Genomic DNA, 112,259 nt, shown 5'->3' on the forward strand with positions numbered 1-112,259 from the left:
AACGCTCGGCTGGGAGACCCCAGCCGAGCGCCTGCATAAACTCATCGCGGCCTGAGCAAACCGACCACGTGTTGCAACGACCCCTAGAAACCGCCGCCGACGCCGGGGCACGCACCTCGCCGCGTTGTCGTCGGTCGCCGATGCTCCGCATGGACTCCCTCCTCCGCCTTGCGATGCACGCACCCCAACGCCGCCCCGCCCGCCCTTCGGGCGGACGACGGGGGTTTGAAGACGGGTCCTGGGCCCGCGTCGACGGAGCCGCGCAGGCACCCCCGTTCTGATTCCTCCTCGGCGGCGGACCCCGGCGGAGCGTGTCGACCGGCCGGGGCGCCAGGGAGCAACGGCGGAACGTGGGAGCGGAGTTGCGGCGGGAGGCGGCAGAATGGCGCCATGCGGATTCTGATCGTCACGGCCGGTTCACGAGGAGACGTCGCCCCCTACACCGGGCTGGGGCGGCGGCTGTCGGACGCGGGCCACCAGGTCGCCGTGGCCGCCCACGCGTCCTTCGCCGGGCTGCTCGCCGACTGCGGTCTCGAACACCGGCCGGTGCCGGGAGACCCGCAGGGGTTGGTCCGGGAGGTCTCCCGGGCGACGTCGCGCGCGGAGACCCAGGCGGCGCTGCGGGCCTACACGGACGGGCTGGCCGACGGGGTGGCGGAGGCGGCGGCGGGCGGGGCCGACGTGGTGCTCACCGCCTTCGGCCCGGCACCGCTGAGCCGGGTGGCCGGCCAGGCGCTCGGCGTCCCCGTGGTCGGCACTTACCTCGCCCCGTCGTTCGCCACCCGGGAGTTCGCGCTGCCCAACGCCCGGAACGCGGACGACCCGGGGCCGGAGGGCAGGCTCGCGGCGGGCCGGGACGTGCTGAGGCGCGCGGAAGGGATCTTCGCGGACGCCGTGACCAGGCTGCGCGCCCGGCTCGGGCTGCCCGCCGACCCGCCCACGGCAGCGGCCGGCATCCGGCCGGCCTTCCACGGCTACAGCCCGCTGGTCCTGCCGCGCCCCGCCGACTGGCCGTCCTGGGCCCGGGTGGCGGGCTACTGGTGGCCCGCGCGGCCGGACGGCTGGCAGCCCCCGGCCGACCTGGTCGACTTCCTCCGGGCCGGCCCGCCCCCGGTGTTCATCGGGTTCGGCAGCATGGCGGTCGGGGAGGGGGAGCGGCTCAGCGGGCTGGTCGCCTCGGCGGTCGAGCGGGCGGGCGTACGGGCGGTGGTGCAGGCGGGCTGGGCCGAGCTGGATGCCCGCAGCGGCGATGTCCTGACCATCGGCGACGTCCCGCACGACTGGCTGTTCCCCCGCACCGCCGCCGTCGTCCACCACGCCGGAGCCGGCACCACGGCGGCCGGCCTACGGGCCGGGGTGCCCGCCGTCGCCGTTCCCGTGATGGCCGACCAGCCGTTCTGGGCGGCCCGACTGCACGACCTGGGGGTCGCCCCCCGGCCCGTACCGTTCCAGTCGCTCACCGCCGAAGCCCTCGGCGACGCCATCACCGCCTGCCTGACCGACCCGACCCACCAGCACCGCGCCACCACCCTCGCCCGCGGACTCGCCACGGAGGACGGCACCGCCCCCCTGCTCGCCCACCTCGGCTCCCTGCTCGGCGACCCGAGCGCGAAGCCCCGGTAGCGGCGCCCGTCCGACAAAGGCGCACCGAACGGGAAGCACGGCGTCCGGTTCAATTGCCTTGCCGTCCCGACCCCGACCGGCGATTCTGGGCCGGTGCCAGGACAGGCGAAGCGGAAGCGGCGGAAAGAGGCCGAGAGGCAGCGGCTTGCCGCTCGCACCGCGCCGGACGCCGGGCGGTGGGAAGTGATCTTCGAAACGCAGGACGAGGCGGAGCTGCGCGCCCAGCTGCGCCCGCTCCGGGAGGCGGGAATCGACCCCTCGACGATCCGGATCGACATGCTGTGCGGCCGTCTGGTGCAGCCGACCACCTACCGGCTGAGCCGGTTCGTGACCGACCCCGGGTGCGAGGCCGGCCACGACAGCACCGGTGCGAGTGGTTCGTGGGTGGTGTCACAACGGGGCGGCACGGCCGCGCGGGCGTGACATGCTCGTGGAATGAAGACCTACGACGAAGGGACAGCACGGGTATCGCGTGGCGGCCCCTCATCAGAAGGCGGCCCGGCGGTGGCCGTGGTCCGGGAGGTGCTGGCCGGCCTGCCCGGTTCGGTGGTCTTCCTTCAGCCGGAGTTCGGCCCCGGGGGAGAGGTGGTGGACTTCTGGTTCACGGCTGCCTCGCCCGAGGCGGTCGACATCGGCGGGCGCCGGGGAGCGGAGCTGACGGGGAGGAGCGTGCTGCGGACCTACCCGGGCGTGGCCGGTACCGACCTGTGGCAGGGCTACCTGCGGGTGCTGACGTCCGGGCTCCCCTACGAGGGGGAGCTGAGGTACGAGGAGGGCGCTCCCGGCATCCCGCGCCTGTCGCGGTACCGCGTGCGGGCGGCCCCCTGCCAGGGAGGTCTGATCGTCACCTGGAACCGCCTGGACACGACCGAGCGCGAGCAGCGCCGGCTGGCGCTCATGCAACGCCTGGGCCGGATGGGCTGGGTGGACCGGGACCTGGTCCGCGGCGAGATCAACTGGTCCGACGAGGTGTACTCGATCTTCGGCCGGGACCGGTCGCTGGGGCCGGTGACGCTGGAGGAGCTGTCCGCCCGGGCCGACAGCGAGGACCGTCCGGCCCTGGAGGACGCGGTCCGGCGCCTGCTGAGAGCCGGCGAGCCCCTCGACCGGACGTTCCGCATCCACCTCCCCCAGGGTGAGGTCCGTCATGTGCGGGTCGTCTCGGAGGCGGAGACGGACGCGCTGGGTCAGACCGTCCAGGTCCACGGCTTCTTCCAGGACCTCACCGCCACCAAGCACGCCGAACAGCAGTTGCTGGAGCACCAGCAGAACGCGATCGCCCAACAGAGCCTGCTGGCCGCGGAACGCGACCTGGCCGCCCGCCTCCAGGAGACCCTGCTGCCGGTGCCCGAGAAGGTGCTCCAGCTGGCCGGTCTGACCGTCGATGTCGCCTATCGGCCGCTGCAGGAAGGTCTCAACCTCGGCGGCGACTGGTACAGCGCCATCGAACTGCCGGACGGCAACGCGCTGCTCGTCGTCGGCGACGTCGCCGGCCACGGACTGGACGCGGTCGCCACCATGGCGCTGCTGCGCTTCACCGCCAAGGGCATGGCCATCACCGACACACCCCTGCCCGGCATCCTCTCCCGCCTGAACACCCTGCTCCTGCACGCCGCGGACCCCAGCGACCGCACGGCCACCATGATCATGGCCGTCTACCAGCCCGCCCTCTCCCGACTGACCTGGGTCCGGGCCGGACACCCGCCGCCCCTGCTGCTGCGCCGGGGCGAGGCCCATTTCCTGCCGACGCCCCGGGGCATCCTGCTGGGCGCGACCACCGATCCCCACTACGAATCGGCCTCGCTCCAGCTACTGCCCGGCGACCACCTCCTGCTGTACACCGACGGCCTGATCGAGAAGCCCGGCGAGCCCCTGGACGAAGGCATGGCCCGACTGGCCCGCACCGCGGCCGCCACCGCCCAGGCCGACGGCCGCCGCTTCCTCGACGACCTCGTGCGAACGCTCGTCACCCCCGAGAGCCGCCGCGACGACATCTGCGTTCTTCACGTCAGTTGCTGACTCACCCATCGGACGTCCGGCCCTGGGCGGCGTCGGTAGACGCGCCGTGAGAGGCTCCTGGCATGGAACAGCGCGTACTCGGCCGGACCGGCCGTCCCGTTTCGGTGGTCGGACTCGGCACCTGGCAGCTCGGTGCGGACTGGGGTGACGTCCGGGAGGAGGACGCCCTGGCCGTGCTGGAGGCGTCCGTGGAGTCGGGGGTCACGCTCTTCGACACCGCCGACGTCTACGGCGACGGTCGCAGCGAGCGGCTGATCGGCCGGTTCCGGAAGGAGCGTCCGGACGCGGAGGTGTTCGTCGCCACCAAGTTCGGCCGCCGGGTCGAGCAGCGGCCCGAGCACTACCACCTCGCCAACTTCCGTGCCTGGGCCGACCGTTCGCGGGAGAACCTGGGCGTGGAGCGGCTGGACCTGGTGCAGCTGCACTGCCCGCCGACGCCGGTCTACTCCTCGGACGAGGTCTTCGACGCCCTGGACACCCTGGTGGCGGAGGAGCGGATCGCCGCCTACGGGGTGAGCGTGGAGACCTGCGCGGAGGCGCTGACCGCGATCGCGCGCCCGGGCGTCGCCAGCGTGCAGATCATCCTGAACGCCTTCCGGCTCAAGCCGCTGGAGCGGGTGCTGCCCGCCGCCGAGGCGGCCGGGGTGGGGATCCTGGCGCGGGTGCCGCTCGCCTCGGGGCTGCTCTCGGGCCGCTACAGCGAGCGGACCGTCTTCGGCCCGGACGACCACCGCACCTACAACCGCCACGGCGAGGCCTTCGACCAGGGCGAGACCTTCTCCGGCGTGGACTTCGCCACGGGCGTCGAGGCGGCCCGGGAGTTCGCCGCGCTCGCCCCCGAGGGCGCCACGGCGGCGCAGACGGCGCTGCGGTGGATCATCCAGCAGCCCGGGGTCACGACGGTGATCCCCGGGGCCCGCAATGTGGCCCAGGCCCGCGCCAACGCCGCGGCCGCCGCCTTGGCCCCGCTGCCCGAGGCCACCCTCGACGCCGTCCGGGAGCTGTACGACCGCCGCATCCGGCCGCAGGTGCACGACCGCTGGTAGGCGCCTCCCGGCGGTCGGCGCCCGACCCGCGTCAGGGCGTCCCGGCCGGGAATTGTCACCGGTCTGCTACGCGCGTCGCAGCGCGGAACCCCGGTGGGGTGGTTGACGTCCTCGACCTCGGAGAACACGCAGGTGGAGCCAGGGGAGGGGACGTCGATGGATTTCAAGGCGCGGATGGGGAACGTGGGCAGCCGGTCGCGGGCGGCCGTCGCGGTGGCGGTCGTCGTCGCGGCGGCGACGGCGTGGGCGGTTCCGACGGTCACCGCGACGGTCCCCGGCCATGACCGGAACGTCGCCCAGGGCCAGGACGGGTCCGGCGAGGGGCAGGGCGGACGGGGAGGGCAGGGCGGCCAGGACGGCGCCCAGGGCAGCGGCGGCGGTGCGCAGCAGGGGCGGATACCCGAGGGCATAGCCCACGCCTCGGAGGCCGGGGGCAACGCCGTCAACATCACCATCGACGACGGCCCCGACCCGGTCTGGACCCCGAAGGTCCTCGACGTGCTCAAGCGGTACGGGGTGAAGGCGACCTTCTGCATGATCGGACCGCAGGCCAAGGCCCACCCGGACCTGGTCAAGCAGGTGGTGGCGGCCGGCCACCGGCTCTGCGACCACACCGTGGACCACGACACCTCGATGGACAAGAAGCCCGTCGCGTACCAGGAGCGGGAGATCCTGGACGCGAAGAAGATGATCGAGCAGGCCGCGGGCGGCGCCGAGGTCATGTACTACCGGGCTCCCGGTGGCTCGTTCACCCCCGACAGCCGGCGGATCGCCGCCGCGAACGGCATGCGCCCGCTCGGCTGGAACGTCGACTCGAAGGACTTCGAGAAGCCCGGGACGGCGGCCATCGTCGAGACGGTCAAGAAGGAGCTCGGCAACGGCCCGACCGTCCTGTTCCACGACGGCGGCGGCGACCGGCAGCAGACCGTCGAGGCCCTCGGCCAGGTGCTCACCTGGTTGAAGAGCCAGGGCCGCGCCACCGGCTTCCCGGTCCGGACCGCGCCGTGACCGTCGCCGTCCGGACCGGCCGCGCTAGCTGATCCCGGAGGCCCGGGCCCGGAGTTCGCGCTTGAGGAGCTTGCCGCTCTGGTTGCGGGGCAGTTCGGTGACGAAGCGGACCTGCTTCGGCACCTTGAACGGGGCGAGCCGGCTCCTGACGTGGGCGACCAGCTCGGCCTCGGTGGGGGCGGCCGTGCCGGGCCGGAGCACGACGAAGGCGGTCACCGCCTCGATCCACTTCTCGTCCGGGACGCCGATCACCGCGACCTCCGCCACGGCGGGGTGGCTGTAGACGGCCTCCTCGACCTCCCGGGAGGCGACCAGCACCCCGCCGGTGTTGATGACGTCCTTGATCCGGTCGACCACGGTCAGGTAACCGGCCTCGTCGGCGACCGCCAGGTCCCCGGAGTGGAACCAGCCGTCCTTGAAGGCCTCGGCGGTCTGCTCGGGCGAGTCCCAGTAGCCGAGGCACAACTGCGGTGAGCGGTAGACGACTTCGCCGGGCGTGCCGGGCGGCACGTCGGTGCCGTTCCGGTCCACCACACGGGTCTCCACGAACAGCACCGGGCGGCCGCAGGAGGCCGGGCGGTCCAGGTGCTCCTCGGGCCGCAGCACCGTGGACAGCGGGCCGATCTCGGACTGGCCGAAGCAGTTGTAGAAGCCCACCTGCGGGTAGCGGGCGCGCAGCCGGTCGAGCACCGCCACCGGCATGATCGAGGCGCCGTACTGGGCCTTGCGCAGGGAGGACAGGTCGTGCCGGTCGAGGTCCGGGTGGTTGGCCAGCGGGACCCACACGGTCGGCGCCAGGAACAGCGAGCCGATCCGGTCGCCCTCGATCCGCCGGAGCAGCTCGGGGATGTCGGGCGACTCCAGCAGCAGGACGGAGGCGCCGACGGCGAGGTACGGGAGCAGGAAGACGTGCAGGGCGGCCGAGTGGTAGAGCGGCATGCAGATCAGCGGCCGGTCGTCCGCGCGCAGGTCCAGGGCGTGGATGGCGGACAGGTAGGCGTGCACCAGGGCGCGGTGGGGCATCATCGCGCCCTTGGGGCGGGAGGTGGTGCCGGAGGTGTAGAGCAGCTGGGCGAGCTCGGTGTCGGCGGGGCCGGTGCCGAGCTCGGGCACGGGGCCGGCCGACGCGGCCTCCAGCAGGCCGGTTCCGGTGGATCCGGTTCCCGCGGGTCCGGTTCCCGTAGGTTCGGTTCCCGGTGTCGCGGCCTTCGGCGGCCCGGCTGGGTCCTCCCGCAGCGGCAGCACGTGCTCGACGGCCAGGCCGTCCCGGACCCGCTCGACCTCCGGCGCGAGCGCCGGGTCACTGAGCACCGCGCGGGTGCCGGACTGGCCGAGCAGATAGCGCAGTTCCTCGCCGGTGAGGGCGTGGTTGACCGGGACGTGCACCAACCCGGCCCGGACGCAGGCGAGGAAGGCGATCGCGTAGGCGTCGGAGTTGCGCCCGTACGCGGCGACCCGGTCGCCGGGCCGCAGCCCCAGCCCGAGCAGGTGCCCGGCGGCGCGGCTGACGGCCTCGTCGAGCTGCCGGTAGGTCCAGCTGCGGTCGGCGAAGGTGAGCGCGACGCGGTCGGGGGCCCGGCGGGCGCTCCGGCGCAGCAGCCCGTCGACGGTGCCGGCTCGGGGGTCGTCGCTCATGGTCACGGTCTCGCTTTCGTACGGCCGGCGGGCGGGCGGGCGGCGGGGCGGTTGGGCGGCTGGGCCCGGTCCCGGACGGTCCGGAGCGGGCAGCAGCAGCCTGCCCGCTCCGGACCGTCCGCACCAGGGTCCGCGTCCCTGCTGGTGCGCCCGACCGTGGCGGGGCGGACGTGTGCATCGGCCCCGGCCGGGTAGGCGCCCGGGCGACCACCGATTCCGGGGCCCGGCACCCTGCCGGGCCGAAGGGTGCTGCGAAGACGGTCACCGTTCGTGTACGACGGCCCGACCTCGGAGGAGAATCGACGCCACCGGGCGGGGAGTCCGACGAGGAGGCCGGCCATGAAGAGCCTTGAACGCCGCTACGCGGTGGCCCTGCCCGGGTCGATCGGCGGGCACGCCCCGCGATCCGTCGTCGTGGTCCACCTGACGGAGGAGATCGGCCCCGGCGGCGGACCGGTCTGGACGAACCGCGACGGCGACCTCCGGGTGGAGATCACCGGCGAGGTCGCCACCGTCCTGTCCGCCCCGGAGGGGACGGTGCGACACCCCTGCCTGCACGCGGTGGCGCTGCCCGACCGCTCGTAGCGCCCCCGGCCGCCGGTCCGCCGCCGGTCAGCTGTTGGCACCCCGAGCGGCCACCGTCCAGCGGTCGACGACCTCGCCGGCCCGGACCACCTCCAGGGTGTCGGCCAGGTTCACCGGCGTGCAGACGTGGACCGGGACGACGGCGACCCGGGAGCCCAGGCGGGGAGTGGGCCCGCCCTCGGGCAGCACGACGGTGGCGTGGTGCTCGGACAGGGAGGCCACCACCGCGTCCGGGTGGTCCGGGAGGTAGCCGTGACCGCGGACCCAGGGCGATGCGTCGGAGCCCAGCACCTTGCTGCCCGCGTCGAGCACGAAACGGCCGGGGCCCGGGGTGCTCACCACGGTCGCGAGCGCGTAGAGCCCGAGGTCGTCCGCGGTGCAGCTGCCGATGGCCAGCTGGGTCGCGTCGTTGAAGACGTACACCCCCGGACGCAGTTCGTTCACCGCACCCGACCGCCACTGCCCGGCCGTCGGCGTCGACCCGCCGCTCACCACCGGCACCGTGAGCCCCACGGCCCGCAGGGCCTCCGCGGCCTCGCCGAGCGCCCGCTCCTCGTCGCGGGCCGCGTGCTCGCGGGCGCGGGGGTCGTGGCCGTAGCCGTGGCCGGGGAAGGTGAAGACGCCCGCCACCTCCAGCCCGGCGTCGACGGCGGCGAGGCCGATCTCGGTCGCGGCGGCCGGAACGACCCCGGTCCGGTGGTGACCGGAGTCGATCTCGATCATCACCTGGGCCGGGGCCGCCGCGCCCCGCAGCGCCCGCCCCAGCCGCCGGACCCCCTCCACGGAGTCCGCCCCCACCCGCAGGGCGACCGCGTCGGCGAGGGCGCGCAGCCGACGGGCCTTGGCGTCGTCGACCCACAGGGGGTAGGCGATGAAGAGGTCGGTCACACCGTTCCGGGCGAAGACCTCCGCCTCGCCGACGGTGGCCACGCTCAGGCCCACCGCACCGGCGTCGAGCTGGCGCCGCGCGATCTCCGGGCACTTGTGGGTCTTGGCGTGGGGGCGCACCGCGAAGCCGCCGTCCAGGGCCGCCGCGCTCATCCGGGCGATGTTGCGCTCCATGACATCGGCGTCGACGACCAGCGCGGGGGTCGCCGGCTCCTCGGGGAGATGTGTGCTCATGCCTCATGATCACGCCTCCGGGCGGGCTCCGGTTCCCCCCGGGCCCCCGGTTCCCGCCGGGCCCCCGGTGCCTTGCCGCACCGGGGGCCGTGCGGACGGTCAGGACGCCGTCGTACCCGGCCCGCCCGCCTCGGCGGCGCGAGGGGCGGCCGGCGGGATCGGCCCCAGGTAGGTGCCGCCGGAGGCGTCGACGGTCTGGCCGGTCACCCAGCGGCCGCGCGGGCCCGCGAGGAAGCCGACCACGTCCGCGACGTCCTCGGGCGTGCCGATCCGGCCCAGCGCGGTGATCGACGCCAGCCCGGCCATCGCCTCGGGGGCGCTGGTCCACGCCGAGGTCATGTCGGTGAGGATCACGCCCGGGCTGACGGTGTTGACGGTGATCCCGCGCCGGCCGAGGTCGTTGGCGAGCGGTGCGGCGAGCGCCTCCAGGGCCGTCTTGCTGACGGTGTAGCCGATCTGGAGGGGCGAGGCGATCCGGGCGGCCGCCGAGGACACGTTGACGATCCGGCCGCCGTCCCGCAGCAGCGGCAGGGTCCGCTGGATCACGAAGAGCGGCGCGCGGACGTTGACCGCCATCACCCGGTCGAACTCCTCCTCGGTGATCTCGCCGATCGAACCGGCCAGGTGCACGCCCGCGTTGTTGACCAGGATGTCCAGGCCGTCCTCGCCGTGCTCCGCCAACCCGGCGGTGAGGCCCTGGAACAGCCGCTCCGGCCCGTCGCTGCGGTCGAACCGGGCCGGCACCGCGAACGCCCGGCCGCCCGCCCCCTCGATCAGCTTGACCGTCTCCGCGGCGGCCTCCTCGTTGCCGCCGTAGTGGACCGCGACCAGCGCCCCGTCGTCGGCGAGCCGCCGGGCGACCGCCCGCCCGATCCCCCGGGACCCGCCCGTCACCAGCGCCGTCCTGCCGTCCAGCTCGCCCATGCCCGCTGTCCCTCCCACGTCCTCCCGGCCGCATCCGGGGCCGGCCCGGTCGCCCCACCCCGGTGCCGGACGACCCCTCATACCTGCCCGTCACCGCGGGCCTGATGCACGGACTCGGTCACCGGCCCGGGTGCTCTGCCGCCGCCCGGCGCGGGCGGCGGCGACCGGGACTCGACGCCCGCTCACACCTGCCTTCGGCTGCTCGCGTCAGTACGCGGCGGTACCGATGTGCAGCGATCCGTCCGCCAGGCCCACGCTGTAGACGGCGAAGTCGCGATCGGTGCGGTCCTCGTCGCGCAGGGTGCTGTCGTTGATCCGTGTCGAGCTTCCGGCCCATGACGTCGCACCAGGGGCGAGCGTCCGGTCCCAGATGCCGTTGCCGGCGACGACCGCCTCCAGGTGCGTGGTGCCGTCCGACAGGGTGCTCGCAGCGATGCGCGTGATGAACGGGTTCCTGTCGACAACCGTGGGCACCGTCGACCAGTTTCCCGCAGCCCACGTCAGGTCGGACACCCCGGAACCCGGCGTCAGGAGCTGCACATGCAGACTGCCGTCCTGCCGGGCCACCCCACTCACGTCGGTGATGCACGGGCTGCTGGTGTCACTCGGGGTGCAGCCCGCCGCGATCAGCGTCGAGTTCGACCAGCTACCCGACGAGGTGCGGGTGCGGTCCGCCACCCCGGTGCCGGGGACGACGGTCTGGACGTGCATCGTGCCGTCGGGCAACGCGGCGGCGCTGATCCGCGAGATCTGGCCGTCGGGGTCGATCCGGGTGGACGCCGACCACGTGCCGTCGGTGTTACGGGTGCGGTCCCAGACTCCGTACCCGGGGACCAGCGTCTGCACGTGCACCGTCCCGTTGGGCAGCGCCGCCGAGCTGATCGCGGTGATCGACTGGTTGGCGTCGATCCTTGTCGAGTCCGACCACGTGCCGTCGGTGTTACGGGTGCGGTCCCAGACTCCGTACCCGGGGACCAGCGTCTGCACGTGCACCGTCCCGTTGGGCAGCGCGGCGGCGCTGATCTGCGAGATCTGGCTGTTCGTGTCGATCATCGCCGGTGTCCGCAAGGCGCCGGACACGGCACCGTCGGACACCGTGCCCTGCGTCGCGTCGCCGATGGCGTTGTAGGTCGGGTGCCACACGCGCGCACGGTAGAACTGGGCGCCGGTCACCTTGTGCGAGGTGTGGTCGTAGGAGCCGTCCGTTTTCCGGGTGTAGAAGTCGATGGTGTCGGTGCACCACGTGTTGGTGCGGCAGCCGCCCACCGGCGTCTTGGACTCGTCCGGCTGAGTCATCACGAGCTGACCTGACGGCTGCGCGCTGATGGCCTTGACCGAGGGAGTCGCGACGAGCGGGGTGAAGCTGCTGTTCCGCTTGTCGTATGACCAGGTGTTGTTGCCCGTGCTCAGCAGAAGCACGTTCGGGTCGGTGGGATCCGCGCTCAGGTCGTGGGGAGCGCCTTCCTTCAGGGCGATCTCCTTGCCCAGGGTCAGGTGCGGCTGTGCGGCGCTCCCGGTGATGGCGAAGGAGTCCAGAACAGCCTTGCCGGCGGGGCTGTAACCGATTGCCCAGAGCCGGTCGAAGGTCGGATCCCAGAGCACGCCGTGCGCCTCGTTCAGCGGGTATTCCGCGTAGGTGGCGTTGCTCGGCCCCTGCGAGGACGCGTAGACCCTGAGGAACCCGCCGCTCTCCGGCGCCGTACCGATCACGTTGGTGGACGCCACCGCTATGTTGCCGTTCGGCAGCAGCTCGGCACTGTGCAGGTTGTCCTTGGTCCCGCTCAGGTCGGCCGACCACACCTTCTTCCCCTCGGGGTAGGTGACGATCGCCGCCAACCCATTGCTGGCTGTGACGACCATCCGCTGGCCGGCCGAGGTGTTCCGCAGCTTGAAGTCGGTCACGTGTCCGAACGCCGATATCTCGGGCGGGTTGAAGCCCTCGTCCTTCGTCGGCTGCCACTTCCACCTGACCGTCCAGGCCGAATCGTAGGCGATCAGCGAGTTGCTGCCCTGATCACCCGCGACTATCCAGTAGTCGCTGCTCGCCGCTTGCGCCGGCTCGGCGGTCCGGCCCGCCAGGATCAGCGTCGACGCCGTGAGCGCTGCCACGACCAAGATCGGCCGGATAAATCGGGCTTTTCTCATCAAACCCCCCAAGTATCTTCATGTGAACGCCACTTGAACATGCGGGCCGTGATCATAGCGTCGGCGATCTTCCGTACCCGCCCTGTGATGCCGGGGGCGTTGCGACCAGGTGCGAGAGGGCGTTGAGGCCGTTTCTGGTAGCTGCCTCGTCAGTGGGCAGGCCGTGGCCCTGCTGCCGGGTGGGTGGAGCCGGTCCGGTCGGACCGGGGAGTGCCCGCCCGTTCCACGAGGTGATCCAGGACCGCGAGGGTGAGGTCCGCGAGGTCGTCTCGCGTGATCGTGGTGACGTCGAGTTGGAACTGGGTCGCCAGGCGCCGCTGCCTGTCGTGGAAGAAGACCGGATGCCGCCGGGGTGCGCTCGCGCCGCTGACCAGCCCGGCGCGCCAGTCGGCCAGGAGCTCGGGATCGGCCGGGCCGCGCAGTCCGTCGTGCTTGGCGGCCCGGAGTACTGCGGCCAGCTCGTGGCGGCCCCGTCGGCGAAGGCCCTCCTGGACGGCGGACAGCGACATCGCCGGTTGCAGCTCCACGGCCAGGTCGTGTGCTTCGAGCACGGCCTCCACCTCCGTCCGGTCACCCATGAGGACGTCGATGCTCGGCCGGAACAGCCAGGGCTGCGCCGGTGCGCCACGGCCGGGGCAGCGGAGGTCCACGGCGATCCAGGCGTGGTCGGAGCCGGAGGGGTGGTGTCGCCAGGCCATCAGCATCGGGTTTCCGGCACTGGTGTTCATGGCGCTCGCCTCGGCTGCGCCCGGATGCGCGCGGCGCAGCGCGTCGTCGAGGTCGCGGGCCGTGCGACGGCTCACCAGGTCCGGCACGTACCAGCCGGAGGAGCTCCCGAGCGCACCGTCGGCCTCGGTGTCCCAGCGGCGCAGCACGTCGGTGATCCCGCGCGCGAGCCACGCGGCGTGCGGATCGGCGGCCGAGTGCCAGGCCTGGAAGACCGTGACGAGGCGCAGCGATCGCCACGGCGCGGTGGGCCGGGTGTCGTCGAAGGTGCAGTAGAACAACGCCGGTACGGGATCGAGGGTTTCGGCCCAGGCCCGGTAGCGGTTCAACTGGTCGCCGTGCTCGTCGGAGGCCCCCTTCATCTCCAGTACGGCCACGGGACGGTCGTCCGACCGCCGGTGGACCACGAGATCCAGGCGGCCGGCGGCCTGCTTGACCTCGCGTCGACACCGGTACGCGCCGGGGGCGAGGCCGAGCAGGTCGATCAGTGGCTGGGGATCGCGCTCGAACAGGAAGGACAGCAGGTCGCTCAGGCTGTTCTCGTTGGCGACGAGTCGTCCGAGGGCAGGGCTGGGTTCCGACATCCGAGGATCATCCTCCACCGGCGGTCGCTACGGCACCCGAACCGGCGAAGTCGGCCGCCGCCGCCGAGGACCGGACCGGCGGCCGGAGCGTTGCGGGGCTGTTGCCGGGGGAGTGACGGCGGTCATGGTGGGGTGGGGTGGTTCGTGATCGGATGGTCGGATGGGTGAGTTCCGGATGGGCGGGGTGGTGCCGGTGAGGCGTGGGGTCGGTGCGGTGGCGGCGGTGGTGCTGCTCGCGGGGTGCGGGAGCCAGGTGGCCGGGGCGGGCGGGGGGCGTTCTGCCGCCGGCTCCGGCAGTGCGGGGCCGTGCGGGGTGGCGTCGGCTTCGCCGGGCCCGGTGGCGAAGGACGGGGTGCGGATCACGGCGGCGAGTGCGGTGTGCGCGGAGTACGAGGTGACCAACCCGGGCGGCGAAGCGGCCGATGTGACGGTGGTGTTCGGCCGCTCGGGGGCGACCGGGGGTGTGCTGGGCAACGAGACGAGGACGGTCAGGGATCTCGCACCGGGGGCGACCGAGAAGGGGCGGGTGGAACTGGACGGGAAGACCTCGGGGGTGACGGTCGTCAAGGTGCGGAGCGTGCCGAGCGCCGAGGCCTCGCGCCCGGACGGGCCGTGCCCGGCGTCCGGGGTGCGGGTGAGTGCGGACGACGGCGATGCGGCGATGGGGCTGCGGGTGGTGGGGCTGCACCTGCGCAACTGCGGGACGGCCACGGTGAACGTCGACGGGTACCCGGAGCTCCAGCTCCTCGACGTGGAGCACAGGCCGGTCGACGGGGTGCAACTCCTGCACGGGGGCGCGCAGATCGCGAGCGTCACCGGGGCGGACGACCCGCCGCGGCCCCTCGCGTTGCAGCCGGGCGAGGGGGCGCGGTCCACGCTGGCCTGGCGCAACACCACCGAGGCGGGCGCGGGTGACCCGGTGAACGCCCCGTACCTGCGGGTCCGGGTGCTGCCGGGCTCCGCGCCCGTGATGGTGGTGCCGGAGCTGGACCTGGGCACCACGGGGAGGTTGGGCGTCGGCGCCTGGGTGCGGGAGGACGGGCAGCCGCCGGCGACCAGGTCGCCGGTGCGCTGATCAGGCCCGCGCGCTGATCAGGCCAGGTCGATGATCACCTTGCCGGGGTGGTCCTCCCGTTCGGCGGCGATGTCGGTCATCCGGTGCGGGAAGTCGTCCAGGCCGATCCGCAGCGAGGTCAGCTTCTCCAGCGGGAAGGCGAGCGGGTGTTCGGCGCGCAGCCGGAAGCCCTCCTCGTAGTCCTCGCGGTGGCAGCCGTAGGCGCCGGCCAGGTGCAGCCGCTTGCCGTGGTGCTCGACCGGCTCGATGAGTTCCGCGCGGCGGATGGTGTCGATGTCGGCCCGGCCCGGCGGGTAGCTGTCGCCCCGGCGGGTGCCGCCGTAGACGAACAGGACGGCGCCGTCGGCGGCCAAGTCGCTCGCGGTGTCGAGGAGTTCGGTGGTCACGACGGTGGTGGCCACGATCACCACCTGGTACCGGTCCTGGTGCTGGGGCGCCTTCGCGTCGGTCAGCGGGTGGAGCTCCTCGGCGGCGAGCAGGCCCTGCTGCCGGGCGAAGGCGCGCCGGGCCTCGCCGCGGTTGAAGACGGCGGGCGCGGCGCCCAGGTGGCGGGCGTACAGGGCGAAGGTGACCCCGGCGCAGCCGGCGCCGAGGACGGCGACCCGGATGCCCCGGAGGTCGGTGCGGGCGGTGAGTTCGAGCAGTTTGCGGAGCGCGTGCACGATGCAGGCGAAGGGCTCGGGCATCCACACGGCGTCCCGGATGCCGGTCTCGGGGACGCGCACCACGGCCTGGTCCAGCTGTGCCTCGGTGCCGTGGACGAAGACGTACTCGGCGAAGCCGGTGGTGCGGGTGGGGGTGATGTTGGGGTTGAGGGTGACGAGTTCGCCCTCCCGGAAGCCGGTCCGGGCGCCGGCGAAGGCGACGGTGCCGACGAGTTCGTGGCCGAAGAGCGGGCCGCGGTCCTCGGGGACGTCGCGCGAGCCGACCACCTCCTTGGCGTCGGCGCGGCAGATGCCCAGGTGGTCGGGCTTGATGAGGACGGTGTCGGCGCGGAGCGCGTCGTGCGGGAAGGGGCGGGTGCCGAGGCTCACCACGCCGTCCCGCAGGGTGGTGGTGGCGTACTCGGCCGGGAGGTTGGGCACGGGGGCTCCTCAGGGGCGGGGGGCGGACGGCTGGAGGGTGCGGGCGAGGTCGCGGGCGCGTTCGAGGTCGAGGGCGAGACGGACGGGGTCGCCGTCGCGGTGGTCGTTCTCCAGGACCAGCGCCCCGGGCCGGAGTCCGTGCGCGGCGAGGGCGGCGAGGGTTTCCCGGACGGGGCCGTCCCCGTCGCCGAGGAGGTCCCGTGCCACCACGCCGCCGGTGCCGTCCTTGAGGTGGACCTGGGGCGCGAGCCAGGGGTGGACGGCTTCGATCAGGGCCACCGCGTCGACCCCGGCGACCCGCGGGTTGTAGGTGTCCAGCAGCAGCCGGAAGCCGTCCGCCGCGACCTGGTCGACCAGGCGGCGGGCGCGCTCCGGGTCGAGGTCGTTCTCGTTGGCGAGCAGCAGTCCGCGGGCCCGGGCCTCCGCCGCCGCCCAGGCCAGGACGGTGGCCGTCCGGTCCAGCTCCGCGCGGTCGGTGACGGCGCTGCGGCGGAAGCTGGGCACGAAGGCCAGCGGGGCGCCGAGCGCGTGGGCGGCGTCCAGCACCCGGATCAGGACGCGCCGGGCGCGCAGCGCGTCCCGACCGCCCGGCGGGGCGTGCAGGCCGATGTCGTTGAGGGTGTTGCCCGCGACGGCGAGCGGCCGGATCCGGAGCCGGGCGCAGTGCTCCAGGATCCGGTCGACGGTGCCCGGCGCGTCGAGCCACGGGCCGCGGCCGGGGCCGCCGAGGTCGAGCTGGAGGCCGTCGGCGCCGGCCCGGTGGGTGAGCCGGACCGCGTCGAGGTGGTCCCCGGGCAGCCGCCAAGCGGCCAGCCCGAGGAGCGGGGCGGCGGTCACGAGCCGGCCCCGGGCGCAGCTCCGGCTCCGGCCCTGGTTCCTGCCCCGGCTCCGGCTCCGGCCCTGGCTGTGACCGCGGCCGGGACGGGCTGGCTCTGCGAGACCGGCAGCCCCGCGCCGACCGGGCGCCAGCCGCCCTCGGGGTCCACCACCAGGTGGGCGCCGTGCAGCCCGGCGCCGGCCGTCGCCGCGAGTTCGCGGGCCAGCGGGGCGAAGCTCGCCGGGCGCATGTAGGCGGTGTAGTCGAAGCCGTCGGGGCGTCGGCGCCGGATCCCGGGGGTGTCGACCATGCCGGCGGGCAGCGCCTGGACGATCCGCAGCGCCTCGGTGCCCGGCAGTTCGGTGGTCTCCTCCTGGGCGACGGAGTCGAGCAGGGCAGCGGCGGCCGCCTTGGTGGCGGCGTAGCCGGAGCGGCCCGGTCCGGCGTTGTAGACGACCTCGGAGGAGATGCCGAGGAACACTCCGGGGCGGTCGGGTCGGCGCAGCACCGGGACGGCCCAGGACAGGGTCAGCCAGAGGCCGTGCAGGTTGACGTCGAGCTGGCGGCGCCACTCGGCCTCGGTGCACTCGCGGAAGAGGGCCCGCCGGTCGCCGTAGTGGACGGCCGAGTAGCAGACGGCGTGCAGCGGTTCGGTGGTGGCGAGGGACAGGTTCTCGGCGACCCGGTCGGCGTCGGTCAGGTCGGTGGCCGCCCAGCGCAGCCGCTCGGCCCCGGGGCCGGTCGGACGGGAGCGGCTGAGCACGGTGACGTCCAGCCCGGCCTCGGCCCAGGCGTCCGCGACGCCGCGGCCGATGCCGGTGGACCCGCCGACCACCAGGGCTCGGCGGCGGGGGCGGTCGGGTGCGGTCACTGGGCCTCCAAGGGTGTGGGCGGCGCCGGGGCGAAGCGCACCGCGAGTTTGACGAGCCGGCTCCCGGCGACGCTGCGCCCGCCGCCGACCGAGAGCCCGGTCATGATCCGGGCGGCTTCCGGCGGCCCGACGACGTGCGTCACCAGGTCGCGGTAGGCCTCGGGGTGGTGGCACAGCTCGGCGGCGGCCTCGGCGAGGTGGTCGTTGCCCACGCCGCGGTGGCCGGTCAGTCGGACGGGCCGGCCGTCGGCGGTGCGGGCGGTGGTGAAGGCGTACGGGACGGGGTGCCCGGCGCAGTTGGCGGCCCGGACGGCGGCGAGGTCGACGCCGGGCAGCTCGGCGGCGGTGGCGCCGGGCGGGAGGCCGCCGAAGAGGTCGACGGTCAGGTCGCCGGTCGGATCACCGGTCGAGTCGCCGGTCAGCTCACCGGTCGAGTCGCCGGTCGGGCGGTCGGGGCGCCCGGGGGTGCCGAGCCGCAGGGCGCCGGCGAGCGCGGCCAGGGTTCCGTCGCGCGGGGTCGCGAGCAGGGCCGCGACCGGCCCGGGGCCCACCGGGGGCGTCGCGTCGAGCGTCAACTCCACTCCGGGTACGGCCAGTTGGGCGCTCCACGCCAGTCCGTCCCGGGTGTGGTGGACGAGCAGGACGCGGACGTCGGTGCCGAGCCGGCGGCGGGCGGCCCGGACGGCGAGCTGCCCGATCGTTCCGTCGCCGTACACCACCAGCGTCCGGGGGCGGCCGGTGGCCAGCACGGCGAGGGCGTACCGGACGGCGGCCAAGGGCTCGATCAGGGCGCCGAGCACCGGGTCGGGCTCCAGCGCCAGCGGTACTACCAGGCCGTCCCGGACGGCCGTCGCGGGTATCAGGGTGCGTTCCTGGAGCAGACCGTCGACGTTGTGCCCGAGCAGGAAGGACGGGTCCGTCCGATGGGTCGGGTTGACCACCACCGGGGTGCCCGGGCGGCGCAGGGCGGCGGGGACGCCCCGCCCGGCGGCGACCACCCGGGCGATGCCCTCGTGGCCGATCACCGGCGCCGGGTCGTCGCGCAGCCCGCGCAGCATCTGGATGTCCGTCCCGCACAGCCCGGCGACCTGGGTGGCGACCAGGAGTTCGCCCGGGGCGGGTGCCTGGGTGGGGCGCAGCCGCAGCCGTACGCCGCCGGGCTCGCGGACCAGCGCCCGGTGGCTGGGGAGGCGCTCGGCCGGCGTCATGTCGACGCTCCGGCGGCGGCCGCGATCCCGGCTCCGGCCGCGATCCCGGCTCCGGCGAGGCTGTCGGCCTCGCCGGGAGCGGTGACGGTGATCCGCCGGTGCAGCCAGTCGGGGGTGCGGTCGCTGGTCAGGTAGAGGCCCTCGCGGGTGAGGTGGCCCAGCAGGGCGCGCCGGTAGTGGTGGCCCAGGCCGTGGACGACGCCGCCGGTCAGCACCACCTCGTCCAGCTCGGGGTCGAGGCAGAGCGCGGTGCGCAGGACGGCGGCGACGGGTGCGGTCGCGGCGTCGAGCAGGTCGGCGGCGAGCGTGTCCTGCCCGCCCTGCCCGCCCTGCCCGCCCTGCCCCTCCTCCTCCCGTACGTCCTGCGGGTCCTGCTCGTCCAGGGCCTGGCGCAGCGCCGCCTCGAAGGCGGTGCCGTCGGCGGTGAGCCGGCCGAGCCGGGAGGCCGCCCAGCGGGCGGGCTCCCGGCGGGCGAGGGTGCCGGCCAGCCGTGCGATGCCGGGGCCGGAGGCGTAGGCGGCGAGATGGCCGGGGCGGCCGCAGTCGCAGGTCAACTCGACGGTGCGGCCGAGGAGTTCGGTGTGGACCGGCAGGTGGCCGATCTCGCCCTGCAGTCCGCTGTCGTCGACCGGGATTCGGCGCTGCCGTTGGTCGAGCACCCGGCAGGCGATGCCCGAACTGATGGTGGCCAGCAGGACCTTGCGGTGGTTGCTGCGCCCGGCGGCCGCGGCGGCGTGCAGCAGAGCGGCGGTGACGTCGTTGACGATGTGCCACCGGACGTCCGGGCGCCGGGCGGTCAGCGCGGCCCGCAGGTCGTACGGCTCGCTGTGCGCGCCCCACAGCGGGGCGGAGGCGTAGACGAGGCCGGAGCGGTGGTCGAGTGCCGCGCCGAAGGAGATGCCGACGACGGGGGCCGGGGTGTGCGGCACGCCCGCGCACAGCTGGCGGACCATCATGTCCTGGAGCTCGGCGACGGTGGCCGAGGGGAAGCGCTTGAAGCTGGGGGAGGGGTGGGTGGTGCGGGCCCCCAGCCCGCCGCGGCGCTGCCAGACGGCCCGGCGGATGTGGGTGCCGCCGACGTCGAAGACGGTGATGTCCGCGGCCGGGAGGCCGTCCGGCGGAGCGCCCCGGCCGCTGACCGGCGAGGCGTCCCGGCCGCTGCCCGGTAAGGAGTCCGGCAAGGCGTCCGGCGCGGCGTCCGGCGCGGCGTCCGGCACGGTGTCCGCGCTCATACCGGCGCGCCGACGAGCTCGGCCCGCGCACCCGTCGTCCAGGCGCCGATGAACTCCAGGGCCCGGCCGAGCTCCGCCGGGGTGAGGTCGTTGGCGAAGACGACGGAACCGATGCCCCGGGTGAGCGGGACGCGCTGGAGGCCGTCCCGGTGCTTGACCGCGTCGGCGAGCGCCTCCTCCAGCAGCTCCTGGGTGAAGATCGGGTGGGCGACGGGGAGCCGGAAGCCCTGGAGGAGTCTCAGTGCCCGGTCGGTGTCGCGCTCGGAGAGGTGGCCGCGGAGGTGGGCGAGGGCGAGGCAGATCGCCATGTCGACGGCGACGGCCTCGCCGTGCAGCAGCGGCGGGTCGGCGCGCAGCTCCAGGGAGGGGCTGAAGGTGTGGCCGTAGTCGACGGAACGTTCCAAAACCTGTTCCCAGAGGTTGGGTTCCAGTTCGTCGAGCATGCCGGAGATGGCGCGGGACAGCACCTCGCTGACCGCCGAGCCGCAGCCGCCCAGGGTCTCCGGGGTGATGTCGCCGACGGTCGCCTCCAGCAGGTCGAACAGGACGGCGTCCTTGACCAGCGCCATCTTGATCACCTCGGCGATGCCGTTGGCGACGTGCCGGGGGTCGATGGTGCGCAGGAAGTGCGGGTCGATCAGGGCGAGTTCGGGAGCGAAGTAGGCGCCCAGGCGGTTCTTGTGGTGGCCGTGGTTGATTCCGGTCTTCACGCCGATGCCGGCGTCGATCTGGCCGACCAGCGTGGTGGGGACGCGGATGTAGGGCACGCCGCGGCGGTACATGCTCGCCGCGAAGCCGACGATGTCGAGGACGACGCCGCCGCCGACGGCGACGACCTTCTCGGCGCGGCGCAGGATGCCCATCCGCGACATGGCCTCGGTGACGAGGACGGCCTGCTCCAGGGACTTGGCGTCCTCGTCGCCCTGGACGACCTGCCAGGTCGCGTCGATCCGCCAGCGGTCGAAGTACGCGGCGAAGCGCTCGTGGTAGAGCGCGTCGACGGCGGAGTCGATCGCGAGCAGGCAGCGGAAGGGGCGGCCGTGGCCGCCGCCGACGGCGCGGGCGAGGGTGGGGTCGTCGAGGTCCAGCAGTCCGCGCACCATGCTGACGCTGTAGTCGACGGGTTGTTCGGCCCGGACGTTCCAGTGCAGGCCGGGCGGCTTGGGGAGATCGGCGACCGGGTTCAGGCCGGTCGGACGGGGGTGCGCGGTCGGACGGGGGTGTGCGGTCGGGCCGGGGAGTGCGGTACCAGACATGACGAAACCTCCGTGAGCGTCCTCGAGCGGGGGAGTGGGCGGTGGGAACGAGTCGACCGTCCGCCGGTTGTCGGCCTCGAACGCTAGTGCTCGATCCGTATACACGGCAACGTGATAGCGGTCACATTAGATGCATCCGAATGCATATATTTCTGGGCCGTTACTTCGCATGGAGTCCTGTTGCCGGGATGTGAACCGGCGCGAAGCGGCCCCGGTCGCGGGCGGGGCCTGCGACCGGGGCCGGTACGGGGAGGGCGGGTGCTCAGTCGATCGGCACCGCGGGCGCGTACCGCAGCCGGGCGACGAGCGAGGCGGTGGAGTCGCTCAGGGCGGCCGAGTCGAGCGCCTCGGCGAGGGCCTTGCGCAGGGTCTGCTCGGCCTCCCCGGCCAGCCGCCGGCCGGCCTCGGTGATCCGTACGTCCACCCCGCGCTTGTCGTCCAGGGCGCTGCGCCGCACCACCCACTCGGCGTCCTCCAGGCGGGCGGCCATCCGGCTGACCGAGGGCTGGTTGGCGCCGAGGGTCTTGACCAGGTCCGACATCCGCAGGGTGCCGTCACGCTGCTCGGCGAGCGAGAGCAGGAGCAGCAACTCGTTCATGGAGACCCCGTGGCTGCGGGTCAGCCGCCTGCCCGCGGTCGCGTTGACCTGCTCCATCAGGCGGGTGAGCTGTCGCCAGATGGCGATCTCGTCCCGCCCGCTCCCCGGTCCCCATGTCTCCATCGACGCGGCCCCTCACTGAGTCCTTCGGAACGTTCTGCTTGTCCGTCCGCCACTGTTTTCCAGCGTAACTCTTTGCGGCAGTTGACCACCCAGGCACGTTCGTCCATTATCTATATGCAATCGCATACATCATCCTTGAACCTGGCTCCCTACGAAAGGCTTGGGTCGCCATGCCACTGCCCCTCCTGGCCCTGATGCTCGGAGTGTTCTGCGTCGGCACCGCCGAGGTCGTCATCGCGGGGATCCTGCCCGAGATGTCCGCCGACCTGGACGTGACCATCCCGACCGCCGGCCTGCTGGTCACCGGCTACGCGCTGGGGGTGACGATCGGGGGGCCGATCATCACCCTGCTGACCACCAAGTGGTCCCGCAAGGGGCTGCTGCTCAGCCTGATGGGCGTCTTCATCGTCGGCAACGTCATCGCCGTGCTCGCCCCCAACTACCCCACGCTGATGGGCGCGCGCATCTTCACCTCGCTCAGCCACGGCACCTTCGCCGCCGTCGCCTGGCACGTCGCCGCCCTGATGTCCCCGCCGGACAAGCAGGCCACCGCGATGGCCAAGATCGCGCTCGGCTTCAACTTCGCCAACGTGCTCGGCTCCCCGATCGGCACCTTCATCGGACAGCACTTCGGCTGGCGCGCCACCTTCGGCTACGTCACCGGCTTCGCCGTGCTGTGCCTGCTGCTGATCGTCAGGTTCGTGCCCGGCGCGCTGTCCACCGAGAGCGAGGAGGGCGCGGAGGGGAGCCTGTCGCTGCGCGAACAGATGAAGGTGTTCCGCAAGGGCAGCCTGCAACTGTCCATGCTGATCACCGTGTTGGCCCAGGGAGCGGTCTTCACCACCTCCACCTACCTGGCCCCGCTGCTGCGCGACATCGGCCACTTCGCGCCCGCCATGGTCGGCATCCTGCTGATCGTCTTCGGCATCGGCTCCGTCCTCGGCAACATCCTGGGCGGCAAGGCCGCCGACGCCAACGTGATGCGCGGCGTGCTGCGCGCCCAGAGCGCCCTGCTGGTCGCCCTGCTGCTGTTCTGGCTCGCCGCGCCCCACCAGGTCCCGGCCGCGATCGCGCTGTTCCTGTTCGGCGCCGCGGGCTTCTCCATCATCCCGGCGCTCCAGGCGCGGATCCTCGCGGTGGCTGCCGCCGCACCCGCCCTCGCCCTCTCGGCCAACGTCTCCGCGTTCAACCTGGGCAACGGGCTCGGCGCCTGGCTCGGCGGCGCGACCATCGACCTCGGCTACGACGCCCGGGCCGTCACCCTGACCGCCGCCCTCGCCACCGCGATCGCCCTGACGCTCTCGGTGCTGATGTGGGCCCGCGGCCGCCGCGAGGCGCCGGAGCCCACCGCGGCCGGCGACGCTTCGGCCGCCGGGTCCGCCGCCGGTTCCGTCACCCACGTGGACGGCGTGGACGGCGAACTGGCCCGGAAGGCCTGACTCCCGGACGCCGCGCTCCCTGCCACGCGCCGCCCGCCGTCCCATCGGTGGGCGGCGCGGCGACGGTTTTCGGCCACCCCGGGGGAAGTGGAAATAGGCTTGCCGACATGACCGTTCGCGCTGGTGTGGACACGATCTTCACTCGCCCCGCGGAGCCCGACACCCGGCGCCGGACCGCCCGCCGCAGCCCGTCCGGCCGCACCCCGTCCGCCCTCCCCCCGGGTACCGTGAGCCCACCGGGTACCGCGAGCCACCCGGGCAGCGCGAGCCCGGGCCCGACCGCCGGCGGCGTTCTGGACGAGCTGTCCGAGGTGCTCTTCGCCCCGCTGCCGCGCAGCGACCAGCGCGCCAAGGGCGCCCTCTACCTGCGCGGGCTGATCGCGGCGGAGGGCCGCAAGTCGATCCGGAACATCGCCGCCCAGGTCGGCGGGCCCGAACTCGCCCAGAGCCTGCACCACTTCATCGCCGCGTCCACCTGGGACTGGGAGCCGGTCAGCCGGGCGCTGCAGCGCCACGCCGACAACGAACTGCGCTTCACCGCCTGGGTGGTGCAGGCGCTGCCGGTCCCCCGGAAGGGCCGGCAGGCGATCGGGATGTGGGGCGTGGCCAGCGACGTCACGGTGCCGGTCAGATGGCACCTGGTGCCACTCGGCGAGCGGGCGGCCGGGTGCGTCGCGGCGGCCGCCCGGGTGTGCGACCCGAGCACGATCGGGCCCCGCCCGGTCGTCCTGGACCTCCCGGGGGCCGAGCTGGGGCCGGTCTTCGACCGTTACGCCCGGGCGGGCGCGCCGCTGCTGTCCGCCGTCCCCGCCGACCTGCCGGTGTTGGACCGGGGGACGGGCCGGGGCGGCCGCTCGCTGCCCGCCGCCCGGGTGCTGCAACTGCACCGGATGCTCCGGCGGCCGGTGGAGTGGACGGACCCGGCGACGGGCGCCGTGCGCCGGAGCCTGGTCGGCGGCGTGCCGGTGGAGTGGGCCGGGCTGCCGCTGCTGCTGCTGGGCCAGTGGGACGCCGGGCAGGAGCAGCCGGTCGGCTGCTGGCTGACGAACCTGACGGCGACGCCGCTCGGGGTGCTGCTGCGGCTGGCGAAGCTCCCGCAGCGGGTCGAGCAGGACTTCGCCGGTTCCGCCTCGCACGTCGGGGCCCTGGACGACTACGAGGGGCGCGGTGCCGACGGCTGGCACCGCCACATGACCCTGGCGGCGGCCGCGCACGTGGCGCAGGTGGTGGCGGCCGCGCGGGCCCGGGTCCGTCCGTGGACCCACTGCATGGTGTCGATGGAGCGGATGGGCCGCTCGCTCTGAGCGTCCGGTGGGGAGGCGCTATGCGGCGCGGCCAACCACACAAATCAGACGTCGCGCGTTTCAAACCTCGGAGTTCGCGATGTGTCACCTCGGCGGGAGGTTCTGACACAGGCAACGTGACCGCATCGCCCGGTACGTCCCCCCGGAGCCATCATCGGAAGCATGCGAATTCTGGTTGCCGGCGGTGGTGTCAGCGGTCTGGCCACGGCGGTTGCGCTGGGCGCGCGCGGCCATCACGTCCTCGTCCTGGAGCAACGGCCGGTGCTCACCGAGGGCGGGGCGGGCGTCCGGCTGGCGCCGCACGCGTTCCGGCTGCTGGACCTGCTCGGCGTCGGCGACGCCGTCCGCGAACGGTCCCTGGTGATCGACGAGTTCCGCGTGATGGACGGCGCGACCGGGGAGCCGGTCAGCACGATCGCCCTGCCCGCCCGGCACGGCGACGGCCGCCCGACGCACGCGACGGCCCACCGGCTGGACGTCCACGAGCCGCTGCTGGAGGCCTGCTGGGAGCTGGACGCCGTCCGACTGCTCGCGGACAGCCGGGTGGTCGGCTACACCGAGCACGGCGAGTCGGTGGTCGCGGCGCTCGCCGACGGACGCAGCGTCACCGGCGACGCCCTGGTCCTTTCCGGTACGGCCCGCTCGGTCGTGCGCCGGGACCCTCAGTGGGCCGACCGCACCCCTCGGTCGCGGCTCGCGGTCTACCACGCCGTGATCCCGATGGAGCTGGTGGCGGACCGCTGGCAGGACGGCGCCGCCACCTGCTGGGTCGGCGCGCAGTGGCAGGTGGCGCACTTCCCGCTGCCCGACTCCCGCTACCTCAGCCTCTCCGCGACCCGCCACCAGCACACCGGGGCGGACCTGGACGGCACCCGGGTCGACCTGGAGCAGGTGCTCGCGGCCTTTCCGGAGATCGGCTACGCCGCCCGCAACGTGCTGACCATGGGCTGGGACTGGCACGCCTGGACCGTCCCCGACCAGGCCGCCGGGGCGGGCCGGGTCCGCGGCCGGGTCGCCCTGGTCGGCGGGCGCGCCGAGGCGCCCGGCCCGCTGGAGGACCTGGGCCTGCGGCACGCGCTGGAGGACGCCGTCGACCTGGGCACGGGCTGGGACGCCTCGGCGGGCGACGCGCTCCGCTGGCTCGCCGACTTCGAGGCCCGCCGCGGCGAGCCGGCCCCGGAGGTGGCGAGCGGCTGCGGCGGCGGGGTCCGCTGACCGCGCGGCCCCCGGAACGGCGCCCCGGCCCTGGGTGAGCGGCAACTCGCCGCCGTCAACTCACCGTCGTCAACTCACTGTCGTCAACTCACCGTGCCGGAACGCCCGTTCGCCCGCTCAGCGACGCCAGACCGGGTCGGTCACGAGCGCCTTCAACCGGTCGGTGTCGAGCGCCGGATCGCCCGGGCGGTAGGTGTAGGCGTTCTCGCCGTTGCCCTCCGAGATCTGCACCTGGCTGCCGTCCGGGTAGTGGACGGCGGCCACCCAGTGCAGCACCGGGTCGGTCGCGGTCTTCCCGTTGCCGAAGCGGTTGGTGACGACGACCGTCCCGTCCGGCCGCTTCTCCCGTACCTCCAGCGGGGTCGGCGGGTTGCCGTCCATTCCGGCGAGCTCGTCGCGGCCGCGTTGGGACGGCGGCTCCGCGCTGACCATCAGCAGGCTGGTGCGGCCCTGGAAGCTGACGGTGAGCGCGGCGTGCGCGGGGTCCTGGCCCTTCACCTCGGCCCCGGCGGGCAGCAGCGGGACGAGCTTCGCGAGCAGGTCCGGGCCGGTGGGGACGGTGGCGGACGGTGTGGCGGCGGACGCTGCGGGGGTCGGGACGGCGGCCGGCCTCGGGGCGCCGTCGGCCGGTCGGAGGGTGGCGAAGACCCGGTCCCAGGCCGGATCGGTCACCAGGGCCGTCAGCTGGGCGTCGTCGAGCGGCGGGTTCGGCCGGTTCGCCCTGGCGGGCTGCCCGTTGTACTCGGTGAACTTGACCCGTCGGCCGTCCGGGGCGGCCCAGGTGACCCGCCATTCGCGGCCGTTCTCGGTGTGCTCGCTGCGCAGCTTGTCGATCACCAGCACCGAGCCGTCCGGCCGGACCTTCCGGTCGCAGGAGTCCTGCGGCGTCTGGAACGGGTCCATGCAGACCGCGCCCGCCTCGGGCGCGAGGTTCGTCCGTTCCACGGTGAACATCACGATGCTCGCCCCCGCGCCGTCGTCGAACATCAGGGTGGAGCCGGTCTGGTGCGGGTCGATCTTCCCCATCGAGCTGGCGGTGAAGTCGGTCACCGTGCCCTTCGGCAGCAGCCCGGTGTACAGCGCGGTCAGCTCCTGGGCGGACATCCTCGGCAGGGCGGGGCCCGGCGGGCCGGCCGGGCCGACCGCCGCGAAGGAGCCGCCGCGGACGGCCGCGAAGCCGCCGGCCCCGGCCAGCACCAGCACCGCGAGGCCGCTCGCGAGGGCGGCCCGGCGGTTGCGCCGTCGGCGGCGGCCGCGCTGCTCGGCCTGCGCGGCCAGCGTGTGGTGCACCGGCTCGGGGGCCAGCTCGGCGGCGCCGCGCAGGGCACGGGCGAAGCCGTCGGTCAACGCGTCCGCGAATGCGTCGTCGTCACTGGGCATGGCGCAGCACCGCCTTCCGGGAGGGGCCGTCGGGGCCGGTCTTCGGGCTGGATCCGTCCGTCGCGGTCGCGGGTATTCCTGCCGTCGCGGTTCCGCTCGCCGTCGCGGTTCCTTCCGCCGTCGATCCGTTCAGGACGGCGTCGATGTCCTCGCCCAGGACGGCGCGCAGCCGCGCGAGGGCCCGTCGGGAGCGGGTGCGGACGGCGGGGCCGCTCAGCCGCAGTGCGGCGGCGGTCTCCTCGACGCTGCGGTCCTCCCAGAAGCGCAGCACCAGCACCGCGCGGTCCGGGGCGGGGAGTTCGCTGAGGGCGCGCAGCAGGGTCAGCCGCAGGGCCGGGTCCGGGTCGTCGACGCCGACCTCGGGGAACTCGTCGGTGACGCGCTCGGAGGCGCTGCGCTTGCGCCGGTAGGAGAGGAAGGTGTTGACCAGGACGGTCTGGGCGTAGCCGCTGGGGTTGTCCAGCCGGGATATCCGCCGCCACTTGACGTAGATCCGGCCGAGGGCCTCCTGCACCAGGTCCTCGGCGAGGTGGGCGTCACCGCCGGTGAGCAGGAAGGCGGTGCGCAGCAGGTGCCGGGCGCGGGCGGCGACGAAGTCCGGGAACTCCGGCCAGGGTGGTTCGGGCGACGCGTCCGCACGCGATTCTTGATCCATACCTTGGTAACGCGGTGGGCCCGGCATCGTGTGACAGTCCGTCCGCCGGGGGTTCGTCAGGGCCCCGTCAGGGATTCCGCCGGGTATCCGTCGGGGCGCCCGGGCTCGGCTGCCGAGCCCGGCGGGAGCCTACCCGGGGCGGTGCGGGAGGGTGCGCGGGGCCCGGGGGCGGTCGGCCCGGGGCAGGGCGGCCGTGCCGAGGGCGAGCCAGCCGGCGGCGAGCAGCCAGCCGCCGAGGACGTCCAGGGGCCAGTGCACGCCGAGGTAGATCCGGCTGAGGCCGACGGCCGCCGCGAACAGCAGGGCGCCCGCGACGGCAGCCCGGGCGGCGGCCGGGCGGGCGCGGGTCACGGCGAGGGCGAGCAGGCCGGCGCAGAGCACGGAGCTGAAGGAGTGACCGGAGGGGAAGGAGAAGCCGGACGCGGCGGTGGCCCAGTCGGCGTGCGGCGGGCGGGGGCGGGCACAGGCCTCCATCAGGCCGTAGCGCACCAGTTGCCCGGCGATCAGCCAGAGCGCCGGGGCGAGGAGCAGCAGGGCGGCCCGGCGGGTGGGGCGCGGGGCGGGCAGGGCCCGGACGGCGACGGCGCCGGCGGCCAGGGCGAGGAGGTAGGGCACCGCGCCGGTGCCGAGCGAGGTGACCACCTCGGCGGCCGTCCGGGCGGCGGCCGGCCGGTGGGCGGCGCTCCAGTCGGCGGCGTCCCGCTCGAAGCCGTACGGTGCCCAGCCGTGCGCGGCCAGCAGGGCCGCCAGGGCCCCGAACAGCAGCAGTGCGACGGCGGCCGCGGCCGCCCACCGGCGGGGCCGGGCGTTCGGCGGGTGGTCCATCGTGGCGGGCGCCCTTCCTCGGGAGACGGGGTGCGGACTCGCGCCCCCGTGGCCGGGGCGGTCAGCCCGTTGCCATCGGACGGTACATGCCGACCGAGTCATGGGTCGCGGTGTCCTTGAAGCCGAACCGCTCGTAGAGGAGGCGTGCGGGCCCGTCCGCGATCAGCGAGACGTAGGCGGTGGCGGGTGCCCGGCGGTCCAGTTCCTCGGTGAGGGCGGCCATGATGCGCTTGCCCAGGCCGCGGCCCTGGTGGGCCGGATGGACGCAGATGTCGACGATCTGGAACGCGGTGCCGCCGTCGCCGATGATCCGGCCCATGCCGATCGGCTCGCCCTCGTGGTGCAGGACCACGCCGTACCAGGTGTTGGGCAGGCCGATCGCGACGTCCTCGGGGGCCCGGTCGGAGAGGCCCGCGTCGGTGCGCAGGCGGCGGAAGACCTCGACGGTGGGGACGCCCGGGCGCAGCTCGTAAGGGTCATTCGTGCTCTTCATGCATTACATCGTACAGGTCGGGTGGGACGGATCCCGCGCCCGGCGCGCAGGCCCGAATCCTCCGGTCCGCCGCCACCCGTCCGTACGGCGATCATCCTTGACGGAGCGTCGGCCGGTGGCGGAAAGCCCGGATCCGCACCCCGGAGACCCCGGGGGGGGGGAGGTGCCCGAAGGCGGCCGGAGGTCCCGCCGTACCATGTCCGACCTGTGGGTTTCGTCGGGGTGTGGAGGGGGCGGGCGGGTGGCCAGGGTCGAGTGGGCCGGTGGGCTGGGACGGCTGGTGGGGGCGGCGGCCGGGCTGGGGGAGGCGGGCCGGCAGGCGGTGCTGCGCGGCGGACGGTCCGCGGCGGGCGGGCGGTGGGCGCTGGCGGCCCTGGGTTCGGTGGCCCCGCCGCCGGTGCCGGCCACCGAGCCGTGGAAGCTGTCGCTTGGCACGCTGATCGGCCGTCACCCCCGCACCCCGGCCGTGGTGCACAAGCTGCTCGGGCTGCTCGACGGCTACGGCGCGGTACACCTGGGGCCGGTGCGGGTCGGTTTCGACGGTGAGGAGGTCGAGTGGGACAAGGTCGTCGAGATCCGGACCCGCAACGCCTTCGAGGTGCTGACCACCAGCGCCCTGGAACAGGACGTGGACCGCATCCGCGAGTTCCTCCCGCCGGTGCCCGGCCGCAAGTGGGCGGTCACCAAGGCGGGTGAGGCGCTGGCCACGGTCGTCCTCGCGGCGCTCGAACGCGGTTCGGTCGACCAGCGGCTGGACGAGCTGACCGTTCCGGCCCAGATCGTCCACCGCGGTCTGCTCGGCCGGCCGCGCACCCTGGACGCGGGCTGCTTCGCGGCCGCCGTGCTGGTGATCGTCGGACCGGCCGGGGAGAGCCTGATCGCGACCGCCCGGCAGCGGGGCATTCCGGTCCGGCCCGCCGAGGCGGCGACCGAGGCGGACCGGGCGGAGCACGTCGCGGTGCTGCGCGAGCGCACCGACGCCGTCGCCCGGCTGCTGGGCCGGATCGAGCGGAGCGACCCGGAGCGGCCCGAGCAGCTGGAGCGGCCGGAGCAGCTGGATCAGCCGGAGCAGTCGGGTGAACTGCCGGCGGTCTCCCTGGACAAGGCCCCGCCCGCCGCGGCCCCGGGCCCGGCCGGGCCGGAGCCCCGTCCGACGGGATGATCCGAGTGTCGGACGGCGTTGCGAGGACGATGGGGGAGGAGCCCGCGGCGGCGGACGTGACGGCAGTGACCGGAACGGTGTTCCGGGGTGAGGAGCTGCCCGCGAGCGAACGCTTCGACTGCTGGCGGGAGTTGCTGGAACGGACCCGGGCCTGCGAGGCGACCAGCGCCCATGCCGGCGACTTCCGGGCCGAGCTGCGGCGGGCCGAGCTGGGCGAGGTGGTCCTGATCGGGACGTCGTTCCCGTCGGTGCGCTTCCGGCGGACGGAGCGCATGGTGCGGCGGGCCGACACGGGGGTCTACCACCTGTCGTTCCTCCAGCAGGGCACCATGGCGCTGACCCGCGGGGCCGGCCGGACGGAGACGCTCGGGCCGGGCTCCCTGCACCTGGTGGACAGCTCGCACCCGTACGACCTGCGGACCTTCGGCGGCCCGACCGCCGGGGCCACCGTCCCCCGGCTCTCCGGGGTCGGCATCGACTTCCCGGCCGAGCTGCTGCCGCTGCCGCCGCACCGGCTGCGCGACCTGCTCGGCCGCGCCTTCGACGCCCGGGAGGGCTCGGCGGCGCTGCTGTCGCAGTTCCTGGTCGGACTGGACCGGCAGGCGACGGCGCTGAGACCGGCCGAGGCGGCCCGGCTGGGGACGATCGTGGTCGACCTGGTCGCCGCCTGGGTCGCCGGGGAACTGGAGGCCGAGGCGGCCGTACCGGAGGAGACCCGGCAGCGGGCGCTGGCGGAGGCGGTGCGCGCCTTCGTCCGGCGCAACCTCGCCGACCCCGACCTCACCCCCGCGACGATCGCCGCCGCCCACCACGTCTCCGTCAGCCATCTGCACCGGGTCTTCACCCGGCACGCGCCGGACGGCGAGACCCTCGCCGCCTGGATCCGGGCCCAACGCCTGGAGCGCGCCCGCCGCGACCTCGCCGACCCCGCCCGGCGCACCACCCCCGTCCACGCGGTGGCCGCCCGCTGGGGCTTCCCCCGCGCCGACGATTTCAGCCGCGCCTTCCGGGCCGCGTACGGGCACCCGCCCCGGGAACACCGCCGACGGGCGCTGGCCGAACGGGCGGCCGAGGGCGAGTGAGGCCGGGCGGGCCGGGTGCGGGCGGGTGCGAGCGGGTGCGAGCGCGGGCCTGGCCTGGTGAGCGGCGGCCCGGCGGTGCTACTCGGAGCGGGCGGGCCGCCGGGGTGCCCGGTGGTGGTGGCCGGAGGAGCCCTGGCCGTCACGGTCGGTGACGGTCCGGGCGCCGCCCCCGGCGCTCCGGGCACTGCCGCCGCCGCTCCGGCCACCGCCGGAGCCGGAGCCGGAGGAGGGACGGCCGTACCGACCGTGACCGGCCGACGGACCGCGTCGCGGCCGCTCGACCACGGGATCGGGAACGGTGACGGGCACGCCGCTGGGCACCCGGGCCCCGGTGATCCGGGCCAGGTCCTCGTCACCGGCGGTGACCCTGGTGGTGACGGGCGTGATCCCGGCGGTGCTCATCATCCGAACCGCCCCGCGGCGCTGCTTGGGCAGCACCAGCGTGACGACGGTGCCGGACTCCCCGGCCCGGGCCGTGCGCCCGCCCCGGTGCAGGTAGTCCTTGTGGTCGGTCGGCGGTTCCAGATTGACGACGAGGTCGAGACCGTCGATGTGGATGCCCCGGGCGGCGACGTTGGTCGCGATCAGCGCGGTCACCTCGCCGGTGCGGAACTGCTCCAGGGTGCGGGTGCGCTGCGCCTGGAGCTTGCCGCCGTGCAGGGCCGCGGCCTTCACCCCGTTCGCCAGCAGTTCCTCCACCAGCCGGTCCGCGCCGTCCTTGGTCTCGGTGAACATGATCACCCGGCCGTCGCGGGAGGCGATGTGGGCGATCGTGGCGCCCTTGTCGTAGTTCTGGACGTGCAGCACGTGGTGCTCCATGGTGCCGACCGTCCCCTCGGCCGGGTCCACCGAGTGGGTGACCGGGTCCTCCAGGAAGCGGCGCACCAGGCCGTCGACGCCGCGGTCCAGGGTCGCGGAGAACAGCATCGTCTGGCCGGCCCGGTCCACCTGGTCGAGGAGCTCGGTGACCTGCGGCAGGAAGCCCATGTCGGCCATCTGGTCGGCCTCGTCGAGCACCGTGACGCCGACCTGGTCCAGCCGGCAGTCGCCGCGCAGGACGAGGTCCTTGAGCCGGCCGGGGGTGGCCACCACGATCTCCGCCCCCCGGTTCAGCGTCCAGGCCTGGCGGCTGAGCGACGTCCCGCCGACCACGGTCGCCGTGCGCAGCCGTACGGCGCGGGCGTACGGGGTGAGCGCCTCGGTGACCTGCTGGGCGAGTTCGCGGGTGGGGACCAGTACCAGGACCAGCGGGCAGCGCGGCTCGGCCCGGCGCCCGGCGGTGCGGGCGAGCGCGGCGAGGCCGTACGCGAGGGTCTTGCCGGAGCCGGTGCGGCCCCGGCCGAGGACGTCGCGGCCGGCCAGCGAGCTGGGCAGCGTCGCGGCCTGGATCGGGAACGGCGTGGTGACGCCCTGACCGGTCAGCGTCGACAGCAGCGGCTGCGGCAGGTCCAGCTCGGTGAAGGACTCGACCGCCGGCAGCGCCGGGGTGGTGCTCGCCGGAAGCGCCGACTCGCCCGCTCCGGCGGGGCCTTGGGGCGTGTTCCGGCCGGCGGGGCGGCGGCCCCGGAAGGGCCGGCCGACGGAGTGGGAACCGGTGGTGGAGCCGATGTCCGAGTCTCGGTAGGAGGAGCGACCGGAACGGGTCATGCGGGAACCTTCCTCAGGGCGGCACGTCACGAGGAAGGCTCCGGTGGCGCGGGGCGCAGGGGAGACCGCAGGGAACGGGCCGGACGTGTGACGGGCGGAGCGGGGACGGTCGGACCGTGCGGGGTACGTCGCCGCAGTCGGCCCTCACCGCGGAGGGGCGGGTGCGCAGAACCTCGAACCGTGGGCGGTCGCGGCAGGGAAACGCAGAGGGGCCCGCACCGGGCATGTACGCGGTGCGGACCCCTCACCACCAGGCAGGTACCCTGGCGGGTGAACTACAGCGGGCGAATGTTCTCGGCCTGCGGGCCCTTCTGGCCCTGCGTCACGTCGAACTCGACCTTCTGGCCCTCAAGCAGCTCACGGAAGCCATTGGCGTTGATGTTCGAGTAGTGGGCGAAGACGTCCGGGCCGCCACCCTCCTGCTCGATGAAGCCGAAGCCCTTCTCCGAGTTGAACCACTTCACAGTGCCATTAGCCATTAAAAGTCTCCTTCAAGGGACTGTCCGAAGCGCGCACGGTGCGGGCTTCGAGTCACCGCATGAAGTGCCCACCGGGGAAGAGCCGGGGAACGAAAAATGCGCCTGCAAGATCAGCAGGCGCACACAAAGTTCATGGGAACCACTACTGCAACTAAGTCGACTGTAGCAGGCCGCCGCCCGCGGTGTCGGCACTTTTCGCGACGACGTCGAAATCGTGACGTCGAAATGGGTCCGTACCCGTGGTGCTGCGGCGCATACTGAATGACAAATGACGAATTTTTCAGCAGGTCGCCGCCCCCTGCCCACCAGCCCCTTCAAGCCCCGGACCGAGGCGCCGCGCAAGCACTTCGCCGTCGGGGACCGGGTCACCCACGACGGGTTCGGCCTCGGCCGGGTCATCGCCGTCGAAGGTGACGGAGACATCGCGGTGCTCGTCGACTTCGGATCGCGCCAGGAACGCATCCCCCAGCCGTACACCGCGATGTTCCGGCTCTGACCCCGGCGCCCCGCCCCTGGAAGGGGCGACCGCCCGCGCGGGGCCCCCGCGCGGGCTCCCCGCTGGGGGCCGGGGTCAGCTCGGGCGGCTGGCGGCCAGCAGGCCGTGCAGGAGCGGCAGCAGCTCCTCGGGGTCGGCCGCCGCGAGTTCGCTGAACGCCCCGCTGGAGCGGGCCAGCACGACCCCGGCGAAGGCGGCCGCGGCGAGCTCGGCCCGCAGCTGTGGCCGGTCCACCCGTTCGGCGGTGAAGCGCTCGCGCAGCGGGTCCACCACCCGCTCGTACAGGTAGCTGCGGGAGGCCTGCTGCACCTCGGTGTTGTCGCCGGGCAGCACCGCGGACTGGAAGGACGGGCCGGGGCCGCGCTGGGTGAGCCGCACCAGCAGGGTGCGCAGCCGTTCCTCCTCCAGCAGGTCGGCCGGGGTCTCGTTGCCGAGTTCGAGCCGGACGGTGGCCAGGTAGAGCTGGGTCTTGCCGCCGAAGTACCGGGCGATCAACGCCGGGTCGACACCGGCCCGTTCGCCGATCTCCCGGGTGGTGGTGCGGTCGTAGCCGCGTTCGGCGAAGAGCTCCAGGGCCGCCTGGACCAGCAGTTCGCGGCTGCGGGCGGCGTCCCGGCGGCGCGGGGGCGCGGGCTCCGTACGGGCTTCGGCGCCTCCGGCCCGGTCGGGGCCGCCGGACGGCGCGGTCACCGTTCGGCCCCCGCCCGCAGCACGGGTACCTCGCCCTCGCCGGCCACGGCGTCGGCGATGCTCTCTTCCACCATCAGCTCCTCGTCCACTCGCACCCCGTTCCGGGCGGCGGCCGCGGCACTGACCCGCGGCAGGACGATCGTAGTCAGACCGATCACCACCCAGACCGCACAGCCGATCAGCGCGGCGTCCCGGTAGCCGCTGTCCGCGGGCAGCAGCTGCCCGGGCGCGGTGTGCGCCTGGAGTACGGCGCCGCACAGCGCGCTGCCGGTGGAGTACCCGATGGTGCGCAGCAGTTGGTTGAAGCTGACCGCGCTGCCGACCTCCTGGGCGGGCACGGCGGCGACGATCAGACCCGGCATCACGGCGAAGGTGCAGCCCACCCCGAGTCCGGCGATCCCCATCACCACCAGGTGTTCCCACAGCTGGTCGCGGGCGAGGAGGAAGACCAGCATCGAGACGAGCGAGACGCCGCAGCCGATCGGCAGGACGAGGGCGGAGGAGGTGCGTCGGGTGAGGACGGGCACCATCTTGCTGGACAGCAGGCTGACCGCGGAGAAGGGCAGCAGCACCAGCCCGGCGACCACGACGGAGGCGCCCAGGCCGTAGCCGGTGCCGGTCGGGGTCTGGACGTAGCGGATCACCAGGGAGATCAGCAGGTACATCCCGACGCCCGCGACCAGGCCGGCCACGTCGGCGCTCAGCACCACGGGGTTGCGCAGGCTGCGCAGGTCGACCAGCGGGTGGGCGGTGCGCAGTTCGTGCCGGATCCAGGCGGCGAGCAGCAGCACCGACAGCGCGGCCACCGTCCACAGCCGGCCGGAGGCCCAGCCCCAGTTCTCACCCTCGCTGAGTACCAGCAGCAGGCCGACCAGGGCGAGGCTGAGCAGGACGGTGCCGGGCACGTCGAGCGGCCGCCGTTCGCGGTGCTTCGCCGGGGGCAGCACCAGGACGGCCAGCAGCAGGGCCAGGCCGCTGATCACCGCGCCGAACCAGAAGCCCGCGTGGATACCGAAGGACTGGGCGATCAGCCCGGTGATCGGGTAGCCCAGGCCGACGCCGGCCACGGTGGTGATGGACAGCAGCGCGACCGCCGAGCGGGAGGCCGCGGCGGGCAGCGCGTCCCGGGCGGTGGCGATGGCCAGCGGGGTGAGGCCGACGCCGACGCCCTGGAGCGCGCGGCCGGCGATCAGCCACCAGAAGCCGAGCGGCAGCGCGGCCAGCACGCTGCCGAGCACGACCACGGCGGCCGCCGCCAGGGTGACCGTACGGCGGTCCGGGCCGTCGCCGAGGCGGCCGAGCACCGGGGTGGCGATCGCGCCGACCAGCATGGTGATGGTCAGTGACCACTGGGCCTCGGCGAGCGAGACGTGGTCGACGGCGGCGATGGTCGGGATCATCGGGGCGCCGAGGCTGCTGATCACCGCCACCACGGCGCTGAGGAACACCAGGACGGGCACCAGGGCCCGCTCACGTCGCGTCGACAGGCCCGTCGGGGTCTCCATGGACGCGCCCTCCCTTGTCACAGATCGAGAGATCGAACCGGGGAGCGGGACGCGGCCCCGGGCACCCCGGGGCAGAGCTGACCGAGGGATGTCACCAGTCGATGTCATCAGCTGATGTCTTCACATGATGACATGGCTGGCGAGGGTTACGGGAGCGGGGTCCGAGCGGGCCCCGGGCCGGGGCCGTCCGGGTGATAGCCCGGTCGGGTCCGGGCGGCTTCACCGGGAGCGCTCGGTACGGGTGGTTGGCTGTCCGGCGGGCTGCGGCCGACCGGTCGTCGACGCCGAACGGAGCGTCGGCGCACGCCCGTTCCCTTCCCGGTGGCAGGCGGCCGACGAGCCGCGCCGCCCCGCGGATTCCCGGGCGACTGGAGGTGGTCGGTGGACACGGCGCACAACGGTGACGAACCGCCGGGGAAGCGGCCCCGACGGCTGGGCGCTGCGCTGGGCTCCCTCGGCCGGGCCGTCGGGCGCGGCCGCGCCGTGGTCACCGCCCGGGTGTCCGGCTCGGCGGCGGCGCTCGCCGAGCGGCTCGGCCGGTTGCCCGCGCCGCCCGGACCGTTCCGGCCCCGGTTCTGGCGCAGCCCGATCCGCGGGCCCTGGCTGACCTCGGTGTTCGGGCTGGTGCTGCTGCTCGGGATCCCGGTGCTCTTCGTGACCGGCGCCCTCTCGTACGCCGCCTACAACCCCGACCTCGACCCGCTCAACGACCAGACGCCGGACAAGGGCGTGCTCGGCTTCTACCTGTTCGACTGGCCGACCGATCCGTCCTGGCTGTACCGGCTCACCCAGGGCGTGCACGTGACCCTCGGCGTCGTCCTGGTGCCGGTCCTGCTGGCCAAGCTGTGGTCGGTGATCCCCAAGCTGTTCGAGTGGCCGCCGGCGCGCAGCGCGGCCCACGCGCTGGAGCGGCTGTCGCTGCTGATGCTGGTCGGCGGTGCCGTCTTCGAGTTCGCCACCGGCATCCTCAACATCCAGCTGCACTACGTCTTCCCGGGCTCCTTCTACACCCTGCACTTCTACGGCGCGTGGGTGTTCATCGCCGCGTTCGCCGTCCACGTCGCGCTCCGGCTGGGCCGGATGGTCCGCGCCCTGCGGTCCCGCTCGCTGCTGGTGGAGCTGCGCACCGGCCGCACCGGCACCCGGCCCGAACCCCCGGACGCCGACGGGCTGGTGGCGCCCGAGCCCGCCCCGCCGACGATCGCCCGCCGCGGGGCGCTCGCGCTGGTCGGCTCCGGATCCCTGGCACTGCTGGTGGTCACCGCGGGGCAGAGCATCGGCGGCCGGCTGCGCGGCACCGCCCTGCTGGCGCCGCACAACCGGGACCGGGACTCCGGGCCGAACGGCTTCCAGGTCAACAAGACCGCGGCCGCCGTCGGCGTCACGGCCGCGATGGTCGGGCCGGACTGGCGGCTGGAACTCCACGGCAGCGGGCCCGTCCGGGTGTTCACCCGGGAGCAGCTGCTCGCCCTGCCGCAGCGCTCCGCCCGGCTGCCGATCGCCTGCGTGGAGGGCTGGTCCACCGAGGACCAGCACTGGAGCGGACTGCCGCTCGCCGACCTCGCCGCCCTGGCCGGACTGCCCGACGCCGCCAACGTCCTGGTGGAATCGGTCCAGCCGCCCGGCCCGTACAGCTCCGTGGTGCTGCGGGGCAACCAGATCCGCGACCCCCGCTCGCTGCTCGCCCTGCACGTCAACGGCGCCGAGCTCTCGCTCGACCACGGCTACCCCGCGCGGATCATCGTCCCGGCCAACCCCGGTGTGAACAACACCAAATGGGTCGGCCGTCTCACCTTCCGGACGGGGCCGGCATGACCGGGCCGAGGAACCGCCGGGCGGCCTTCACCCGCTGGTACGGCGCCGGACCGCTGCACCTGCTGGCACTGCTCGCCTCCCTCGCCCTGACCGGCTACGCGGTCGAGCGGCTGGTGACGGTCCGGCCGCTCGCGGTGGCGGTCTGGTTCGTCGGCGCCGCCGTCGCCCACGACCTGATCCTGCTCCCGCTGTACTCGCTGGCCGACCTCTCGGCCCGGTCCGTGCTGCGCCACCGCGCCGTGCCGGCGCCGACGGTGGGCTGGATCAACTTCCTCCGGGTCCCGGCGTTCCTGTCCGGTCTGCTGCTGCTCGTCTGGTTCCCGCTGATCCTCGACCTCTCCGCGCCCTACCCGGGCGCCACCGGGCTCTCGGAGGGGGTCTACCTCGGCCGCTGGCTCGCCGCCACCGCCGCCCTGTTCGGGGCCTCCGCCCTCGCCCTCGCGGTCACGCTGCGCCGCGCCCGGCGTCGGGGCGCCCGCGACGTTCGGGAACCGTAAGCAGGCGCCTCGCCCTACCCGTCCCGGTCCGCTCCTACATTGGTCGGGATCGGACTCCCGAGGAGAGGTTGACGAAGGTGACGGTGCATCAGGAGGGCCCCCGGGCCGAACTGGGCGTGATCGGCGGTTCGGGGTTGTACGCGCTGCTGGAGGAGGTGGCGGAGGTGCGGGTGGAGACCCCGTACGGTCCGCCGAGCGATGCGGTGTTCGTGGGGGAGGTGGCGGGGCGCCGGGTGGCGTTCCTGCCGCGGCACGGGCGGGGGCACGGGGTGCCGCCGCACCGGATCAACTACCGGGCGAACCTGTGGGCGCTGCACTCGCTGGGGGTGCGGCAGGTGCTGGGGCCGTGCGCGGTGGGCGGGCTGCGGGCGGAGTACGGGCCCGGCACGCTGCTGGTGCCGGACCAGTTCGTGGACCGGACCTCGGGCCGGGTGCAGACCTTCTACGACGGCCGGCCGTTGCCGGACGGCTCGGTGCCGGGGGTGGTGCACGTGTCGATGGCCGATCCGTACTGTCCGGCGGGACGGGCGGCAGTGCTGGGGGCGGCGCGTTCGGCGGCGTGGGAGCCGGTGGACGGCGGCACGCTCGTGGTGATCGAGGGTCCACGGTTCTCCACCCGGGCGGAGTCGCGCTGGTTCGCGGCCAACGGCTGGTCGGTGGTCGGGATGACCGGGCACCCCGAGGCCGTGCTGGCGCGTGAACTCGGCCTCTGCTACAGCTCGTTGGCGCTGGTCACCGACCACGACGCCGGGGTGGGGAGCGGCGAGGGGGTCACCCATGCCGAGGTGCTGGAGGTCTTCGCCGGGAACGTCGACCGCCTGCGCGCCGTCCTGTTCAAGGCCCTGGAAGCCCTCCCGGTCGAGCGGGAATGCCCCTGCCCGCACGCCCTGGACGGCCTGACCACCGGTCTGCCCGGTGTCCCCGGTGACTGACCGCCCGGCGCTCACCCGGACCCTGCCCTGCGCCGCCGCCCTCGCCGCCCTGGTCGCCGCCCTCGCGGGCACCGTGACCGGCGGCGGCACGCTCGCCGACCGGGCGCCGCTGCACGACTGGTACGTCCTGGACGCCGCCCTCTTCGCCCTCGCCCTGCTCCTGCTGCGGCGGGTACCGGAGCGCCGGGTGGCACCCCTCGTGCTGGTCGGGAGCGTCCTGGTCGCCGCCGTCGGGCTGCTCGCGCCGCCGCGCACCAGCGACGACGCCTACCGCTACGTGTGGGACGGGCGGGTCCAGGCCGCCGGCATCTCCCCGTACGCCCATGCCCCGGACGACCCGGCGCTGCTCCGGCTGCGCGACCCCGGCCTGTTCCCCGCCGGGGGCGACTGCACGGCCTGGGACCAGCACCGGACCGCGGCCGGGGACTGCACCCGGATCAACCGGCCCGCCGTGCACACCATCTACCCGCCGGTCGCCGAGGCCTGGTTCCTCGCCGAGCACCCCTTCGGCGGCGGGGTGCGCGGCGTGCAGGTCGGCGGCGCCCTGCTGGCGGTCGCCACCACCGCCCTGCTGCTGCGGCGTGGTCGGCGGGCGGCGCTCTGGGGCTGGTGCCCGGGTGTGACGGTGTGGGCCGTCAACGACGCCCACGTCGACACCCTCGGCGCGCTGCTCATGGTGGCCGGGCTCGGCTGCGCCGCCCGCCGCCGGGCCGGGCCCGCCGGCGCCCTGCTCGGAGCGGCGGTGGCGACCAAGCTGCTGCCCGCCCTCGCCCTGCCCGGGGCGTTCTCGGGCCTGCTCGCCCGGCGGCCCGCCAAGCGCGACCTGGTGCTGCTCGCGGCGGCCCTCGGCACCTTCGCCGTGGTCTACCTCCCGTACGTCGCGGCCTCCGGCGTCGGCGTCCTGGGCTACCTGCCCGGCTACCTGCGGGAGGAGGGCTACGAGCAGGGCCATCTGGAGCGCTTCGGCCTGGTGCGGGCGGTGCTGCCGGACCGCTGGGCGCCGTGGGCGGCCGCCCTGGTGCTGGCCGCGGTGGTGCTCTGGGTGCTGCGCCGCGGCGACCCGGACCGCCCCTGGCGGGGCGCGCTGCTGGTGACCGGGACGGCCCTGCTGCTGGTCGCGCCCAGCTACCCCTGGTACGGGCTGCTGGTGGTGGCCCTGGTCGGGCTGGACGGGCGGTGGGAGTGGCTGGCCGTCCCCGCCGCCGGGCAGGTGCTCTACCTGGTGGGCGGCGAGGACGCCCAACGCACCGCGTACGGTGCCGCGCTGGCCTGCGTACTGGCCGTCCCGGCGCTGCGTGCACTGGCCGGGGTGTTGGGGCCCGTCCTGGGATCGCGACCGGTGCGCGAGGGCGGGCCGGAGATGACGAAAGTCTGACGGGACGCCCCCGCCACTGGCCCCGGACCGGTCCGACCTGGTCGAATCCTCCCGTGGACAGTACAGACGAAGACGGCCGGGGCACCCCGGTCGGGCGCCGGGTGGTGCTCGGCCTGCTCGGCCTCGGCGCACTCGGCGTGGCCGCCGGGCCGTTCCTCCAGCGGGTGGAGTCCGGGCTGGCGGAGCGCGACCCGAGCGGCCTGTCCGGGCTGCTGCCCGGCAACAACGGCTTCCGCTACTACTCGGTGGTGACCTCCGTCCCCGAGCGGACCGCCGCCGACTACACCCTCACCGTGGGCGGCCTGGTCGAGCGCCCCGCCACCCACCGGCTCGCCGACCTCCAGGCCATGCCGCAGCGGCGGCTGGTCAAGGACGTCCAGTGCGTCACCGGCTGGCGGGTGCCGGACACCCCGTTCGAGGGCGTGCCGCTGGCCCACCTGCTGGACGCCGCCGGGGTGCGGCCGGGCGCGAAGGCGGTGCGCTTCGACTGCTTCGACGGCGCGTACAGCGAGAGCCTCACCCTCGAACAGGCCCGGCGCGACGACGTGCTGGTCGCGCTGCGCCTCCAGGACAAGCCGATCAGCCACGACCACGGCGGGCCGGTGCGGCTGTACGTCGCGCCGATGTACTTCTACAAGTCCGCGAAATGGCTCTCCGGGATCACCGTCACGGACTCCGTCCAGCCGGGGTACTGGGAGGGCAACGGATATGACGTCGACGCCTGGGTCGGCCGGTCGAACGGGCGGGACGATGCACCGACGAGCTGAACTGGTCCTGCGCTTCACCCGGGCCGAGCGCTGGGTGCACCGCACCACCGCCGCGCTGATGGGCGTCTGCCTGGCCACGGCCGCCTGCCTCTACCTGGGGCCGCTGGCCGTGCTGGTCGGCAACCGGCCGCTGGTGGTCACCGTGCACGTCTGGTGCGGCCTGGCCCTGCCGGTGCCGCTGCTGCTCGGGCTCGCCTCCCGGGCGCTGCGCGCCGACTTCTCCCGGCTGAGCCGCTTCACCCCGGCGGACCGGCAGTGGCTGCGCGCCCTCCGGGCCCGGGCCGGACACCGCCCGGCGGGCAAGTTCAACGCCGGGCAGAAGCTGTACGCCCAGTGGACGCTCGGCTCGATGCTGGTGATCGTCGGCACCGGCCTGCTGATGTGGCTCACCCACCTCGCCCCGCCGGCCTGGCGCGTCGGCGCCACCTTCGTGCACGACTGGCTGGCCGCCGCCATCGCCGTGGTGATCGCCGGGCACGTCCGGATGGCCTGGCGGGACCGCGAAGCACGCCTCGGGATGCGCACCGGCCTGGTCGAGCGCGCCTGGGCCGAGCGTGAGCACCCGCAGTGGCGGCCCGCCCCGTCGGAGCCGGTGCGGACCGCTGCCGGGGACCCGTGGGAGTAGCCCACCTCACCTCAGCCCACCTCACCTCACCTCACCGCCCCGCCGCAGGCCGCCCCGGTCGCGGCAGGGGCAGCAGCAGCCCCCAGACGTCGCGTTCGGCCGTGGCCGACCAGACCATGTCCCCGTGGCCGTAATCCGGCACCACCCGGTAGTCGACCTTGGCGCCGCTCCGGGCGATCAGCCGGGCGCCGAGGTCGTGGTCCCCGCGGCCGAACTCGGCGTTCAGCCAGACCACTTCGGCCCGGATCGCCGCCCGGTCGAGCAGGTCGGGGCCGGCCCGGCCGGCCCAGAGCGCCGCCAGGTCGCGCAGCAGCGCGGTCGGCTGGAGTCCACTGCCGAGCCGGGCGACCGCCTGCTGCCAGACCGGGAGCGGGGAGTGGGCCAGGGTGAAGCGGTCCTCGGCGGGGGCCGCGCCGAAGGTGTAGCTGCCGGTGCTGTGGCCGCGGTGGTGGATCCAGTTGGTCGGGCCGGGCAGGTCCCGGGTGCGGATCAGCGCGTAGTGCAGCAGCCCGAGGTTGCTGAACGGCGCCGCGCCGTCCACCGGCCGGGAAAGTCCGCTCGGGGCGTCCGGGGCGGTGGCCGCGCGGGCGAACAGGCCCTTGAGCCCGGGGTCGACGGTCCATTCGCCCGCCGCCAGCCGCTGTTCGAGCAGGTCGTGCAACTCCTCGGCGCGGGACAGCAGTTCCGGATCCCGCTGCGGGTCGTACGGGCCGGTGGTGTCGAGCACCAGCACCCGCCGCGGGCCCTCGCCGCCGATCCGGGCGGCGGTGGCCAGGGCGAGCGCGGCCCCGGCCGAGTGGCCGAGCAGCTCGTACGGCAGGCCGGTGACGGAGCCGGCGGCGACGACGACCCGCTCGAGGTCCGCCCGCTGCCCGTCCAGGCCCCAGTCGGCGCACCGCGGGCCGATCCGGTCGGGGGTCAGCGCGTCCTCGCGCGGGGTGGTGCCGAGCACCAGGCAGCCGTGGTCGGCGAGGAAGCGGGCCAGGCTGCGGCCCTGGGCGGTGCAGTAGTTGGCGGCGACGTTGAGGCCGCCGCCCGGTAGCAGGTGGACGACCCGGTCCGCCGTGCGCGGGTCGCCGAGGACGTCGACGGTGAGTTGGTCCCCGGGCCCGACCGGGACGGTGAGCCGGTGGTGGTCGCGGTCGACCCGTGCGACCGCCGTGCCACCGCACCCGAGTGCCGCCGCCAGCTTCCCGACGATGTCGCTGCCCACCGCTGCCCCCTCCTGTGCCCAGCCGCCCAGCCGCCCGGTACGCCCGCGGTGCGCACCAGTGTGACGCATCCTCCGGACGGGCCCGAGGGCCGGCCGCCCCTTGCCCGGGCGGCTCAGCTCTTGCGCAGGGCGAGGAAGCGGCGGCCGTGCGAGGTCCAGCGCTCCGCCTCCGTCAGGCCCGCGGCCCGGGAGCGCCGCAGGGTGGCGGCCGTGCCGAGCCGGGCCCAGGGGAAGGCCGGGCCGAGCTGCCCGTCCGGCCCCTCCACCCGGACCACGGCCCGCTCGTCCACCTCCTCCGGCTCCACCTCCACCAGCAACAGCCCGTCCGGGGCGAGGAGTTCGGCGCTCCGGCGGAGCAGTGCGTCCGGGTCGCCGCCGATGCCCAGGTTGCCGTCGGCGAGCAGGGCGGCGCCCCAGCGGCCCTCGGCGGGCAGCCGGTCGAACACCGAGCGGCAGAGCGCCGCGCCGCCGAGGCCCACCGTGCGGGCCACCGCCGCCCTGGTCACGTCCACACCGAGCGCGGGCACCCCGAGGGCGAGCAGCTCCGCGACCAGGCGGCCGGGGCCGCAGCCGAGGTCCAGGACGGGCGCGGCGAGCCGGGCACAGCGCCGCAGCAGGCTGTGGTCGGCGCCGGCCGCCGGGGCGCACCAGCGCTCGATGTCCAGGTGCAGCCGCCGGCCGTCCTCGCGGCGCAGCCAGAGCGGGCCGAAACCGGTGCGGACGGCCTCGGCGAAGGGGTCGTCCACCCAGGGCGCGGCGAGGCTCAACCCGCCACCTCCGGAACGGAGTCGAGGGCGCGCAGCCGGGCGGCGAAGCGGCTGCGCGGGGCCTGCGCGGCGACCAGCCGGGCGTCCTCGACGGTGTCCACGTCGGTCAGCCCGGGCAGCCGGTGGACGGTCAGGCGGGCCTGCGCCAGGCGGTGCAGCAGAGCCGCGCCGGTGCCGGGGGTGGACATCGGCACGCCGTGCAGCAGCCGGGCCGCCAGCCGCTCGCTCGGCCGGGCCAGGCCCAGCGCCCAGAACCCGCCGTCGGCCGCCGGGCCGAACCAGGCGTCCACGCCCGGCCGCCGGGCGGCGGACAGCGGCTCGGCCAGTGCGGCCGGGTCCAGCTGCGGGGTGTCCATGCCGACCAGCAGCGCCGGGGCGTCCGGGGCCAGCCGGGCGGCGTGGGCGAAGGCGGCGGCCAGCCGGCGGTCCAGGCCGCCGGTGCACTGGGGGACGACCTCCCAGCCCGGCGGCAGCCAGCCGCCCGGCTCGCCGTCCAGGACCAGCAGCCGCCGGCCGGCGGGCATCGCGGTCAGGGCGTCCAGGGTGTCGGTCAGGGCCGCCTCGGCCAGCGCCGCGGCCTGCGCGGGGGTGCAGGGCGGGGTGAGCCGGGTCTTCACCCGGCCGGGCACCGGCGCCTTGGCGATCACCAGCAGGGTCGGCGGCGGCGCGGCCAGGACCGCGCGCATGTCGCGGACGGCCTGCCGGGTGCCGCGCAGGGTGCCGGTCACCTTGGAGCGGCCCGCGCGCGGCAGGTAGTCGACCGGGGTCTCGGCGATCCGCAGCCCGGCGGCCGAGGCCGCGAGGACCATCTCCAGCGGGTAGCCGGAGCGCCGGTCGCCGAGCCCGAGGGCCAGCAGCCGCTCGCGGCGGGCTGCCCGCATCGGGCCGAGGTCGTGCAGCGGGGCGCCGGTCCGCGCCCGCAGCCGCCGGGCCAGCACGGCGTTGGCGAGCCGGGCGTGCACCGGCCAGGCGCCGGCGGTGGCCGGTCGGCGGCGGCCGAGGACCAGGTCGGCCGTGCCGGCCAGCACCGGTCCGGTGACCCGGGGGAGTTGGGCGGGGTCGAGCGAGCCGTCGCAGTCCATGAAGCAGACCAACTCGGCGGTGGCGGCGCGCAGCCCGGCGTGGCAGGCGGCGCCGAAGCCGCGCCGGGGCTCCTCGACCACGGTCGCGCCGAGGGAGCGGGCCAGGTCGGCGGAACCGTCGCGCGAACCGTTGTCCACCACGACGGCCCGCCAGCCGGCCGGGATGCGTCCGAGCACCCAGGGCAGGGCGGCGGCCTCGTCCAGACAGGGCAGCACGACGTCGACGACCGGGGCAAGGGGGAGGGGAGGAGTCACGCCGGTCACGCTAACCGCGCCCGGCGCCGTCGGAGCCGAGCCGCGCCCTTACGGAAGTACGACGTCGGGGCGGTGCGCCCCGTTCGGGGGACGGCCGGGGCGCCGCCGCGCCGGGCGGGGGATCTTACGGAACTCGGACGTGTCGTCCGGGTGGCCGCCGGTGGCCGCCGTCGGCTCGTATCCTCGGCGAGGTGAACGAGAGCCCCACCGCCGCCGCACCGGCGCCCGCCGCCGACCCGGAGCCCGCCGTTGGTCCGGCGCCCGCCGCCGGCCCGGCCCGGCCCGGCCGCATCCTGGTGGTCGACGACGACCCCACGGTGGCCGAGGTCGTCGCCGGCTACCTGACCCGCGCGGGCCACCACGTCGACCGCGCAGCCGACGGCCCCCAGGGCCTCGCCCTGGCCCGCACCGCCCCCCGGCCGGACCTGGTGGTCCTGGACCTCATGCTGCCGGGCATCGACGGCCTGGAGATCCTCCGCCGGCTGCGCACCGACCCGGACGGCGCCGAACTGCCGGTCGTGCTGCTCACCGCCAAGGGCGACGAGACCGACCGGATCCTCGGGCTCGAACTCGGCGCGGACGACTACGTCACCAAGCCGTTCAGCCCGCGCGAACTGGTGCTGCGGGTCCAGTCGGTGCTGCGCCGCTCCCGCGCGGGCGCGGCGGGGGCGGCGGGGGCGTCGGCCGGGCCGGCCGGGCCGGGCGGCGGGCGGCTGGTCTCGGGCGACATCGCGCTCGACCCGCAGGCCCGCCGGGCGTACCGGGGCGGACGCGAACTGGCCCTGACCCTGCGGGAGTTCGACCTGCTGGCGTTCCTGCTCCGACACCCGCACACGGTGTTCTCCCGGCAGGAGCTGATGGAGCGGGTGTGGGGCTGGGACTTCGGCGACCTCTCCACGGTGACCGTCCATGTGCGCCGGGTGCGCGAGAAGATCGAGGACGACCCGGCCGCGCCGAGGCTGGTCTCCACGGTGTGGGGCGTCGGCTACCGCTACGACCCGGCACCGGCCGAGGGCGCGCCCACCGGCGGGAAGGGCGGCCCGGCGTGAAGGACCTGCTGCTGATCGCGCTGTTCGCCGCGCTCGGCGCGGGCGGGGCGGGCCTGCTCGGCTGGGCGGCCGTCCGGCTGCTGCGCCGCCGCTCGCTCGCGCTGTCGCTGTTCAGCGTCGCCGCCGTGACCGTGCTCGCGGTCACCTCCGGGACCTTCGCGGTGGCCCAGGCGATGTTCCTGTCCCGGCACGACCTCGGGGTGGTGATCACGGTGCTGGCGATGGCCGCCGTGGTCTCGCTGGCCACCGCCGCGCTGCTCGGCCGTCAGGTGGTGGCCGGGAGCCGGGCGTTGACCGTGGCCGCCCGGACGGTCGGCAGCGATGTCGGGTTCGCCGCGCCCGAGCGCCCGCTCGGCCTGGAACTGGCCCAGCTCGGCGCCGAGTTGGCGGCCACCAGTGCCAGGCTGGCCGAGTCCAGGGCGCGCTCGCAGGCCCTGGACACCTCCCGGCGGGAGCTGATCGCCTGGATCTCGCACGACCTGCGTACCCCGCTGGCGGGCCTGCGCGCCATGGCGGAGGCCCTGGAGGACGGCGTCGCCGAGCACCCCGAGGAGTACCTGCGGCGGATGCGGACCGAGGTCGAACGGCTCACCGGGATGGTCGACGACCTCTTCGAGCTCTCCCGGATCCAGGCGGGCGCGCTGGCCCTGTCGGTGTCCCGGGTGTCCGTGTACGACCTGGTCGACGAGGCGCTCGCCGGGGCCCATCCGCTGGCCCGGCAGCGCGGGGTCCGGCTGGAGGGCGGGCAGGTCGCCGCCGAGCCCGTCGAGGTGGACTCCGGGGAGATCACCCGGGTGCTGGGCAACCTGCTGGTCAACGCGATCCGCTCGACCCCGGAGGACGGCGTGGTCGCGGTCTCCGCCCGTCGGGAGGCGGACGAGGTGGTGCTCGCCGTCACCGACGGCTGCGGCGGTATCCCGGAGCCGGACCTGCCCCGGGTGTTCGAGACGGGCTGGCGCGGCAGCGCCGCCCGCACCCCGCCGCCGGCCGGGCCGGACGGCGCCCGGGAGCGGGGCCAGGGCGGGGCCGGGCTCGGGCTGGCCATCGTCCGGGGCATCGTGGAGGCCCACGCCGGGCAGGCCCGGGTCCGCAACGTCGCCGGGGGCTGCTGCTTCGAGATCGTCCTGCCGGCCGCCCGGGGCTGAGCGCCGCCGGGCGGGCGGTCATCCTGGGCGGCTCACTCTGGGCGGCCCCCTCGCCCGCGCTCGCCCGGAATCCCGCCCGGAGGCGCTCAGGCGCGCTGCGCCGCCGCCGCGAACTCCACCATGCCGTCGGCGAAGCCCACCCGGGCCCGCCAGCCCAGCTCGGCGCGCAGCCGCGCCGAGTCCGCGGTGATGTGCCGGACGTCGCCGAGCCGGTACTGCCCGGTCACCACCGGCGCCGGCCCGCCGTGGGCGGCGGCCAGGGCCCCGGCCATCTCGCCGACCGTCCGGACCTCGCCGCTGCCCGTGTTGTACGCCCGCACGCTGCCCGGGGCCCGGTCGCCGACCGCCGTGAGCGCGGCCAGGTTGGCCGCCGCGACGTCCCGGACGTGGACGAAGTCCCGGCGCTGCCCGCCGTCCTCGAACACCCGGGGCGCCTCGCCCCGGGCCAGCGCCGAGCGGAACAGCGAGGCCACCCCCGCGTACGGGGTGTCGCGCGGCATCCCCGGGCCGTACACGTTGTGGTAGCGCAGCGTCAGGAGCCGGCCGCCGCAGGCGCGGGCCCAGGCGCCGGCCAGGTGTTCCTGGGCGAGCTTGGTGGCGGCGTAGACGTTGCGCGGGTCGGCCGGGGCGTCCTCGGCGACCAGGCCGGGGCGCAGGCCGGCGCCGCACTCGGGGCAGGGCGGCTCGAAGCGTCCGGCGTCCAGCTCGCCGGGGTGCCGGGGGCCGGGGGAGACCTCGCCGTGTTCGGGGCAGTGGTAGCGGCCCTCGCCGTAGACCACCATCGACCCGCCGAGGACGAGGCTGCGCACCCCCGCCCGGGCCATGGCGGCGAGCAGGACGGCGGTGCCCAGGTCGTTGCAGCCCGCGTAGGCGGGCGCGTCGTCGAGGTCCAGGCCGAGCCCGACCATGGCGGCCTGGTGGCAGACCGCGTCCACCCCGGCCAGCGCGGCCTCGACCGCCTCGGCGTCCCGGACGTCCCCGTGCCGGAAGTCGACGCCGTCCGGCAGCGGGGGCACCGCCCCGGTGGGGTGGACGGCGGGCAACAGTGCGTCCAGCACGCGGACTTGGTGGCCCGCTGCCGTGAGGGCACGTACCACGGCCGAACCGATGAACCCGGCGCCGCCGGTGACCAGAATCCTCATGACCGGGGACGCTACCGCCCTCGACCCCGGCGGAGGGCCGATCCGGGGGCCGTGTCACGCTTCGGTAAGGAACCGCGCGTCGGTAAGGAACCGCGCGCAGGCGCCGGGTCGGGCCGACCCGGTTGACGGCGAGGTAGCGCTGGGTAGAGATGACATGTACGCTGCGTGTCGCCGGATGAACAGTCGACGGGCCCGGCCGCTGCTCCGTGGGGGGAGTCACGCCCAGGCCCGGTCGCCGGTCGGGGCTCGGTCGCACTCGTGGGGGAGTTGCGGCCGGGCCCGTATCCGGATGTCAGTACTGTGCCCGCCGGCTCGCCCCGCCAGACCTGACAACCGTCCAGCGGGAGACCGGTTCCAGGCGCATCCGTCCAGAACGGCCGCTCGGCGGACCGGAGTTGAACGGGCATCGCGCGCCGGTTCGGGCGGTCAGAGGCGCAGCTCCATCCGCTGCTCCACGGTGTCCAGGCCGAACTTGCGGGCCGGGCGGGAGAGGGCCAGTTCGAACCCGGCCGTCGCGTACAGGTGGTGGGCGGCGTCGAGGCCGGCGATCGTCCAGAGCAGGACGCCGTCGTACCGGCGGTCGCGGGCCTCGGTCAGGGCGAGTTCCAGCATCCGGCGGCCCAGGCCCCGGCCGCGGGCCACCGGGTCGAGGACCACCCAGCGCAGCTGGCCCCAGCCGGGGCGCTCCTCGGCCCGGACCAGCCCGACGGCGCCGACGACCCGGCCGTCCAGCTCGGCGACCCACAGGCGCCCGGGCGCCGCGGAGCCCTCGACGGCGCTGGCCAGCACCAACTCGGCCATGCCGGCGGCGACATAGGCCTCCATGGTGGCGTCCATGCCGTACTCGCGGGTGTACAGGACGCCGTGCAGGGCCGCGACGGCGCCCAGGTCCCCGGGCCGGTCGGCCTCGCGGACGGTTGCGGTTCCGGGTGCGGTGGTGGCCATGGCTCCATCCCCTTCCACTGAAACACTCGTTTCAGTGGAACGATAGACCACGTGTCCACCCCAGCCACCGCACCCAGCCACCCCGCGCCGCGCCGCCCGTCGATGCGCCGCCCGTCGCCGCGCCGCGAGGACCTGCTCGCCGCGACCGTCCGCTACGTGGCCGAGCACAACGTGTCCGACCTCTCGCTGCGCCCGCTCGCGGCCGAGATCGGCACCAGCCCGCGCGTGCTGCTCTACCTCTTCGGATCGAAGGAGGAACTGGTCCGGGCGGTGCTGGCGGTCGGCCGGGCCGAGCAACTCGCGCTGCTGGAACGCTCGGAGGAGGAGGGCGGCAGTGCCCGGGAGACCCTCGAACGGCTCTGGGCCTGGCTGGCGGACCCCGCGCGCCGGGGCGCGCTGCGGCTGTTCTTCGAGGGGTACGTCCGCGCCTTCGGGCAGGTCGAACCCTGGCGGGACTTCGGCACCGCCTCGCTGGCCGAATGGCTCCCGCCGCTGGCCCGGGTGCTCGACGGCACCCGGGCCAACCCCACCGTGGTGCTCGCCGTGCTGCGCGGGCTGCTGCTGGACCTGCTGGCCGGTGAGGGCGAGGCCCACGCGGCACGGGTGCAGGCCGCCTGGCGGGACGTCCTGGACGCCACCCTCGGCTGAGGCCGGACGGCTGCGGCCGTGGCCGGGGCGCTCAGACCATCCGGGCCGTGGTCGGGGTGGTGTCCGCCCCCTGGCGGCGGGCGTCGCGCCGGGCCAGCCCCGGGGTCGGGCCGGTGCCCAGGACCCGGCCGGCGCCGAGGGCCAGCCAGCTGCCCGGCGGCGTGCCCTCGGGCACGGGCGCGGCCAGCGCGGCCGCGAGTTCGATGCCGGACGGCGCCGGTGCCGGGCCGGGCCGGCCCTCGCGCCACCGGGCGGTGCTGCGCTCGCCGCCCGAACGCCGCCGCCAGTACAGGTGCTGGGCGACGATCAGCGGCCCCAGCGCGGTCAGCAGCGGGAAGCCGCCGGACAGCACGCCGAGGGCGAAGCAGGTGCTGACGGCGCTGGTCACCAGGACGCCCGCGAGCGCGGCGGACCAGGCCGCCGCCCGGCCGTACGCCTTCGCCGCGACCAGCGGGAACAGGACCAGCAGCAGCAGGTCACCGAGGCCGACCGCGACCGGCCGGTCCCCGCCGGTGAGGGCCAGCACCGGCGCGAACGGGCGGTCCTGGACCTGGGTGAAGAAGCGCGCCGTGGTGTCGGTGAGTGTGGTGGCGGCCAGGTCGTACCCGGTGAGCGCGGCGGCCAGCGCCGCGGTGTGCCCGGCCCGCAGCCCGCTCTGCGTCCACAGGTTGGCGACCCCGACCACCGCGACGGCGATCAGCAGGCCGCTGCCCGCCCGGGCGCCGCCCGGGTGGCCGGTCAGGGCGGCCAGCGCGGTCGCGGCGGTGCCGGCCAGGGCGGCGCCCCAGGACCACGGCGTGGCCCGCAGCCCGGCGGCGGTGAGCAGCGGGGCGAGGGTGAACTGCACGGCCAGGCACAGCACCAGGCCGAACACGGCGGAGACGGCCGCCCCGGGCAGCGCGGCGTACAGCAGCGGCGCGACGACCACGCCCGCGCACAGCACGGCGACGTCGCCCCCGGTGTACACCCCGACCGGTGGCCGGGGCATCCGGACCCGGGCCAGGTAGCGGGCCGCGACGGCGATCTCGACGGCTACGGCGGCGCTCAGCGCGGTGAGCGTGAGGGGGCTGACGCTCATTCAACGCCTCCTGGGGTCGGTGGCGCCCGGTGCCTCGAAGCTGTGCTCGCGCAGGTCGGCGCGGACGGGCGCGGTCGGCGGCATGGTGGCCCGGTCCTCGTGCGGCACGATGGCGGACAGCCGCAGGCCGGCCGCCGCCGCCCGCACCTCCAGCCGCCCGAGCAGGGCGGTCGCGGGCAACCGGGGGACCAGCAGGTGCAGTCGCGCCGGGCCCGCCGGGCCTTCGGGCCCCTCGGTGAGCGCGTACCGGGCGGGCAGCGGGACTTCGGGCTCGGCCTCCACCAGGTCGAGCACCTCGCGGGTGGTGACGGCCGTGCTCAGCGGGCCGGACCAGCGGCCGAGGATCCCGGAGGTGGCCGGCAGATGGGCGAGTTCGCAGTCCGGCGGCTCGTCCGGGAGCCGGACCAGGTCCCCGGTGGCGTACCGCAGCAGCAGGGTGCACTCGCGGTAGGGCACGTACGGGGTGTGCACCACGATGCCGATCCCGCCCGGGGCGGTCGGCTCCCCGCTGACCGGGTCGAGCACCTCCAGGTGCCCGAACTCGGTGGTGTGGTGCAGATGGCCCTCGGTGCAGGGGCTCGCGCCCGAGGGCAGGATCTCGGTCATCAGGTACGCCGAGTCCACGGCCGCGCCGAACACCGCCTCGGCCCGGCGGCGCAGCGGCGCGGACAGCACCTCGCCGCCGACGCTGACCGACTCCAGCCCGAAGTCGCCGCGCTGCCACTTCTGTTGCTCGGCCTCCTGGACCAACGCGGCCAGGTAGGAGGCGGAGGTGGTCAGGTGGGTGATCTGCGGGGCCCGGCCGGGCAGGCCGAGCGGGGCGGCCAGCCGGTCCAGCGCCAACGCCGGGTCGACGGTGCCGAACTGGACGAAGCCGGCGCCGGCGCGGGTGGTCGACTCCTCGGCGTAGACCAGCGGCAGGGTGGCGCGCGAGCAGCCCGCGTAGGCGACGGTGTGGCGCGGCCGCAGGCCGAGGCCGAGCACGGCGGAGATGGTGCTGAACGCGATGGCAGTCTCGATCTCGGCCCGGGAGAACCACACCGCGGTCGGGGTGCCGCTGGTGCCGGTGGTGAGCGCCATCAGGGCGGGTGTGGCGGCGGCGGAGACGAAGGCGGCGGGCAGCGCTCTCAGCGCCTGCTTGGGGGTGACCGGCACGCGTGACCAGTCCTCCGGCTCCAACTTCGCCGGATCGAGGTCGAGTTCGGCGAACAGTCGGCGGTAGTAGGCGGTGTGCCGGACGGCGGTGCGGGCGGTGGCGCGCAGGCTGCGCCGGGTCACCTCGCGGCGCAGCTGGGGGTCGACCTGCCCGGCCCGGCCGGGCAGCAGCGCCGAGTCCTCGCCGGGCTCGCCGAACTCGGCGATGGTGTCGACCAGGTCACGGGCGAGCCGCTCCAGGTCGCCGGGGCGGATCCGGCGGTTCGTCAGAATCGCTGCGCCGTAGCGCAGTTGGCTCATGGCGGTCGCAAACAAGCGGGCTCCCCGGGCCAGGGTCGGAGGGTGGACCACCCGGCCCTGGCCGGGGTCGGCCGGATCAGGCCATGTGCAGGAACATCGCCGCGGTGAGGGTGCTGTAGGCGTACTTGAGGTAGTGCTTGACCATGGTCGGTTCCTCCTCCGTGCGGGCGCGCGGCCGCAGGGGTCGCGCGCTGCGGTGTCGCCCGCGGCCGAGAAGTGGTCGGCGGGCAGCGGCAGTGTAGGCACGGGGCGGGGCTTCGGAACAGCCCATGTGCATGCGTAATTCTCCGCCGATTCACCTCAGTTGTCGGCGGGCGCCGATGGCCCGGCGCCCGCCGTTGCTCAACCGCGCTCCGCCGGAGTCGAGTCGACTCGGCTGAAAGCCCAGGTCCGGGAAGCCGTAGGCGTCCCACGGCGCACCCCCCGGGTGGAGGGCGCGGCCGGACGTCACCGTGCCGCTACTCGTGCCGCAGGGCGCCGGGGCTCATCAGGCGCAGCAGCTGCGGCAGCCCGAGGACGGTGGTGAGCAGCACCGCGGCGGCCGCGATCGCCGACATGGTCAGCATCGCGCCCCAGTCCACCGCCGCCGAGACGCCCGCCGAGTACTGCAGCACCGCCCCCATCAGCAGGCCCGCGACGGCCGCCAGCGCCAGGCCCAGGGCCATCGGGACCAGCGTCTGCCACAGCACCGACAGCCCCAGGACGCGCCGACGGGTGCCGACCGCGTTCAGCACGCCGAGGACGCGGCGCTGCTCCCGGAAGCGCTCCAGCTGGCCGACCAGCAGGCTGAGCGACACCAGCAGCAGGGTGATCGTCGAGCCGGCCGTCAGCAGCCGTTTGACCGCCAGATAGGTGGGGTCGAGCGTCCGGTCGAGCGGGAACTCGGCCCGGGCCTGCGGGTCGATCGCCATCACGGCGGTGGTCAGCCGCTCCTCGGCGTCCGGCAGCCCGTCCGCGAGCGACACCAGGACGGTCGCGGGCTGCCCGCGCAGCGCTTCGGCGGGGACGGCCGCTGGGGTGAGGAGCAGCAGGCCGGCGCCGATCCGCCGGTTGGGGTCCGCGCCCTCGACGGCCGGAACGGTGGCGGTCACGGCGGGCAGCGGGAAGGCGGCCGGCTCGCCCGAGCCGCGGAAGTGGGCGGCGTGGACGACGGTGCCGGGCCGGACCGGTTCACTGCCCCGCCGCGCCGGACCCTGGACGGCGAAGGAGTCCCCGTCCTTGCAGTCGGGCAGGGTCGCGAGCTCGCGCAGTACGGGGCAGGAGGCGATCCGGACCGAGGGCAGCTCCCAGGACTTGGCCGTCGCACTCTCCAGGGAGAACCCGGTGAAGGCGGCGGCGGCCCTCACCCCGGGGCTGTGTGTCAGGCGCTCGGCGAGCTGCTCCGCCCGGGGCCCGCCGCCGGGGAAGTCCACCGACTGCCGGTACGGCCCGGCGGCGACCTGTGGCCGGGCTCCGGCCTCGTAGCGTGCGCCGATGCCGAGGAAGAGGGTCTGCAGGGCGATCGCCCCGGCGACGGCCACCACGATGCCGCTGACCGCCGCGGCGGCCGGACCGGAGCCCAACTGGAGGCGGCGGAGGGCGAGTTGCCAGGAGAGCGGGCCACCGCCGACCCGCCGGGTGACGGCCTCCACCAGCCAGGGCAGCAGGGTGCAGACACCGACCAGCATCAGCAGCACACCGGACGCCACCAGGATCGAGCCCCGGGTGTCGCCCACCGGGTCGAGGACGCCGGTGCGCGGGAGGGCGCCTGGCACGGCCTGCGCGGGCAGGGTCAGGGCGAACACCGTCACGGCCAGCCCGGCGAGCGGCAGCATCAGCCGCCAGCCGATCCGGCGCCGGGCGGGGCCGGCGCGGCGGACCGTACCGAGCGGGTCGACGGTGGCCCGGCGCATGGCCAGCAGGGTGACGCCGATGCCCAGCAGCGGCACGACCACGGCGATCGCGGCGGCGATCGCGGGCTGCGGCGCGACGTCCTCGGGGTAGAAGCTGAACCCGGCCAGCCGGATCCGGCCGATCAGCTGACGGCCGAGCAGGAACAGCGCCGCGCCCGCGACCAGGCCGAGCACCGCGCCCACGAGGGACTCCCCGGCGGCGAGCCGCGCGGTCATCCGGCGGTCCGCTCCGCCCAGCCGCAGGGCGGCGAGCCGGCGGTCGCGCCGTTCGCCGCCGAAGCGCGCGGCGGCGGCGAGGAAGACGCCGACCGGGGCCAGCATCACCGTCAGACCGACGGCGTTGAGCAGGATCAGCTTGGGATCCATCGGTTTGGGCGGCGAGAAGTGGCCGAACTCGGTGATCCGCAGGGCGCCGGTGTCGACCGAGAGGTGGTCGCCGCCGAGGACGTAGGCGGCCTGGCCGGGCCCGAGCAGGCCGGCCGACCCGATGGTGCCGACCACCGGGTGGGGGAGGCGGTCGCGCAGCAACTGGTTGGCCGGGTCCGCGAGCAGCTCGGCCAGCGCCGGGGAGACGACCATCTCACCGGGCCGGGGGTAGCCGGCCACTCCCGGCGGGAGCGCCGCCCGCGCCCCCTCGGGCTGGACGATCCGGCCGCGTACGGGCGTGCCGTGGAAGGTGGTGTCGGCGACCGCGATCAGGACGGTCCGGTCCCCGGGGGTCGGCAGGTCCTCGTCGTGGAAGGTGTCGTTCTGGATGTACAGCCGCTGGTCGCGGTGGTGCACGATGCCCGGGAAGGAGGCGGTGAACAGCAGCAGGGCCACGCCCAGCCCGACGCCCAGCGCGGTGAGCAGCAGTCGGCCCCAGCCGTCCCGCCCGCTGGTGACGGCCAGTCGGACGCCCAGGCCCAGCTGGTCCAGGAACGGCGAGCGGACCTCGGGCCCGTCGGCGGCGCTCACCGGGCGGGGGCCGGGTCGAGGGTGCGGCCGTCCCGGACGACGATCTCCCGGTCGGCGTAGGCGGCGACCCGCATGTCGTGGGTGACCAGCACGACGGCCGCGGCGGTCTCCCGGGCGGCGCGGGTCAGCAGCTTCATGACGCGCTCGCCGTTGAGGGAGTCGAGGGCGCCGGTCGGCTCGTCGGCGAACACCGCCTTGGGACCGGTGATCAGGGCGCGGGCGGCGCCCACCCGCTGGCCCTGGCCGCCGGAGACCTCGCCGGGGCGCTTGGCGGCGAGGTCCGCGACCTCCAGCCGCTCCAGCCATTCGGCGGCCCGGGCCTCGGCGGCCCTGCGGCGGAGGCCGTTGAGGCGCAGCGGCAGCGCGACGTTCTCCAGGCAGGTGAGTTCCGGGACGAGCTGGCCGAACTGGAACAGGAAGCCGAACTCGGTGCGCCGCAGCGCGCTCAACCGGCCGTCGGAGTGGGTGGTGAGGTCGCGGCCCTGGTAGCTGACGGTGCCGCGGTCGGGCCGGGTGATGCCGGCCAGGCAGTGCAGCAAGGTGGACTTCCCCGAGCCGGACGGGCCCATCACGGCGACGAGTTCACCGGCGGCGACGGTCAGGGAGGCGCCGTCGAGGGCCGGGGTCAGGCCGAAGGACTTGTGCAGGTCCCGGGCCTGGAGCAGGGGTTGGTCGGTGGTCAACGCGGCTTCTCCGTCAGGCGGGTGGTGAGGTCGTCGAGGCGGGCGGCGGTCAGCTCCAGCCAGCGCAGGTCGGCCTCCAGGTGGAACAGGGCGTGGTCGCAGATCAGTTCGTCGGTGAGGTCGCCGCCGAGTTTGCGGCGGGTCAGCTCGCGCATCGTCCGCAGGTGTTCGGCCCGCTGGACGTCCAGCACCTCGGTCGCCGAGCGACCGGTCAGGATGGCGAGCACGACCTTGTGGTAGAGCGTGCTCTGCAGGTACGGCTGCGGGTCCTCCGGGCGGGCGAGCCAGCCGGCGAGGTCGGTGACGCCCGCGTCGGTGATCGCGTACCGCTTGCGGTCCGGGCCGCCGCCGGCCTCGACGCCCTCCACCACGACCAGGCCGTTCTTCAACAGCCGGGAGAGGGTGGCGTAGACCTGGCCGTAGTGCAGGGCGCGATCGCGTCCGAAGTGGTCGTCGTAGAGCCGCTTGATGTCGTATCCGTGGCGGGGCTGGTCTTCCAGCAGTCCGAGGAGCATCTGTCCTAGTGCCATGATCGTTGACTATACACAGCAGCTATACATGGTGTGTATAGCCGGGCGTACGACCCCGCCGGGCGTGCGACCCCGCTGGGCGTGCGACCCGGCCGGGCATGCCGCCCCGCCGGACGGCCGTCGCCCTGGCGCACCGACGGCTACGGCCGCCCGCGCAGGGCGGCCGACGAGGTCACCCGCCGCGCTTGATCCACTCGCCGCGGTCCGACGGGTAGTCGAAGCCCGGGCGGTCGACGTCGGCGCTGGTACGGAAGGGCGTACCGCCGTTGTCGATGCGGACGGTGCCGTGGCGGTCGCCGCTGGACCAGTCCAGGGTGAGGTCCCAGCGGACGTCGTGCGCCTTGGTGTGGGCGGTGACGTAGAAGACCTCCGGGTCGGACCTGCTGACCTTGTACGGGAAGTCGCGCTGTCCGCCCTTGACGGTGACGACGGGACTGCCCCGGTCGAGGTCGATGTCGAAGGACTTGGTGTCGACGCCGCCGCCGCAGCCGATGCCCATCGAGTAGTCGTTCCAGGCCAGCGGCGCGCCCTTGGCGGTGACGCGCACGTGCAGTCCCAGCAGGACGACCGTGTCCGTACCGGTGCCTTGGACGGTGAGGGCGACCTCCTGCTCGCCGGCGGACACCGCGCCGTAGGCGGCGGCCCAGCGCGTCGCGTCGCGCTCGGGGGCGGGCGGGCCGACCTGGGCGGGCCCGCTGTTCACCAGGAAGTGCTGGCTGCACGGGTCGGCGTAGACGTACGGGCGGGTGTCGACGGTGAGCGGCGCGGGGCCGCTGTCGGTCGGGGTGCCGGTCGGAGTGGGGCCGGCCGCGCCGGTCGTGGCCGAGCTCCCCGTCGTCGCTGCTGTCGGCGCTGTCGTTGCCGCCGTCGCTGCTGCCGTTGCACCGGCGGCCTGCTGGTCGCCCTTCGCCTCGCCCCCGGCGCCCCAGTTCATGGGTCGCGCGACGACCAGTACGGCGGCCAACAGGGCGACGGCCGTGGCGGACACGAGCAGCGGGTGGCGGCGCCGACGCGTCGGGGCGGGCGGCTCCGGCGCCACCGAGACCACCGGCTCAGCCTCCGCCGTGGGCAGGTTCGCCTCCGCCGTGGGCAGGTCGGCCACCGCGGGCTGGTCGGCCGCAGTGCCCTCCGGCGCCCGCTGCTCGGCCCGGCGCCCCCGGACCGCGTCGGCCAGGATCCAGCTCCGGTGCAGCTCCACGACTTCCTCGGGGGTCGCCCGGCACAACCGCGCGAAGCGCTCCACCGAGGCGAACTCGTGCGGCAGTGCCGTTCCGTTGCAGTAGCGGTGCAGCGTGGAGGTGCTGGTGTGCAGCCGCTTGGCCAGCGTCCGGTAGCTCAGCCCCGAGCGCGTCTTGAGCTCGCTCAGCAGCCGCGCGAACTCCTCCGCCTCCGTAGTCCACGTCCCGTCCGACACCCGACGTCCCCCGTTCCCCGCGTCCCGCCCCCGCCGGCCCGGCCCCTTTGCGCGTTACCGCTGTTCAGGGCCGGTATCGGCATCCCACCTTACTCATCGTGCTGATGGACGTGGCAGTCGGCACGACCGGTTGCGCGAGCGCCGGTGATCCGATTTCCAGCAGGACCGGATCCGGTGGAGATCGGCCAGCCAGCCAGCCAGCCAGCCAGCCGGCCGGCCAGTCGGCCGGCCCGGCACCGACCCCGGTCGATCGGCTCCGGGCGGGCTCGGGCACCATGAGCGGATGCCGAACACCGCAGCACGCACCGCCCTTCTCGATCACCTCCGCCGGACACTCCCCGGTCGCGTCATCGACGAGGTCCCCGGTGTGGACGGGCCGATCGAGGACCGCGTGCCCGGATTCCGGGTGTTCCGGGTCCATCCCGCGTATCCGGGCGACTGGTGGCTGTACGTGACGTCGGGGTGCTGGGAGGCGACCCAGCACGACGGCCACGGCACGGAGTTCTTCCTCGCGGCGCCGCGAGACGAATGGATCAACCTGGAGAGCATCACCGTCAACGCGTACTACCACTGCGGACCGGTGCACCAGCGACTCGACGTCGGACACACCGTCCCGATCGGCCGCCCGTGGCTCGACGAATCCGCCTGCGACCACTACCTGGTGAGCCTGCCGTACCCCTTCGGTCCCGACTTCGAGGTCTGCACCTGGGAAGGCGGAGCCCACGCCCGCATCCTGTGGCTGTTGCCGATCACCGAGGCGGAGAAGGTCTTCCGGCGGGAGAGGGGACTCGAGGCGCTCGAAGTCCGTTTCGACGAGCAGTCCATCGACCCGGTCGATCCCGGGCGCGCCTCCGTGGCCTGAGCGGAGGCCGGACAATTCGCATGACAACTGCGGCCGCTTCCCCGATCCTTGGCCGATGCCCAAGGAACCGGATGTCCTCGACCTGAGGCTCCTCCACCCACCGCCCGAGGACCGCCATCTGGAGGTCCGGCCGATCGTCAACGGTCGGGACCTCCTGGCGGAGGCGTCCCCCCAGGTCGTCGGCGGCCCCCGGTCTGGCTGCTCAGGTGGGACTGCGAGGTGGACGCCGTCTGGTCCCACCGGGAGAATCCCGATCTGATCCACCTCGTCCTGCTGCACCCCCACGACCGGTACGAAACGGACCTGCCCTGGGTCCAGTTCGGCATCACCCTCCCGGTCTCCGCCGACGACCCGTCGGCCCAGGCCGAGCAGTTGGAGGCCCGGCTGACCGCGGCCGACCCGCGCGCCACCGCCCAGGTCTGGGGCGGTTCGCACCACGCCGAGCAACTGGGCTACCCGTGGCCGCCGGTGGATCCGGATTTCGGCTGAACGCCCCGGGGATCGGCATGGGGAGCGGCAGGCGGCGCGGGGCACGCCCGTGGGCCGCTCACGGCAGCCGGTGCACCGGGGAAGTCCGGCGGACGTGCACGAGCACGTCGAACGCCTCGGCCAGCGAGTCCACGGCCAGGTGCTCGACGGCGTCGCGTTCCGGGGTGTAGATGCCGCTGATCACCCGGGCCTTGGCCGGGCCGTCCCACTCGCGGCGGACGTCCTCCCGGCGCAGGTCCAGCCAGCGGGCGGGCAGGCCGGGCTCGCCGAGCTTCGCGTCGACCAGGTCCGCGGCCGGGGCGGGGGCGACCACGGCGCCGAGGTCGCCGTGGTGGAAGCCGATCGCCACGGAGACGTACCCGGCGCCGTAGCGCTTGCGGAGCAGGCTGCCGGCGGTGGCCTGCGGGCCGCGCTCGGCTGCGACGCCGAGCGTCGCTTCGGTTGCCGCGGTGTGCGCGATGCCGTCCCAGTAGACGGTGCGCAGGCCGGTGCGCTGCTGGAAACCGGCGATGGTCCCCGCCCACAGTTCGGCCTCGCCCGCGTAGTTGCCGCGCCCGGCGACGCTGTGCTCGTGGAAGTCCACGATCAGCCGCACCCTGGCGACGGCGTCACCGGCACCGGTGCTGGCGCCGGTGTCGGCTCCGGCCAGGGACTCGACCAACGCCCGTGCGTCGCGGGCGTGTTCGGCGAACGGCCGACCGGGATGGATGCCCCGCGCCCGCTGCACGTGCTCGTCGATCCGGTGGGCCGTACGGATCGGCTCCAGGTGGGCCGCCAGTTCCGCGAGCCGCTCCGGCGCCACCGTGCGCACGTACGCCAGGACGGCGTCGTAGTCGGCGTCCCCGGCCTGGACCGGCTTCACGCCGAGGATCCGGACCGGGTCGTCCGGGTGGTCACTGTTGAAGTCCCGGATCCACTTCAGGGCCCCGGCCATCTCCTCGGTGCGCCCCGGCCGCCAGGCCCCGGCCAGGGCGTCCGCCGCCGAGCCGACGCCGCCGCGCACGTAGGCGTCGAGGGCCTGGCCGACTCCCGCGCTGTCCTGGACGGCCAGGGCGCGGAAGCCGTGGTCCCGGACGAGTCGGCGGAAGAGCTGCTCCCGCACCCCGAAGGTCTCCCGGGAGAAGCGGGTGGACTCGCCGAGGCCGACCACCGCCGCCCCGGCGGCCAGCCGCCCGGCGAGCGCGTCGAGTTCGGTGGCGGGCAGGGGCAGGGGCAGGGGCAGGGGCACGGTGTCGGCGTGGGGCAGGGTGTCGGCGTGCTGGCGGGGAGCTGCGGTGTCGTTCGGCATGTCGATCAGTCTCGACCCTCAAGCTGACTTGAGGTCAAGGGCCGGGCGAGGGTGGTGTCGAGCCAGTCGAAGGTGATCTGCTGGAAGCGCGCCATGGCGCCCATGTGGCAGTGCTCGCCCGCGCCTTCGGACTCGGGGAGGGTGATCAGGGTGTGCGGGCAGGTGAGGGCGGCCGCGACCCGCTGGGCCTCGCCGCGGAAGAACTGGTCGTCCTCGGCGTCGAGGACGAGCGTGGGGCAGGCGATGAGCGGGGCGACGCCTTCGAGGGTGTAGGCGGCGGTCCGGCGGATGTACTCCGAGGCGGAGGCGGCGCCGAAGGTCCACACACCGTTGCACAGGGCCCAGCGCAACTGGGTGCTCACCTGCATCATCAGGCTCAGCACCGGGTCGGCGAGATCGTCGCGCCCGCTCTGGACCCAGTCCCGGAGGAACGGCGGCATGACCCGGGTGTGGGCGTCGTGGTAGTCGTACAGGCCGTCGTCCAGGACGAGGGCGGCCAGTCGGTGCTCGTGGGCGGCGGCGCGGGCGGTGAGGTACCCGCCGAGGCTGTAGCCGAACAGGGCGATCCGCTCGGGGGCGATCTCCGGGCGGGTGAGGGCGTAGTCGACCACCGGGGTGACCACGGCCTCCCAGTCGGGCCGGAAGGTGAGTCCCTGCTCGCGCAGTACGGCCCCCTGGCCGGGCCCGTCGTAGGCCAGCACGTGGTAGCCGCGGCGCAGCGCGGCCGCGCCGATGACGAAGTAGGCCTCCTCCAGGGTGGAGTCGAAGCCGCTGGTGAAGACGACGGTCGGGCGGGGGAGGCCGGAGTCGTCGACCAGGAAGAGGTACCCGGGGAGGGTGGTGTCCTGGTAGGGGATGCGTACGGCCTCGACGGGGTGGTCCAGCAGTCCGGCGGCGGTGGCGAAGGTCTCGCGGGAGAGCGCGGAGAGGGCCTTGACCTCGGGGTCGTGGGCGGGGTCGTCGCGGCGGTAGAACTCGGCGGTGCGGTAGTAGTTCGAGGCGCGCAGCAGGGCTTCGCGGGCGCTGACCCGGTGGCCGGCGGCGAGGGCGCCGGTGCCGATGGCGTGGACGCGCTGCGCGGTGCGCTTCCACTCGCGCAGCCAGGCCTCCTCGTCGCCCTCGCCGACCTTGCGGAGGGTGGTCAGGATCTCGCCCAGGTCGGCGCCGCCGTCGTTGGCGAAGCCGGCCGCGCGCAGGGCCTCGAAGGAGAAGGACTCGTCCTCGTACAGGAAACGCATGGTGCACCCCAGACCGATTGTCGAGACGGAACGGTTCCGTCTCGCCTTCGTTGCCGACGATAGACCCCACCCAGTCGAGACGCAACCGTTCCGCCTCGTGTAGGTTCGGGGCATGTCCAGCACCTCCGCGCCCCAGCCGTCGACCCCCGCCCCCGGCCCCGGTCGTGCCCCCGCCCCCGGTCCCGGCCGCGCCCCCGCACGCCGGCTCCCCGGCGGACCCGTCCTCCAGGACTCGGTGACCGAGGCCATCGCCGAGGCGTTCTTCGAGGAGCTCGCCGCGGTCGGCTACGCCCGGCTCTCCCTGGAGGCGGTGGCCAAGCGCGCCGGCGCGGGCAAGGCGGCCATCTACCGCCGCTGGGCCTCCAAGCTGGAGATGACCGTCGACCTGGTCTCCGCCTTCGCCGTGGCCGACTCCGGACCGGCCGACACCGGAACCCTGCGCGGCGACGTCCTGGCCTTCGTCACCGAGGTTGCCGACGCGCTCAACCAGCGGCTGCCCGCGCGGATCATCCCCGACCTGCTCGCCGAGGCCGGCCGCACCCCCGAGCTGGCCGAGGCCCTGCTCACCAACGTCCGTGACGCGCGCCGCAGCAGGGCAGCCCAGCTCCTGGAGCGGGCGGTCGCCCGCGGCGAACTCCCCGCCGACGTGGACCGCGAGATCGCCCTCGACCTCCTGGCCGGCCCGCTCTACTGGCGCCTCGCCGTCGTCCACACCCCGACCGCCCCCGACTACCTCGACCGTCTCACCGACAAACTGCTCGCGGCCTTCCGCGCCTGACGGGGCGCTGAGCGGGCCGCCTGCTGCTGATCCCGGGCCCGCGGGGATGCGCGGGCCCGGGATCAGCGGGTCAGGGATGGTCGGTCAGGGATGGTCGGTCAGGGTGGGGCGGGTCAGGCTTGGACGGTCAGGGCGAACACGTGGATCGCGGGGGCGTCGGGCAGGGTGACGGAGCGGATCGTCCGGCCGGGCGTCAGCGGGACGGTGTTGGTGAAGACGCCGTAGGTGGTGCCGTAGTTGGCCGGGCCGGTGGGCGTGTTGCGGTGGTCCATGGTGAAGGCGGTCTTCGCGCCGTAGGCGTCGGTGGGGGAGCAGCACCAGTTGGGGAAGCCGAGTTGGCCGGTGCTGGTGGTGCCGTCGGTGTAGGTGACGGTGACCGTGCCGGCGGTGAACCCGGCTTCGGCGCCGAGGAAGCCCAGCGCCTTGCCCTGGCCGGTGAGGGTGATCTGCTGGCCGGCGGCGGACACGTTGTCGGCGGTGCCCGGGGCTGCGGACGGCCAGGTGAAGGTGAGGCCGTTGGCGCTGACGGTGGCGCCCGGGGTGGCGCCGGCGGCGGCCAGCGCCTGGGTCGAGTAACTGTCGCCGTTGCCGTCGAAGTTGCCGGGTGCGGGGGCGCTCTCGGAGGTGGTGCCGACGTTGTCGAACGCGGCGGCCAGCGAGGGGTAGGGCACGGTCTGCACGATCGTCCGGTCGCCGCTGACGGTGTCGACGGCGGCCGGCCGGGCCCGGTAGCTCGCGGTGGCGGTGATCGCCGTGACGGTGGTCCCGGGGGTGCCCTGCGGGCCGTGCACCGTCACGGTGGCCGAGGCCGTTCCGCCGGGTTCGACGCGGGGCAGGGCGGTGGTGGCCGGGGTGACGGTCCACCCGGCGGGGGCGGTGACCCGCAGCTGGGTGTCGTTCAGCGCGACCGCGCCGTGGTCGGCCAGGGTGATCCGGTACGTCCCGGGGGTCTGTGCGGTGCTGATGTCCTGCCAGGTGAGGGCGGTCGAGGGCGCCGCGCCGCGGGTGGCGCCGGGGTGGACCCGGTAGAGCACGGTGGCGTGCGGGGGCACGTCCGCGGAGATCACGCCGGTCGTCCCGGTGACCTGCTTGGTCACCAGGTCGTGGAGCGCGTAGCCGGTGGCGGAGGGCAGGCCGGCCCGGGCGGCGGTGGTGGTGATGGTCTGCGCGGTGTCGGAGGAGTTGAAGAGCGCGACCGCGCGGTCCCCGCCGGCGAGCGGCTTGCTGAGCACGTCGTAGCCGGTGTCGTGCTGGACGACCTGGCCCTGGACACCGAGCCGGTCCTGGTCGACGGCGATGACGTCCTCGTTGCCGAGCACGGCCAGCGCGGCGGGGGAGAGGTGGGTGAGGTCGGTGCTGGAGATCAGCGGCGCGGCCATCATCGCCCACAGCGAGGCCTGGCTCTGGATCTCGTCCTGGCTGAGCCCGGAGTCGCCGGCGAGCAGGAAGTCGGGGTCGTTCCAGCGGCCCGGTCGTTGCAGCGCGGGCAGTCCGACGTTGTAGCCGTAGTTGCCCTTGATCGACGCCCACTTCTCGCGGCCGGGGGCCTGGCCTAGCGCGATGTCGGCGCCCTCCCGCCACAGGTTGCCGAGTTGGGCGGACCAGCGGATCACCGAGTCCCAGTTCGCCGCGCCCTGGAAGTAGGCGGGGGCGGAGATCGAGAAGACGATCGGGCGGTGGGTGTTGAGCAGGGCCTTGCTCATCGCGGCGTAGGTGTCGCGGTAGCTCTGTTCCTCGGTCTCGCCCGACTTGGTGGGGACGTTGCAGCCGTCGAGTTTGACGTAGTCGACCTCCCAGGACGCGAACAGGTCGGCGTCCTGCTGCCAGTGGTCGAGGGAGCCGGGGTAGCCGCCGCAGGTGCTGGTCCCGGCGTCCTCGTAGATGCCGAACTTGAGGCCGAGCTGGTGGAGTTGGCGACCGACGTAGGCCATTCCGTGCGGGAAGAGCTCCGGGTTGGCGACCAGGGCGCCCTTGGCGTCGCGCTGTTGGGCCATCCAGTAGTCGTCGATGGTGACGGTGTCGTAGCCCTTCTTCGCCAGCCCGGTGGTGACCAGGGCGTGGGCGTTGTCGAGGATCGTCTTCTCGTCGATCCCGCACTGGTAGTAGGACCAGTCGTTCCAGCCCATGGGTGGGGTGGGGGCGTAGTCGGGGTACTGGGCGGTGCTGCCCGGCGGGGCGGGTGCGGCGGCGGCCGCGGGATGGGCCAGGAGCGTTCCGGTGGACGCTGCGGCGAGCGTCGTACAGCAGGCGACGGCGGCACGGAGCCACCGGGGGAGGGGAGTTGACACGCTTCGACCTCACGGAATCTCGGGGTCAGGGCATGGTGACGTGTTGCCTCGGCGGGATCAGTTGTACGGGGCTCTGCTCATTTCTGACAAGACCACGGCAGGAACAATCAGGAACAAGCAGATCCGACGGGGGTTCGGAGCAAGGGTGCGCAACGTGATGAGCAGGTGATGAGCAGGCACTCGGCGGTGTGCCCAAGTGCGGTGTGCCCGAGTGCGGTGTGCCCGAGTGCGGTGTGCCGAGCGAGGGGCAGGCGCACGGCGAAATGGCCGGGCCCCGTGCGGTTCCGTCGCACGGGGCCCGGCCACCTCCTGGGCGGGGGTGTCGCTAGGGCAGGGTCCAGCGCTGGTTGGCGCCGGCGTTGCAGTCCCAGATCTCCAGACGGGTGCCGTTGGTGGTGGCGAGGGCCGGGTCGTCGAGGCAGCGGCCGGACTGGGTGCTCCGCAGGGTGCCGTCCGGCTGGGGCGTCCACTGCTGGTTGGGGCCGGCGTTGCAGTCCCAGAGCTCGACCGGGGTGCCGTTGACGGTGGCGGCGCCGGTCACGTCGAGGCACTTGCCGCCGTGGGTGAGGGTGCCGTTGGACCAGGTCCACACCTGGGAGGGGCCGGAGTTGCAGTCCCAGAGCTGGACGGCGGTGCCGTTGGCGCCGGCGTCGCCGGCGGCGTCGACGCACTTGCCGGGCAGGGCGGAGGCGATCGGGCCCGCGTGGCTGGTCGGGGTGCCGGGCGTCAGGCCGAAGCGGTCGAACTGGTCGGTCTGGTAGCCCGTCACGCCGAGGCCGGCCTGTCCGTTGGTGAAGCTGCCGTCGGTCGCGCTGCCCACCGTGACGCCGTCGATGCCGGCGGTGAGGGTGGTGCCCTGCATCGACAGCGTGACGGTGTGCCAGCTGCCGGTGCCCGGTGCGGTGGTGGTGCCGTGGGCGAGGGTGGTGAAGTGCCAGCTGGTGTCGCTCTTGTCGATGGACCAGGCGCCGGTGTCGCTGAACCGCAGGTGGTAGGCGTTGAGGCCGTTGTTGTTGCGGCCCTGCTGGTTGACCCGGCCGAGGAGTTCGACGCTGCCCGACTGCTCGAACAGGGTGTCGGCGGTGACGGTGTAGTTGGACCAGCTGCCGTCGCCCATGATCGTGTACGGCGCGTTGTACGACTCGTCGGTCCAGCGGATCGGCGAGGTCGGGGCCATCTGGCGCAGGCAGGTCCCGGTGCGGCCGCCGGCGCACGGGACGGTCTGGAAGGCGCCGTTCATGTCGGTGAAGTACTTCGGCGAGGTGGTGGTGGCCGCCTTCTCGAAGTCGTCCGCGTAGGGCAGGCCCATCGGGGCGGCGGCCGGTGCGGTGGCGGTGCCCCTGCCCTGGCCGGTGGTGGTGGTCACGGTGTAGACGTGGCCGGGCTGGAGGGTGAGGGTGTACGAGCCGCCCTGCGGGGTGACGTCCTGGGCGTGGACGAACCAGTCCGCGGGGTTGTCGGAGCCCAGGTCGGTGGACCAGACGTGGACGGTGCCGCTGGACAGGCCGCCGGCGACGGTGAAGCTCGCGGTCTGGGCCGCGGTGGCGTCCATGGTCTCGATGACCGTGCTGTAGTCGCGGTTGTTCGTGGACTTGAGCGTCACGTAGCTGCCGTTGGTGCGCGCGCCGCCGAGGTAGCCGCTCGCGGAGTCGATGTAGTGCCAGCCGGGGCGGGCGAACTGGGTGGTGTGCGCGGTCACCCAGGTGGTCCGGCCGATCGTGTAGTGGCCGGACCACGGCTGGTTCGCGATCGACATGCCGTCGCTGGAGAAGTACAGGTTGGGGTAGAGCGCGGCGATGACCGGCCAGTTGACGAAGGAGGTCATCCTGCCGTCGAGGTAGTCGCGGTTGATCCCGCGGGCGACCGAGGCGGCGCCGCCGTCGGCGTCCTCGGAGCCGTTCTCGCTGGCCCACAGCGGCTTGCCGAGCCCCTGTGCGGTGGGGGTGCTGGGACAACTGGTGAAGCTGCCCAGGTAGCCGCACGGGTAGTGCACGCCGACGACGTCGACGGCGTTGCGGAACGCCGGGTCGGTGGCCATGGCGTCGGCCACCGCCCAGGTGTCGTCCGCGGCGACGACCTTGGTCGAGCCGTAGCCGTGCGAGACCAGCGCGGACTTGAGGTGCTCGTACCAGGTGGCGTCGAAGCCGCGCTCGTTCCAGCCGCCGAGGTAGGAGACGTTCAGGTGGTGCTGCGCGGCGCAGCCCATCCAGGACATCAGGTAGTCGACGGTGTCCTGGGACCAGAAGCTGCCGCCGCTGCCGGTGTTGCCGATCCACCCGGGGGCGCCCCAGGACAGGCCGTAGAACACGATGTTCGGGTTGCGGGCCTTCGCCTGCTCGGCGAGCCACCACTCGTAGCCCTGGCCGCAGTCGACGGTGCCCTTGGTGTGTTCGATGCTCGGCTCGGCGCCGTCGGTGGAGTTGGTGTCGCCGCCGATCTCCAGTTTCAGCACCTGGAGCGAGGCGCCGTAGCCGGGCTTGAACAGGTAGTCCAGCAGTTGGCTGCGCTGCGGCTCCGGATAGTCCACCAGGAGACGGGAGTTGCCGCCGCCGCCGGAGATGGCGCCGACCCCGTCGAAGGCGAGGCCGGGCTGGGTGCCGTCGACGGTGACGGCGGTGCGGACGGCCGCTCGGGCTGCGGCGGGGGCTGCAGCGGGGACGGTGCCGGGTGCCGCGGGGGTCGCCTCGGCGGCGGGAGGCGTGGCGAGGCCGCCGAGGGAGCCCAGCAGCAGGGCTGCGGCGCCGAGGGCGGTGCGCAGCTTCGGGGGTAGGCGTCTACGGGACATGGGCGTCTCCGGTGCTGGAAAGGTGCGGGGGAGGACCGGCGTTGGCGAGAGCATGCCGGACGCCAGGTCGGTGCGGAGCGTAGACCCGAGTTCCAACAGTAATCAACAAGAAGGGAAAAGAATCAACGTCGCAGACCGCCGGTCGCAGCCCGCCGCACACGATCGACCGCGGGCCCGGTGCCCCGGGGCGGGGCTGCGGGGCCGGCGGTGCCGCACGGTCGCCCTCTTGACGTGACCTCGCCCATGTCGGAAGCTGTTCCGGGCACCTACCTACCGACCAGTAAGTGCCTGCGCGTGCTCCGTCGAACGCCTCTGACCAGCGTGATCAGCTGGCCTCGGCCGAGCCTGCCGATGCACTCGCACGGTCTCGGGCCGCCGTGCGGGCGCCTTCGCGCGCGCGGAACCGCCCGTCGGCCCGTCCCTTCTCGCGCCGTACGGAAACAGGTGGCATAACGAGACGGTGTCGATCGTGCTCCGGAGGTAATCGACGCTTGACTCCCGTGTGAACTGGGCGTTTCCTGTTGCCTCGTCGCGTTTGATTGCGATGTTTTCTGATTGACTCTGTTGCTTATGGTCGATCGGTCTCACACCCTCAGGAGCCCCCACCATGCACCTCACCCTCCGTGGCCGCCTGGCCTCGCTCGCCGCGCTGAGCCTGGTCACCTCGCTCGGTCTGACGGCCTGTTCCACCGGACAGACCTCCTCCTCCGGGGCCGACGCGCCGGTGGCCCCGGTGTCCGGCAAGGTCTCGATCACCTACCTGCAGAAGCAGGGTGACCAGCAGTACTTCGTGGACGAGGCAGCCGGGGCCAAGGCCAAGGCCGCCGAACTGGGCGCCGACCTCAAGGTGGTGAACCTCGGCAACGACGCCAACAAGACGGTCAGCGAGGTGCAGGCCGCGATCGCCCAGAAGAGCAACGGTCTGATCATCGTGGTGCCGGACCCGGCGGTCGGCCCGCAGGTGGTCCAGACGGCCCGGGACGCCAAGGCCGCGCTGCTCACCTCGGACGACCAGGTCTGCGCGAGCGGCCCCGCCCCGTCCCAGTGCGCCGCCGGGGACCTGGTACCCCGGATCGGCTTCTCCGGCCAGCAGATGGGTCAGCAGGTCGGCCAGCGCGCGGCCGAGGAGTTCAAGAAGGCCGGCTGGAACGCCGCCGACACCCGGATCATCTCCGCCTGGAAGCAGGACGTCACCGTCTGCGGCGACCGGGTCAAGGCCGCCAAGACCGCCTTCGACCAGGCCGTGCCCGGTGTGCAGGCCATCGACGTCGCCACCGACAACACCCCGACCGGCGCCCAGGACAAGGTGGCCGCCACCATCACCGCCAACCCGGGCGTCAAGCACTGGGTGACCTGGGGCTGCAACGACGAGAACGTCCAGGGCTCCGTCACCGCCCTGCAGAACGCCGGGATCAGCCCGGACGACATCGACGGAGTCGGCCTGGGCGCCTACCTGGCCTGCAAGGACTGGTCCGCCGGCAAGCCCTCCGGCATGAAGGCCGCCCTGTTCATCAACGGCAAGGACGTCGGCGCCCTCTCGGTGCAGACCATGTACGACAAGCTCAAGAACGGCAAGGACTTCCCCAAGGAGGCCTTCGCCCCGACCAAGATGGTCGACGCCGCCACCTGGCAGTCCGCGGGCGTGTCCTGCAGCTGACGCCGCGCCCGACACCGTGCCCGACCCCACCTCGGGCCGGTCGTGCGGCGGAGCCGCCGGGTTCCGCCGCACCGTCGCCGCCGCCACGGCCCGTCCGCACCTCCGCCCGTACCGCACCGCCAACGAGGCCCCGATGACCCCACCCGAACCCTCGCCCCTCCCACCGCCGGGCGGCTCCGCCGGCCTGACCGCCGAAGGGGTGTCCAAACGCTTCGGCGCCGTCCAGGCGCTGACGGACGTCACGCTCTCCTTCCCGCCCGGCCAGGTCACCGCGCTGATGGGCGAGAACGGCGCCGGAAAGTCCACCCTGCTGCGCATCCTGACCGGCGACCACCGACCCACCGAGGGCCGCGTCCTGCTGGACGGCCTGCCCCTGGACCTGCACTCCCCGCAGGACGCCCGGCGGGCCGGGATCCGGATCATCCCGCAGGAACCCGAGATCATCCCGCACGTCCCGGTCGCCGAGAACGTCTACGCCGGCTCGCTGCCGCGCACCGCCCTGCGCCGCCTGGACCGTGCCGAGCTGCGCCGCCGGATCACCGCCGACCTGGCCCGCCTGGGCTTCGACAAGGTGCTCGACCCGGACCTGCTCGGCTCCGAACTCACCGCGGCGCAGCGCCAGTTGGTCGAGATCATGCGCGCCCTGACCGGCGCGGTCGCACCGCGGGCGATCGCCTTCGACGAGCCCACCTCCTCGCTCTCCGAGCACGAGGTGGAGGCGCTGTTCGCGCTGATCGGGAGGCTGCGCGACGAGGGCATCGCGGTCGTCTACGTCTCCCACCGGATGAAGGAGATCTTCCAACTCGCCGACCGGATCGCCGTGCTGCGCGACGGCCGGGTCGCCGGGGTGGTCCAGGCCGCCGCCACCGACGAGGGTGAGCTCGTCCGGCTCATGGTGGGCCGCGACCTGTCCTCGCTGTTCGTCCGCCAGCAGGTCGCCACCGACCGCGTCGTGCTGGACGTCGACGGCCTCACCACCGACGACGTACGCGACGTCAGCCTCCAGGTCCGGGCCGGCGAGGTCGTCGCCCTGGCCGGGCTGATCGGCGCCGGACGCTCCGAACTCGCCCTCGCGCTGGCCGGGGACGCCCCGATCCGCTCCGGCACGGTGAGCCTCAACGGCGAGGTGCTGCGGCTGCGCAGCCCGCGCGACGCCATCGCCGCCGGGATCGGACTGGCGCCCGAGGAGCGCAAGGCCCAGGCCCTGTTCCTGCACCGCACGATCCGTGACAACACCTCGCTGGTCAGCCTGCGCCGACTCAGTCGGTGGCGGTTCGTCAAGCAGCGCCAGGAGAAGGCCCTCGCCCAGGAGTACGCCGACCGGCTGCGGGTCCGCGCCCCCTCGGTCGAGGCGGAGGTGCGCACCCTGTCCGGCGGCAACCAGCAGAAGGTCGTGCTGGCCCGCTGGCTCGCCCGCCGGCCCGACCTGCTGATCCTCGACGAGCCCACCCGGGGCGTCGACATCGGCGCCAAGGCGGAGATCTACCAGATCATCGCGGACCTCGCCCGCGAGGGCACCGCCGTGCTGGTCATCTCCTCCGAACTGCCCGAGGTGCTCGGCCTCGCCGACCGGATCGTGGTGATGCAGAACGGCCGCACCACCGGCGAGCTCGGCCGGGACCAGGCGACCGAGGAGGCCGTCCTCGCCCTCGCCATGGCCGACGACCTGGGCCCCGCCGCCGATCACCGTGCCGCTGACCTCGGTGCCGCCGACCACCGTGCCGCCGACCACCGTGCCGCCACCGACCGACCTGCCGCGTCCGACGACCGCGCCGCCGCCACCCCCGCCCAGACCGGAGAGACCCGATGACCACCGCCACGCCCCCGACCGCCCCGGCGCCGGACACCGGAGCCCTGCCCGCGCGGTCCGGCGGCCCGCGCGCCCTGCTCGCCGCGATCGGCGGTCAGAACCTCAGCCTGATCGGCGCCCTGATCGCCGTCGTCGCCCTGTTCGGCAGCCTCAATTCCAACTTCGTCGGCTGGGACAACATCCAGGTCATCGCCGAGGCCGCGACCATCTCCGGCCTGCTCGCGGTCGTCCAGACCGTCGTGATCATCTGCGGCGGCCTCGACATCTCGGTCGGCTCCCAGGCCGGCCTGGCCTCCGTCACCAGCGCCATGGTCTTCACCTCCACCGGCGCCAACCCCTACCTGGGCATCGGCGCCTCGCTCGCCATCGGCGCCGGCATCGGCCTGTTCAACGGCGTCGTCATCATCTACGGCCGGGTCAACCCGACCATCGCCACCCTCGCCGGCCTCGCCGCCTACAAGGGCGTCGCCCAACTCGTCTCGGACGGCCGCGCCCAGGGCTACGTGCTCAACGACCCGGTCTTCGTCTTCCTCAGCCGGGGCAAGATCGCCGGACTGCCCACCATGGTCTGGCTGCTGATCCTCACCGCCGTCGCCGTGCACGCCCTGCTGACGTACACCGACATCGGCCGCAACATCTACGCCATCGGCGGCAACGACACCGCCGCCCGGCTGGCCGGCATCAACCTCAACAAGTACCTGATCGCCGCCTACGCCCTCTCCGGTACGGTCGCCGCCCTGGCCGGCGTGCTGCTCACCGCGCGCACCGGCAGCGGCCAGCCCGTCTCCGGCAGCGAGGGGCTGGAGCTCCAGTCGATCACCGCGGCCGCGCTCGGCGGCTGCGCCCTCAAGGGCGGCAAGGGCAGCATCGGTGGCACCCTGCTGGCGGTCGCGCTGCTCGGCGCGCTCCAGAACGGGCTCACCGTGCAGGGCATCAACGCCTTCTGGCAGAACGTCGCCCAGGGCGCCCTGCTGGTGGCCGCGGTGGTGATCCAGCAGCGTCGCAACCGGGAGCGTGCGGTCGGGCTGCCGGCCTGACGTCCTGCCCACGCCCCTGCCCCTCGTAACCCCTCGTACTCCCGGGGGACGAACCGGACGGACGGTCCCACCGGTCCGTCCCACGGGACAGGCGCGGGAGCGCACCCGGCCCCCACACGGGTGCGCTCCCGCGCCGCTGCCGTCACCGCCGCACCGCTGCCGTCACCGCCGCCCCGCTGTCCGATACCGGGGCCCGGGGCCCGTCGGGGCCGGGGATAATGGATCACGCAGGCTCCGGCCGCGTCGCCGGTCGCCGACGGGGATGCCCCGGCCGTACGCGCTCGTTCGATCGAAAGGTCCTCCGTGGCTGACCAGACGTTGCTCGCCGCCCAGCGCCAGGCGCTGATCCTGGAGGCGATCCGCCGGACCGGTGCGATCCGGGTCGCCGAGCTGGTCGAGCAGTTCGGCGTGTCCGACATGACCATCCGCCGGGACCTCGACGCGCTGGTGCGCCAGGGCACGGTGGAGAAGGTCCACGGCGGCGCGGTGGCGGCCGGGACGGCCAGCACCTTCGAGCCCGGCTTCGACGCCAAGTCCGCCCTGGAGGAGGGCACCAAGGCCGCGCTCGCGGACGCCGCGGTGCGGCTGGTGGAGCCCGGCAGCGTGGTGGCCCTGTCGGCCGGCACCACGACGTACGCGGTCGCCTCCCGGCTGCTGGAGGTCCCGGAGCTGACCGTGGTGACCAACTCGCTGCGGATCGCCGACCTGCTGTGGGCCGCGGGGAGCGAGGGCCGGGAGAACGTCCCGACCCTGCTGCTGACCGGCGGGTCGCCGACCCGCTCGGCGGCCCTGGTCGGGGCGCTGGCCGACCAGACCGTCCGGTCGCTGCACGTGGACCTGCTGATCCTGGGCGTGCACGGGGTGAGCGAGCAGGCCGGCCTCACCACGCCCAACCTGGCCGAGGCGCAGACCAACCGGGCCCTGATCGCCTCCGCCCGCCGCACCGTCGTGGTCGCCGACCACACCAAATGGGGCGTCGTCGGCCTGAGCAGCTTCGCGACCCTGGCGGAGGTCGACTGCTTCATCACCGACGACGCCCTGCCCGCGGCGGCCCGCGGGGTGCTCGCCGAGGCGGTCGGCGAGCTCCTGGTCGTCCCGACCACCGGCTGATCCCGGTTCCTTCCGGTGGGCCCGCCTCCCGGCAGGCCCACCGGGTGCTCAGCCCACCGGGAACTCAGCCTTCCGGGTGCTCAGCCCACCTTGCGGGCGCCCGCCGAGGGAACGGCGGTGAAGGCGACCGGGGCGGCGAAGCCCGCGGCGTGGAAGGCCGCCGTCACGGCGGTCGAGACCTCGGCCACCTGCTCGGCGCCGACCAGGGCGATGACGGAGCCGCCGAACCCGCCGCCGGTCATCCGGGCGCCCAGCGCCCCGGCGGCGAGGGCGGCCTCGACCGCGAGGTCCGTCTCGGCGCAGGAGACCCGGAAGTCGTCGCGCAGCGAGGCGTGTCCGGCCGTCAGGACCGGTCCGAGCGCCGCGAGGTCGCCGCGGACCAGGTGGTCGACGGCCTCCAGCACGCGCCCGTTCTCCGTCACCACGTGCCGTACCAGTGGCCGGAGTTCACCGGGCAGCCGGTCCAGGGCCGGGCCGAGGTCGGCGGCCGCGAGGTCGCGCAGCGCGGGCAGGCCGAGCAGTTCGGCGGCGCGCTCGCAGCCGGCCCGCAGGGCCGCGTAGGCGCCGTCGCCGAGGTCGTGCTTGACCCGGGTGTCGATCACCAGCAGCCGCAGGTCGGCCGCCGCCAGGTCGAACGGGACGTGCCGCTGCTCCAGCGTCCGGGCGTCCAGGAACAGCGCGGTGCCGGCCGTGCAGCAGGAGGAGGCCATCTGGTCCATCACGCCGCAGGGCACGCCGACGAAGGCGTTCTCGGCCCGCTGGGCGAGCACGGCGAGCTCCGGGGCGCTCAGCCCGAGGTCGTACAGGTCGTTCAGGGCGGCGGCCGTCGCGCACTCCAGGGCGGCGGAGGAGGAGAGGCCGGCTCCGCTCGGCACGTCGCTGTCGACGAACAGGTCGGCCCCGCCGACGGTGTGCCCGGCCTCGGCGAGCGCCCAGAACACACCGGCCGGGTAGCCGGCCCAGCTGGTGACCACGCCGGGTGCCAGGCCGTCCAGGGCGAGTTCGGTGATCGTGCCGCCGCCCTGGGAGCTGAACAGCCGCAGCCGGCCGTCCTCGCGGCGGCGGGCGGTCACCCGGGTGGTGTGGGGGAGGGCGATGGGCAGGACGAAGCCGTGGTTGTAGTCGGTGTGCTCACCGATCAGGTTCACCCGGCCGGGTGCGGCCCAGACGCCGCTCGGGCGGACGCCGTGGACGGCCTCGAACTCGGTGGCCTCGTCGATCATCTGCAGCTCCATGCCTGGCGTGCGCGGTGGGTCCCGCCGTCGGCTTGCACCGGCACGCGGGAGCGAATTCCGACATAATCAAACATGACCGGCCCCACGGTCAACATCTGCGATGTCCGTGTTCATTCGGGTCGGGCCGACGGCTGGAAGCAGCCGTCACCAGCGTCGATGCTTGTTGACAAGCGATCGTCTCTGTTTGAATCTGTTGAAGCTCGCAAGTGCCGGGCCGACGCCCCACGCGTAAGGAGTACAGCGGTGCACAGAACCGCCACCAAGCTGGCCGACGGCCGCGAACTGGTCTACTTCGACCAGGGGCCGGGCGCGCTCCGCGAGGTCCCGGACGAGCGGCCGCTCGAACCGGCCGCGAGCCTCTCCGAGACCCGGCTCGACCCGGTGCTCGGCGAGTGGGTGACGGTGGCCGCGCACCGCCAGCAGCGCACCTACCACCCGCCGGCCGGCGAGTGCCCGCTCTGCCCCTCGCGCGACGGACGGCTCAGCGAGATCCCGGCGCCGGACTACGAGGTCGCGGTGTTCGAGAACCGCTTCCCCTCGCTCGCCACCGGCTCCGCCGACCACGTCGCCCCCCGGGACGAACCCCTGCACACCCTCCGGCCGGGCGACGGCCGCTGCGAGGTGGTCTGCTTCACCTCCGACCACGACGCCTCCTTCGCCGACCTCGACGAAGCCCGGGCCCGTCTCGTCCTGGACGCCTGGACCGACCGGACGGCGGAGCTGTCCGCCCTGCCCGGCGTACGGCAGGTGTACTGCTTCGAGAACCGCGGCGAGGAGATCGGGGTCACCCTCGCCCACCCGCACGGGCAGATCTACGCCTTCCCGTTCGTCCCCTCCCGCACCGCCCGGATGATCGCCCGGGCCGAGGCGCACCGGGCCCGCACCGGCCGCAACCTCTTCGAGGACCTGCTCGCCGTCGAACGCGAATCCCCCGAGCGGCTGGTCCTCCGGGGCGAGCACTGGACGGCCTTCGTCCCGTTCGCCGCTCGCTGGCCGTACGAGGTCCACCTCTACCCGAACCGGAGGGTCCCCGACCTGACCGCGCTCGACGAGGCCGAGCGCGCCGAGTTCCCCGGGCTCTACCTGGACCTGCTGCGCCGCTTCGACGCCCTGTTCCCCGCCGGGCCCGGCGCGGCCCGCAACCGCACCCCGTACATCGCGGCCTGGCACCAGGCTCCCGTCGAGGGTGGTGCCGAACTCGCCCTCCACCTGGAGCTGTTCACCGTCCGGCGGGCGCCCGGCAAGCTCAAGTTCCTGGCCGGGGTGGAGTCCGGGCTGGACGCCTTCGTCACCGACGTCAGCCCGGAGAGCGCCGCCGAGCGGCTGCGGGCCGCGGTGCCTGCCTGAGCCGGGCCGCCGCGCCCGCCTGAACCGGCCCCGGACACGACCGCGGCCTCCCGCCCCGGTGGGGGTGGGAGGCCGCCGCGCGCGGGGAGGCCCGCCGGTCAGCCGGCCGGCTTCGCGGTGACCAGGGCGGTGATCTCGGCCGCCAGCTCGGGGCCGAGCTCGCCCCAGCCGTCCTTGTAGCCGTAGACGCCGCCGAGGGTGCGGGCCTCGTAGTCGCCGTTCATGATCTCGATGTCGTTCGCGGTGATCAGGCCCGGGTGGGCGACGCCGACGGCGGAGGAGACCTTGAGCAGCTCCTTGCGCAGGGTGCGCAGGTAGACGGCGGCGCGGGTGGACCTGGAGGCCGGGTCCAGGCCGCGCGCCAGCCAGGGGTTCTGGGTGGCGATGCCGGTGGGGCACTTGTCGGTGTGGCACTTCTGGGCCTGGATGCAGCCGATCGACAGCATGGCCTCGCGGGCCACGTTGATCATGTCGGCGCCGAGAGCGAAGGCCACCGCGGCGTTCTCGGGCAGGCCGAGCTTGCCGGAGCCGATGAAGGTGAGGTCGTCGGTCAGACCGAGTTCGGCGAAGGTGCCGTACACCCGGGAGAAGCCCATCCGGAACGGGAGGGACACCGAGTCGGCGAACATCCGGGGCGCGGCGCCGGTGCCGCCCTCGCCGCCGTCGACGGTCACGAAGTCGACCCCGCGGTCGCCGCGCTCCATCAGCCCGGCGAGCTCCTGCCAGAAGCCCAGGTCGCCGACCGCGCTCTTGATGCCGACCGGCAGGCCGGTCTCGGCGGCGATCAGCTCGACGAAGTCCAGCATCGAGTCGACGTCGCCGAACGCGGTGTGCCGGGACGGCGAGGCGCAGTCCTGGCCGACCGGGATGCCGCGGATCGCGGCGATCTCCGGGGTGACCTTGGCGCCCGGCAGCATGCCGCCCAGCCCGGGCTTGGCGCCCTGGGAGAGCTTGATCTCTATCGCCTTGACCGGGGCGCCGGCGACGACGTCCTTGAGCTTGTCGAGGTTGAAGGTGCCGTCCTCGTTGCGGCAGCCGAAGTAGGCGGTGCCGAGCTGGAGGACGAGGTCGCCGCCCTGGCGGTGGTACGGGGAGAGGCCGCCCTCACCGGTGTTGTGCATGGTGCCGGCCTCCGCCGCGCCCTTGTTGAGGGCGCTGATGGCGGCGCCGGAGAGCGAGCCGAAGCTCATCGCCGAGATGTTCACCACGCTCGCCGGGCGGAACGCCTTGGCGCGGCCGCGCGGCCCGCCGAGCACCTTGGCCGAGGGCAGCGGGGACTGCGGGTCGTGGGTGTCCGGCAGGGCGCCGGCGAAGGTGCGCTGCTTGACGTAGGCGTGGCCCTGGACGTGCTCGACGTCGACCTCGGTGCCGAAGCCGAAGTAGTTGTTCTGCTCCTTCGCCGAGGCGTAGATCCAGGTGCGCTGGTCGCGGCTGAACGGACGCTCCTCCTCGTTGGAGGTCACGATGTACTGCCGCAGCTCGGGACCGATCGTCTCCAGCAGGTACCGGGCGTGCCCGAGCACCGGGAAGTTCCGGAGCAGCGCGTGCTTCTTCTGGATGAGGTCGCGGGCAGCCAGAAGCGCCACCGCTGTCGCGGCGGCCGCGCCGATCTTCCGGGCTTGCATGGAGGTTCCTCCTCGGTGCACGACTCCATCGCCGTCGGTGGAGCCGTCCTGTGGTGCCGGGCATGGGGCGGCGGGCATGGGGCGGCGGGCGCGCAGCCGGGAGGCGTGGGCGTCCGCCGGGGGATCCGATGTGATCGTAGGAGGCTTCCCCGAGCGCCCTGCGGGCAGGGGGCGCGTTTGCGCCGGGGCCGGCGCGCACCCGCCCCCTCGCGTCAGGGAGCCGCGCCCCGCCGACGCCGGTCCACCGGCTTCGCCCCTGCTGCCTTCTAGGGTGATCGGCGAGCGGCCCGGCGCCCGGCCGGAGCGTCGTTCCCGGCAGTACGCGGGAAGCCGCCGGCCAAGGTGAGAGGAGTGAGCGACGCCGTGCCGCTGGACCCGACTCTGCGGAAACTGCTCGACGGAATGCCGGTGACCGACTTCGACACGGTCCCGCTGGAGGAGCTGCGCCGCGCCAACATCGCGAACGCCGCCGCGCAGCCGCGCGTCGTCGAACTGCCGCGCATCGAGGACCGCCGAGTCGACGGGGTGGGCGTGCGCGTCTACTGGCCCCGGGCCGACGCGGCCGGTCTGCCGGTGGTCGTGTACTACCACGGGGGCGGGTTCGTCGTGGGTGACCTCGACACCCACGACAACGTCGCCCGCACCATCGCCCACCGAACCGGCGCGGTCGTGGTCTCCGTCGACTACCGTCTCGCCCCCGAAGACCCGTACCCGGCGGCGGTGGAGGACGCGTTCACCGCGCTGCGCTGGACCGCCGCCCACGCCCGCGAACTCGGAGCGGACCCGGAGCGCATCGCCGTGGCCGGCGACTCGGCCGGCGGCAACCTGGCCGCGATGGTCGCCCTGCGGGCCCGCGACGCCGGCGGGCCACCGCTGCGCTTCCAGCTGTTGTGGTACCCGTGCACCCACATCGACCCCAGCCTGCCCTCGGAGGCGGAGAACGCCGACGCCCCCGTCCTGCCCCGCCGCGCCGTCGAACTGGCTGCCGGCTGGTACCTGGGTGGGCGCGACCCCAGGACCTGCGGCGCCGCACCTGCCTACGCCCGGAGCCACGCCGGCCTGCCGCCCGCCTACATCGCCACCGTCCAGGGCGACGTCATCCGCGATGAAGGCATCCGCTACGCCCAGCTGCTCCGCGCAGCCGGCGTCCCGGTCGAACACCGCAACCACGAGGACCTGGTCCACGCCTTCTGCACCTTCGCCCCGCACGTGCCCGCCGCGGCGAGGGCGCTGGACGACTCCCTCGCCGCACTCGGGACCGGCCTCGGCTGACTGCTCGGCGTGTGTTCAGCCGTGCGTGAGGTCGAGGTACCCGTCCTTGTGGAGGAGGTACCGACCCTGCTCGAGGTTGGTCGCGAAGCGTTCCAGCAGGTCGAACCAGCCGGCGGCGGACACGTCCTGCGGCATGCCGTGGTCCATCGAGAGGATCTGTCCGTACCGCCCGGCCGGTGCCGGATCGAGATCCAGGGCTGCACCGTTGTGCGGTTCGTCGGATTCGAGGGGGACCCAGCCGTCCCGCCAGCCGTATTCGCCGTGGAACAGGGCGTCCGCGGCGTCGGGCCTGTCGTTGCTCCACTCGCGTCCCAGGTACCCGCGATAGTCGGCCAGTTGGGCCACGTCCTGCTGGTTCGGCATTCCCGTCACGAGATCGCCGAAGGCGATGCTGCGATGGACCAGGCAGGAGGCCGCGAATTCGACCGGCAACGGGCAGCCGAGCGCCTGCTCGCACGCGCTGATCTCCTCGCGGGTCGCCGGAGCACCCAAGGTCACGGGAAAGCTCGGGAACCGCCGTGCCAGCTCGCGCTCGATCCGCTGCCACACCGCCGTGGCGGCCTCGAATGCGGCGGCCAACTCCTCCTCGGTGCCGGCCGGCCGCTGCGGCCGTGGCGCTTCGGGATCGCGGACACCGCCCTCCTCCAGCGCCCGGACGGCGTCTTCGCGTTCCGAGGAGGCGATCAGTCCGAGCCGATGGGCCGCACGCCACCGCACGTCCGCGGTGAAGTCGACGGATCGCACCAGCTCCCACAGGATCCCGGTGACCCGGTCCCGGTACGCCGCTCCGCAGGCGAGCACTTCGGAGACGACGTCCGCCACCGGTCCGTCGTCACCTCGGACGGCCAGGTGCAGCAGGCTGCCGGGGTCGGCGGCCAACGCGCGCAACGCGCTGTCCACCAGTGCGGGCAGCACCGCGGGATCCGCCTCGGACAGGGGCCGTACCACGTGCGACAGGAAGATGCCGCGGTCCGTGAAATCCCTCATCGCGCCGAGCACGAGCTCGAACTGGCCGAGCCGCACCAGCGCGCGCACCACCGGTGTGGCCACCTGGGCAGCTCGCGTGCTCGCCGCGAGGTTCCTCAGGCGCTCGCTCGCCAACTGCCGTTGCGAGGGCCCGAGCATTCCGAGATCGGCGCCGAGCACCGCGGCCGTGTACGGGCCCGCCTCGCGATACAGCTGTACCGCCGTGTCCACGTACGAACCGTCGAGGGTCGCCAACGCGAGCGCCGTGCACAGCAGTTCGTGGTCGTCGGGGGCCTGCTCCGGATAGCTGCCGGGCCGGGCACTCGGATCGTTCGCCGGATCGTCCAGGAACCGGGCCAGCTGCCCGACGGCGAGCGGAGCCTGCTCCGGCACCAGCTCTACGATCGCGCGGGCGACCGCGGGGCGGGTGGCGAACCCGTGCGCGAGCAGCAGGTGCCGCAGCGCGGTGCCCGTCGTCCGCCGCTGCCCGGTCGCCGTCGTCGGACCCGCCCCGGCCAGCGACCGGCGCGCCGCCGCGATCACCGCGTCCGCTTCGAGGGAACCTCCCGACAGGGCCTTCGCGGGGCAGGTGGCGAAACGTTCGACCTCCGGCCCGAGCGGCTGCGCGGGCGGAGCCGGCACCGTCTCGAACGGGAACGGCAGGTCGGCGGAGCCGCGTATCCGGCCCCGGTACGCCACAGGTTCGCGCCCCGCCGGCTGGTGGTGGCCGAAGAACCCGCGGCCGTCCGGGGTGAGGGCGATCCCCGTGCGCGCCCCGCTCCGGTCGGTCCACTCCAGTTCGGCCAGCGGCACGTGGCCGTCGTCCAGGTCCAGGTGGACGGTGAGCGGTACGGCATCCCGCCAGTCGCCGTCGCGGCGGAGTTGGGTGTCGAACACGACCGTGCGGTGCGGCCGCGGCAGCTGACGCGGCATCCGGCGGATGCCCACGACCTCGCCGCGATACGAGGCCGGCAGCTCGTTCCGTCCGGAGATCCGCCGTCCCACGAACGACCGCTGCGTGGCGTCGAAGGCCACGCTCGCGCGCTCTCCGTCCCGCATCCGCCAGCCGAGCGCGGCCAGCGCGGCCCGGCCGGTGCCCCCCAGTTGGAGCCAGAGGGTGCCTTCGCCGTCCTCGGCGCCCGGGGCACCGGTGCGGGTGAGGTAGGGCCACAGGCTTCCCCCCTCGGCGATCTCGCGCCTGGTCCGCTCGGACCGCCCTTCCTCGTCCGCCGGATCGACCAGGACGTGCCAGAGCCGGAACGCCCCGTCCGCGCCCGGTGCCACGCGCAGCGACAAGCCGTCCTCCGCACCGCGGGAGAACAGCGCCGACGGCACCGTGATGCGCGACTCGACCGGTCCGTCGGGCCCGGGCGCCGCGTGCAGCACGGTGACCTGCTCGCCGTTGACGCTGACCAGCACCGGCACGTTCCGGGCGGTCGGCTCGGCACACCCGCGTACGGTGACCGTCAGATCGGTGCCGGGCCGTGCGGTCGCGGCGAACCCGATCAGGTCGACCCGGTCGCCAGGCCGCACCAGATAGTGGTCCCCACCGAACTCGGTACCGGTCAACTCGGCCCGCACGCCGTGGTCGTGGGGCGGAGTCACCTCGAAGTCAACGAACGTCGGCTGCACCCGGCACACCCTAGGGCGTGTCTTGTGGATCAGGCCAGGCCCGCGACGCCAGGGCACGCACCTCGCCGCGTTGTCGTCGGTCGCCGATGCTCCGCATGGACTCCCTCCTCCGCCTTGCGATGCACGCACCCTGACGCCGCGGTCTGGTCCGACCTGATTCACAAGACACGCCCTAGCCGCTGCCGACGATCAGCCGCCGGCCGCGGCCGTGCCGGTGGCCGAGACGGACGCGTCGACGTCCATGCCGAGGTTCACCAGCCGCCATTCGCCCTTGACCTGGCCGAGGGTGAACGTGAGGGCGAGTTGCACCTGGCCCGAGCCCTGCGCGGTGCTCAGGATCGCCTGCCGCAGAGTGTGCCCGTCCACGGTCACGTCCGCGTCGGTGACCACGCTCTGGCCGCCGGCGCTCGGCGCCTCGTGGGTGACCCGGAAGTCCGGGGTGTGAACGGCCTGGACGAAGTTCTTGTGCAGGGAGTTCACCACCCGCGCGAACGCCGCCTTCCGGTCCTGCTGCGGGGCGGAGCCACCCGCGGGCGGGGGCAGCTGGGTGAGCGCCCACGCTTGGTCGACGTCCCCTCGGTAGACGTCCGCCAGCCAGGCCGCCAGCACCCGGGCCGGCCCGTCCGCGGCCGCCGTCGCACCCGCCGTCGCAGCCGCCGTCGGGGTGGGCGCGGACGCCGGGGCCTGCGTCGGCACACCGGCCGGGGCAGCCGGGGCGGTGGAGGGGCTCGCGGCGGGCGCGGACGCCCCGGCCGCAGCCCCGGAGCCGCCCGACGAGCCGCCCGCCGAGCAGCCCGCGACGGCGAGTGCGAGGAACGGGGCGGCTATCGCTCTGCGCAGGAATGGGTTCACGGTGGTCTCGACCTCCGGCTGGTGCGAATCGGGGACGCCGGTGCGTGCTCAGGCTAGGACCTGCACCCTCCGCCCCGTGACCGGGCCCCCGCCCCCGGTCACGCGGTGACCTTGGCGACGAACGCGGCGAGGTTGGCCACGGTGCGCCGGATCTTCTCCTCCACGGTGAGCGACTCGTGGAGCCGGGCCCCGACGTCCCGCTTGCCGCGCACGTAGAGCGAGCAGGCGAGGTCGGTGCACATGTACGCGCCGACGGAGTTGCCCTGTTTGCCGGCCTTCCCGGCCAGCGGGGCGACCAGCAGCGAGACGCCTCCGGTGTGGGTGGTCACGCAGAGCGAGCAGATGCTGCGCCGGGCCTGCCAGGAGGCGGCGCCGGAGGAGCGCAGCGCGACCGCCACCGTCCGGCCGTCCAGCTCGGCCGCGAGGTAGGCGCGGTCGGGTGCCTGCGGATCGCGCCAGCCGAGGAAGTCCAGGTCGTCCCAGGCCAGTTCGGTCAGGTCTCGGGGAATGTGCAGACGCTTCGCCTCGCCCTTGCTGCAGTTCACGAAGGCGGAACGGATCTCTTCTTCGGTCAGTGGCTTCATAGGAGCCAACGTAAATTACCTAGGAGCATTAGGCAAACGTATAATGGCCCCAGGCGATGGAAGGACAGCAGATGGCACGCGTAGGACTGAACGCGGAACGACTCACCCGGGCGGGGGCGGAACTGGCCGACGAAGTCGGCTTCGACAAGGTCACGGTCTCGGCGCTCGCACGACGCTTCGGCGTCAAGGACGCGAGCCTGTACTCGCACGTCAAGAACTCCCAGGACCTCAAGACCAGGATCGCCCTGCTCGCCCTGGAAGAACTCGCCGACCGGGTCGCCGCGGCCCTGGCCGGGCGGGCCGGCAAGGACGCCCTGGCCGCCTTCGCCAACGCCTACCGCGACTACGCCCGCGAACACCCCGGCCGCTGGGCCGCCGCACAGCTCGAACTCGACTACGAGACGGCGCTCGGCAGCGCCGCCGTCCGGCACTCGCAGATGACCCGCGCGATCCTGCGCGGCTACGACCTCGCGGAGCCCGACGAGACCGACGCCGTCCGTCTGCTCGGCAGCACCTTCCACGGCTACGTCGCCCTGGAGCGGGCCGGGAGCTTCCAGCACACCCCGCGCACCACCGAGGACACCTGGTCCCGCATCCTGGACGCCCTCGACGCCCTCCTGCGCAACTGGCCCAAGGCCTGACCCAGGCCTGACCCAGGCCTGACGCAGGCCCTCGGGCGCCGGCGGACGTCGACGAGCACCGGTCGGCCGGGCGCAGGTGAGCCGAGCAGCCTGGTGTCCGGTCCGAGAATTCGGACCGGAAGCGGACAACGGGCAAGCGGTACGACCACGGTCCGATCCGAAAGTGTGGTCCGTGCTCCGACGACGCGGTTCGTGCGGCGGCAGCATCGTTGCCCCATGACCAACACGACTACGTCAACCGCCGTTCCTGATCCCGTCTTTCCGGGACGCTGGGTGGGTGGCGCCTCCCTTGTCCTCGGCCCTCTGCTGCTGTTCACCGGCGTACTGCTGCGCGTGCGCTTCGACTTCTTCTTCCCCGCGCAACTGAGTGCGTACGGGCACCATCCGGCCCTCATGACGGCCTCGTACAGCCTTGTGTCCGCCGGGTGGGTGCTGCTCTGGCCGGGAGTCGTGCTTCTCGCCGCCAGGATCGGCGAGAGGTTCCGGGAACTCGCGCTGTGGGGCGGCGCACTCACGGTCCTCGGCCTCTTCGCCCGCACGTTCCACGCCGGTGTGGACCACCTGGCCTTCCAGTTGGTGGCCGTCCAGGGGGCGGCATCGGCGACGCGAACGGTGAGCGAGACCTACGGCGCGTTCCACGTCTTCAGCACACTCAACGCGGCCGTCATGGGCGGCTGGCTCCTGCTGGCCATCGGCGCCTACCGCTCCCGAGTGCTGGGACCGCTGCGTGCAGCGGCGCTGGCCTTGGCATCGGCGATGCCGCTGGGGGTGCTGAAGGGAACCACCCCGCTGTCGTTCGCCGCCACTGCGGGACTGTGCATCGCGCTCGTTCCCTTGGGCGTGGCCGCGTTGCACGACGGGCCGACCCCACGGGCGGCCACGGTCGCCGGAAGGCTTCTCCTGGTGGGCGCCGTGGGAACCGCGATGTTCCTCTTCGGGCAGGCCGGATGAGCGGCCGACGGTATCGTCGAGCGGTGCACAGAATGGGGCAGCACCTGCGGACCGGCGCGCATCTGCTGGCGATCGACGCCTGCGTGGCGGCCGTCGTGACAGCCGGTTACGTGGCACTGGCCGACCAGGGTGCCACAGACGGTCTGCCTCGGTTCTCCGGTCCGTGGTGGCTGGGCCGGCTGGTGGCCGTCCTTGTCGGAATGCCGCTGGCCGTTCGGCGCCTGTGGCCGCTGCCCGTCCTGGCCATGGTTCTGGGTGCTTCGGCGATGGCGACACTGCTGGACATCACCCGTGACCCGTACGCCTCTGTGGCCCTGGCCCTCTACGCGGTGGCGCTCATCGAGCCGACGCGCCGGGCTTCGGCGGCGCTCGCCCTGACCCTGGTTGTCTCGGCAGCCGCCGTCATCACCGGTGAAGCGGTCCTGACGCCCTCCGGCCCGTGGACGGAAGCCGCCGGCACCGCCGCCCTCGTCTGGCTGGTCATCGGGGCAGCGTGGGCCGCGGGCCGTGTCGTACGCGAGCGGAGATCCCGAGCGGCGCGGAGGGACCGTCGCCTTGCGGAGGAGGCACTGGCCGAAGAACGCCTGCGCATCGCCAGAGAGTTGCACGACATCGTCTCGCACAGCCTCAGCGTGATCGTCGTCAAAGCAGCGGTGGCCAACCATGTGGCCGAGGCACGCCCCCAGGAGACGCACGATGCCATCCGGGCAATCGAGCAGACCGGCCGGGAGGCGCTCACCGAGATGCGCCGTGCCCTGGGAATGCTGCGCGGCGACACTGCTGGACGGCCCATGCGAGAGCCGGGCTCGGCGGAGACGGCTCCCCCTCCCGGGCTGGACGACCTGCCGACCCTCATCCAGCGTGCCGAGCGGGCCGGAGTTCGCGCCGAACTCCATACCCGGTCGGCCGTCGGCCTCCCCGCGGGGACGGCGCTGGCCGTCTACCGGATCGTGCAGGAGGCACTGACGAACGTGGTCAAACACGCCGGCGACGGAACGCACTGCCAGGTGACGATCACAGTCGACCCGCGAGGAGAAGTGGGAATCGAGGTGGTGGATGACGGAGCCGGGAACGCGGCCGCATCCAATCGGGCCGAACTCACTGGTGGCCACGGACTCGTGGGGATGCGCGAACGCGTGATGATGTACGGCGGGACGTTGGCCGCCGGGCCACGGCCCGGTGGCGGGTTCGCCGTGTCGGCTCGTCTCCCGCCCGATCCCGCGCACAGCACGGCCGCGAGCCGGAAGGCGAGGACCGCATGACCGAACCCATCCGGGTACTCGTCGCCGACGACCAGTCCCTGCTCCGAGGCAGCTTCCGGGTGCTCATCGACACCGCTCCCGGGCTGACGGCGGTGGGCGAGGCCGGCACCGGGGCCGAAGCCGTCGAGAGCGCACAGCGGCTCTGCCCGGACGTGGTGCTGATGGACATCAGGATGCCCGGCATGGACGGCATCGAGGCGACACGGCGCATAGCCGGATCTCCCGGGACAGCCGGGACACGCGTTCTCATCCTCACCACCTTCGACCTCGACGAGTACGTGTACGGCGCGCTGCGTGCCGGGGCGGCGGGATTCCTCCTCAAGGACACAGCTCCCGAGGTGCTGCTGGCGGGCATCCGCACTGTCGCCGCCGGTGAGTCCCTTCTCGCCCCTTCGGTGACCCGACGCCTGATCGCCGAGTTCGCCCGTCTTCCCCATGCGCGCCATGCGCCGGGCTCCTCGCTCGAGGAGCTCACGGAGCGCGAGCGCGAGGTCCTCGTGCTTGTGGCGCGTGGCCTCTCCAATGCCGACATCTCCGAGTACCTCCACCTCAGCAACGGCACCGTCAAGACCTACATCGGTCGGCTGCTGCGAAAGCTGCGTGCGCGGGACCGCGCGCAGCTGGTGATCAGCGCCTACGAGTCAGGGCTCGTCAGCGTCGCTCATCAATCGACCGATTGATGAGCAAGATCGGTGAGTGAGGGGACTTGGCCCGGGGCCCGCGCGGAAACGCGGGAGCCGGGCCCCGCCTGGTTGTCCAGGTGGGGCCCGGCTCCGTTGGCCGCCCGAGGCTACCTACTGCGGCGGAGGGTCTTCGCCAGGTAGGCGCCCCACGCGAGGGTGACGGCGACCAGCAGGCCGCCGCCCGCCGTGCGCAGCATCGACCCGAGTTCGGAGTCGGACGGCACCAGGCCGAGCAGGGTGAACACGGCGACGACGAGCAGCAGGAAGCCCAGCGTCACCAGGGCGGCCTTCGCGTATCGGTTCACGGGTATTTCAATCCTCCATGGACGGCCTGACGGTCGGCAAAGCGATGGTAATGACTTGACGGAGCGCGGGCGTCACCAGCCCCAGGCGCCGCGGTGGGCGCCGCCGCCGCGGAAGAAGCGGAAGCCGCGGAAGAAGGCACCGCCGCCGAAGCCCGCCGTGACGGAGCCGACGATCGTCGCCCGGGCGTAGCCGCCGTAGCTGCGGCGCCCGCTGTACCCGTAGCGGTAGCCGACGGCCCCGCCGACGGCGCCGCCGAGGTAGGCGCAGCCGGCCGCGCCCGCGCCGCCGGTGAGGATGGTGCAGCCGCCGGCGACGGTGATGCCGACGCCCCAGGTGATGATGGTCTGCTTGTTCTCGTTCCAGGTCTTGCGGGCGAAGGACTTGGTCCGCTTCCAGCCGCAGCTCCAGCAGATGTTGCCGTCGAGGTCGTAGCGGTTCAGCGGGTCGGCGGAGACGTAGTCGTAGGCGTTGGCGTTGCCGCCGTAGACCGGGTCGAGGGACAGGAAGCGGCCGGTGGAGCCGTTGTAGAGACGCACGCCCATCAGGACCAGGCCGCCGCCGGGGGTTTCGGCGGAGCGGAGCTTGGCTCCGGTCCAGCCGTACCGGACGGCGGGCTGGCCGGCGCGGGGCTGGCCGTACTCGTCGTAGTCCAGGACGGTCGGTGCGACGGCGGTGTCCAGCGGGAGCTGGAGCGTCACGTCACCGTGCAGGTTGGCCAGTTGCAGGGTGACCGCGCTGCCGGTGGTGGTGGCGGCGAGGTCGCCGGTGGGCCCGGTCACGTTGCGCGAGGCCGTGCCGTCCACGGCGATCCAGCGCGGGCTGTCGCCGTCGCTGCCGTAGTGGTTCGTCCGGCCGCCCGAAACCGCCCACGCGGTGCCGGAGTTGGTCTCGGTGGTCCAGCCGCGCAGGCGCTGGGCGGCGTCGAGGGTCCAGGTGAAGCGGCTGTTGCCGGCGGTCTGCTGCTGTACCAGGTCGGTGTTGTAGTAGCTCACCGTGCTGCCCGGCAGGGCGGTGGTGCGGCCGAACGCGTCGTAGGCGTAGCCCGGGTTCACCAGGCGGTCGGCGCTGTCGTAGGTGCTGGTCTGAGTGGTCGCTCCGGTGGTCGTGCACTCCTGGCCGCGGGGCGCGGTGGCGGTGGCGAGGCTGGTGCGGTTGGTGTTGTTGTCGAAGCCGTACGTGCGGGTGGTGCAGACGGCGTCGGTGGAGGTGTCGCGCACCTGGGTCAGGCGCCCGGCGCGGTCGTAGGCGTAGCTCTGGGCCGCGGTCACGCCGGGGGTGCCGGTGTGGGTGGCCCACTGGCCGTGGACGGTCTCGGTGACGGCGTCGTTGACCAGCACGGCGCCGTCGCTGTTGCGGGTGTGCGTGCGGGTGACGACGGTGCCGGTCGGGTCGGTCCGGTCGGTGCTGGTGTAGCCGCCGGGCAGGCCCTGGGCGGTGACCTTGCCGTCCGCGTCGTAGCGGGCGGTGAAGGTGCCGGCCGCCGAGTCGGTCACCGAGGTGGCCAGGCCGCGCGGCTCGGCGGCGGTGTCGTAGCCGTAGGTGGTGGTGGACGGCGAGCTGTCGGTGACCTTGGTGGGCCGGTCCAGCGCGTCGTACTCGGTGGTCGTGGTGGCGCCGTCGGCGTCGGTGTAGGAGATCAGGCGGCCGAGGTCGTCGTACGCCTTGGTGATGGTCCCGCCGGTGGCGGAGGTCTGCTTGACGACCTGGCCGGTGGCGGGGTCGTAGCTGACGGTGGTGGCCGGGGCCGCCGGGCCGACGCCGCCGCTGACCGTGGTGGTCACCGGGCGGCCGGCCGGGTCCGAGGTGATGGTCGTCGTGCGGGTGACCCCGCCCGCCGTCTCGTCGGTCTGGGCGGTCTGGCCGAACAGTCCGTACTGGACGGTCTTGACGGGCAGTTGCGCCGGGTTGGCGCCGCCGCCGGTGACCGGGCCGGCCGGGCCGGTCCGGCAGACCAGGTCGGCCCACTCCGGACGGCCGGCGCAGGGGCCGGTGCCGGTGGCGGTCCAGTAGCTCGTGGTCCGCGTGCCGGCGTCGGACCCGCCGGAGGCGGGCAGGGACTGGGAGGTGACCCGGCCCTGGGCGTCGTAGCCGGTGACGGTGGTCAGCTTGAGGCCGTCGGCGTCCTGGACCTTCCTGGTCGGGACGCCGAGGGCCCAGTCGTAGACGTTCTTGTCGGTCCGGGTCTCGGCGAAGACGTCCGGCCAGCCGCGCAGGGCGCCGCCGGAGGTGGTCGTGGTGACCTGGTCCTTGACCTTGGCGGTGCCGTCGGTCGGGCGGCCCTCGTCGTAGGTCTTGACGGTGCGGGTGCGGGCGGTCACCTGGGTGCCGGCCCTGGCCACCGTGGTGGTGCCGCTGACGGCGTCGGCGGCCAGGGTCACCCGGTGCAGCGGGCCCGAGGACTCGGTCTCACGCTGACCGTCCTCGCTGTACGCGGTGACGGTCGACAGCAGCTTGGCGCGCTCGCCCGAGGGGAGCGTGTCGATGCCGAGGTCGGCGAGCTGGGCCTTGGCCTCGTCGGTGGTGCCGAGGGCGAGTTCGCGGTTGGCGGCGGTCAGGGTGCGGACCGCGTTGCCCCACTTGTCGTACTCGGTGGTGGTGACCCGGTGGCCGGGCGCGACGCTGTTGACCTGGCGGCCGGAGGCGTTCAGGTAGCTGACCGTCGCACGGGTGTAGTCGCCGGCGTTCAGCTCCGTGCCGTTGCTGGACGCGGGGACCTGGTCGGCGGGGAAGACCGCCGTGGCGTCGGTCGGCAGGTCGGTCTGGCCCCAGGCCGCACCGGCCGAGGCCGAGAGGTCCTCGGGCGCCTTGGCGCCCGTGGTCGGGACGCCGTAGACGACGACGGTGGCGGCGCTGCCGTTGACCGTGCCGGTGGTCCCGGGCGCGAGGGTGTCGTGCCGGACCTTGGTGAGCATGCCGTCGCCGGCGGCGGGGCTGCTCGGCACGTTGCGGTAGTCCATGCAGGTGGCGGGCTTGCCGCCGTGCTGGATGCAGGACAGCAGGCCGTCCTGGCCGGGCTCGCCGTAGTACCAGTACTTGGTCTGGGAGGCCTGGTCCAGGCGCGGGTCCCACTCCTGGCGCAGCGCACCGGTGTTGTCGTACCGGTAGGCGGCGACGTCGGTGGCGGTGGAGCCCGCGGCACCGGGGGCGGTGGCCCACAGCTTGATGGTGCTGACCTGGCCGGCGAAGTCGCCGAACTGGTCGGCGTTGTCCTTGCCCGTGGCGGTCGTGGTGTCGGCGTAGACGAACTGCAGGACGCGGCAGCCCTTGGTGGTCACGTCCGCCGCACAGGCGGTGGCCGTGGCCGCGGAGGTCGGGGCGATCACGTACCTGGGCCGGGCGAGGGTCTTCCCGCCGGCCACGGTCTTCTCCGAGACCACCGTGGTGGTGGTGTTCGCCAGGCCGTCCAGCAGGCTGGAGGTCACCGTCCAGGTGGCGGCGGCCGGGTCGACCTTGGCGAAGGAGGTGACGCTGCCCTCGGTGTCGGAGAGGGTGAAGTCCCCGCCCGCGAACGAGCCCTTGAGGGTCAGCTCCTCGCTGCCCGGTTCGGGCACCCAGCCGTTCCCGGCGGCGTTGGCGGTGAAGGAGACCGTGCCGCCCTCGGTGGTGGCCACGTCGAGCGAGGTCGCCGAGGTCCTGCGGATCTCGGTGTACGCGGAGGCGGAGACCTCCGAGGAGATGCCGGAGGTCCAGTTCGGGCCGAAGACCGGCGCCTGGCCGTCCTTGTTCGCGGCGCCCTTGGGGTCGCGCGAGGAGCTGGTGCGGCCGACCGTCATGCCGAACACCGAGACGTCGGTGGCCGAGACGGTCAGGTCACCGGTGAGCAGGTTCAGCTCGCCGGGGCCGACCTTCTGGGTGGCCGCGCCGCCCGCCTTGCGGTCGACGACGACCTTGACCGGCTCGGTGGAGACGGCGGCGCCGTTGGGGCCGGTGAAGTCCGCGCGCACCTGGACGGTGCCGTCCGGATTGACGGTGCTGGTGGCGTTCCAGGTCAGTGCGGGGCCCTTCCCGCCGCTCAGCGCGACCGGCCAGGAGGCGAGCGCCGTACCGCCGTCGGCGACGTCGCCGGCCGGGACGGGAGTCCAGGCGTCGGCGTCGGAGCGGCGCCAGGAGAAGGCGACCTTGTCGTACTTGGCGCCGTCCGCCTCCGCGACCAGCGGGACGCGGGCGGCCGTGCGGGTGCCGTCGTTGGGCGCGGTCACGCCGCCGGCCCCGACCTGGAAGGTGTAGGAGACGGCCTCGGACCTGTTCTCCGCCCGGTCCACCGCCCGCACCTGGAGGGTGTTGGTGCCCGCCTTGGCCGGGGTGACGGTCAGGCCGACCGGCGTGCCGGCGCCCCCGGTGGCGACCTTGGTCCAGTTCGCGCCGTCGAGCGTCCACTCCAGGGCGCTCTGGTCACCGGCCGGCGGGGTCACCGTGAAGACGCCGCTCTGCCCGGCGCCCTTGACCCACTGGCCCGAGGGGTAGTCGGTCGAGGTCACCGCGCCCGGCGCGGAGGGCGCCGAGGTGTCCACCGTGAAGTACGCCCACGGGGACCAGGTGTTGTTGTAGTGGGTGCCGTCGTACGGCGAGGTACGGAACCGGTAGGTCTTCCCGTTGGCCAGCAGCCCGGCCGGGACCTTCACCGAGGCGGGCGAGCCGCTCGGCACGAACGGCGACACCAGGACGTTGCCGACCTGCGCGTTCGTGTCGTTGTCGAAGATCTGGAAGGTGCCGTCGACCTTGTCGTTGTTCGGGTCGACGAAGGTGTCCCGCAGCGTCGGGGTGGTCGAGTTGACCCACCACGTCCCGGCCGCGTCCTTGTAGAACGGTGAACCGGCCTGCTGGTCGGTGCCGGTGCGCGGACGGTAGTTGTACGTGACCGTCAGCTTCGGCACGTTGCCGGCCGCGTTGGCCGAGTTGAACTGCTTCCAGTACTTGGTGTTGACCTCGTCCGGGGCGCGCAGGCCCATGCTGGAGAGCTGGTTCTTGGCGGAGGTCCAGGTCTGGACGAGGCCGGTGACGTCCGCGTTGACCCAGCCGTCACCGCCGCAGCCGTCCCGCCCCTTGGTCTCGGTCGAGGTCGCCTTCTTGGCGTTCCAGGCCGGCTGGCTGGTCCACCGGGAGGCGGTGGAGGGCCGGCCGGTGTCCCAGACCTCCCAGGCGTACGGCTGGCAGTCGCTGTTGCCGGCGTGGAAGTTCCACAGCGACAGCTGCGCGTTCATCACCAGCGCGTCGGCGATCGGCGCGGTGTCCCAGGTGATGAAGGAGCGGGCCTCGCGGGAGCTGCCGTCGGCGTTCTTGGTGCCCGGGTTGCCCAGGTCGAGCTCGGTGTCGGCCGACCAGTCGACCGACTCGCCCTTCTGGACGTAGGTGTCGAAGACGTTGCCCAGGCCCGTGGTGGACGGGTCGACCGTCACCGGGTACTTCGTCGCCGGATCGGCCAGGAACGCCGCGTCCGGGTGAAGACCAGGTCGATGTCGTCGCCGTGCTGGACGACCTTCAGGTCCACCCGGGCCTTGTGGCTGCGCGCGCCGGCGATGTCGTCGACGGTGGAGTCCCACATCACCGGGGCGGGCAGCATCGCACGCTGCTCGCCGGAGGCGGCGTCGGTGAACACCACGCTGCCGTCCGGCCGCGCCTCGGCCTTCAGGCCCTTGGCCCTGAGCGGCATGGTGTACGAGTAACCGGCCGCGCTGGGGCGCTGCTTGAGGACGGTGTACTGCTCGAAGCCGGTCCGGGTGGCCTCCACGACGAGGTCGACGGCGCCGTCGCTGATCGCGTCCCGGTACACCGCCTTGGTGCCGTCCAGCTCGGGCTTGGGCAGGCCGCCCTTCCACTGCAGCTCGACCTGCTGCTCGCCCCGGCCGAGGGTGACCAGGGTGCGGTCCTCGCCTGCGCCGGACTGCGACTCGGCGTACGAGCCGGCGCGGGTGCCGCCGGAACCGGCCAGCTTGAGGCCGTTGGGGTGCGCCTTGGGGGCCACCGAACCGTCGGCGGCCGTCTGCAGGGCGAGGTCCACGTCCACCCAGTCGGCGGCGGTGCCGCCCTTGCCCTCGGTGGTGTTCCCGCGGCTTTCCGCCGCCTTGCCGTCCTTGCTTTCCTTGCTTTCCTTGCCGTTCCGGGGGCCCTGGCCGTTCTGGCCGAGCTGGCCGACCTGGCCGCTCTGAGCACCGTCGCGGAGGAATCGGATCGGGCCCGCACTGAGTTCGGTGGTGAGCGACCCGTCCTTGTTCACCCACGTCGTGGAGGTCTCGGTCCGCGCCGAGAGGGCCTCGACCCGCTGCCCCGAGAGCCGGGCCGCGACGCGGGCCGAGGGGATGTCAGCGGCCGTGGTGGGGGAGGGCTTGGCGGCGCTGTCGCCGCTGCCGCCCGGCTTCGGGCCCGCCGCGAAGGCGACCTCCGATCCCGCCAGGAGGGAGACCGCCACCGCCAGCGCGAGTGAGCCGCTCACCACCCTGGCCGGTATCTGCCTGTGCATTCATGACTCCTTGTCGACAAGCTGCCACTGCGACAGCTCGCACACGGATCGTAGGCACGGACAAGATCGACATATGACGACACATCAACCCAATGAGGGGTCAAGGATGTGTAAGGGAAGAGTAATCTTGATCCATCTGTGATCATGGAGCGGTGGCGGTGTCGTTTCCGGGCCGCTGGGCTCCGAGGGCGGTGGGGTCAGGCCGTGTAGCGGGCCGTGCGGTAGCCGCCCTCGGCGGTGCGCTCCACGTTCTCGTCCTCCCAGGTGTGGGGGACCTTCAAGCCCCAGCACTTGCGCAGCGCCTTGTGCTCCTCGCGGTCGCGGGTGACGTACCAGGTGCCCATCCGGCACCAGGCGAGCGGTTCGTCGGCCTCCGTGGCGACGGCCCGCACCAGTTGCTGGGCGAACCGGGCCACCGTCGACTCCAGGTACTGGTTCATCCGGTAGGTGGCCTGGTCGCCGTGCTGGAACATGGCGTAGTCGGAGCCGGGCTGGGTGTGCAGCCGGCCGTGGTCCAGGGCCACCGTGCCGTGCCGGGCCACCGGCTCCTGCTGGGTGTTCCTGGCGATCCCCGCGTTGAGCCGGTTCAGCAGCTGGGCCTTCTCCCTGGTCGCCTCCGGGATCTGGCCGCCGCCCGTGCCGCCCTGGGCGGAGTACACCTCGTGCAGGTCGTAGTCCCCGGTGTAGAGGTACTGCTTCCAGTTCGGATCGGCCTTGAGGGCCGTCAACGCCGGTCCGCCGCCCGCCTGTTGCATGTCGAGCGGGACGTACGGCTCGCCGTTGGCGCCGGTGTGCACGATCCCGGCGGCGAGCGTCGGAGGCGGGTTGTCGATCCGCACGCCGGCCAGGCCCTGGTCGTTCCAGTGGCCGACGAAGCCGCTCAGGTCGTTGGCCTCCAGCCAGGCCAGGATCGTCGCCGGGTCGCCCTGGACCTGCCCCGGGCCGGTGCCGTACTTCTTGCCGACGGAGGCGGGCTTGATCGACTTCTCCAGGATGGTGTGCGGCTTGGCCTTGGCGCCCTCCGCGATCCGCCGGATCGAGAACTCGCCCGTCTCCCGGATGGCGATGGTGTACTTGTGCCGCTTGCAGATCTCCGAGATGGCGGCCAGGTGGTTCTCCCACACGATCTTCCGGAGTTCGTCCGCCCGTCGGCCCGAGGCGACGGTCCCTCCCTCGAAGGTGCCGGCCGCGAAGGCGGTCTCCACGGTGTTCTTGTCCAGCATCCGCTGCACCACCGGCCGGCCGCCGGGCCGACCGTCCGCTGCGCGCTGGAGTGCGCGGGTGGTCGCGGCGTTGCCGACGGTGCGCTGGAGGTCGGCGACGGACTGCGGGGGCACGGCGCCTTCGGCCCGTCCCGTCCGGCAGGCCTGGCCTGCCCGTCCCGCCTGGCCTGCTCGTCCCGCCTGGCCTGCCCGGGTGTCGGCCCGGCGGGTCGTGCTCGGGTCGTGCTGGGCGTGCCCGGCCTGCTCCTGCTGCTTCCTCGCCTGCATGCTGCACCCTCCTCGGTCCCCCTCGTCCCCGTTATATCGGGAGTCGGGGCGCAGGAGGAGACCGCATCCGGACGTGCTCGCCCGGGAGTTGGCCCTTTGTGTCGGTGTCGGGTGGGAGTTGCCTCCAGGTTAGTTGTGTGACCACAATGATTACACCAACACAATTAACTCTGGGAGTGTTCCCCATGCCCGAAGCCGCCCCTCCACGGCCCTGGCTCGTGCTGGCCATCTGCTGCATGAGCCTGCTGATGGTCAGCCTCGACGTCACCATCCTGAACGTGGCCCTGCCCGCCATCCGGAGCGACCTGCACACCTCGGTGTCCGGGCTGCAGTGGACGGTCGACGCCTACACCCTGGTCCTGGCGAGCCTGCTGATGCTCTCCGGATCGACCGCCGACCGGATCGGGCGGCGCCGGGTGTTCCGGATCGGGCTGGTGGTGTTCGGCGCGGCCTCCCTGCTGTGCAGCCTGGCCCCCGGGCTCGGCTGGCTGATCGCGGCGCGGATGCTCCAGGCGGTCGGCGGCTCGATGCTCAACCCCGTCGCGATGTCGATCATCAGCAACACCTTCACCGACTCCCGCCGGCGCGCCCGCGCGATAGGCGTGTGGGGCGGCGTCGTGGGCATCAGCATGGCCGCCGGGCCGATCCTCGGCGGGGCGCTGGTGGAGTCGGCCGGCTGGCGGGCGATCTTCTGGATCAACGTCCCGATCGCCCTCGCCGCCCTCTTCCTGACGGGCCGGTACGTCCCGGAGTCACGGGCGGCCCGGGCCCGCCGGGTGGACCCGGTCGGCCAGACAATGGTCGTCGTACTGCTCGCCGGACTCACGTACGCGATCATCGAGTCGCCGCAGCGCGGCTGGACCTCGCCCGTGGTGCTCGGCTGCACGGCGGCGGCCCTGGCCGCACTGCTGGGCCTGCTCCGGTACGAGCCCCGGCGTACGGACCCCCTGATCGACCTGCGGTTCTTCCGCTCCGCGCCGTTCGCGGGCGCCACCGTGATCGCGGTCGCCGCCTTCGCCGGTCTCGGTGGCTTCCTGTTCGTCAGCTCCCTCTACCTCCAGGACGTCCGCGGGCTCGACCCGCTGCACGCCGGGCTGTACATGCTGCCGATGGCCGTCATGGCGCTGGTGACCGGCCCGCTGTCCGGCCGGATGGTGGCCGCACGAGGCCCGCGTACGCCGCTGCTGCTGGCCGGTACGGCCCTGAGCGCGAGCGCCGTGATCCAGGCGGTCAGCTACTCCGAGCACCTGTCGACCGGTCTGCTGGTGCTCGCGTTCCTGCTGTTCGGCATCGGGTTCGGCCTGGTCAACGCGCCCATCACCAACACCGCCGTGTCCGGGATGCCCCGCGCCCAGGCCGGGGTGGCGGCGGCCGTCGCCTCCACCAGCCGGCAGGTCGGCCAGTCGCTGGGCGTGGCCGTGATCGGCGCCCTGATGGCGGGCGCGGCGCACGCCGACCCCGCGGCCTTCACCGGGACGGCGCGGACGGCGTGGTGGATCATCGCCGGCTGCGGTGCCGTCGTGCTGGTCGCCGGTACGCTCACTTCCGGCCGCTGGGCCCGGGCGACGGCCGAGCGCACGGCGGAGCGGCTCGCCGCCGAGGAGGCAGACGGGGAGCCCGGCGGGGACAGCAGGACGGCAAAGGAGAGGGTGGACGCCTGATGGGGCGCAGTGACACCGGCGGGCACCCGCAGGCGGGCGAGGTCGACCCCGGGACGGCGGGCCGGGTCTGGCAGGGGATGAACGCGCTCGTGCTGGAACGCTACAACCGGCGCAAGGCCGTCGCCGAGGCCCTCGGGATGAGCTTCGGCCGGGTCCGGGCGCTGCGCCGCCTCGCCGGCGGCCCGATCACCCTGCGGGAGCTGGCCGAACGGCTGACCGCCGATCCGCCGTACACCACCGTGATCGTCGACGACCTGGTGCGGCGCGGCCTCGCCGAGCGCATCACCAATCCCGCCGACCGGCGCTCCAAGCTGGTCCACCTCACCGAGGAGGGCGAGGCGAAGGCCGCGCTCGCCACCGGCATCCTCACCACCCCGCCGGACGCCCTGCTCGCCCTGCCGCCGGAGGACCTCCGCGCGCTCGACCGGGTGGTGACGAAGCTTCTGGGCTGAGCGCGTCGGGGCCGGCTCCGGGGGGTGGCCCCGGGAGTGGATCCAGAGGGTGGCTCCAGGGGGTGGCGGGGGGACGGCGTTGTGACCTTGAGGTGAAATTAGGTTAGCCTCACCTAATGCACACTGCTTCCCTGGCCGCGACCACGGCCGGATACGCCATGCCCCAGCTCTGGCGGGTCCTCACCAAGGCCGGCTACTTCCTCAGCCTCAGCGGGGCCATCGGAGCCACCGTCACCTATGCGACCGCCGTACGCCCGGCCCTGCGGGCCCCGGAAACGGGCGCCCGGGACGCCGAGGTGCTGCGAAGAAGGGCTGCGGGCTACCTGGCCGGGGTCGGCGCCGTCCTGCTGGTCGCGGGCTACTTCCAGCTCGCCGCCCGGGTGGCCCGGGCCGGGAAGGGGATGCCCTTCGGCGACGCGCTCGCCCCGGACCGGATCCTGGACTTCCTGCGGGCACCCGCGGCCAAGGGGGCCTGGATCGCCCAGGGCACCGTGTACCTGGTCCAGAACGCCGTCCTGGTCGTGACCGCCGCCGTCCTGATCGCCCTCGCCGTGCCGGCCGCCCGCCGCCACGTGGACCGGATCGCCCTCGCCGCGCTGCCCCTGGCGCTCGCCGTCACCCTGGTCGGCGCCGTGCCGACCACCGCTCCCGCCGACCTGGACGCGTGGCTGAACCTGGTGTTCGACCAGGCCCACATCGTCTCCGGCGTGGTCTGGCTCGGCGGCCTGGCCCTGCTCGCGGCGCTCGCCGGCACCCGCAGGCGCCTCGGCGACGGCGCCGGGCTGCTCTGGGCGGACGTGTGGCGGCGCTTCGGCCTCGTCGCGATGGTCTGCGTCGGTACCGTCACCGTCTCCGGACTGTGGCTGAGCTGGAGGCACGTCGGCGGCATCCCACAGCTCTGGACCACCGGTTACGGAGTCGCGCTGCTCGTCAAGATCCTCCTGGTCGCCGGTCTGGTCGCGGCCGGAGCCTTCAACCAGCTCTGGCTGATGCCCCGGATCGTACGGGCGCGCAGCACCGACGACACCGGCTCGCTGCTGCACCTGACGCTCCGGCACTTCCCCAAGGTCGTCTGGGGCGAGGTCGCCCTCGGCGTCGCGGTGCTCGCCGTGGTGCCGTTCATCTCCGGCTCGGCCCGCGCCGAGGCCGGCAGCCCGAAGGCCGTCTCCTCCGGCACCCTCTTCGCCGGGGGAGCGGCGCTCACCCTCGCGCTGGTCGCCTCCCTGTACGCGACGGTGCGGATGTCGGAGGCCCTGGCGCGGCGGTCCGCTGTGGCCTCAACTGCCTGATCCGCCCGTCCGTCCTACGTGTGGATCGCCTGCGACACCGCCACCACCCGCGACCTGGCCCGCTTCGTCCGCCGCGACCTCGACGTCCCCAGGCCGCGCACCCACGCCCTCGGATACTTGCGCCCCTGAAAGCCCGTACGGCCCGTCCGGGGCACGGTCCCCCGGCCGGGCCGCACGTCTGCCAGCTGTCTGCTCACACTGCTGAACGGTTGATGTCACAACGACCACCAACTCGCTGGGTCCGGTCGTCGGAAACCCACCGTTCGCGGTGACCCGATCAGGGCGTGGTGGGGCCCGGGGCGAAGTAGTCGTGGAGCATCTCGGTGGTCCACGCGGGCTGGTGGGTGTCGCCGCGGGGGCCGAACTCCTCGAACCAGGGCTTCACCTCGAGGATTGGGGTGCCGTCCACGGCGTCCAGGTCCTCGACGTGCAGGTCCAGGCCGTCGACCTTGAGGAGGCGGCAGCGGGATGAGCCGAGCCAGTTGACGCGCCGCATGTTTCGGTGGCCGAAGACGCCGACCTCGGGCCACTGCGGGTTGTCGCGGGGGCGGCGGGCGCCGAAGTTCAGGTCGGTCGGGTCGGTCAGGTGGAACCGGAAGATCACGTCGAGATGGGAGAACGCCTCCAGCCCCTTGGTGGCCTCCGGTGGGAAGCGGTCGCCGTCGAGCCGGATGACGGCGCGGGTGCCTCCCCAGTAGTCGTCGGTGGGCTCGGTGCGGCCCCCCACCACGTACCCGAGTGCCTCCACGGTGAAGACTTCGGTCACTGTGCTTCCCCTCCTGTGAACAGACCGCGCCAGGTCGGCGGGTCAGGCGGTGGCCGCCAGGTACTCGGCGGCGCGCCGGTCGACGGCGTTGATGACCGGGACCTTGCGGCCACGGTAGGCGGACAGCGCTCCGCGGATCTGCAGGGCGACGTCGCGGGTACGGGCTGAGCGTACGCTCTGCATCGCGTCCAGCGATCGCGCCCAGATCGCGCAGGCCTCCTCGACGGAGTGCTGTTCGGCCTTCACGAGCCCGAGGTGGCCGAGGGTGACGGCGTGGGTGCGGGTGAACGCGGAGGCCTTACGCGTCGCGACGCTGCGCTCGAACTCCCGGGCCGCGCCGTCCAGGTCGCCGATGTCCCGCAGGGCCGACGCCGTCTCATGTGCCAGGGAGGCCTCGCCGAAGAAGAAGACCCGGGCCGGTTCCTCGTCGCCGGGGGAGGCTGCGGACAGGTCGCGTTCGGCCTGGAGCAGCGCGGCGTTCGCTTCGGGGGCGCGTCCGGCTGCGGCGAGCGCGCGGGCGTGGACGACGCCGAGGAGGGAGCGTTCGCGCGGGCTCGCCAGCGCGTACCGGGCGCCGGACATGGAGGCCTCCGAGACCCTGACGGCGTGGCCCGGCTTTCCGAGGTCGACCGCCTGGTGGGCCATGGCACGCAGGACGTGGGCGGCCATGGCGGGATCGTCGGCTTCGGCCGCCAGTTTCACGGCGACGGTGTAGTAGTGCTGGGCGGTGGGGTGTTCCCCGTTGTCGAAGGCCGTCCATCCGGCCAGGTAGGCGAGTTCGGAGGCCGCGGAGAACATGTCGCGTCGCACCTGGTCGGAGGCGAAGGTGCCGCGGAGGAAGTCGTGGACGTCCGTGAGGAGGTACTGGGCGACCGCCGTGCGGCCGTGCCCGCCGCCGCGGCGCTGGTCGAGCTGGGAGAACAGCCCGGTCATCTCCCGCACAGCCTCCACATCAGCGCGACCGGCGCGGTGCCGGGTGCTGTTGCGGCTGTCGGCACGGGCTTTGTGATCCCACCAGCTGCTTGGCGGGATGCTCAACGCCCCGAGCGAGTACGTGAGGGTGCGGAGGAGCTGTCTGCGTTCCACGTCAACGTCGATCCGTCCAAGAGCCGCCAGGGCTTTCAGCGTATCCAAGTCCCAGTCCCGAAGATCCGGTTCCTCCTCGCCGAGTCCCATCGCGGCCAGGGTGATGTCCCGGTCGAGCCACCTGGTAAGGACTTCCGCGAGGTACTGCGGGAGGTTGCCGGAGGGGGTCCAGCCGTAGCGGACCCACTGGGTGACGGATGATCGACTCGGCCGCGCCGGGTCGTCGTGGGCGGCCGCGACCGCGCACAAGGCCCGGGCGAGGGCTTCGTTGGGTCGACCGGATTCACGGATGAGCTGGCCCAACCGCTCGTTGGGCTGACGAGTACGCCCCATGGGGGTCTCCCTGGCGGTGCCGCTAAACACGTTAAACAGCGGACGGTCGCCAACACCTTACTCCTAGCGACCATGGGCGGTTTCCTGTTTCTGCAAGGCGGTTTCAGGCCGCACGACGCGTCCGGCCGTCCTGAGGGCGGCAGTACGGCACGTCCTGGCATTCGACCCGAGTGAGGCGCCCCGATGGAGCCGAGACCACGCACCGTCACGATGAGGTTCCCCGCCGAACTGGCGCGGATCGGCGCCGTTCGCCGCTGGGCCAAGGCGCAGCTGCCGGAGCTCGGTCTGCACCTGAACGCTCCGCGAGTGGAGGACGTCCAGCTGGTGATGTCCGAGATCGCGGCCAACGCCGTTGTGCACGGCTGCGACGGCGGCCGGCCGGACGAAGAGCTGACTGCTGCGCTGTGTCTCGCCCCGACCGGGGTGCTGCGGATGTCCGTCACCGACCCCGGGGCCGGCAGGCCCGAACCCCGAAAGGCGGGGGAGGGCGCCACCAGCGGTCGAGGTCTGCTGCTCGTGGCTGGGCTGGTCGACCGGTTCGGCGTCGACGAAGGGCCGGACCACAAGGTGGTGTGGGCCGAACTCGACCTGCCCGGGGCGGTCCGGCCCTCCCCGGCAACGGTCTTCGGCCGGCAGGTCGAGCCGCAGGTCGTGGTGCTGTGCACCGGCACCCCCGTACGGGTTGGCCTGCCCAGGTCCGCCGTCGGCATGCGGCTCGGTCAGCAGCCGGAGCTCGACCGGATACCGGCGGCGTAACCCCATCCGCCCATCGACTTCGGACCAGAGGACTCCGCGAGCCTGGCCGGACTACCAGACCGTACGGGACGTCGTCGCGCTCACGCACCGACCCCAGTACCTGCGCAGCCTCGACCCCGGCCGGCTCCGCGCCATCCACAGCGGCGCCACCACCGAACTGACCGGCCCCGCCCACAGCGTCCAACTCGTCCTCACCGGCGGTTACCTCCACACCGTCTCCACCCGCACCGACGGCCGCGACAGCGGCCCTTTCACCGCCGACCAGCTGCGCCCGGCCGTCACCATCACCGAACTGCCCGGCAGCTCCTACACCCTGGGCACCGCCCTCGCGCACCAGGCCCTCATGCGGCCCGACACCACCACCCTGATGCTCCGCGGCCCCTACACGGCCACCGCCCACGCCGCCACCGACCGCATCCCACCGAGCTCCTCCTGGCCCCGACCCGTCGACGGCGCCCGGCCGGTGCACTCGCGCCCCATGACCGACGCCGAACACCACGCCCTGTACGAGTCCCTCGCGGCGGCCGGCGTCATCGAACCCCTGCCACGAGGCAGCCGGTGAGCAGCAGCCGCGCCGGACGGCGCCCTCCCGGCTTGGCAAGCTGGGGCACCACGAACGCCACCCGAGGCAAGGAGTGCCCCGTGCACACCGTCCTGACGACCGATCACCCAGCCTGGCAGCGCAACACCACCACCGGCCACTGGCAGCGCCCCCTGCGCACCGCCGGCGGCCGGTGGCTGGCCACGCTCAGCCCGACCGGCCTCGACCTGGCCCGCACGGACGGTACGGACGACCACAGGCCCGCCGTCGTGACCACCGACCCGGGCGACCTGCCCGACGCCGTGCCGACCGCCCTGCGCACCGGGCTGAACGCCCTCGGGCCGAGCGTGCGCGTGGCCAACCCCTGGCTGTGGGACGCGATCACCACCGCGATCCTGCGCCAGGTCGTCCGCGCCGACCAGGCCCGCAAGCTCTACCGCACCTGGTGCGCCGTCCACGGCACCGAGTTGCCCGCCCACGGCCACGCCCACCACACGGCACCCGAGCCCGACGCGGTGCTGGCCCTCACCGACGAGCAGTTCGCCGCCGTCGGCACGACTTTCCACCGTACGGCGCTGCGCGCGGCCGCCACCGCCTACCTGGAACGCCGTGCCCGCTGGGAGCAGTCGGATGCCGCCGCCCTGGCGACCGAACTCGTGAACGTGCCGAGGATCGGCCCCTGGACGGCGGCCGCGGCCGCCGCGGACTTCACCGGCGACTTCTCGGTCTACCCGCACGCCGATCTCGCGGTCCGCACCTGGGCCGCCCGCATCGACCCCGACCACCCCTGGCCCGCCGCCGACAAGCCGAAGAAGACCGAGGCCCTGTTCGGCGCGCACTGGCACCATCTGGCCGGCCACGACCCGCGCCACCTGCACACCCTGACCCTGTCGACACTCACCTGGGGGGCCCATGCCCGCACCGATCAGCTCGGAGGATCCGACCCGCACCACCCGTGACCCGGTCGCCGGAGCCGATCCGAACCGGATCCTCGACTGCCTGTTCGTCAACGCCCCGCTGCGCGACTACGACCTGCGCCCGCGTGTCAACGACTACACCCTTCCGGTCCTCGGCATGGGCTACCTCGCCACCCACGCCGCCCAGCACGGCTTCAACGTCGGCATCCTGGACGCCGAGGCCCACGGACTCGGCGTCCAGGACACCGCCGACATCATCAACGAGCTGCGGCCGCGCTGGGTGGGCTTCAACCTCCTCGCCCCGACCTACGACCTCACGGCGAGGATCGCGGCCAGGCTCGACCCGGTGATCTCCCTGATGGCCGGCGGCCACCACGCCAAGGCCGACCCGCAACGCGTGCTCGCCGACCCGCGGTTCGCGCGGCTGGACGCCCTGGTGATCGGCGAGGGCGAGACCCGGGTCACCGCCCTCCTCGGCGACGTCCACCGCCGTCGGGAGCTGCCGAAGGTGATGTGGCGCGACCGCCTCCTCGGCACCACCGCCACCGGTATCCCGCGCCCCGGCGACACCGCCCCCTGGCTCGCCCCCGACATCAACTCGCTCACCCTCGACCGCCGCTACCTCGCGCAGGACCCGTTCCAGGCCGACGACGGCCGATGGGAGGCCAACCTCGTCTGCTCGCGCGGCTGCCCCTACGAGTGCGGGTTCTGCGGCGCCGCCGCCTCCATGAACCCCGAGGTCAGCATCCGCACCCGAACCCCCGAGAACATCATTGCCGAGCTGCACCAGCTCCACGACCGGTACGGATGTACCGCGTTCAGAGCCGTCGACGACCTGTTCCTCGGCGCGCGCCGCGTCATCCACCCTGCCCTGGAGGCCTTCGCCGCCGAACGCATCGGTGAGAGGTACGTCTGGGACGCCACGGGGCGGATCAACGTCCTCGCCCGCGAGGACGACACCGTCCTGGAACAGCTGCGAGCCAACGGACTGCGCGAGGTCGCGCTCGGCATCGAGTCCGGCTCCCCGCGGATCCTGCGTGCGATGGACAAACGGATCACCCCCGGGATGACCCTCGACGTCACTCGCCGGCTCCTGGAACGCGGAATCGGCGTGAAGGGGTACTTCATCCTCGGCTACCCCGGCGAGACCCGGGACGACGCGCTCGCCACCCTCGCCCACATCCGCGAACTCTGGGCCCTCTCCGACCGCTTGGAGGGCACCTTCCGGGCCTCCGCCTTCACCTTCCGCCCCTACCCCGGCAGCCCCGTCTTCCACCGCCTCGTCCAACAGGGCCACGACCCCGAGGCCATGCAGACCTACCAGGACATCGACCTCACCGACCACGGCGCCGACGAGGCGATGCGCGGCCGCGACGAGTTCAACTTCGGTACCGGCCAGCAGTTCGGTGACGTTCCCCTCACCCGGCTCCACGGCTGGCTCGCCGACATCTCCCGCGAACAGCACCACCGCAACTCCACGCTCCGTCAGCAGGTCGGGACGTGAGCGGCCTGCTGATCAGCGTCGACGGGCCCAGCGGGCTGGGCAAGTCCACCGCCGTCGCCGCCACCGCCCGCGCTCTCTCCGCGTCAGGACACACCGTCCACACCGCCACCGGCCCCTCGGCCACCCCCTACGGCACCGCGGTGCGCCGGGCCGCCGCGACGATGCGCGGCCCCGCCCTCGCCCTGGCCGTCGCCGCCGACCGCCTCCACCAACTCGACACCGACATCCGCCCCCACCGCGCGGCCGGCACCACCGTGCTGATGGACCGCTGGATGCCCTCCACCCTCGTCCTCCAGCGTGCCGACGGAGTCGACGTCGATTTCCTCCTCGCCATCAACCAGGGCGCCGACGTCCCCGACCTCGCGGTCATCCTCACCGCCGACCCGGACACCGTGCAGCGACGCCTGGCCGCCCGCGGCACCCGGCACCGCTTCGAACTCGACGCCGCCGCCACCGCCCGGGAACTCCGGCTCTACACCGAGGCCCTCCCGATCCTGGACCGACTCGGGTACCGGCTGCACACCATCGACACCACCCACCTCACCTCCGAGCAGACCGCACAGGCCATCCTGGAAGCGGTCCCGGCCCGAGCGATCAACACCAAAACCCCACAGGGAAGTTGGAGAGAGCATGAGTAGCAGCACAACCACGACCCTGCCGCCGGTGGTCGACGTCCACGTGATCGCCCGCACCCCCGACGGCAAGATCCTGCTGTCCCAGCGCGGCGGCCCCTACGGCTACGGCCAGTGGCATGCCCCCAGCGGCAAACTCGACCCCGGCGAGAAGCCGGCCGAGGGCGCCGCCCGCGAGCTCGAGGAGGAGACCGGCCTCCTGGTCGATCCGGACCACCTCCGCCTCGCCTACACCGTCCTGCACCGCCAGGACCCCGCCACGCTGCGCCTCGGCCTGTTCTTCGTCGCCACCGAGTGGGAGGGCGAGCCCGTCAACCGCGAGCCCGAGAAGTGCCTCGACCTGCGCTTCTTCGCCGATGGCGCTCTGCCGGAGGACCTGATCCCCTACCCGGCCGCAGGCATCCACGGCGCCCTCACCGATCCCGGCGGCCTGGCGTACCACAACTGGCCGACCGCGTGAGCACGGGGGAGGTCGGGCGCGCCCGACCTCCCCCGGAGAACTCCGATGTGACGTGGCACCGGGCTGTGGGTGGTCAGCCGTAGGGGATGACGGCGACCGGGCAGTGGACGTGGTGGATCGCGGCGTGGGCGACCGGGCCGAGGTGGTGGTGGCGGAGGGGGGCGTGGCGCAGGCGGCGGCCGAGGACGAGCAGGCGGGCGGTGGCGGCCGCGTCGACGAGTTCGACGGCGGGCTTGCCGCGGACCAGGTCGGCGGTGACCTCGACCTCGGGGTGGCGGGTCCGGAGCGGGGCAAGGGCCGCGGTGAGGCCGTCCCGTTCGACGGCGGAGACCTCGGGCTCCAGCCCGCCGATGGCGTCGAAGGACATGTACTCGCTGCCGGCCGGCGGGGACCAGACGTGGACCACCCGCAGCGGGACGGAGCGCAGGGCGGCGGCCCGGAAGGCGAACTCCAGCACCTCCTCGGCGGGGTGGGTCAGGTCGAGGCCGACGGTGACCGGGCCGTCCGGTTCGTCGTGGTCGGCGCGGACCAGGACGACCGGGCAGGCGGAGCGCCGCAGCACCTCCTGGCTGACCGAACCGACCAGGAAGCCGCGCAGGGTGCCGAGCCCGCGGGAGCCGAGCACGAGGAGGGCGGCGCGGTGCGAGGCGGCCTCCAGCGCCTCGACCGGGTCGGCGGACACGGCGGAGGAGACGACGGAGAGGCCGGGCGCCAGGGCGGTCAGTGCGGACTCGCGCTCGGCGAGGTGGGCCAGGGCACGGTGGTAGGTCTGGTCGCTGCCGACCACGTCCCGCTTGGGCCACGGCCAGGCCTCCAGGACCTCCAGCGGGACGGCGCGGCGCTGCGCCTCGTGGGTGGCCCACTCGGTGGCGGTGAGGCTCTCGGGGGAGCCGTCGAAGCCGACGACGACCGGGCCGCCGGCGGGGCCGGCAGCGGCGGGGCCGACGGGGCCGGTCGGCGCGGGTTCGGACACGGGAGCTCCTCGGGTTCCGCGGCGCGGGGAGGGCCGTACCCGGCCCGCCGGGGCCGCCTCGGGACTGCGACCCCAGTATCGGCGGTGGGCGGGGATGGCACCTCTCGGGGCGCTCGGGCCTCCGGCGGGGTGGGGCTCAGGCCGCCCGCGGGTCGGGATCCCGACCGGTCTGGATCCGACCGGTTGGGAGCCGAGACGCTTAGGCAAGCCTAACTTCCGCGATGCGAAGAGTGCCCGCCCATGCCGTCTCCGACCGCCACAACGGTCAGCGCGACCACGCCGACACCGACACCCACGGGGACGGCGTTGGTGGCAGCCGCGGTGGCGGTGGCCAACGTGCTGATCCTGGTCGGCGCGGTGCTGAGCATGCGGGCGGGGCACGACGGCGGGCGCGGGGCGGAGCGCGGTTGAAAGAATTTTTCCCGGCGCTGTCACACTCGGGCGCCGGGATCCGTCGGGTCGGTGAGAGCACATCGAACGCCCGAGAGGAACACGAGAATGAGCACCGACCGCACCACCGGATCCACCACCGCCCGCTCGATCACCGCCGAGATCCCGCTCCGCCCCCGGCTGGCCACCGACCCGAACGAGCTCGTCCCCGAACTCGCCGACGTCTCGGCCGCGTTGTTCCGGGCGGTCGGCAACCGCTCGGTCCCGCGCGGTACCGTCAGCCTGGTCCAGCTGCGGGCCGGGCAGCTCGCCGGCAGCACCTACCTGACCGTCCTGCACACCGGCTTCCTGCGCAAGGCCGGTGAGTCGGAGGAGCGGATCACCTCGGTGTCCACCTGGCAGGACTCGCCGTACCTGACCGCGGCCGAGCGGGCGGCCCTCGCGCTGGTGGACGCCGTGCTGCAGCCCAACCCGGACGGCGAGCGGGTGTCGGACGAGCTGTACGCCGAGGTCGCCGCGCACTACGACGAGAAGGCGCTGGTCACGCTGATGCTGGCGATCGGACAGGTGAACTTCTTCACGGCGATCGCGCTGATCGCCAAGCCCGTCCCCGGGAGGTCGTTCACCGACCCCTGGTCCTGAACTCCGGCCCGGGACCGGCCCGTCGGGCGTTTCGCCCGGCGGGCCGGTCCTGCGTTTCAGCGGGTGGCGAGGTTTCAGCCGGTGGCGAGGAGGCCGGAGACCAGGGCGCGCAGTCCGTCGCGGTAGCTGTCCTGGGCGGTGAGGCTCTCCCAGCGGTCGGCGACCTGGGCCAGCCGGGGGTGGACGGCCGGGTCGAGGCCGGCGAAGACCTGCTCCCGGTAGGTGGGGCGGTCGTCGTCGGTGCGGCGCCTGGCGGCGGTGGTACGGACCACGATCTCCCCGGCGGTGTAGTACCAGATCGCACGGTAGCCCTGGACGGCGCGTTCCGGGGTCAGGCCGCAGTCGACCAGTCCGTCGACGATCTGCTCGACGAACCAGAGGGCGTGGGTGGAGAACAGGTCGTCGGCGGCCAGGACTTCGACGATCCAGGGGCAGGCGGCGAGCGCGTCGTGGATCGCGGAGGCCGCGGTGAGGACGCGTTCGCGCGGGTCCGCCGGGAGCTCGACCGGGTGGAGGGTGCGGGCGGCGTAGTCGTCGAGCAGCAGGACGAGCAACTCCTCCTTGTTGTGTACGTGGTGGTAGAGCGCCATCGGGGTGCTGCCGATGTCGGTGGCCAGTCGGCGCATGGTCAGTCGCTCGACGCCCTCCTCGGCCACGATCCGGCGGGCCGCCTCGACGACCTCCTCCTGGGAGATGCGGGGAGGGCGGCCGGTGGCCTTGCGGGGGGTGGGGGAGGGCTGCTGCATCCCCTCATCATGCCTCGTCTCGTCATGCCTCGTCCGGGGGCCCGTCGTGCCCCGCCGGTCCTGGGCGGCTCGACAGCGTGAGCTCCCGAGGGTACTTTCCTTACATGTATAAAAACTCGCGAGGCCGCCCCGGCCTGGTGCTCGCGGCGGTCACCGTCGCCCAGTTCGTCCTCGCCCTCGACCTGTCGGTGGTCAACGTCGCGCTGCCCGCTATCCGCGACGCCCTGGGCTTCGCCCCGCTCGACCTCTCCTGGGTCATCCACGTCTACGCGCTCACCTTCGGCGGGCTGCTGCTGCTCGGCGGCCGCGCCTGCGACCTGTACGGGCGACGGCGGTTGCTGGTGCTGGGCCTGGCCGTCTTCGGGCTCTGCTCGCTCGCGGGCGGGCTGGCCCAGCACCCCTGGCAGCTGGTCGCCGCCCGCGCCGGGCAGGGTGTGGGCGCCGCGGCGGCCGCCCCGGCCGCGCTGGCGATGCTCACCACCGCCTTCCCCGAGGGCCCCCGGCGAGTGCGCGCCCTCGGGGTGTGGAGCGCCGCCAACGCCGCCGGGGGCGCGCTGGGCGTGCTGGCCGGCGGGGTGCTGACCGAGTACGCCGGCTGGCGCTGGGTCATGCTGGTCAACCTGCCGATCGTGGCGACGGCGCTCGCGCTGCTCCCCGAGGGGATCGGGGCGGGGGCGCAGCCCGTACGGCGGGAACGGCTGGACGTGCTCGGCGCGGTGCTGGCCACCGGGGGCGTCGGGTTGCTGGTGTTCGGCGTCGTCCGGACCGAGAGCCGAGGGTGGGGCTCCCCGGCCACCCTGGCGACGCTGGGCGCTGCGGCTGCGCTGCTGATCGCCTTCGTGGTGGCCGAACTCCGTTCTCCGGCACCGCTGTTGCGGATCGGATTGCTGCGCAGCCGGTGGGTCGCCGGGGCGAACATTCTGGTGTTCCTGGCTGCCGCCGGGCAGTTCGCGGCCTTCTACTTCGTCTCGCTCCACCTCCAGCAGGTGCTCGGGCTGGGCGCTGCCGCCACCGGGGCCGCGTTCCTGCCGTTCTCGGCGGGGCTGGTGGTGGGCTCGCTGGTCGCGACCCGGATCACCGCGCACCGCGGCCCGCGGGTGGCCCTGGTGCCCGGGGCCGTACTGGCCGCCGTCGGGCTGGGCTGGTTCGCGCTGATCAGTCCGGACGGCGGGTTCCTCGGCGACGTCCTGGGCCCGTCCCTGGTCACCAGCGTCGGTACCGGGCTGGTGCTGGCCCCCGTCGCCGCCGCCGCGACCACCGGTGTCGCACCCCGCGAGGCCGGGGCCGCCTCCGGGCTGCTCAACAGCTCGCGCCAACTCGGCGGCTGCGTCGGGCTGGCGGCCCTGGCCACCCTCGCCGCCCACCGCACCGGCTCGGCCACCGGCTCGGCCACCGGATCGAGCACCGGGGCGACCACCGGGCCGGGCGCCGGGCCGGCCGCCCTGGACGCCGGGTACGCGCTCGGGCTGGCCGCCGGCGCCGTGCTGTTCGCGCTGGCAGCGGTCGTCGCCGTCACCGTCCTGCCCCGGCGGCGGCCCGGCATACCCGAGGGGCGTCCGCTCGCCGCCGGAGAACGCCAAGAAGACCTCCAACTGGAAGGAACCTCCTCATGACCACCACTCCGATCGCCGTCGTCGACCTGTTCGCCTCGGCGCTGCACTTCCGCCCCGACGGCGAACTTCGGGCCACCGAACGGCGGATGACCGGCGGCGGTGCCGGTGCCGAAGGCGCCTGGCAGGTCGCGGCCTTCCACGTGGAGACCGACGCCGACGTGCACGCCGACCACTGGGAGATGCACCCGGAGGCGGAGGAGGCGGTGTGCTGCCTGGCCGGCGGTGCCCGGGTCTTCTTCCGTCCGGTCGAGCCCGGTGCGGCAGAGGAGTCGGTGCGGCTGGCGGCCGGGAGCGCCGTGATCGTCCCGCGCGGCCGCTGGCACCGGCTCGAACTCGACGGTCCCAGCGACCTGATGTCGATCACACTGCGGGCCGGGACCCGGCTGGAGCGGCGGGGCGCCGAGGACTGACCGCCGGGCCGAGGCGGCCGGGCCGGGTGGGCCGAGCGGGTGGCCGCCCGGCCCGATCCGGGAGAAGTTGCCGGAACGCGGCGACGGCCCTCCGCCTGTCGGGCGGAGGGCCGTCGCGTGGAAGCCTGCGGTGGTCAGGTCAGGTCAGGTCAGGTCGGATCAGGTGAAGTCAGGTCAGGTCAGGAGGGGTCAGGCCGCAGCGCGGGCGGCCTTGGTGCGGGCGGAGTCGAAGACGGCGGCCGGGTTCCCGTAGTACAGCCACGGGCCGGCGATCTCCCGGCCCATCCCGCGGAAGAGGTCCAGGGCCTGCGCCGGGCGGCCGTTCTCGATCAGGGCGTGGGCGGTCCAGCCGCGTGCCGCGACGATGCCGGGGTGGGCGGGATCGGCGGCCGCCAGGTCGAGCAGGGCCGCGTCCACGGCGGCCGTGTAGGCGGGGGAGCGGTAGAGCGAGGAGGCGGACTTGTCGCGCAGGATCTGCTCCCAGTACGCCCGCAGCTTGAGCGCCGTCAGCAGGCTGCCGGCCGGCGCGCCGGCGATCGCCTTGTCGGCGAACTCGTGCATCAACTCGTTGCTGCCGAGCCACTTCTCGCACCAGTACTGCAGTGCGGAGACGTGCGCGCCGAGGTGGTGGGGCTCGCGGGCCACGATCTCCGCCCACAGTGCGCGGTAGCGCTCGTGCGACCAGCCCTGGCCCATCGCGATCGACTGCTGCACCACCCAGGCGTTCGGGTCCCCGGGCTGGGCGAGCCGGACCGCCTCGTACGACACCTCCTCGGCCTCCTGCAACACCTGGTGGAAGCCCATGGCCTGCTCGCGGGTCACCTGCGAGGCGTACTTCGCGGTGCGGATCTGCCACGCCCGCTTGACCAGCGCCTCGGTGTGCACCTGGGCGGCCTGGGGGCTGTCCGGCTGCTCCTCGCGCCACTTCCGGAGCCACCCGTCGTCGGTGGCCGCGAGGGCGCCGAACGGGTTCATCCGGGAGTAGCGGGTGCTCCAGTCGACGTCGCCGTCCGAGAGGTAGGCGGCGGCCGGGCGCCAGTCCCCGGCCTTGGCCGCGTCCAGCGCCGCCCGGGCGGCAGGGGCAGCGGGTGCGTCGCCCACTTCGACCAGTTCGGCGCGCGGCACCAAACCCGCTGCGGCCGCGTCTAGCCCCCTGGCGGCCTTGCGGCGCTTGTTCAGCCAGAGGCCCAGTCTGATGAGGAGGATGAGGAGGGGGACGATGACGAAGGGGTGGGACATGAACCTGCTTCTCCACGAACTTCTTCGCACAGGTGTGCGTTCGGTGAAGATCGTACCGTTCGGGTGCGGAGCCGTGTGCGTGGCCGGACGCCGCCGACCCGGAACCGGCCAGGAGCTTCTGGGGAGGTCAGCGCCGGGAGCTACGGTCCCGGTCCATGGGTTTCTCCGGATCTTTCATCGTGGCGCGGGAGCGAGAAGGTGCGGCGGACCGGGCTCGGACGTCATTGCTACGGTCGGTGGATGAAGGGCTGGGACGAGAGCGGTGTACGCGCTCGGATACGGGAGCTGGCAGCACGGGACCCGGAGCGGTCGCGTTTCGGGGCGGGTACACACCGGTACGAGCTGGCGCCGGCTCTGCCGGAGGCGGAGATCAGGGCGTTCGAGGAAGTCCACGGCATCAATCTGTCAGCGGAGTACCGGTCCTTCGTCGCGGAGGTGGGCAACGGGCCTGCCGGGCCCGGCCACGGGTTGATGCCGTTGACCGTCCCTCGCCCGGAGGCCGGCGAGGACTGGGCGGTGGACGATGAGTGGGAAGAAGACCGGCTGCCGGGCCGACTCGCCCAGCCGTTCCTTCTCACCGAACCGCTGCCTGGCCGGATCGGCGCATCGACCGGTGAACTGACCGGGGGCACGCTCATGCTGGCCGAAGAGGGCTGCGGCAGCTACCTCAGGCTGATCCTGAACGGCCCACGAGAGGGCGAGGTCTGGCAGATCGATCCGGACTGGGGCGGCTTCGTCCCAGTGAGCCCCTGCTTTCGCACGTGGTACACCGAGTGGCTGCAGTAGGTGACCAGCCGTCAGCCATCAACCCGACCGGGTCAGCGCCAGGACGTCGGGGATGTGACTGCGGCGCCCGGCCTCGTTCCCGCCCCTCCTCGCACGTG

The 112,259-nt window shown here is 73.9% G+C and carries 98 protein-coding genes and 3 pseudogenes; 50 read left to right on the plus strand and 51 right to left on the minus strand.

The window, feature by feature from the left end:
• Positions 1-390: 390 nt before the first annotated feature.
• From AB0F71_RS19485 to AB0F71_RS19505, 5 genes are all read left to right on the plus strand, one after another.
• Positions 391-1,623 carry a glycosyltransferase gene (locus tag AB0F71_RS19485; RefSeq protein WP_360235624.1) on the plus strand — a complete coding sequence of 411 codons (1,233 nt, stop codon included), beginning with the start codon at positions 391-393 and terminating at the stop codon, positions 1,621-1,623.
• Positions 1,624-1,806: 183 nt separating this feature from the next.
• On the plus strand, positions 1,807-2,046 hold the full coding sequence (locus tag AB0F71_RS19490) for a hypothetical protein (RefSeq protein ID WP_360235627.1): 240 nt from the start codon (positions 1,807-1,809) through the stop codon (positions 2,044-2,046).
• An 81-nt stretch (positions 2,047-2,127) separates the two neighbouring features.
• Positions 2,128-3,642 carry a SpoIIE family protein phosphatase gene (locus tag AB0F71_RS19495; RefSeq protein ID WP_360235630.1) on the plus strand — a complete coding sequence of 505 codons (1,515 nt, stop codon included), beginning with the start codon at positions 2,128-2,130 and terminating at the stop codon, positions 3,640-3,642.
• Between the two features lie 62 nt (positions 3,643-3,704).
• Positions 3,705-4,688, plus strand: coding sequence for an aldo/keto reductase (locus AB0F71_RS19500; RefSeq protein ID WP_360235633.1), 984 nt, complete (start codon positions 3,705-3,707; stop codon positions 4,686-4,688).
• A 156-nt stretch (positions 4,689-4,844) separates the two neighbouring features.
• A complete protein-coding gene (locus AB0F71_RS19505) occupies positions 4,845-5,696 on the plus strand; it encodes a polysaccharide deacetylase family protein (protein ID WP_360235636.1) in 852 nt (283 codons plus the stop codon).
• 24 nt (positions 5,697-5,720) lie between these two features.
• On the opposite strand, the gene AB0F71_RS19510 is transcribed toward AB0F71_RS19505, so the two are convergent.
• Entirely contained in the window at positions 5,721-7,331 is a 1,611-nt protein-coding gene (locus AB0F71_RS19510; RefSeq protein WP_360235639.1) for an acyl-CoA synthetase, read from the minus strand.
• A gap of 339 nt (positions 7,332-7,670) precedes the next feature.
• On the opposite strand from AB0F71_RS19510, the gene AB0F71_RS19515 reads away from it, so the two are divergent.
• Positions 7,671-7,916 (plus strand): DUF6296 family protein, encoded by a 246-nt coding sequence (locus tag AB0F71_RS19515; RefSeq protein WP_360235642.1) that lies wholly within the window; start codon positions 7,671-7,673, stop codon positions 7,914-7,916.
• Between the two features lie 27 nt (positions 7,917-7,943).
• Here AB0F71_RS19515 and AB0F71_RS19520 read toward each other — a convergent pair whose 3' ends face one another.
• The 4 genes from AB0F71_RS19520 to AB0F71_RS19535 all read right to left on the minus strand — a co-directional run bounded on the left by AB0F71_RS19520 (position 7,944) and on the right by AB0F71_RS19535 (position 13,417).
• Positions 7,944-9,038 carry an alanine racemase gene (locus AB0F71_RS19520; protein ID WP_360235645.1) on the minus strand — a complete coding sequence of 365 codons (1,095 nt, stop codon included), beginning with the start codon at positions 9,036-9,038 and terminating at the stop codon, positions 7,944-7,946.
• Between the two features lie 99 nt (positions 9,039-9,137).
• On the minus strand, positions 9,138-9,962 hold the full coding sequence (locus AB0F71_RS19525) for an SDR family oxidoreductase (protein WP_360235648.1): 825 nt from the start codon (positions 9,960-9,962) through the stop codon (positions 9,138-9,140).
• 207 nt (positions 9,963-10,169) lie between these two features.
• On the minus strand, positions 10,170-12,071 hold the full coding sequence (locus AB0F71_RS19530) for a DUF6528 family protein (protein WP_360235651.1): 1,902 nt from the start codon (positions 12,069-12,071) through the stop codon (positions 10,170-10,172).
• Positions 12,072-12,256: 185 nt separating this feature from the next.
• Positions 12,257-13,417, minus strand: a complete 1,161-nt coding sequence (locus AB0F71_RS19535) for a hypothetical protein (protein WP_360235654.1) — start codon at positions 13,415-13,417, stop codon at positions 12,257-12,259.
• A 160-nt stretch (positions 13,418-13,577) separates the two neighbouring features.
• Here AB0F71_RS19535 and AB0F71_RS19540 point away from each other — a divergent pair, with 160 nt between their 5' ends.
• Positions 13,578-14,492, plus strand: a complete 915-nt coding sequence (locus AB0F71_RS19540; RefSeq protein ID WP_360235657.1) for a DUF4232 domain-containing protein — start codon at positions 13,578-13,580, stop codon at positions 14,490-14,492.
• 17 nt (positions 14,493-14,509) lie between these two features.
• Here the strand turns inward: AB0F71_RS19540 and AB0F71_RS19545 are convergent, their stop codons facing one another.
• The 7 genes from AB0F71_RS19545 to AB0F71_RS19575 all read right to left on the minus strand — a co-directional run bounded on the left by AB0F71_RS19545 (position 14,510) and on the right by AB0F71_RS19575 (position 21,682).
• A complete protein-coding gene (locus AB0F71_RS19545) occupies positions 14,510-15,577 on the minus strand; it encodes an alcohol dehydrogenase catalytic domain-containing protein (RefSeq protein WP_360235660.1) in 1,068 nt (355 codons plus the stop codon).
• A 9-nt stretch (positions 15,578-15,586) separates the two neighbouring features.
• Positions 15,587-16,414 carry a TIM barrel protein gene (locus AB0F71_RS19550; RefSeq protein WP_360235663.1) on the minus strand — a complete coding sequence of 276 codons (828 nt, stop codon included), beginning with the start codon at positions 16,412-16,414 and terminating at the stop codon, positions 15,587-15,589.
• Positions 16,411-17,265 carry an SDR family NAD(P)-dependent oxidoreductase gene (locus tag AB0F71_RS19555; protein ID WP_360235666.1) on the minus strand — a complete coding sequence of 285 codons (855 nt, stop codon included), beginning with the start codon at positions 17,263-17,265 and terminating at the stop codon, positions 16,411-16,413. The genes AB0F71_RS19550 and AB0F71_RS19555 overlap by 4 nt, the downstream gene beginning before the upstream one ends.
• A complete protein-coding gene (locus AB0F71_RS19560; protein WP_360235669.1) occupies positions 17,262-18,473 on the minus strand; it encodes an alcohol dehydrogenase catalytic domain-containing protein in 1,212 nt (403 codons plus the stop codon). The genes AB0F71_RS19555 and AB0F71_RS19560 overlap by 4 nt, the downstream gene beginning before the upstream one ends.
• The gene (locus AB0F71_RS19565) at positions 18,470-19,705 is read right to left on the minus strand and encodes an ROK family protein (RefSeq protein ID WP_360235672.1); all 1,236 of its coding nucleotides are present in this window, start codon (positions 19,703-19,705) and stop codon (positions 18,470-18,472) included. Before AB0F71_RS19565 ends, AB0F71_RS19560 begins: the two co-directional genes overlap by 4 nt.
• Entirely contained in the window at positions 19,702-20,961 is a 1,260-nt protein-coding gene (locus AB0F71_RS19570; RefSeq protein ID WP_360235675.1) for a sedoheptulose 7-phosphate cyclase, read from the minus strand. Before AB0F71_RS19570 ends, AB0F71_RS19565 begins: the two co-directional genes overlap by 4 nt.
• A gap of 262 nt (positions 20,962-21,223) precedes the next feature.
• A complete protein-coding gene (locus AB0F71_RS19575) occupies positions 21,224-21,682 on the minus strand; it encodes a MarR family transcriptional regulator (RefSeq protein WP_360235678.1) in 459 nt (152 codons plus the stop codon).
• 170 nt (positions 21,683-21,852) lie between these two features.
• Between AB0F71_RS19575 and AB0F71_RS19580 the strand changes: the two genes are divergently transcribed.
• The 3 genes from AB0F71_RS19580 to AB0F71_RS19590 all read left to right on the plus strand — a co-directional run bounded on the left by AB0F71_RS19580 (position 21,853) and on the right by AB0F71_RS19590 (position 25,640).
• Positions 21,853-23,121 (plus strand): MFS transporter, encoded by a 1,269-nt coding sequence (locus tag AB0F71_RS19580; RefSeq protein WP_360235681.1) that lies wholly within the window; start codon positions 21,853-21,855, stop codon positions 23,119-23,121.
• Positions 23,122-23,228: 107 nt separating this feature from the next.
• Positions 23,229-24,425, plus strand: coding sequence for a transposase (locus AB0F71_RS19585; protein ID WP_360235684.1), 1,197 nt, complete (start codon positions 23,229-23,231; stop codon positions 24,423-24,425).
• Positions 24,426-24,587: 162 nt separating this feature from the next.
• Positions 24,588-25,640 carry an FAD-dependent monooxygenase gene (locus AB0F71_RS19590; protein WP_360235687.1) on the plus strand — a complete coding sequence of 351 codons (1,053 nt, stop codon included), beginning with the start codon at positions 24,588-24,590 and terminating at the stop codon, positions 25,638-25,640.
• A 117-nt stretch (positions 25,641-25,757) separates the two neighbouring features.
• Here the strand turns inward: AB0F71_RS19590 and AB0F71_RS19595 are convergent, their stop codons facing one another.
• The 4 genes and pseudogenes from AB0F71_RS19595 to AB0F71_RS19610 all read right to left on the minus strand — a co-directional run bounded on the left by AB0F71_RS19595 (position 25,758) and on the right by AB0F71_RS19610 (position 28,993).
• The gene (locus AB0F71_RS19595) at positions 25,758-27,020 is read right to left on the minus strand and encodes a hypothetical protein (RefSeq protein WP_360235690.1); all 1,263 of its coding nucleotides are present in this window, start codon (positions 27,018-27,020) and stop codon (positions 25,758-25,760) included.
• Positions 27,021-27,159: 139 nt separating this feature from the next.
• A pseudogene (locus AB0F71_RS19600) lies at positions 27,160-27,675 on the minus strand (SigE family RNA polymerase sigma factor); the annotation flags it as partial.
• A 129-nt stretch (positions 27,676-27,804) separates the two neighbouring features.
• Positions 27,805-28,500 carry a phosphatase PAP2 family protein gene (locus AB0F71_RS19605; protein ID WP_360235693.1) on the minus strand — a complete coding sequence of 232 codons (696 nt, stop codon included), beginning with the start codon at positions 28,498-28,500 and terminating at the stop codon, positions 27,805-27,807.
• Positions 28,501-28,561: 61 nt separating this feature from the next.
• The gene (locus AB0F71_RS19610; RefSeq protein WP_360235696.1) at positions 28,562-28,993 is read right to left on the minus strand and encodes a GNAT family N-acetyltransferase; all 432 of its coding nucleotides are present in this window, start codon (positions 28,991-28,993) and stop codon (positions 28,562-28,564) included.
• A gap of 241 nt (positions 28,994-29,234) precedes the next feature.
• On the opposite strand from AB0F71_RS19610, the gene AB0F71_RS19615 reads away from it, so the two are divergent.
• Both AB0F71_RS19615 and AB0F71_RS19620 read left to right on the plus strand, forming a co-directional pair.
• Positions 29,235-30,155, plus strand: a complete 921-nt coding sequence (locus AB0F71_RS19615; protein ID WP_360235699.1) for a hypothetical protein — start codon at positions 29,235-29,237, stop codon at positions 30,153-30,155.
• 29 nt (positions 30,156-30,184) lie between these two features.
• A complete protein-coding gene (locus AB0F71_RS19620; RefSeq protein WP_360235702.1) occupies positions 30,185-31,237 on the plus strand; it encodes an AraC family transcriptional regulator in 1,053 nt (350 codons plus the stop codon).
• 78 nt (positions 31,238-31,315) lie between these two features.
• On the opposite strand, the gene AB0F71_RS19625 is transcribed toward AB0F71_RS19620, so the two are convergent.
• Both AB0F71_RS19625 and AB0F71_RS19630 read right to left on the minus strand, forming a co-directional pair.
• Positions 31,316-32,884, minus strand: coding sequence for a DEAD/DEAH box helicase (locus AB0F71_RS19625; RefSeq protein ID WP_360235705.1), 1,569 nt, complete (start codon positions 32,882-32,884; stop codon positions 31,316-31,318).
• A gap of 275 nt (positions 32,885-33,159) precedes the next feature.
• A complete protein-coding gene (locus tag AB0F71_RS19630) occupies positions 33,160-33,363 on the minus strand; it encodes a cold-shock protein (protein WP_045694210.1) in 204 nt (67 codons plus the stop codon).
• Between the two features lie 268 nt (positions 33,364-33,631).
• Between AB0F71_RS19630 and AB0F71_RS19635 the strand changes: the two genes are divergently transcribed.
• Positions 33,632-33,859 carry a hypothetical protein gene (locus AB0F71_RS19635; protein ID WP_360235708.1) on the plus strand — a complete coding sequence of 76 codons (228 nt, stop codon included), beginning with the start codon at positions 33,632-33,634 and terminating at the stop codon, positions 33,857-33,859.
• A 75-nt stretch (positions 33,860-33,934) separates the two neighbouring features.
• Here the strand turns inward: AB0F71_RS19635 and AB0F71_RS19640 are convergent, their stop codons facing one another.
• Together AB0F71_RS19640 and AB0F71_RS19645 are read right to left on the minus strand one after the other, a co-directional pair.
• Positions 33,935-34,549, minus strand: a complete 615-nt coding sequence (locus AB0F71_RS19640) for a helix-turn-helix domain-containing protein (protein WP_360235711.1) — start codon at positions 34,547-34,549, stop codon at positions 33,935-33,937.
• Positions 34,546-36,054 (minus strand): MFS transporter, encoded by a 1,509-nt coding sequence (locus tag AB0F71_RS19645; protein ID WP_360235714.1) that lies wholly within the window; start codon positions 36,052-36,054, stop codon positions 34,546-34,548. Before AB0F71_RS19645 ends, AB0F71_RS19640 begins: the two co-directional genes overlap by 4 nt.
• A 540-nt stretch (positions 36,055-36,594) precedes the next feature.
• On the opposite strand from AB0F71_RS19645, the gene AB0F71_RS19650 reads away from it, so the two are divergent.
• The 6 genes from AB0F71_RS19650 (at position 36,595) to AB0F71_RS19675 (ending at position 42,065) form a co-directional block, all read left to right on the plus strand.
• A complete protein-coding gene (locus tag AB0F71_RS19650) occupies positions 36,595-37,869 on the plus strand; it encodes a molybdopterin-dependent oxidoreductase (RefSeq protein WP_360236002.1) in 1,275 nt (424 codons plus the stop codon).
• Positions 37,866-38,366 carry a hypothetical protein gene (locus tag AB0F71_RS19655; protein WP_360235717.1) on the plus strand — a complete coding sequence of 167 codons (501 nt, stop codon included), beginning with the start codon at positions 37,866-37,868 and terminating at the stop codon, positions 38,364-38,366. The genes AB0F71_RS19650 and AB0F71_RS19655 overlap by 4 nt, the downstream gene beginning before the upstream one ends.
• A 77-nt stretch (positions 38,367-38,443) precedes the next feature.
• Positions 38,444-39,298 (plus strand): S-methyl-5'-thioadenosine phosphorylase, encoded by an 855-nt coding sequence (locus AB0F71_RS19660; RefSeq protein ID WP_360235720.1) that lies wholly within the window; start codon positions 38,444-38,446, stop codon positions 39,296-39,298.
• Positions 39,291-40,673, plus strand: coding sequence for a glycosyltransferase 87 family protein (locus tag AB0F71_RS19665; protein WP_360235723.1), 1,383 nt, complete (start codon positions 39,291-39,293; stop codon positions 40,671-40,673). The genes AB0F71_RS19660 and AB0F71_RS19665 overlap by 8 nt, the downstream gene beginning before the upstream one ends.
• A gap of 53 nt (positions 40,674-40,726) precedes the next feature.
• Positions 40,727-41,440: a molybdopterin-dependent oxidoreductase gene (locus tag AB0F71_RS19670; protein WP_360235726.1), complete on the plus strand. Its 714-nt coding sequence runs from the start codon at positions 40,727-40,729 to the stop codon at positions 41,438-41,440.
• Positions 41,424-42,065 (plus strand): cytochrome b/b6 domain-containing protein, encoded by a 642-nt coding sequence (locus AB0F71_RS19675; RefSeq protein WP_360235729.1) that lies wholly within the window; start codon positions 41,424-41,426, stop codon positions 42,063-42,065. The genes AB0F71_RS19670 and AB0F71_RS19675 overlap by 17 nt, the downstream gene beginning before the upstream one ends.
• Before the next feature lie 31 nt (positions 42,066-42,096).
• On the opposite strand, the gene AB0F71_RS19680 is transcribed toward AB0F71_RS19675, so the two are convergent.
• The 4 genes and pseudogenes from AB0F71_RS19680 to AB0F71_RS19695 all read right to left on the minus strand — a co-directional run.
• The gene (locus tag AB0F71_RS19680; protein WP_360235732.1) at positions 42,097-43,278 is read right to left on the minus strand and encodes a thioesterase domain-containing protein; all 1,182 of its coding nucleotides are present in this window, start codon (positions 43,276-43,278) and stop codon (positions 42,097-42,099) included.
• Positions 43,279-43,391: 113 nt separating this feature from the next.
• The gene (locus AB0F71_RS19685; protein WP_360235735.1) at positions 43,392-44,045 is read right to left on the minus strand and encodes a class I SAM-dependent methyltransferase; all 654 of its coding nucleotides are present in this window, start codon (positions 44,043-44,045) and stop codon (positions 43,392-43,394) included.
• A complete protein-coding gene (locus AB0F71_RS19690) occupies positions 44,042-44,731 on the minus strand; it encodes a DUF2064 domain-containing protein (protein WP_360236005.1) in 690 nt (229 codons plus the stop codon). Before AB0F71_RS19690 ends, AB0F71_RS19685 begins: the two co-directional genes overlap by 4 nt.
• A pseudogene (locus AB0F71_RS19695) lies at positions 44,705-45,382 on the minus strand (glycosyltransferase family 2 protein); the annotation flags it as partial. The gene AB0F71_RS19690 and the pseudogene AB0F71_RS19695, both read right to left, overlap by 27 nt.
• Positions 45,383-45,672: 290 nt before the next feature.
• Here AB0F71_RS19695 and AB0F71_RS19700 point away from each other — a divergent pair.
• Positions 45,673-46,431, plus strand: coding sequence for a response regulator transcription factor (locus AB0F71_RS19700; RefSeq protein WP_360236008.1), 759 nt, complete (start codon positions 45,673-45,675; stop codon positions 46,429-46,431).
• Positions 46,428-47,576: a HAMP domain-containing sensor histidine kinase gene (locus AB0F71_RS19705; RefSeq protein WP_360235739.1), complete on the plus strand. Its 1,149-nt coding sequence runs from the start codon at positions 46,428-46,430 to the stop codon at positions 47,574-47,576. The genes AB0F71_RS19700 and AB0F71_RS19705 overlap by 4 nt, the downstream gene beginning before the upstream one ends.
• 86 nt (positions 47,577-47,662) lie before the next feature.
• On the opposite strand, the gene AB0F71_RS19710 is transcribed toward AB0F71_RS19705, so the two are convergent.
• Together AB0F71_RS19710 and AB0F71_RS19715 are read right to left on the minus strand one after the other, a co-directional pair.
• The gene (locus tag AB0F71_RS19710; protein WP_360235742.1) at positions 47,663-48,718 is read right to left on the minus strand and encodes an NAD-dependent epimerase/dehydratase family protein; all 1,056 of its coding nucleotides are present in this window, start codon (positions 48,716-48,718) and stop codon (positions 47,663-47,665) included.
• Positions 48,719-49,144: 426 nt separating this feature from the next.
• Complete coding sequence (locus AB0F71_RS19715) at positions 49,145-49,663, minus strand: GNAT family N-acetyltransferase (RefSeq protein ID WP_360235745.1); 519 nt, start codon at positions 49,661-49,663, stop codon at positions 49,145-49,147.
• A gap of 51 nt (positions 49,664-49,714) precedes the next feature.
• Here AB0F71_RS19715 and AB0F71_RS19720 point away from each other — a divergent pair, with 51 nt between their 5' ends.
• Positions 49,715-50,311 carry a TetR/AcrR family transcriptional regulator gene (locus AB0F71_RS19720; RefSeq protein WP_360235748.1) on the plus strand — a complete coding sequence of 199 codons (597 nt, stop codon included), beginning with the start codon at positions 49,715-49,717 and terminating at the stop codon, positions 50,309-50,311.
• A gap of 31 nt (positions 50,312-50,342) precedes the next feature.
• Here AB0F71_RS19720 and AB0F71_RS19725 read toward each other — a convergent pair whose 3' ends face one another.
• The 7 genes from AB0F71_RS19725 to AB0F71_RS19755 form a co-directional block, all read right to left on the minus strand.
• Positions 50,343-51,389, minus strand: a complete 1,047-nt coding sequence (locus AB0F71_RS19725; protein WP_360235751.1) for a hypothetical protein — start codon at positions 51,387-51,389, stop codon at positions 50,343-50,345.
• Positions 51,390-52,859: a phenylacetate--CoA ligase family protein gene (locus AB0F71_RS19730; RefSeq protein WP_360235754.1), complete on the minus strand. Its 1,470-nt coding sequence runs from the start codon at positions 52,857-52,859 to the stop codon at positions 51,390-51,392. It abuts the gene before it with no gap.
• Positions 52,860-52,920: 61 nt separating this feature from the next.
• Positions 52,921-53,115, minus strand: a complete 195-nt coding sequence (locus AB0F71_RS19735) for a hypothetical protein (protein ID WP_360235757.1) — start codon at positions 53,113-53,115, stop codon at positions 52,921-52,923.
• A gap of 187 nt (positions 53,116-53,302) precedes the next feature.
• The gene (locus AB0F71_RS19740) at positions 53,303-55,693 is read right to left on the minus strand and encodes an FtsX-like permease family protein (protein ID WP_360235760.1); all 2,391 of its coding nucleotides are present in this window, start codon (positions 55,691-55,693) and stop codon (positions 53,303-53,305) included.
• On the minus strand, positions 55,690-56,376 hold the full coding sequence (locus tag AB0F71_RS19745) for an ABC transporter ATP-binding protein (protein ID WP_360235763.1): 687 nt from the start codon (positions 56,374-56,376) through the stop codon (positions 55,690-55,692). The genes AB0F71_RS19740 and AB0F71_RS19745 overlap by 4 nt, the downstream gene beginning before the upstream one ends.
• On the minus strand, positions 56,373-56,906 hold the full coding sequence (locus AB0F71_RS19750; RefSeq protein ID WP_360235766.1) for a PadR family transcriptional regulator: 534 nt from the start codon (positions 56,904-56,906) through the stop codon (positions 56,373-56,375). Before AB0F71_RS19750 ends, AB0F71_RS19745 begins: the two co-directional genes overlap by 4 nt.
• A 172-nt stretch (positions 56,907-57,078) precedes the next feature.
• The gene (locus AB0F71_RS19755; RefSeq protein ID WP_360235769.1) at positions 57,079-58,320 is read right to left on the minus strand and encodes a helix-turn-helix transcriptional regulator; all 1,242 of its coding nucleotides are present in this window, start codon (positions 58,318-58,320) and stop codon (positions 57,079-57,081) included.
• Positions 58,321-58,603: 283 nt separating this feature from the next.
• Between AB0F71_RS19755 and AB0F71_RS19760 the strand changes: the two genes are divergently transcribed.
• The gene (locus AB0F71_RS19760; protein ID WP_360235772.1) at positions 58,604-59,182 is read left to right on the plus strand and encodes a suppressor of fused domain protein; all 579 of its coding nucleotides are present in this window, start codon (positions 58,604-58,606) and stop codon (positions 59,180-59,182) included.
• Positions 59,183-59,401: 219 nt separating this feature from the next.
• A complete protein-coding gene (locus AB0F71_RS19765; protein ID WP_360235775.1) occupies positions 59,402-59,671 on the plus strand; it encodes a hypothetical protein in 270 nt (89 codons plus the stop codon).
• 58 nt (positions 59,672-59,729) lie between these two features.
• Here AB0F71_RS19765 and AB0F71_RS19770 read toward each other — a convergent pair whose 3' ends face one another.
• Entirely contained in the window at positions 59,730-60,959 is a 1,230-nt protein-coding gene (locus AB0F71_RS19770) for an erythromycin esterase family protein (RefSeq protein WP_360235778.1), read from the minus strand.
• Positions 60,960-60,964: 5 nt separating this feature from the next.
• On the minus strand, positions 60,965-62,197 hold the full coding sequence (locus tag AB0F71_RS19775; protein ID WP_360235781.1) for an alpha/beta fold hydrolase: 1,233 nt from the start codon (positions 62,195-62,197) through the stop codon (positions 60,965-60,967).
• Between the two features lie 112 nt (positions 62,198-62,309).
• Here AB0F71_RS19775 and AB0F71_RS19780 point away from each other — a divergent pair, with 112 nt between their 5' ends.
• Positions 62,310-62,975 carry a TetR-like C-terminal domain-containing protein gene (locus AB0F71_RS19780; protein WP_360235784.1) on the plus strand — a complete coding sequence of 222 codons (666 nt, stop codon included), beginning with the start codon at positions 62,310-62,312 and terminating at the stop codon, positions 62,973-62,975.
• Between the two features lie 113 nt (positions 62,976-63,088).
• Here AB0F71_RS19780 and AB0F71_RS19785 read toward each other — a convergent pair whose 3' ends face one another.
• Both AB0F71_RS19785 and AB0F71_RS19790 read right to left on the minus strand, forming a co-directional pair.
• Complete coding sequence (locus tag AB0F71_RS19785) at positions 63,089-65,263, minus strand: NEW3 domain-containing protein (protein ID WP_360235787.1); 2,175 nt, start codon at positions 65,261-65,263, stop codon at positions 63,089-63,091.
• Positions 65,264-65,588: 325 nt separating this feature from the next.
• Positions 65,589-68,048 carry a ricin-type beta-trefoil lectin domain protein gene (locus AB0F71_RS19790; RefSeq protein WP_360235790.1) on the minus strand — a complete coding sequence of 820 codons (2,460 nt, stop codon included), beginning with the start codon at positions 68,046-68,048 and terminating at the stop codon, positions 65,589-65,591.
• Between the two features lie 607 nt (positions 68,049-68,655).
• Between AB0F71_RS19790 and AB0F71_RS19795 the strand changes: the two genes are divergently transcribed.
• From AB0F71_RS19795 to AB0F71_RS19810, 4 genes are all read left to right on the plus strand, one after another.
• Complete coding sequence (locus tag AB0F71_RS19795; protein ID WP_360235793.1) at positions 68,656-69,705, plus strand: substrate-binding domain-containing protein; 1,050 nt, start codon at positions 68,656-68,658, stop codon at positions 69,703-69,705.
• A 133-nt stretch (positions 69,706-69,838) separates the two neighbouring features.
• Positions 69,839-71,515 (plus strand): sugar ABC transporter ATP-binding protein, encoded by a 1,677-nt coding sequence (locus AB0F71_RS19800; protein ID WP_360235796.1) that lies wholly within the window; start codon positions 69,839-69,841, stop codon positions 71,513-71,515.
• Complete coding sequence (locus tag AB0F71_RS19805) at positions 71,512-72,552, plus strand: ABC transporter permease (RefSeq protein WP_360235799.1); 1,041 nt, start codon at positions 71,512-71,514, stop codon at positions 72,550-72,552. Before AB0F71_RS19800 ends, AB0F71_RS19805 begins: the two co-directional genes overlap by 4 nt.
• Positions 72,553-72,855: 303 nt before the next feature.
• Positions 72,856-73,662 (plus strand): DeoR/GlpR family DNA-binding transcription regulator, encoded by an 807-nt coding sequence (locus AB0F71_RS19810; protein WP_360235802.1) that lies wholly within the window; start codon positions 72,856-72,858, stop codon positions 73,660-73,662.
• Between the two features lie 80 nt (positions 73,663-73,742).
• Here AB0F71_RS19810 and galK read toward each other — a convergent pair whose 3' ends face one another.
• Complete coding sequence (galK, locus tag AB0F71_RS19815) at positions 73,743-74,885, minus strand: galactokinase (protein WP_360235805.1); 1,143 nt, start codon at positions 74,883-74,885, stop codon at positions 73,743-73,745.
• A gap of 255 nt (positions 74,886-75,140) precedes the next feature.
• Here galK and galT point away from each other — a divergent pair, with 255 nt between their 5' ends.
• Positions 75,141-76,244: a galactose-1-phosphate uridylyltransferase gene (galT, locus tag AB0F71_RS19820; RefSeq protein ID WP_360235808.1), complete on the plus strand. Its 1,104-nt coding sequence runs from the start codon at positions 75,141-75,143 to the stop codon at positions 76,242-76,244.
• 98 nt (positions 76,245-76,342) lie between these two features.
• Here the strand turns inward: galT and AB0F71_RS19825 are convergent, their stop codons facing one another.
• Positions 76,343-77,869: an FMN-binding glutamate synthase family protein gene (locus AB0F71_RS19825; protein ID WP_360235811.1), complete on the minus strand. Its 1,527-nt coding sequence runs from the start codon at positions 77,867-77,869 to the stop codon at positions 76,343-76,345.
• 351 nt (positions 77,870-78,220) lie between these two features.
• On the opposite strand from AB0F71_RS19825, the gene AB0F71_RS19830 reads away from it, so the two are divergent.
• Positions 78,221-79,141 (plus strand): alpha/beta hydrolase, encoded by a 921-nt coding sequence (locus AB0F71_RS19830; protein WP_360235814.1) that lies wholly within the window; start codon positions 78,221-78,223, stop codon positions 79,139-79,141.
• Positions 79,142-79,156: 15 nt separating this feature from the next.
• Here AB0F71_RS19830 and AB0F71_RS19835 read toward each other — a convergent pair whose 3' ends face one another.
• From AB0F71_RS19835 to AB0F71_RS19845, 3 genes are all read right to left on the minus strand, one after another.
• On the minus strand, positions 79,157-81,739 hold the full coding sequence (locus AB0F71_RS19835) for an SMI1/KNR4 family protein (RefSeq protein ID WP_360235817.1): 2,583 nt from the start codon (positions 81,737-81,739) through the stop codon (positions 79,157-79,159).
• A gap of 189 nt (positions 81,740-81,928) precedes the next feature.
• Positions 81,929-82,591, minus strand: a complete 663-nt coding sequence (locus AB0F71_RS19840; RefSeq protein WP_360235820.1) for a hypothetical protein — start codon at positions 82,589-82,591, stop codon at positions 81,929-81,931.
• A gap of 98 nt (positions 82,592-82,689) precedes the next feature.
• Positions 82,690-83,175, minus strand: a complete 486-nt coding sequence (locus AB0F71_RS19845) for an FBP domain-containing protein (protein WP_360235823.1) — start codon at positions 83,173-83,175, stop codon at positions 82,690-82,692.
• Positions 83,176-83,246: 71 nt separating this feature from the next.
• On the opposite strand from AB0F71_RS19845, the gene AB0F71_RS19850 reads away from it, so the two are divergent.
• From AB0F71_RS19850 to AB0F71_RS19865, 4 genes are all read left to right on the plus strand, one after another.
• On the plus strand, positions 83,247-83,816 hold the full coding sequence (locus AB0F71_RS19850) for a WHG domain-containing protein (protein WP_360235826.1): 570 nt from the start codon (positions 83,247-83,249) through the stop codon (positions 83,814-83,816).
• Positions 83,817-84,032: 216 nt separating this feature from the next.
• Positions 84,033-84,767 carry a hypothetical protein gene (locus tag AB0F71_RS19855; RefSeq protein ID WP_360235829.1) on the plus strand — a complete coding sequence of 245 codons (735 nt, stop codon included), beginning with the start codon at positions 84,033-84,035 and terminating at the stop codon, positions 84,765-84,767.
• Between the two features lie 32 nt (positions 84,768-84,799).
• On the plus strand, positions 84,800-86,029 hold the full coding sequence (locus tag AB0F71_RS19860; protein WP_360235832.1) for a sensor histidine kinase: 1,230 nt from the start codon (positions 84,800-84,802) through the stop codon (positions 86,027-86,029).
• Positions 86,026-86,709: a response regulator transcription factor gene (locus AB0F71_RS19865; protein WP_360235835.1), complete on the plus strand. Its 684-nt coding sequence runs from the start codon at positions 86,026-86,028 to the stop codon at positions 86,707-86,709. The genes AB0F71_RS19860 and AB0F71_RS19865 overlap by 4 nt, the downstream gene beginning before the upstream one ends.
• A gap of 110 nt (positions 86,710-86,819) precedes the next feature.
• Here the strand turns inward: AB0F71_RS19865 and AB0F71_RS19870 are convergent, their stop codons facing one another.
• From AB0F71_RS19870 to AB0F71_RS19885, 4 genes are all read right to left on the minus strand, one after another.
• Positions 86,820-87,017: a hypothetical protein gene (locus AB0F71_RS19870; protein WP_360235838.1), complete on the minus strand. Its 198-nt coding sequence runs from the start codon at positions 87,015-87,017 to the stop codon at positions 86,820-86,822.
• 72 nt (positions 87,018-87,089) lie between these two features.
• Entirely contained in the window at positions 87,090-92,414 is a 5,325-nt protein-coding gene (locus AB0F71_RS19875) for a DNRLRE domain-containing protein (protein WP_360235841.1), read from the minus strand.
• Positions 92,411-93,475: a hypothetical protein gene (locus AB0F71_RS19880; protein ID WP_360235844.1), complete on the minus strand. Its 1,065-nt coding sequence runs from the start codon at positions 93,473-93,475 to the stop codon at positions 92,411-92,413. Before AB0F71_RS19880 ends, AB0F71_RS19875 begins: the two co-directional genes overlap by 4 nt.
• Positions 93,476-93,672: 197 nt before the next feature.
• A complete protein-coding gene (locus AB0F71_RS19885; RefSeq protein WP_360235847.1) occupies positions 93,673-94,965 on the minus strand; it encodes a hypothetical protein in 1,293 nt (430 codons plus the stop codon).
• 185 nt (positions 94,966-95,150) lie between these two features.
• On the opposite strand from AB0F71_RS19885, the gene AB0F71_RS19890 reads away from it, so the two are divergent.
• The 4 genes and pseudogenes from AB0F71_RS19890 to AB0F71_RS19905 form a co-directional block, all read left to right on the plus strand.
• Positions 95,151-96,626 (plus strand): MFS transporter, encoded by a 1,476-nt coding sequence (locus AB0F71_RS19890; RefSeq protein ID WP_360235850.1) that lies wholly within the window; start codon positions 95,151-95,153, stop codon positions 96,624-96,626.
• Positions 96,626-97,078: a MarR family transcriptional regulator gene (locus tag AB0F71_RS19895; protein ID WP_360235853.1), complete on the plus strand. Its 453-nt coding sequence runs from the start codon at positions 96,626-96,628 to the stop codon at positions 97,076-97,078. The genes AB0F71_RS19890 and AB0F71_RS19895 overlap by 1 nt, the downstream gene beginning before the upstream one ends.
• A gap of 116 nt (positions 97,079-97,194) precedes the next feature.
• Complete coding sequence (locus AB0F71_RS19900) at positions 97,195-98,367, plus strand: CopD family protein (protein ID WP_360235856.1); 1,173 nt, start codon at positions 97,195-97,197, stop codon at positions 98,365-98,367.
• 12 nt (positions 98,368-98,379) lie between these two features.
• Positions 98,380-98,496: pseudogene (locus AB0F71_RS19905) on the plus strand (siderophore-interacting protein); the annotation flags it as partial.
• Between the two features lie 148 nt (positions 98,497-98,644).
• Here the strand turns inward: AB0F71_RS19905 and AB0F71_RS19910 are convergent.
• Both AB0F71_RS19910 and AB0F71_RS19915 read right to left on the minus strand, forming a co-directional pair.
• Positions 98,645-99,133, minus strand: a complete 489-nt coding sequence (locus AB0F71_RS19910) for a TrmO family methyltransferase (protein ID WP_360235859.1) — start codon at positions 99,131-99,133, stop codon at positions 98,645-98,647.
• Between the two features lie 42 nt (positions 99,134-99,175).
• Positions 99,176-100,552 carry a Tat pathway signal protein gene (locus AB0F71_RS19915; protein ID WP_360235862.1) on the minus strand — a complete coding sequence of 459 codons (1,377 nt, stop codon included), beginning with the start codon at positions 100,550-100,552 and terminating at the stop codon, positions 99,176-99,178.
• A gap of 183 nt (positions 100,553-100,735) precedes the next feature.
• On the opposite strand from AB0F71_RS19915, the gene AB0F71_RS19920 reads away from it, so the two are divergent.
• From AB0F71_RS19920 to AB0F71_RS19945, 6 genes are all read left to right on the plus strand, one after another.
• Complete coding sequence (locus AB0F71_RS19920; RefSeq protein ID WP_360235865.1) at positions 100,736-101,308, plus strand: ATP-binding protein; 573 nt, start codon at positions 100,736-100,738, stop codon at positions 101,306-101,308.
• The gene (locus AB0F71_RS19925; RefSeq protein ID WP_360235868.1) at positions 101,235-101,870 is read left to right on the plus strand and encodes a hypothetical protein; all 636 of its coding nucleotides are present in this window, start codon (positions 101,235-101,237) and stop codon (positions 101,868-101,870) included. Before AB0F71_RS19920 ends, AB0F71_RS19925 begins: the two co-directional genes overlap by 74 nt.
• An 80-nt stretch (positions 101,871-101,950) precedes the next feature.
• The gene (locus tag AB0F71_RS19930) at positions 101,951-102,808 is read left to right on the plus strand and encodes a hypothetical protein (protein WP_360235871.1); all 858 of its coding nucleotides are present in this window, start codon (positions 101,951-101,953) and stop codon (positions 102,806-102,808) included.
• Positions 102,762-104,270 (plus strand): radical SAM protein, encoded by a 1,509-nt coding sequence (locus tag AB0F71_RS19935; protein WP_360235874.1) that lies wholly within the window; start codon positions 102,762-102,764, stop codon positions 104,268-104,270. The genes AB0F71_RS19930 and AB0F71_RS19935 overlap by 47 nt, the downstream gene beginning before the upstream one ends.
• Positions 104,267-104,908 carry a dTMP kinase gene (locus AB0F71_RS19940; RefSeq protein ID WP_360235877.1) on the plus strand — a complete coding sequence of 214 codons (642 nt, stop codon included), beginning with the start codon at positions 104,267-104,269 and terminating at the stop codon, positions 104,906-104,908. Before AB0F71_RS19935 ends, AB0F71_RS19940 begins: the two co-directional genes overlap by 4 nt.
• Positions 104,901-105,362 (plus strand): NUDIX domain-containing protein, encoded by a 462-nt coding sequence (locus tag AB0F71_RS19945; protein WP_360235880.1) that lies wholly within the window; start codon positions 104,901-104,903, stop codon positions 105,360-105,362. Before AB0F71_RS19940 ends, AB0F71_RS19945 begins: the two co-directional genes overlap by 8 nt.
• A gap of 73 nt (positions 105,363-105,435) precedes the next feature.
• On the opposite strand, the gene AB0F71_RS19950 is transcribed toward AB0F71_RS19945, so the two are convergent.
• Positions 105,436-106,335 carry a universal stress protein gene (locus AB0F71_RS19950; protein WP_360235883.1) on the minus strand — a complete coding sequence of 300 codons (900 nt, stop codon included), beginning with the start codon at positions 106,333-106,335 and terminating at the stop codon, positions 105,436-105,438.
• Positions 106,336-106,575: 240 nt separating this feature from the next.
• Between AB0F71_RS19950 and AB0F71_RS19955 the strand changes: the two genes are divergently transcribed.
• Together AB0F71_RS19955 and AB0F71_RS19960 are read left to right on the plus strand one after the other, a co-directional pair.
• Complete coding sequence (locus AB0F71_RS19955) at positions 106,576-106,746, plus strand: hypothetical protein (protein WP_360235886.1); 171 nt, start codon at positions 106,576-106,578, stop codon at positions 106,744-106,746.
• An 87-nt stretch (positions 106,747-106,833) separates the two neighbouring features.
• A complete protein-coding gene (locus tag AB0F71_RS19960) occupies positions 106,834-107,367 on the plus strand; it encodes a carboxymuconolactone decarboxylase family protein (protein WP_360235889.1) in 534 nt (177 codons plus the stop codon).
• 74 nt (positions 107,368-107,441) lie between these two features.
• Here AB0F71_RS19960 and AB0F71_RS19965 read toward each other — a convergent pair whose 3' ends face one another.
• Positions 107,442-108,113: a TetR/AcrR family transcriptional regulator gene (locus tag AB0F71_RS19965; RefSeq protein ID WP_360235892.1), complete on the minus strand. Its 672-nt coding sequence runs from the start codon at positions 108,111-108,113 to the stop codon at positions 107,442-107,444.
• A gap of 104 nt (positions 108,114-108,217) precedes the next feature.
• Here AB0F71_RS19965 and AB0F71_RS19970 point away from each other — a divergent pair, with 104 nt between their 5' ends.
• Together AB0F71_RS19970 and AB0F71_RS19975 are read left to right on the plus strand one after the other, a co-directional pair.
• Positions 108,218-109,726: an MFS transporter gene (locus AB0F71_RS19970; RefSeq protein WP_360235895.1), complete on the plus strand. Its 1,509-nt coding sequence runs from the start codon at positions 108,218-108,220 to the stop codon at positions 109,724-109,726.
• Positions 109,723-110,136 (plus strand): cupin, encoded by a 414-nt coding sequence (locus AB0F71_RS19975; RefSeq protein ID WP_360235898.1) that lies wholly within the window; start codon positions 109,723-109,725, stop codon positions 110,134-110,136. The genes AB0F71_RS19970 and AB0F71_RS19975 overlap by 4 nt, the downstream gene beginning before the upstream one ends.
• Positions 110,137-110,325: 189 nt before the next feature.
• On the opposite strand, the gene AB0F71_RS19980 is transcribed toward AB0F71_RS19975, so the two are convergent.
• Positions 110,326-111,375, minus strand: coding sequence for a DUF4034 domain-containing protein (locus tag AB0F71_RS19980; protein ID WP_360235900.1), 1,050 nt, complete (start codon positions 111,373-111,375; stop codon positions 110,326-110,328).
• 240 nt (positions 111,376-111,615) lie between these two features.
• Between AB0F71_RS19980 and AB0F71_RS19985 the strand changes: the two genes are divergently transcribed.
• Positions 111,616-112,161, plus strand: coding sequence for an SMI1/KNR4 family protein (locus tag AB0F71_RS19985; protein WP_360235902.1), 546 nt, complete (start codon positions 111,616-111,618; stop codon positions 112,159-112,161).
• The last annotated feature ends 98 nt before the right edge of the window (positions 112,162-112,259 follow it).

Origin of the sequence: Kitasatospora sp. NPDC028055 (assembly GCF_040637885.1) — a bacterium.
GTDB lineage: Bacteria > Actinomycetota > Actinomycetes > Streptomycetales > Streptomycetaceae > Kitasatospora.

What these genes read in the sequence shown, in the direction of transcription:
- AB0F71_RS19485 (WP_360235624.1), top strand. Translation starts at nt 391, where the DNA reads ATGCGGATTCTGATCGTCACGGCCGGTTCACGAGGAGACGTCGCCCCC.
- AB0F71_RS19500 (WP_360235633.1), top strand. Translation starts at nt 3,705, where the DNA reads ATGGAACAGCGCGTACTCGGCCGGACCGGCCGTCCCGTTTCGGTGGTC.
- AB0F71_RS19505 (WP_360235636.1), top strand. Translation starts at nt 4,845, where the DNA reads ATGGATTTCAAGGCGCGGATGGGGAACGTGGGCAGCCGGTCGCGGGCG.
- AB0F71_RS19510 (WP_360235639.1), bottom strand. Translation starts at nt 7,331, where the DNA reads ATGAGCGACGACCCCCGAGCCGGCACCGTCGACGGGCTGCTGCGCCGG.
- AB0F71_RS19515 (WP_360235642.1), top strand. Translation starts at nt 7,671, where the DNA reads ATGAAGAGCCTTGAACGCCGCTACGCGGTGGCCCTGCCCGGGTCGATC.
- AB0F71_RS19520 (WP_360235645.1), bottom strand. Translation starts at nt 9,038, where the DNA reads ATGAGCACACATCTCCCCGAGGAGCCGGCGACCCCCGCGCTGGTCGTC.
- AB0F71_RS19525 (WP_360235648.1), bottom strand. Translation starts at nt 9,962, where the DNA reads ATGGGCGAGCTGGACGGCAGGACGGCGCTGGTGACGGGCGGGTCCCGG.
- AB0F71_RS19535 (WP_360235654.1), bottom strand. Translation starts at nt 13,417, where the DNA reads ATGTCGGAACCCAGCCCTGCCCTCGGACGACTCGTCGCCAACGAGAAC.
- AB0F71_RS19540 (WP_360235657.1), top strand. Translation starts at nt 13,578, where the DNA reads ATGGGTGAGTTCCGGATGGGCGGGGTGGTGCCGGTGAGGCGTGGGGTC.
- AB0F71_RS19560 (WP_360235669.1), bottom strand. Translation starts at nt 18,473, where the DNA reads ATGACGCCGGCCGAGCGCCTCCCCAGCCACCGGGCGCTGGTCCGCGAG.
- AB0F71_RS19565 (WP_360235672.1), bottom strand. Translation starts at nt 19,705, where the DNA reads ATGAGCGCGGACACCGTGCCGGACGCCGCGCCGGACGCCGCGCCGGAC.
- AB0F71_RS19570 (WP_360235675.1), bottom strand. Translation starts at nt 20,961, where the DNA reads ATGTCTGGTACCGCACTCCCCGGCCCGACCGCACACCCCCGTCCGACC.
- AB0F71_RS19575 (WP_360235678.1), bottom strand. Translation starts at nt 21,682, where the DNA reads ATGGAGACATGGGGACCGGGGAGCGGGCGGGACGAGATCGCCATCTGG.
- AB0F71_RS19580 (WP_360235681.1), top strand. Translation starts at nt 21,853, where the DNA reads ATGCCACTGCCCCTCCTGGCCCTGATGCTCGGAGTGTTCTGCGTCGGC.
- AB0F71_RS19585 (WP_360235684.1), top strand. Translation starts at nt 23,229, where the DNA reads ATGACCGTTCGCGCTGGTGTGGACACGATCTTCACTCGCCCCGCGGAG.
- AB0F71_RS19590 (WP_360235687.1), top strand. Translation starts at nt 24,588, where the DNA reads ATGCGAATTCTGGTTGCCGGCGGTGGTGTCAGCGGTCTGGCCACGGCG.
- AB0F71_RS19595 (WP_360235690.1), bottom strand. Translation starts at nt 27,020, where the DNA reads ATGCCCAGTGACGACGACGCATTCGCGGACGCGTTGACCGACGGCTTC.
- AB0F71_RS19605 (WP_360235693.1), bottom strand. Translation starts at nt 28,500, where the DNA reads ATGGACCACCCGCCGAACGCCCGGCCCCGCCGGTGGGCGGCCGCGGCC.
- AB0F71_RS19610 (WP_360235696.1), bottom strand. Translation starts at nt 28,993, where the DNA reads ATGAAGAGCACGAATGACCCTTACGAGCTGCGCCCGGGCGTCCCCACC.
- AB0F71_RS19620 (WP_360235702.1), top strand. Translation starts at nt 30,185, where the DNA reads ATGGGGGAGGAGCCCGCGGCGGCGGACGTGACGGCAGTGACCGGAACG.
- AB0F71_RS19625 (WP_360235705.1), bottom strand. Translation starts at nt 32,884, where the DNA reads ATGACCCGTTCCGGTCGCTCCTCCTACCGAGACTCGGACATCGGCTCC.
- AB0F71_RS19630 (WP_045694210.1), bottom strand. Translation starts at nt 33,363, where the DNA reads ATGGCTAATGGCACTGTGAAGTGGTTCAACTCGGAGAAGGGCTTCGGC.
- AB0F71_RS19635 (WP_360235708.1), top strand. Translation starts at nt 33,632, where the DNA reads ATGACGAATTTTTCAGCAGGTCGCCGCCCCCTGCCCACCAGCCCCTTC.
- AB0F71_RS19645 (WP_360235714.1), bottom strand. Translation starts at nt 36,054, where the DNA reads ATGGAGACCCCGACGGGCCTGTCGACGCGACGTGAGCGGGCCCTGGTG.
- AB0F71_RS19655 (WP_360235717.1), top strand. Translation starts at nt 37,866, where the DNA reads ATGACCGGGCCGAGGAACCGCCGGGCGGCCTTCACCCGCTGGTACGGC.
- AB0F71_RS19675 (WP_360235729.1), top strand. Translation starts at nt 41,424, where the DNA reads ATGCACCGACGAGCTGAACTGGTCCTGCGCTTCACCCGGGCCGAGCGC.
- AB0F71_RS19690 (WP_360236005.1), bottom strand. Translation starts at nt 44,731, where the DNA reads ATGCGCGCGGTCCTGGCCGCGCCGCCGCCGACCCTGCTGGTGATCGCC.
- AB0F71_RS19710 (WP_360235742.1), bottom strand. Translation starts at nt 48,718, where the DNA reads ATGAGGATTCTGGTCACCGGCGGCGCCGGGTTCATCGGTTCGGCCGTG.
- AB0F71_RS19715 (WP_360235745.1), bottom strand. Translation starts at nt 49,663, where the DNA reads ATGGCCACCACCGCACCCGGAACCGCAACCGTCCGCGAGGCCGACCGG.
- AB0F71_RS19725 (WP_360235751.1), bottom strand. Translation starts at nt 51,389, where the DNA reads ATGAGCGTCAGCCCCCTCACGCTCACCGCGCTGAGCGCCGCCGTAGCC.
- AB0F71_RS19735 (WP_360235757.1), bottom strand. Translation starts at nt 53,115, where the DNA reads ATGGGCTGTTCCGAAGCCCCGCCCCGTGCCTACACTGCCGCTGCCCGC.
- AB0F71_RS19750 (WP_360235766.1), bottom strand. Translation starts at nt 56,906, where the DNA reads ATGGCACTAGGACAGATGCTCCTCGGACTGCTGGAAGACCAGCCCCGC.
- AB0F71_RS19760 (WP_360235772.1), top strand. Translation starts at nt 58,604, where the DNA reads ATGCCGAACACCGCAGCACGCACCGCCCTTCTCGATCACCTCCGCCGG.
- AB0F71_RS19770 (WP_360235778.1), bottom strand. Translation starts at nt 60,959, where the DNA reads ATGCCGAACGACACCGCAGCTCCCCGCCAGCACGCCGACACCCTGCCC.
- AB0F71_RS19775 (WP_360235781.1), bottom strand. Translation starts at nt 62,197, where the DNA reads ATGCGTTTCCTGTACGAGGACGAGTCCTTCTCCTTCGAGGCCCTGCGC.
- AB0F71_RS19780 (WP_360235784.1), top strand. Translation starts at nt 62,310, where the DNA reads ATGTCCAGCACCTCCGCGCCCCAGCCGTCGACCCCCGCCCCCGGCCCC.
- AB0F71_RS19790 (WP_360235790.1), bottom strand. Translation starts at nt 68,048, where the DNA reads ATGTCCCGTAGACGCCTACCCCCGAAGCTGCGCACCGCCCTCGGCGCC.
- AB0F71_RS19795 (WP_360235793.1), top strand. Translation starts at nt 68,656, where the DNA reads ATGCACCTCACCCTCCGTGGCCGCCTGGCCTCGCTCGCCGCGCTGAGC.
- AB0F71_RS19800 (WP_360235796.1), top strand. Translation starts at nt 69,839, where the DNA reads ATGACCCCACCCGAACCCTCGCCCCTCCCACCGCCGGGCGGCTCCGCC.
- AB0F71_RS19805 (WP_360235799.1), top strand. Translation starts at nt 71,512, where the DNA reads ATGACCACCGCCACGCCCCCGACCGCCCCGGCGCCGGACACCGGAGCC.
- galK (WP_360235805.1), bottom strand. Translation starts at nt 74,885, where the DNA reads ATGATCGACGAGGCCACCGAGTTCGAGGCCGTCCACGGCGTCCGCCCG.
- AB0F71_RS19825 (WP_360235811.1), bottom strand. Translation starts at nt 77,869, where the DNA reads ATGCAAGCCCGGAAGATCGGCGCGGCCGCCGCGACAGCGGTGGCGCTT.
- AB0F71_RS19845 (WP_360235823.1), bottom strand. Translation starts at nt 83,175, where the DNA reads ATGAAGCCACTGACCGAAGAAGAGATCCGTTCCGCCTTCGTGAACTGC.
- AB0F71_RS19850 (WP_360235826.1), top strand. Translation starts at nt 83,247, where the DNA reads ATGGCACGCGTAGGACTGAACGCGGAACGACTCACCCGGGCGGGGGCG.
- AB0F71_RS19855 (WP_360235829.1), top strand. Translation starts at nt 84,033, where the DNA reads ATGACCAACACGACTACGTCAACCGCCGTTCCTGATCCCGTCTTTCCG.
- AB0F71_RS19860 (WP_360235832.1), top strand. Translation starts at nt 84,800, where the DNA reads ATGGGGCAGCACCTGCGGACCGGCGCGCATCTGCTGGCGATCGACGCC.
- AB0F71_RS19865 (WP_360235835.1), top strand. Translation starts at nt 86,026, where the DNA reads ATGACCGAACCCATCCGGGTACTCGTCGCCGACGACCAGTCCCTGCTC.
- AB0F71_RS19880 (WP_360235844.1), bottom strand. Translation starts at nt 93,475, where the DNA reads ATGCACAGGCAGATACCGGCCAGGGTGGTGAGCGGCTCACTCGCGCTG.
- AB0F71_RS19885 (WP_360235847.1), bottom strand. Translation starts at nt 94,965, where the DNA reads ATGCAGGCGAGGAAGCAGCAGGAGCAGGCCGGGCACGCCCAGCACGAC.
- AB0F71_RS19890 (WP_360235850.1), top strand. Translation starts at nt 95,151, where the DNA reads ATGCCCGAAGCCGCCCCTCCACGGCCCTGGCTCGTGCTGGCCATCTGC.
- AB0F71_RS19895 (WP_360235853.1), top strand. Translation starts at nt 96,626, where the DNA reads ATGGGGCGCAGTGACACCGGCGGGCACCCGCAGGCGGGCGAGGTCGAC.
- AB0F71_RS19900 (WP_360235856.1), top strand. Translation starts at nt 97,195, where the DNA reads ATGCACACTGCTTCCCTGGCCGCGACCACGGCCGGATACGCCATGCCC.
- AB0F71_RS19915 (WP_360235862.1), bottom strand. Translation starts at nt 100,552, where the DNA reads ATGGGGCGTACTCGTCAGCCCAACGAGCGGTTGGGCCAGCTCATCCGT.
- AB0F71_RS19920 (WP_360235865.1), top strand. Translation starts at nt 100,736, where the DNA reads ATGGAGCCGAGACCACGCACCGTCACGATGAGGTTCCCCGCCGAACTG.
- AB0F71_RS19935 (WP_360235874.1), top strand. Translation starts at nt 102,762, where the DNA reads ATGCCCGCACCGATCAGCTCGGAGGATCCGACCCGCACCACCCGTGAC.
- AB0F71_RS19945 (WP_360235880.1), top strand. Translation starts at nt 104,901, where the DNA reads ATGAGTAGCAGCACAACCACGACCCTGCCGCCGGTGGTCGACGTCCAC.
- AB0F71_RS19955 (WP_360235886.1), top strand. Translation starts at nt 106,576, where the DNA reads ATGCCGTCTCCGACCGCCACAACGGTCAGCGCGACCACGCCGACACCG.
- AB0F71_RS19960 (WP_360235889.1), top strand. Translation starts at nt 106,834, where the DNA reads ATGAGCACCGACCGCACCACCGGATCCACCACCGCCCGCTCGATCACC.
- AB0F71_RS19965 (WP_360235892.1), bottom strand. Translation starts at nt 108,113, where the DNA reads ATGCAGCAGCCCTCCCCCACCCCCCGCAAGGCCACCGGCCGCCCTCCC.
- AB0F71_RS19970 (WP_360235895.1), top strand. Translation starts at nt 108,218, where the DNA reads ATGTATAAAAACTCGCGAGGCCGCCCCGGCCTGGTGCTCGCGGCGGTC.
- AB0F71_RS19975 (WP_360235898.1), top strand. Translation starts at nt 109,723, where the DNA reads ATGACCACCACTCCGATCGCCGTCGTCGACCTGTTCGCCTCGGCGCTG.
- AB0F71_RS19980 (WP_360235900.1), bottom strand. Translation starts at nt 111,375, where the DNA reads ATGTCCCACCCCTTCGTCATCGTCCCCCTCCTCATCCTCCTCATCAGA.
- AB0F71_RS19985 (WP_360235902.1), top strand. Translation starts at nt 111,616, where the DNA reads ATGAAGGGCTGGGACGAGAGCGGTGTACGCGCTCGGATACGGGAGCTG.